A 109,987-nucleotide genomic window follows, 5' to 3' on the forward strand; every position below is an offset into this window, starting at 1 on the left:
GATAAGCTCGCCAGCGTTACGGTGAGTACTGGAGTGCGCGAGCCTCTGGGAAACTCGTTTCGCCGCCTCCACTCATATCGACCAATACGGTCGAGCGACCGATCGTGGTCTGACGGCGGTTCGATTCCGCCGATCGGCATTACAGCGGCCACAGCGGCGAGGTACCTCCCGTACCCATCCCGAACACGGAAGATAAGCTCGCCTACGTTTCGGTGAGTACTGGAGTGCGCGAGCCTCTGGGAAATTCGATTCGCCGCTCCCATTCATACTAACACCCACACAGCAGTCGCTGTGTGGGTTTTTTGCTTTATTTAATACGGTGCTGCCGTTACGCGCTATTCGAAATCTGTAAAGAAAGAAAATAGCCGCAGCAGCGGTCTTTTAGACCAGCTGAATGACGTTCCCGTTCGAGGTAACGTGGAGATCGCGGCCGAGTTTGTATCCGCGATTGGAGGCGAGGTCGACGTATCCCGAGAAGCCGCTCATGTTCTGGTGGGCCGGGATGACGTGCTCGGGCTGCAACGCATCGAGCATCTCGTAGTGACCCTCCTGACAGAGGTGGCCCGAAACGTGAATATCGTCGTAGATACGCGCACCTTGCATGCGGAGTAGCTTTTCGGCCTGGTAGCGCTGGCCTTCGTTCGTCGGCTCCGGAATCACTCGAGCGGAGAAGACGACCTTGTCGCCGTCCTCCAGTTCGTACGGCGTTTCGCCACGGCCCATTCGCGTGAGGGTCGCTCGAGGCTCACCTTGATGGCCGGTGACGACGGGCAGGAAGTTCTCCTTCCCTTCGTTCATGATGCGTTCGAACGTCTGCTCGATGGACTGGCGGTAGCCGACCATCTCGACGTCGGAGGGGAAGTCGATTCCGATCTGTTTTGCGGTCCCGGAGTAGGTCTCCATCGAGCGGCCGAGGAGGATCGGCGTGCGATCGATATCTCGAGCGAATTCGATGAGGGATTTCACGCGGGCGATGTGGCTCGAGAAGGTGGTGGCGACGATGCCGCCGTCATAGTCCTCCATGCTGTAGAGGACGTCCCGGAGGTGTTCGCGCGCGACGTTCTCGGAGGGTGTTCGTCCCTTCTTGTTCGCGTTAGTACAGTCTTCGATGTAGGCGAGGACGCCCTCGCCTTCGCGGCCGATCTCGCGGAAGCGCTCCATGTCGATCGGGTCGCCGATGACGGGCGTGTGGTCCATCCGTTTGTCGAGCCCGTAGACGACTGCGCCTTCGGGCGTGTGGAGGACGGGGTTGATCGCCTGGACGATCGAGTGCGTGACGTTGACGAACTCGAGTTCGACCTCGCCGGAGTCGCCGATCGACATCGTTTCGCCGGCGTCCATTTTGACGAGTTCGTTCTCGGTGTTGAACTTCCCTTCCTCCTCGAGTTCGCCTTTGACGAGCTCGAGCGTGAACGGCGTCGCGACGATGGGTGCGTCGTAGCGGTGTGCGAGTTTGCTGATCGCACCGATGTGGTCGAGGTGGCCGTGGGTTGGGACGATCGCTTTGACGTCTCCCTCGAGGTCGCTCATAACCCGGTCGTCCGGGATGGCTCCCATGTCGATCAGGTCGAGGCTGTGCATGCCTTCGGTTCGGATGTTGTCGTGAATGAGAACCTTCGACAGGTTCAGTCCCATGTCGAAGATCACGATGTCGTCACCGGCGCGGACAGCCGTCATCTGTCGCCCGACTTCCTCGTAACCGCCAATTGTCGCAATTTCAATTTCCATTGTTGGTAGGGCCGATCATAGCAGTCCCGTGGACAGTCGTGCAGCCGGAATGGCTGCCGGGAACGGCGTCCTGCGACGTGAGCCGGCTTCGATAACGTCCGCGGTGGCTCGAATCGAAGGCTCAGTCCCGACCGTGCCAGGGACAGCGCCTATTTCGGTTAGTGAATTAACGACTCTCCCGACGTAAGTAGTTCTGGGTTTTGGGGCAGACATGGGGTGAGTAGGCGAACTCGAGGGACCGTCTCGAGTCGCATACAGATCGCGTTCGTCGACCGATGAAGCTCCGTCACTTCGAGGAGGGCCCAGAACGGTCGATCGGGGCGAGTTGTGACGAGCGTTTGGCGTTCGTGATTCAACTCGAGGCGATTCGGTTCGCGGTCATCGAGGGCGGTAGACAGTCGGCTGGAACTGGTTTCGGAGCAATCCATGCCGTATCGGGGCTGCTTCGGGGCGGATTTGCAGCCGACCGTATCAGCCCCGCTCTGTCGGTGGCGGTGGAACGAGGGGCGGAGACAGCTGCCGGCTCGAAAATCGCGGGTGATCCCTCTATCGAGTGGTGTGACGAGACCGTTTCTGCAGACAGGCGCCCGCTGATGACGGTGTACGAGTGGGTTCTCCCGTCACGTGCTCGGTCACACCGGATAGGTTTCCGTGAATATAGCCTACAGAACCTGCTATCCGCCGATTTCGGCCGTTTCCGTCGGCGCGTGTCGCTCGGCGATCGGGGCGGAGAGTGCAGGACTGGTGGGCGTCGAACTAGTCGTCGATATACTGTTGTTCCCACTCTCGGCGCTGCTCGATCGTCTGTCGGCCGCGATCACTGATCTCGTAGTAGTTGGTTCGTCGATCGAGCTCTCCTTTCTCGACGAGGTCTTTGTTGACCAGTGTGTCGAGGTTCGGATACAACCGACCGTGATTGATCTCGCTGTTATAGTATGTCTCGACTTCGCTTTTCACGTCTTGGCCGGAGGGCTGATCGGCCCCTGCGATCACGTACAGAAGGTCTCGTTGAAACCCTGTCAGATCGTCCATTTTGTACTCGAGTGAACGAACGGGTACCCGGCTATTTGTTATCGATTTCGTATCAACCGTTCCGCATACGTTCACCGAAGCTAACTAAGTCAATCAGACTAATATCCCGAGTTTCGTTTCGTAAGGACATGCTAAATCCGGTTCCGAAGCCGTACAGACAGGCCGTCTCGAGACTCGTTACGGATTTCATGAAAGTTACGCAAAACGAAACAGACCGCTCACGGTAGCTAAACCGGAATACATATCATCTTAGTTTACTGTCGCGGTTCGACACTGTCAGTACGGATGATTCGATCGGTTATAGTAGCGATGTCACGAAGCCGTCGCTAGCTATCGTGACGTGCGCTGAAGAATGATAATCGAATGTGAAACCCGTTACCGAACGTGAAAAGCCGTTTTACAGGCGGGTGACGTTGGTGGCGCGGGGGCCCTTGGGGGCCTGTTCGATATCGAATTCGATGTCTGTGCCTTCTTCGAGGTCCGGACCGCCAACGTCTTCCATGTGGAAGAAAACGTCATCGTCTGCGTCGTCCGTCTCAATGAAACCGTAGCCGCCTGTGTCGTTGAAGAAATCAACGTTTCCTTTCGCCATTGCAATTCAATCGAGGCCCGGGATACGTATAACAGTTGTGTTACGGGTCGACTGTCGAAACAAAAATATTTTCGGCGTGAACCCGACGGTTATCGGACTGTAGCGGTGAAAACCGCGGAGTCTGTTTTTCTATATCTCCGATATATTGGCGCCATCGATAGCGAACCGCTGACTCCCAGGAGTGGGAATACGGGCCGGCTCCGAGAGAGGAGTGGACAGTTCCTCCCGGCGGTAAGCGGACGAGAAACCACTATTTCGCCGTTCACGCTCGAATTCGACTGACCGTCCGTCCAGAACCGGCCGCGGCTCGACGGGCAGCTGTGTTCGTCTCGAGGACGATTCTGGGGGACGATTCCGGGACCCATTCGCGGTCGACGACCGCCTGGTGGGAATATCACCCGCGGACCGTGGTCTCCCTCGAGGTGTACTGGAATAGTATCGTTTAGGTGGTTCCGATGGGTATGCCGCGGCATGAACCGGACGGAGTCCCGAGGGGCGCCGACGATAGCGCAGGTCGCGCTGATCGGTCTCTTCGTGACTGCACTCGTCACCGCGCAGTTGACCGCGTCGAAGGTACTCGCGTTCGAACTCCCGGTGGCGCTCCCGGTGACGGGAGCGCAGCTCGCGCTGCCTGGGGCGGCCCTCGCGTACGCGTTGACGTTCCTCGCGAGCGACTGTTACACCGAACTGTACGGCCGCCGCGCGGCCCAGATCGTCGTCAACGTGGGCTTCGTCCTGAACTTCGTCGTCCTCGCGCTCGTATGGTCGACGATCGCCGCGCCGGCCGCCCCCACGAGCGTCGATCCCGCTGCGTTCGAGACGGCACTCGGTGCGTCGACGAACGTGGTCATCGGCAGCCTGTTGGCCTACCTCGTCAGCCAGAACTGGGACGTGATCGTCTTTCATCGGATTCGAGAGTACACGGGCGCAGAGAAGCTCTGGCTCCGCAACATCGCGTCGACGGCGAGCAGCCAGGCGATCGACACCGTCATCTTCGTCTCGGTCGCGTTCGCCGTCGCACCTGCCGTCCTCGGCGTCGGTGTCGTTCTCCAGACTGACATCATCCTCTCGCTGATGGTCGGCCAGTACCTGTTGAAACTCGCGATCGCCCTCCTCGATACGCCGATCGTCTACGCCGTCGTCTCGCTCGTGCGCTCGCGCGAGGGGCTCGCCGCCGAGGAGACGCACGCCGCCTGATTTCGCCTCGTCGAAATCGTCCGGTTCGATCGCGCGACGGGTAGCGATCGGTGTCGCACTCGTTTCGGACGGAGTGTTGGAACTCGGTTTCGGAGCAAGCCCGAGAGGGTTCGCGGTTGCTCCGATAGATCGGGACAGCAGGCCGCATCAGTGGCTACTATAGGACCCCGCTCGAGAGGAACGACCATGGACGAACGCGTACGCGAACACGCCGAGGTGCTGGTCGACTGGAGCGCTCGCGTCGAAGCGGGCGACGACGTCGTTCTATCGGTGGGGCCCGACGCGCACGAACTGGCGGTCGCCGTCGCCGAGAAACTGGGCGAACGGGGTGCGAATCTGCTCGCGACCTACGGCTCAGGTGAAGTCACGCGGGCTTATCTCCGGGCCCACGACGGCGATTTCGACGCGAATCCGGCTCACGAACTCGCGCTGGTCGAGAACGCCGACGTCTATCTCTCGCTGGGGGGCGGGCGGAACACGAGTGCGACGGCCGACGTTGCCGGTGATCAGCGGCGAGCGTACAACGAGGCCAGAAGCGAGATCCGCGAGACCCGGCTAGGGACTCGCTGGGTGTCGACGGTCCATCCGACGCGCTCGCTCGCCCAGCAGGCCAACATGGCGTACGAGGAGTACCAGGAGTTCGCGTACGACGCGATCCTCCGGGACTGGGAGTCGCTGGCCGAGGAGATGGCCCAACTGAAGGCGTTGCTCGACGCCGGCGACGAGGTAAGACTCGTCTCGAGGGGTACCGACCTGACGATGCGGATCGAGGGTCGGACGGCGGTCAACAGCGCCGCGTCGGTCGCCTACGACTCGCACAACCTGCCCAGCGGCGAGGTCTTCACCGCACCCTACGCCACCGAAGGCGAGGTGACCTTCGACGTCCCGATGACGATACGGGGGGAGTCCGTCCGGGGCGTCCGCCTCGAGTTCGAGGCGGGCGAGGTCGTCGATTACGACGCCGAGCAGGGCGGGGACGTGATCGGCGAGATCATCGAGACGGACGACGGAGCGCGGCGACTCGGCGAGCTCGGAATCGGAATGAATCGGGGTATCGACCGCTACACGGACAACATCCTCTTCGACGAGAAGATGGGCGATACCGTCCATCTGGCGCTCGGCCGGGCTTACGACGCCTGTCTCCCCGACGGTGAGTCCGGCAACGACTCGGCGGTCCACGTCGATCTGATCACGGACGTCAGCCAGGACTCTCGCCTCGAGGTCGACGGCGACGTGATTCAACGAAACGGGACGTTCACGTTCGAGGAGGGCGAGGGCTGAACGCTCGAGACGTTCGACTCGAAGTAGCTTCGGGGACGTCTCTCCCCTCGAGCGACGGTACGAACGCCTTACGGATCGGTGGCAGCGCTCTATACCGTGCGAAGCCATCCCATACTAATATGTATGCTCCTCCTCACGTCGAGTACCGCCGGACCGGTGGCGGATAGTAACCGGTTAGGGCGTCGACGCGCCCTGGATTTCCCCAATCAACCCTTGTCTGTCCCGCCCTGCCGGAGGCGGTAGTGTGCTGTCGGCACCCGGCGACGCGGCCTCCCCCTCCCGGTGTGGTCCGGTCGCCGTTGCCGGCAGGATATCCGGCGGTCACCGTTTCCGTCACGCTCTCGAGTCTCGAGCCCCAAGGACGGCTATGCGCGATCGGCTTCGGGCGGGCGTCGCCATCTTCAACAGTGGCCACTACCACGCCGCCCACGACGCCTGGGAGGACCGCTGGCTCGAACTCGAGGCCGGAAGCGACGACGAGCGCCTGCTTCACGGGCTCATTCAGTACAGCGGCGCGGTCTATCACGCCAGCGAGCGCAACTGGGAGGGGGCCGTCGGGCTCGCCGAGAGCGCCGACGAGTACCTCGCGGGGCTGCCCGCCGACTTCCGCGACCTCCGACTCGAGCCGATCCGGGCGGCCCTGGCTCGTCTCGCGGCCGACCCCGAAATCATCGAGCGGCGGCCGCCGGGACGGATCGAACACGAGGGCGACAGTCCCGGTCTGGCGGATCTCGGCTTCGAACCGACGGCGATCGCGGCGGTCGTCCTCGCCGAGGAGTTCGGCTACGACGAGGAGCGGGTCGGACGGGCTCGAGCGTACGCGCGGCGGGATCTCGAGGCGGGTGATGACGGTAGCGTCTTCATCACGCTACTGTTCGATTTCGTCCGCGAGGAGGAGAATCGCGGGATCATCTCCCGGCGGCTCACGGACCACGTCGGCAGGCGACGGGCCCGCGAGGAGGACGTAAACGGATTGTTCTGATCGGTCATCGGTGCTCGAGAACGGTCGTGGGAGGTCACCCACGGAACTTCCGAACGGTAGCGATGAATCGAACGGTTTGCTCGCGCTGGCGGCAGGGAATCGCCACGCACTCCCCAGCCGATTGCGGTCCTCGCTCCCGCTGGTCGCTGCGGTCCTCATCCCTCGCGCAGTGGTATCGACCGACCTCACTCCCGTTCGGCCGGTCGACAGCGCGCGCCACAGCACGTGGACGGCAAATCCTCGCCAATAGCCGCCGTCGTTCAGTGTCGACGGGAGCTTCAAGTCCGGGCCGGCCGAACGCGAGGGTATGGAAATCGGTACCGTGCTCCCGCAACTCGAGATCGGCCACGACCCGCGGACGCTCGCAGACTACGCACAGCGAGTCGAGGAGTCGGGGTACGAACACGTGCTGGCGTACGATCACGTCCTCGGCGTCGATCCCGACCGCGAGGGGTGGGACGGTCCCTACGATTACGAGAGCACGTTCCACGAGCCGCTGACCACGTACTCCTATCTGGCGGGGCAAACCGACGAACTGGTCTTTATGACCGGAATTCTCGTCTTGCCCCAGCGCCAGACCGCGCTCGTCGCGAAGCAGGCCGCCCAACTGGATCGCTTCACCGACGGGCGGTTTCGAATGGGGGTCGGCGTCGGCTGGAACGAACCCGAGTACGTCGCGCTGGGCGAGGATTTCTCCCGGCGAGGGCAGCGAATCGAGGAGCAAGTCGAGGTGCTCCGCCGGCTCTGGACCGACGAACTCGTCGACTTCGAGGGCGAGTTTCACGAGATTCCGGACGCAGGCATCCGGCCGCGTCCGGTCCAGCAGCCGATTCCGCTCTGGATGGGCGGCATGGCCGATCCGGTCAAGCGCCGCGTCGCTCGGATCGCGGACGGCTGGTTACCCCAGTTTCAGCCGGGCGACGAGGCCGAGGCCCACCTCGCTGACCTCTACGGGTACGCCGAGGAGGCGGGCCGGGACCCCGACGACATCGGCCTCGGCGGCCGGATGTACGCGATCCCCGGCGAGGACGACGAGTGGATCGAGCGCGCGCAGGCCTGGCGGGAGCTCGGCGCCGACCACCTCTCGATCACGACGATGTACCAGGGGCTCGAGGGCGAGGAACACGCGGCCCACCTCAAGCGGGTCGCCGACGTGCTGAACGGCGTCGATCTGTTGTAGCGGGCGCTTTGCGGGCGGCGCGTCCGGCTATTCGTGACCCGCCACCGGCAGCGGCTCGTAGGGTTCCTCGAGGGACTGCAGCTCCGACTCGGAAAGATCGATCTCGAGGGCCTCGACGGCGTCCTCCAAGTGTTCGACGCTGGTCGTCCCGACGATGGGGGCGTCGACCCACTCTTTGTGGAGCAGCCACGCGAGCGATATCTGGGCCATCGAGACGCCCTTCTCGTCGGCGAGCTCCTGAATCCGCTCGTTGATCTCCTCGCCGCCGCCCTGGAGGTAGGACATCTGCTCGAGGTACTTGTCGGTCCGGCCGCGGGTCGTCGATTCGATCTCCTCGTGGGGACGGGTCGCGACGCCGCGGGCCAGCGGCGACCACGGAATGACGCCGATGTCCTCGTTCTCGCACAGCGGCAACATCTCGCGTTCCTCCTCGCGGTAGAGCGCGTTGTAGTGGTTCTGCATCGTGGCGAAGCGCTCGAGGCCCAGCGCGTCGCTCGCGTGGAGGGCGTCGGCGAACTGGTGGGCCCACATCGAGGAGGTGCCGATGTAGCGCACCTTCCCGCGCCGAACCGCATCGTCGAGCGCGCGGAGGGTCTCCTCGACCGGCGTGTCGTAATCCCACCGGTGGGTCTGGTAGAGGTCGATGGTGTCCATCCCGAGCCGGTCGAGGCTCGCCTCGAGTTCCTGTTCGATCGATTTGCGGGAGAGGCCGCTCGCGTTCGGATTATCGGCATTCATCTCGCCGAATACCTTCGTCGCGACCACCTGCGAATCGCGGTCGTACCCCTCGAGCGCGTCGCCCAGGATCTCCTCGGACTCGCCCGTCGAGTAGACGTTCGCGGTGTCGAAGAAGTTGATCCCCAGATCGATCGCGCGGTCGATGAGTTCCTCGCTTTCCTCGGGCTCGAGCATCCACTCCCGATCCGTCCCGAAGCTCATACAGCCCAGACAGATGCGGCTGACCGTTAGTCCCGTGTTTCCGAGCGTGGTGTACTCCATGCCGTCAGTTCCCACGCCGAACGTCAAAAGCTCGCGGCTCGTCCGAGTCGGTTGCCGGCTCTGGACGGCGAGATCGCAGCGTAGTCGGGCGAACGTCGTCAGTGCGCGGTCAGATGTCGGGTTCGACGACCCGGTCCTCGCCGTCGTAGTACGCGGAGTTGTCGCGGGGCTCGTAGCCGAGGGCCTCGCGGGCGCGCTCGAGCGAGTAGTACTTCCGGTCGTTGTCGGAGATGCCGTAGACGATCTCGTACTCGTAGTCGGCGCGGATGCAGCGGTCGAACAGGTGCGCACAGTCGCGGTAGGAGAGCCACATCGCCTGTCCGCGCTCGTAATCGATCGGCGGGTGGCCCCGCGTCAGATTTCCGATGCGGACGCAGACGACCGAGAGGTCGTGTTCGTCGTGGTAGTAGCGGCCGAGCGTCTCGCCGGCGGCCTTCGAGACGCCGTAGAGGTTGCTCGGCCGTGGGAGCTCGCTCCCGTCGAGGCGGTACTCGTTGTGCTCGCGGTACAGGTCGGGCGTCCGCTCGTCGGTCTCGTAGTTGCCGACAGCGTGATTCGACGAGGCGAAGACGACCTGCTCGACGCCGGCGTCGACGGCGGCCTCGAAAATCGTCTGGGTGCCGTCGATGTTGTTGGTCAGGACGCTGTCCCACGGCGCTTCGGGGCGCGGATCGCCCGCGAGATGAACCACGACGTCGATTCCGTCCATCGCCTCGCGGACGGCGTCCTCGTCGGTGATGTCCGCGACGACGAACTCGCCCGGCTGGTCGTCCGTCGGGGGAGCGCGATCCAGCAACCGCCACTCGTGGTCGTCCGCGAGGCCGCCGAGGATGGCGTCTCCGACTCGCCCCGCAGCCCCGGTGAGCAGGACTGACTGTGCCATTCGTTCGGTGTGAGGGACAGCGTCGATAAGTACCATGCGGTTCCGCGGCAGTTCGGGCGGGAGTGTCACGCGCTCCATCACGGACACCTGAAACTATCCCCGTCTCGTTCCCGGTCGATGATCCACATGCGGTGGCGCGCGCTGTGTCGCGGTGAGCGGCGAAGACGCGAACGGCGAAGCCGTGAGCGCGCAGCGAACCGCGACGAAACATCGTGCGAGGGATGAGCGAGCGGTCGAGGCGCGAACGCGGTGAGCGCCTCGTAAAGCGAGCGAATCGGTTGGGGAGGGCGTGGCGATTCCCTGGTGCCACGATAGCAGGACGCGCTCGGCTTCGTCAGTTGACGCTCAACTCGAGGAAGTCGATAGAACGACGCTATCCGCGACGGTCGATCACATCGCAATCCCCTTGCCGACCGCACGCGAGCACTGGCACATGTCGACAGACACGTCACCCACGGACGCCGAGGCCGCCTGCTTCGAGGCCGGCATCAAGTTCGGCTCGCTCTACCACCAGTTCGCCGGCACGCCCGTCTCGCCGGACAGCGCCGCGAGCCTCGAGACGGCGATCGAAGAATCGATCGAGAACCAGCCCCACTGCGTCGACGTCGCCGTGGACGTCCTCACCGACGAACTCGAGGCCGAACTCGCAGACTCGAGCGCCGACTACACCGAACTGACGGGCCGGTTCCTCGCGGTCGAGATCGTCGTCGACCACGAGGGCTGCGAGGTCGTCACGCGCATGGAGATGGAGGACGGCTATCCGCTGATGCGCCTCGAGTCGGTTCGGGGTCGGGACTAACGTCGCGAGTCGATCGGTCGGTGGCCGCGCTCGGTTCCCGATCATCTCGCAGCGGCGGGCGTGCCCCGCAGTCGCTGATACGGTCTGCTGTGGCCGTACCGGCGCGCCCGCGACCCCACCGCGGGTGCGCCGGAAATGACGCACGGTACTCCGTCTCAGTCGTCCGCCGGCCGGTCGATCACTTTGGCGACCGTGACGAGGGCGTCGAACTCCGGTGGCGACCCCTGTACCTGGATCGTCCCCCGTTCGGGGTGATACTGAACGAAGTCGACGTCCGCCGTTTTCGGGAGGTGATGGTGCTCGAGGTCGATCCGTAGCTTCTCGGAATCGTTCCACGGCCCCTCCCGTTCGGATTGCCCGTCTTCCCACTCGGAAATGACGTCGACGAGTTCGTCGACGGCGACCGGTTCGCGTTGCTCGTGCAGATAGTAGAGTGCGTACCTGCGCCGTTCGTCGCCGAACAGTTCGAATAATGCGTCTAGCGAGACCATTGTGAGTGATTCGCACGCAGTGGATTTAGCCGCATCGCTACCCGAGCAGACGGTAGCCGGTAAGCACCGGCACTGCCCGGGCCGGCCATACCTGAGCGGTCTCGATGACCTTCCTTTCGAAATCGAGCCGTTGTTCGACCGATATCGATTCGCTCCCGTCCGATTTCACTTTCACTTTCGGGCGATCTTTTAACCCCGGTGGTCGCAAAGACGATGACATGAGCCAAGCCACGCTCGGCGACGACGAGGAACTGTTCGGGGAAGCGGCCAACGAGATGCGCGAGGACGTCGAAGCATCGCTCGAGGAGGCCTGGGCGGCGCTGCCCGCCGCCGACGACATCTGGGAGACCGACGCCGACAACGTGTTGGGCGTCCTCAACGGTCTTAATTCGGCGCTCGACGCCGGCGATGCCGAGGACAGCCTTCGCGATGCGAAAAAGTGGTTCACGATGGGCCAGCGGGCCGACGCGTTCGACGACGCCGACGACCTCGAGGAGGAGATCGAAGCCCTCGAGGAGGCCATCACGGATATCTCCGAGGCCGGCGAGCAGGTCGGCGAGCTCACGTCGACGATTCCGGCACTGCGCGGAACGCTACAGGACGCCGGTCCCGCGGATGTCGACGACGAATCGGAGGCCGCGGACGCGGATGAAGACGAAGAGTAATCGATCCACCACCGATCGAGCAGCCTGAACCCCCTATCGTCGCTCGGGCCGCGACACGTCACGCTCGGCGATCGTTTCGAGCAGCCGAGCCAGCGCGTCGGCGGCTAACTCGAGCAGTTCTTCGCCTCGCTGGGCGTCGCCCGCGACCGGATCGCCGACGACTCCGTTTTCCGTAAACTCCGCCGCGTCGTAGGCCAGGTTGACGCCACTCGTCCAGTCCCCCCAGCCGTCGGCGGCGCCGGCTCGGGCTTCGTCGATCCGCTCCTCTCGAATGCGGTCCGGTTCGAGGTGGCGCAGGAGTCCCGTCTCGAGGGGGCCGCCGTGGCCCATGTCGGCGGTGTGCTCGCCGACGGCCTCGAACCAGGTGAACGGGACGACGTAGGCGTCGCCGTTCCTGGTGAGTCGCCCGCCGACCTCCCGGAGGGCGTCGACGTTGCCGCCGTGGCCGTTGACGATGACGACGCGATCGAAGCCGTGGTGGGCCAGACTTTCGACGGCCTCGCCGACGTAGTCCCGGAAGGTGTCCTCGGCAACCCACATCGTCCCGGGGAACTGGCGGTGCTCCTCGGCGATCCCGACCGGAATCGCCGGCGCGCGGACGACCTCGCGATCGACCCGCTCGAGACCGGCGTCGGCGACCGCCTCGGCGGCCAGCACGTCCGTCCCGAGGGGGGCGTGCGGGCCGTGCTGTTCGGTGCTACCGACGGGGACGACCGCGAGGTCCGTCTCGAGGTCTCGGACATCCGTCCACGTCGCGTCGGAGAGGTTCATAGGAGAGAACTCCGACTGCGCAGTCATGAAACTCCCGGTGAAGAACCCTTCCGATAGTCCGCGGGAGATCGACCGGAGCGGATACCCCGTCCCACCCGTGGCGCACGCAGGGAAAATCCGTTTCCCCACGGTGACTAATTGCCGACTATGCCCGAAGACAGCCGCGAGCTCGGCGTCGAGCTCGGCGATCTCCAGGACGAACTCGAGAACCAGGAGTACCCGATCAGTCACGACGAACTCCTCGAGGAACACGGCGACGAGACCGTCGAGATGAGCGGGAATACGACGACGCTCGAGGAACTCATCGGCCCGCTGAACGAGGACGAATACAGGGATTATGGCGAGGTCGAACAGGCGATCATGAACATGGTCGGCGACGAGGCGATCGGGCGGAAGAACTACAGCGACCGAACCCCGCCTGCGGCTGGCGAGGACAGGCAGGATGAGGGAGCTCCGGATCAGGACGATCAGGAGGGACAGGAGTCGTTCTGAAATTCGCGTTACACTGGGTGCGTCGGGGGCTCTCCCGTGTGACGACCGGCTCAGAGTCCGTTTAATAGGGTGAGAGTAACCGATCCGATACCGATCAGGGCGGCGGCGCCGGCGGCCGACCCGAGCGAAACGTCGTGGGTTTCGGCAGTGCCACCCGCGAGAACGTAGACGCTCCAGCCGACCGCGACCACCTGAACGAGCAACGGAACCAAGGCGAGACCGAGTTCCGCCTGCGCCGCCTCGGCCTCGGCCGCGAACTGAGACGGATCGGTCGCGTCGATCGACAACGACTCGATTTTCGATCGGGCGAACAGATACTTGAGGGGGAGACCGAGGAGATCGGGGACGTACGCCCAGCCGGCGACGGCCAGCGCGTCGCCGAACGTCCCGGTCGACGAGCCGCTGCCGCCCAGCCAGTGCATGACGGCCGCGACGACGAGCCAGGCGATCACGAGACTGAACGCAGTCATCGGAATCACGATCGAGAAGGCCTGACTCCGAACGCCCTGTGGGAGCCCCGTAACCTGATCGAATACCAGCCGGACGACGGCGTGGATGAACACGAGGTTGGCAGCGCCGAAAAGGGCGAACGCGAGTAGCCCATCCCGACGTGCGTTTTCGCGGGCCGAGAAGTACCCGCCAGGATCGAAAAGCGGTGTGCGTGGAGGCATAATTCAGCATCATAGCCATTCATTAAAAATATGTCTACCGTATCGACACTACTCGAATTTCATCGACGGTTCTGAATAGGCACCGTTGAGTGCGTGTAGCGCTCGCTCAGTCGTCGTCGCCGACTTCCGTCCGCGCCTGCCGGCGCTGGGCGCGCTCGATGAACTCCTCGGGAAGCTCGTCGATCTCGCCGGCCTGCACGCCCCAGAGGTGCGAGTAGAGGCCCCCGTTTTCTAGCAGTTCGCCGTGCGCCCCGCGTTCGACGATCTCGCCGCCCTCGAGGACGAGGATCTGGTCCGCGTCCTTGATCGTCGAGAGCCGGTGGGCGATGGCGAAGGTAGTTCGATCCGCCGCGAGTTCGTCGATCGAGCGCTGGATGAGCATCTCCGTCTCGGTGTCGACGTCGCTGGTGGCCTCGTCTAACACGAGGATGTCGGGGTCTTTGAGGATCGCGCGGGCGATCGAGAGCCGCTGGCGCTGGCCGCCAGAGAGTTTGACCCCGCGTTCGCCGACTTCGGTGTCGTACCCCTCGGGCAGGTTCTCGATGAACTCGTGGGCCTCGGCCATCTTCGCGGCCTCGATCACGTCCTCGCGGTCGGCGTCGAAGGTACCGTACGTGATGTTCTCCTCGACGCTGCCGTAGAAGAGGAAGGTGTCCTGACTGACGTATCCCAGCGCCTCGCGGAGGCTGCGGAGCGTGACGGCTTCGACGTTCTGTCCGTCGATACGGATCGCCCCTTCGTCGACGTCGTACATCCGCAAGAGGAGTTTGAGCACCGTCGATTTGCCGGCTCCCGTGGGACCGACCAGTGCGAGCGTCTCGCCGCCCTCGACGGTGAAGTCGATCCCCTCGAGGATCGTCTCCGCGTCTCCCGGGTCTGAGTCCTCCTCGGTCGACTCGCCCAGTGCCCGTTCCGCCTCGCGATCGCCGTAGCTGAAGGAGACGTCGTCGTACTCGACGCGGCCCTCGGTCACCTCGAGGTCGGGTGCGTCCGGTTCCTCGCCGACCCGGTTCGGTTCGTCCATCAGCCCGAAGATGCGTTCGCTCGAAGCGCGAGCGCGCTGGTACATGTTGATGATCTGCCCGAACTGCGCCATCGGCCAGATGAAGCGCTGGGTGTAGAGGATGAAGACGACGAACATCCCGGTGCTGAGCTCGCCGGAGAACGGCCCGGGCGGGCCCGAGATGACCCAGAGGCCGCCGACGAGGAAGGTGATGACGAAGCCGATTCCCGCGAGCACGCGCAGGCCGGGGAAGAACTTGATCCGGGTGCGAATCGCTCCCCAGTTGGCGTCGAAGTAGTCTCGAGAGACGTCTTCGACCCGCTCGGATTCGTACTCCTCGGTCGTACTGGACTTGATCACCTGAATGCCCCCAAGGTTGTTCTCGAGTCGGGAGTTGACCTTGCCGACTGTCGAACGAACCTGGGCGTACTTGGGCTGGATGGTCTGGATGAACAGGTAGGTGAAGACGGCGATCAGCGGCACCGGAAGCAAGGCGACCAGCGCGAGCTGCCAGTTGATCGCGAGCAACAGCCCGCCGATTCCAAGCACCATCACGAGGAGCCGAAAGAGGGAGTTCATTCCGTCGTTGAGAAACTTCTCGAGGCGGTTGACGTCGTTCGAGAGGATCGACATCATCTCGCCGGTCTGTTTGTCGGCGAAGAAACCCATGTCCAGGCGCTGCATCTCGTCGTAGGTGTCGGTCCGGACGTCGTGCTGGACGTTCTGGGCGAAGGTGTTGAACCCCCAGTTTCGGGTCCAGTGGAACACGGCCGAACAGAGAAAGGCACCCGCGATGATCCCGATCGTCAGCCAGAACTGCGCCAGCCGCCCGTCGGGGACGTAGGGGGCGACGAGCCCCCCGCCGACCGGGAAGGCCTCGGCGTACGGAATCTCCCGGCGGATCACGGCGTCGATCGCGACACCCAGCATGAGCGCCGGGAGCAGGTCCAGGATCCGAGCGAAGAAGCTCGCGATGACGCCGATGACGGCGGCGCCCGTGTAGTTCGACCCGTACTCGAGGAACAGCCGCTTCATCGGATTCTCGATCTCCGCTCGCTGTTCCTCGAAGGGATCGTCCTCGTCCCAGTCGGCGTTACTCATTGAACGGGGTTCGGGGACCGCCGGCTATAAGAATTACCGACGAGCCGAAATACGGCCGGCGTCGACCGCTGCTGGCGCGGTTGACTCTCGATCTGCAGTCGTAGCGAATCGATCCAGCGAATCGGACCCGGCACTGGTAATGGTGGTCTGATTCGACTCGAGGTCGATCTCGACTTCGTCGCCGACTTCGATACCCGTCTCGTTCGCGTAGCCGCGGGGCACCTCGAGAACCCACTTTCCGCGCCCGGAGTACTCGAGATCGTTGCCGTCCTCGTCGGGGCCGGGCGCGCGGGCGTGGTGAATCGTCGTAATCTCTCGATCGGCGTCGATGAAGATGATGTCGATGTCGAAGTCCATCTCGCGCATCACGTAGGTCAGCTCTCGCTCCTGATTGTGGATGAACAACATCCCGTTACCCGGCTCGAGGGACTCGTGGTCGCTCAATCCGGTCCGTCGTTCCTGCCTATCGTCTGCGATTTCGACGTCGACGACGGCCTTGGGTTCTGGGTCACCGTCGCCATCATTCCCATCGCTTTCGTTCGTCTCTTCACCGTCGGCGGCAGCTCCGTTGCCCGATTCGGGATCCGCGGCAGCGCTCGAGTCATCGTCGGATCCGTCGTCGAGGATCCGAACCTCGCCATCGTCAGGGCCCCAGGGGACGGAGACGAGGCCGGCTTGGACGAGAACGATGCCAACAGCTGCGACGACGGCGACGACGAGGAGTCCTTTCCATACACGCTCGAGGGCCATGTATGATACCTGTAACGCGAGAGAGTAAAGGTTATTCGGACGGGGCTACTCGTCCCGGATGCGGGCTCGTAGTCTAGCTGGTTATGACGCGGCCTTTACAAGGCCGAGATCGGTGGTTCGAACCCGCCCGAGCCCATTTCTGAGACGAACGACAGTGAGTCACAGAACTGTATGCGAGGGCGGTTCGAACCCTGCAAGTCGCAGCGCGAACAAAGCGAGCGACCGTCTTGCTTCGGTTCGAACCCGCCCGAGCCCCCAGTTTTCTCGCGAACAACGTGCGAGGGGCGAACCTCGTTTCGGATAGCGACTCGAACACCGAGACGGGATCGAGAACTGGCAGAGACGAACAGAAAACCGGTACGCGGGTCCGAAGTCCCCAAACACGGACGAGAGGCCCCGAGTCGGTCAGCCGGAGGACGGGCCAGGAACCACCAGACGCGTCGCGGTCGTTACTGTTTGAGTCGTGCGACGTTCTCCCGGATCTGTCCGAGCAGGCCATCGCCCGACTCGGTCTGGAGAGCTGCGTGGAGCGTCGAGTTTTCCGGTTCGTCCTTGACGACGACTCGGAGGTAGGGCTCGAGCTGGTCGAAGTTATCCGCGAGGATGACGGTGTGGTTGTCCTCGTCGTGGTTGACGACGCCCGCATCGTCGAGTTTCGGAACGTGGCACTGGACCGACGAGACGTAGACGCTCTTGTACTCGTTTTTCGCGACCTCGTCCGGCGAGACGTCGTGTTCCCACCCCGCGACCGTCTCGGCCAGCGTCGAGAGCTCGATCGGATTCTCTCGTCCCCGCAGGGCGTACAGTAGGTATCGCCGGCGACGGTTTGCCAGCAACTCGAGGATGGTGTCCGCGGAGAGCTCCCGTTCCGCTTGACTCGAGGTAAGGGCTTCCATAACAAGATATTACCCACCGATGGGCAAAAGGGTGTCTTGAATATCCGATATTCCAACAGACGGCGAGTAATCACGCATAGATGTGCCCGTATTGTCCCCGTTACTCGTTTTTCGGTGACTTACACGAGTCGTCGGATCGCGCTTCCGTCTCCTGTAAGCGAAGCGGAACGCCGATCCCGATTCGAAATCCTTTTTTATACCATGACCGGAGAGTGAGGTAGGCCGCCTTAGCTCAGACTGGGAGAGCACTCGACTGAAGATCGAGCTGTCCCCGGTTCAAATCCGGGAGGCGGCATCTAGCTTCTACACGATTTCCATTCGAAGAGCTACCGCCCTCGACTGAAGATCGAGCTGTCCCCGTTCCCGCGAGCGCAGCGAGCGGGAAGTCGAAAGACGAGCGTAGCGAGTCTTTCGGAAGTTCAAATCCGGGAGGCGGCATCTAGCTTCTACACGATTTCCATTCGAAGAGCTATCGCACTCGACTGAAGATCGAGCTGTCCCCGTTCCCGCGAGCGCAGCGAGCGGGAAGTCGAAAGACGAGCGTGGCGAGTCTTTCGGAAGTTCAAATCCGAGAGGTGGTATCCTCTCACCACTCGATTCGTGACCGACAGCGTTCGCGCTGTCCTGCGACTCCGACGGTCCTCGTGAGAGTTCAACCGGTGACTGACCTCGATCGCTAACGGGCAGGTAGCAATTTTCGAATCGGTTACACTTCTACCATAGAATAACCAATTTCGATTTCGAAATACGATCTTTGCCGCCGAGATGCAAAGTATTATGGTTGTGTGCGTTGCCTTCCCACGCTAACGACTGGCATGAACCAGTCGGTGTCAATATGGAATTCAGTGGGACGTTCGAACTCGAGGAGACGACCGTCGACGAGGTGTGGCTCGCGTTATCGGATCCGGTGTTGGTCGAGCAGTCGCTACCGGGGTGTGAGTTTCTGGTGCGCGTCGACGATACGGACGTCGACTTCGACGAGTTACGCGACGAAGCGAGCGATCGAGAGGTCGAACCGACCGCCGATCCGGAGGTGATCGCCGAACGCGCGTTCGAGGAGGGCGGCCACTACGCGGCGTTGATGCAGATCAGCGTCGGGCCGGTGAATCCGACGTTCGAGACGGTCGTGACGATCGACCGCCGCGAGCACCCGGAGATGTCCGCCGTCGGCGAGGGATCGTCGAGTAACAGCTCCTTCGAGATGTCGTCGGGGATGGTCCTCTCCGAGACCGACGACGGTGTCGCCGTCGAGTGGGAGACCGAAGCCGACGTGTTCGGGAAGGTCGCTCAAATGGGCCAGCGCGTCGTCAATCCGGTCGCGAACCGCGTGGTCAAGCGGTTCTTCTCGTCGGTACAGGACCAGCTCCGCGAGCGACAGCTCGCCACCGAAGGGGAGCCAGCGGCAGGCGAATCGGACCCGACCGAAAGCGATCGAGGACTGGTCGACAGGGTGCTCGGTCGATCGGGAAGCGATACGAACGACTCGTAAGCTATGACTGAACACGACATCACGCTGACGGTCAACGGAACGGAACACGAACTCACGGTCGAGCCGCGGACGCTCCTGGTTCACGCGCTCCGAGACGAACTCGGCTATACCGGAACGAACGTCGGCTGCGAGAGCAGTCTCTGTGGCGCGTGTACGGTCCACCTCGACGACGACGCGGTCAAGTCCTGTACGGTTCTGGCGGTACAGGCCGACGGCGCGACGATCGAGACGGTCGAGGGATTGGCCGAAGACGGCGAGTTCCACCCGATCCAGTCCGGATTTCAGGAGGAACACGGGCTCCAGTGTGGGTACTGCACCCCCGGGATGATGATGGCGGCCACCGATCTCCTTGCGGAGAACGCCGACCCCAGCCGCGAGGAGATCCGCGAGGGGCTCGAGGGGAACCTCTGTCGGTGTACGGGCTACCAGAACATCGTCAACGCGGTCGAGAACGCGGCCGACGAGCTGCACGCGGGGGCCGTCGCCGACGGGGGCTGTCCGGCCGACGCCGCGGACGGGTCGGGATCGTGCTGTGGCTCCGCTGCCGACGACGTACGCTGGCCCGACGACGGAGGTGCGTCGGAATGAGCATCGACTCGATCGATCCGGACGAGGTCGACGCCGCCGACATCCTCGGCTCGGCGATCGAGCGCCGAGAGGATCCCGCGCTGCTCACCGGCGACGCGGAGTACACCGACGACATCCAACTCCGGGGGACGGTCCACATGGCGATCTGCCGGAGCCAGCACGGCCACGCGAAGCTCGAGGGCGTCGACACGAGCGAGGCCGAAGCGATGGACGGGGTCGTCGGCGTCTACACCCACGACGACCTCCACCGCGAGGACACGCCGGGAGGGGGATCTCACTCGCTCCCGGTCGGCTGGCTGCTCGACAGCCTTCGGCAGGTCGACCATCCGATACTGGCGAACGAGCGGGTCCGGTATCAGGGCGACGCGATCGCGGTCGTCGTCGCCGAGGACCGGTACCTCGCCCACGACGCGGTCGACGCCATCGATGTCGACTACGAGCGACTCGACGCCGTGACCGATCCGGTCGACGCCCTCGAGGAGGACGCGGCCGAACTCCACGCCGACGCCGAGAACAACGTCGCGTTCGACTGGGAGATCGGTGACGCCGAGCGGACCGAGGAGGCGTTCGAGTCGGCCGCACACACGGCGAGTATCGACCTCGAGAACCAGTTGCTCATCCCGAACGCGATGGAACCGCGGGCCGCCGTCGCTGACTACAGTCCCGGAACGGACGAACTCGACGTGTTCATGACCTCCCAGAACCCGCACCTACACCGCCTGCTCATGTCGGGGGTGATCGGCCATCCGGAGCACAAACTGCGGATCAAGGCCCCGGAGGTCGGTGGCGGGTTCGGGAGCAAGATCCACCACTACGCCGACGAGGCGCTGGTGGCGTGGGTCGCCAAACACCTCGAGCGGCCGGTCAAGTGGACCGCCACTCGCACGGAGACGTACAAGACCGACGCGCAGGGACGCGGGCACGTGACGACGGCCGACCTCGCGATGGACGAGAGCGGTAAGATCGTCGGTCTCCGCGTCGACACGAAGGCGAACCTCGGCGCGTATCTTTCGACGTTCGCGCCCGCCGTCCCGACGTACCTCTACGGAACGTTGCTCTCGGGGCAGTACGACATTCCGGCGATCCACTGCTCCGTGGCCGGCGCGTTCACGAACGTGCCGCCGGTCGACGCCTATCGGGGTGCCGGCCGTCCGGAGGCGTCGTTCGTGATCGAGCGACTGGCGAAGCTCGGCGCCGAGGAGATGGGAATGGACCCCGCCGAGTTCAGGCGGCGAAACTTCGTCCCCGAGGACGCGTTCCCCTACGAGACGCAGGTCGCCGTCGTCTACGACAGCGGCGATTACGAGAAAGCGCTCGACGAGGCCCTCGAGATGGTCGACTACGAGTCGTTCCGCGAGCGCCGGGAGGACGCCCGTGCGGACGGCCGCTACCTCGGCATCGGTTTCTCCTGTTACATCGAGGCCTGCGGGTTAGCGCCGTCGGAACTCGCCGGCCAACTCGGCGCACAGGCCGGACTCTGGGAGTCGAGCCTCGTTCGGTTCCACCCCTCCGGAACCGTCACGGCGTACTGCGGCACGTCGGGACACGGACAGGGGCACGCGACGACGTACGCGCAGATCGTCGCGAACGAACTCGGCATCCCCTACGAGGACGTCGAGGTCGTCGAGGGGGACACGGACGAGATCCCCCACGGAATGGGGACGTACGGCTCCCGGTCGGCGGCGGTCGGCGGGAGTTCGCTGGTCAAGAGTTCCGAGAAGCTCGTGGAGAAGGGGCGCGAGATCGCGGCCCACCAGCTCGAGGCCGATCCGGCCGACATCGAGTTCGAAGGCGGCGAATTCCGGGTCACGGGCGCGTCCGGCCGATCGATCGGGATCAAAGCGGTCGCCCAGCAGTCCTATCTCGCACACGACATTCCCGAGGAGATGGAGCCCGGCCTCGAGGCCACGTCGTTCTACGATCCGGACAACTTCGTCTTCCCGTTCGGAACCCACGTCGCGGTCGTGGAGGTCGACCCGAAGTCGGGAGAGATCGAGTTCGACCAGTACGTTGCCGTCGACGACGTCGGCAACCAGATCAACCCGAAGATCGTCGAGGGACAGGTCCACGGCGGCGTCGCCCAGGGCGTCGGCCAGGCGCTCTACGAGGGCGCGGAGTACGACTCGAACGCACAGCTCCTGACGGGATCGATGCAGGACTACGCCGTCCCCAAGGCGATGCACATCCCCGAGATGGAAACGGGGTCGACCGTCACCGAGAGCCCGCACAATCCGCTCGGCGTCAAGGGAGTCGGCGAAGCCGGGACGATCGCGGCCCCGCAGGCCGTCGTGAACGCGGTCACGGACGCCCTCGAGCCGTTCGGCGTCGACCACGTTGAGATGCCGATGACGGCCGAACGGATCTGGAACGCCGTCGACGGACGAACCGAACCTGAGACCGGGACCGAGACGCCGGCCGCTGCCGCGGACGGTGGAACGGACGATTCGGACACCGCCGCAGATGGCGGAACTGCCGACTCGGAGGTCGGCGGTGCCAACGAGACTGACGACCCCGACGCTGCCGCCGACGGAACCGGAGGTGATTCGTGATGTACCCCGACGAGTTCGACTACTACGAGGCGACGACGGTCGAGGAAGCGATCGACCTGCTCGAGGACAACGCGATGGAAGAGACGGAGCTGCTGGCTGGCGGTCACAGTCTGCTCCCGGCGATGAAGACCGGGCTCTCGAGCCCCGACGTTCTGATCGACATCGGCGAGGTCGACGCGCTCCACGGGGTCGCCGTCGACGACGAGACGCTCACGATCGGCGCGATGAACCGCTACAGCGACGTACTCGGATCCGAAGACGCCCACGAACACGCGCCGGCGCTGACCGCGGCGGTCGAACGGGTGGGCGACCGACAGGTCCGCAACCGAGGCACGATCGGCGGCAACCTCGCGCACGCGGATCCGGCCTCCGATCTCCCCGGCGCCGCGTTGGTCTCCGACGCGACGCTGGTCGTGCAGGGCCCCGACGGCGAGCGCACGATTCCCGCGGACGAGTTCTATTACGGGATGTACGCGACGGACCTCGGTCCCGCGGAGCTCCTCACGCGGATCGAGGTCCCCTCGGCGGCCGACGCCGTCGGAACCTACGCGAAGAAGCCGAGTCCGTCCTCGGGATACGCGATGGTCGGCGTCGCGGCCCTGCTGACGGTCGACGACGGAACCGTCGCGTCGGCCAGAATCGGTGCGAACGGCGCGATGGATCACGGGGTTCGACTCGAGCCGGTCGAAGAGTCCCTGACCGGTGAGTCGCTCGACGAGGAGACGATCGCGACGGCCGCCGGCCGCGCGACCGACGACCTCGATACGGCGCTCATGATGGACGACCTGCAGGCGTCGGGCGAGTTCCGCGCCCAACTGCTCGAGGTGTACACCGAGCGCGCACTCGAAGCGGCGGTCGACCGGCTCTCCGCACCCGCGGCTGCGGACTGACCGAGCGTGAACGAGAACGCGCTTCGCGACGGACCGAACGTCGAACGAACCGGCGAACCCTCCCTACCTACATGACGGACGAACCGCCCGCGACGTTCGCAGACCTGACGGAGTCCGACGTCCGTTCAGCGTTCGCGACGGAGGACTACGTCGCCGAAGACGAGATCGTCACCACCGTACTCCTGGCGCTGCGATTGGGAAAGCCGCTGCTGGTCGAGGGAGAGCCGGGTGCCGGGAAGACGGAACTCGCCAAAGTGTTGGCGTCGACCCTCGGAAGCGAACTGATACGGCTGCAGTGTTACGAGGGTTTGACAGCCGAACACGCGCTCTACGAGTGGAACTACACGAAACAGTTGCTCGCGGTTCAGCGAGGAGACGACCCCGAATCGTCGGTGTTCGCCGAGGAATACCTGCTGGAACGGCCACTGCTACGAGCGCTTCGAAGCGATGCCGATCGGCCGCCGGTCCTGCTGGTCGACGAGGTCGACCGCGCCGACGACGAGTTCGAGGCGCTGTTGCTCGAGGTGCTCTCGGACTTTCAGGTATCGGTCCCGGAACTGGGGACGATCTCGGCCGACCGGTCGCCGATCGTGATCGTCACGTCAAACCGAACGCGAGCGTTGAGCGACGCGCTCAAGCGCCGCTGTCTGTACCTGTACGTCGAACCACCGTCCCTCGAGAAGGAGACTGCCATTCTCCGCCGGAAGGTACCGCAATTGGACGACACCGTCGCCGCGGACCTCTGTGCGATCGCCGCTCGTCTCCGCGAGGAACCGCTGCGAAAACCGCCCGGCGCGGCCGAAACCATCGACTGGGCTCGAGCGATCGCCTCGCTGCGCGACGACGGCGACGGGACGCTCGAGCGGGAAACGATCCGAAACACGCTCGGCTGTCTGCTCAAAGCGGGCGAGGACGTCAACCGAGTCGACGACGACCTTATAACGGAACTGCTCGAGGCCGCCGAGCGAGCGGGAGGTGACGCGTGAGCGAGCGCGCGGACGAGACCGACGCGGACGTCCACGACCACGTCCGGACGGAACTCGTCCGATTCGTCCGTGAACTCCGCCGTAGCGGCGCTGCCGTCCCGGCCAACGCCGGAACGACCGCAGCCAGGGCGATCGTCGAAGTCGGACTCGAGGATCGCGGCCGCGTTCGAACGGCGTTGCGGGCCAGTCTCCTCACCGACAACGAGGATTTCGACGCGTTCGACCGGTCGTTCGAGACGTTCTGGCGTCGGCTCACGAGGGACATCGAGGACGGACGACCGTCCGCTCCGATCGACGACGGACTCGAGGCTGCCCTCGAGTCGCCCGGTGATCCCGGCGCGGACGGGGACGATTCGAACGGATCCGGCGGTCTCGAGGACGCCGATCGCGTCACCGGGCGTTCGCTCGCCGAATCGTTTGCAGCGGCGGTTCCTGACGCCGCCGAAGACGACGTGAACGGGGCAACGACGGCGCTGTACAGTCCGTCGGGATCGGCCGAGGCGGTCGACGGACGACTCCCGACTGATTCGAGGGGGCTCGCAACGCCGTTTCGCGACCTCACTCGAGTACTTGGCGGGTTGCAGGGGCGGCGGTTCCAGTCGGGGACCGACCGCGCCGACATTCGGCGGGCGCTCCGCGCGAGCGTGAGTACCGGCGGGACCGTCCTCTCGGTCCCGAAGCGAGACCGCCGACGAACGGCAGTCCAAGCGGTACTGTTGGTCGACGTAAGCCGATCCGTTCTCGACACCATCGATCGCGGGTTCCTGATCGAATTCCTTCGGCGGGCCCGTCGCGAGTGGCGGGACGCTCGCGTGTTCTTCTTCGACGAGGATCTCAGGGAGGTGACCCGCGCCCTCGACGCGGAGTCGGCGGCGACGGCGTTCGAGGCGCTCGAGGCCGCGGAGACAGCCTGGGGCGGCGGAACGCGAATCGGACGCTCGTTCGGCCGACTCCGCGAGACGGCACCCGAAGCCGTGGATCGAAACACGGCCGTGCTCGTCGTCAGCGACGGCCTCGAGCGGGGTGACGTCGACGCCCTCGAGCGCGAACTCTCGTGGATCGATCGCAGAGGCGAGCGGGTGCTGTGGTTGAATCCGCTGGCGACGGCGCCGTCCTACGAGCCGACCGCTCGCGGAATGGCCGCCGCGGTTCCGTATATCGACGGTCTGTTCGCGTTCGCCGGACCGGACGACGTCGCCGAACTGGCGCGGCAACTCCGACGGCGAGACGGAAGCGGCCGAATTGGCTACGAGTTCGATGCGCGGTCGAATCGGCGGACGACTACCCGAACGACGAATCAACCATGAGCACGAGCGACTGGAGTCTCCCGGAAACGGCGGTGTTCGATCGAATACGAACGACACTCGACGACGAGACGGCGGCCGTCCTGGCGACGGTGATCGCGGTCGACGGGAGCGCGTACCGCCGCCCGGGTGCCAAGATGCTCATCCATCCCGACGGCGGGGGAGCGGGAAGCATTACGGCGGGATGTCTGGAGGACGAGGTCCGCGCGCTGGCGGCCGACGTACTGGCCGACGGGTCCCCGCGCGTCGAGACGTGGGATCTGACCGGCGACGATGACGTCTGGGGTCTCGGGATCGGCTGTAACGGCGTGATAACGGTCCTGCTGGAGTCCCTCGACGAGTCGTATCGACCGGTCGTCGACGCTCGAGGCGCCGGCGACGCGATCGGCGTCGCTACCGTCGTCGGCGACGAGCCCGATATCGACCTCGCCGTCGGTGATCGGGCGCACTACGCACCGGACGACGGGTTCGCCGACGACACCGATCTCCCGGCGGCGGTACTCGACGAACTCGAGGAGCCGACGCGAACGCTCGTTGCGACCGGGAAGAGCGAGACGCTGACCGTCGAGACGGACGCCGGACGCGTCGAGGTATTCGTGGACGGGGTGCGGCCGCCGCCGGAGCTCGTCGTGTTCGGGTCCGGTCACGACGTCGAACCGGTCGTCGAGCTGGCGAACCGCGTCGACTTCCGCGTCACGGTCGTCTCGTTTCGCGGCGGCCGCGCGGACGACGATCGGTTCCTCCGGGCCGACGGCGTCGTTTCGGCGTCGCCGCGAGAGATACCGGACCTCCGAGAGTGGAACGCGGACACGTACGCGGTGGTGATGAGCCACAACTTCCTCGACGATCGTCTCGCCCTAGAACAGTTGCTGGAGACGCCGACCGAGTACATCGGGATAATGGGGCCTCGGAAACGGTTCGAAGAGATGCGCGAGGAGTTCGCCGCGGAGAACCGCCCGATCACCGACGCGGACCTCGAGCGGATCTACACGCCGATCGGATTGAGCCTCGGCGGGGACGCGCCGTCTCAGATCGCGCTCAGTATCGTCGCGGAGGTCGTCGCGGTCGCGAACGATCGAACGCCCCAACACCTCAGCCGGCGAGGCGGTCCGATCCACGACCGCGCGGAAACGGACTGATATGGATCGAGACGACGCCGAAGACGCCGCCGATGATCGGTCAGGTACTATGCTCGCCCGAACGTGGGTTATCGCCGCGAATTTTCGGACCCCCGCCGACTACGGCGTTCCGACTGCGCCGTCGTTCCCCGCGGAACGTCGGGCTGACGGGTCGCTGGTGCTGATCGACCCCGACGACTCGACGCCGGTGATGACCGTCGGAGAAACGGTACCCGTTCGACGGTAGGTTCACGCGTCGGAGCGGGCTGCGTGATCGGTTCGAATCGCTCGTCTTCGCGGTCGGGCAGGCGGCGTCCGTCTCTGTTCTTCGCCGATCAAATCCCGATCGTCCGGTCGCCGACAGCGTCCGCTACCGATAGTCAGGTAACTACATTCGACCACGATAGTCTACTTCCAGTGCGATTTTGAAACCAGTTCTAGTTACTAGCGACGAGCGAGTATGGATAGCGTTATCGGCGTTTTGTTCGTCGGTCTACGTACGGCGGTGACGTTCGGATACGGTCCGAATCAGTCCGCTGTACGTATACTCATGACTATCGAAACGAAAGACCGGTATCAGCTGTTTATCGACGGCGAGTTCGTAGCGGCGTCGACCGGCGAATCGATCACGACTACGGATCCGTCGACCGGTGACGCCATCGCGCAGTTCGCGGCGGCGACCAGTACGGACGTCGACCGGGCGGTCGAGGCCGCTCGCGACTCGCGTAGCGAGTGGCAAGCAAAATCACCCGTCGAACGCGGTCGGATCGTCCATCGGTTCGCGGCTATCCTCCGAGACCACGCCGACGACCTCGCCCGAATCGAAAGTCTCGATCAGGGGAAACCCATCTCTCAGGCGCGTAGCGACGTCGACGACGCGGTCCGTTACTTTGAGTATTACGGGGGCGCCGCCGACAAACTCGAGGGAAAGAGCGTCCCGAGAGGGGCGGAGACGCTCGACGTGACCACCCGCGAGCCCTACGGGGTCAGCGGCCAGATCGTTCCGTGGAACTTTCCGTTGAGCATCACCGCTCGCGGCGTGGCTCCCGCACTCGTGGCCGGGAATACGGCCGTAGTGAAACCGGCACCGACGACGCCGCTCTCGGCACTCCACTTCGCCGAACTCTGTCGGGAAGCGGGCGTTCCGGACGGCGTCGTTAACGTCGTGACCGGCGGCGCGGAACCGGGCGCAGCGCTGTCGTCACACGACGACGTCGACCAGCTCACGTTCACGGGAAGCGTCCCCACGGGCGAGGCCGTGATGAAATCCGCTGCCGAAACGATCACGCCCGTAACGCTCGAGTTAGGCGGCAAGAACCCCGCGATCGTGATGCCCGATGCGGATCTCGACGAGGCCGCGTTCTGGGTCGCGACCGGAATCTTCACGAACGCCGGTCAGATCTGTTCGGCGGCCGATCGAGCCCTCGTTCACGAGTCGGTTTACGACGAGTTCGTCGAGCGACTCGTCGACCGAGCGGAATCGTACACACTCGGGCCCGGTTCAGACGATCCGGATATGGGACCGCTCAACCACGCCGACCACTTCGAGACCGTACTGGACTACATCGATACCGGCGTCAGCGAAGGGGCCGCCCTCGAGACCGGCGGCGAACCGCTCCATCGAGGCGGCTATTTCCTTCCGCCGACGGTCTTCACCGATGTCGATCCCGAAATGCAGATCGCTCAGGAGGAAATCTTCGGTCCCGTTCTTTCGGTGATTCCGTTCTCCGACCGCGAGGAGGCGATCGACATCGCGAACGACGTCGAGTACGGACTCACCGGTGGCGTATTCTCTCGAGACATCAAGCAGGCACTGGGACTCGCCCGCGATATCGACGCGGGAAGCGTCTACGTAAACGAGTGGTTCGGCGGGTCGGTCGAAACCCCGTTCGGCGGGATGAAAAAGAGCGGAATCGGTCGTGAGAAGGGGCTCGAAGCGCTCGAATCGTATCTTCAGACGAAAAACATCTCCGTGAATCTCGATGAGAATCCCCAGTGAACGATATCTCCGCGACTGCTCGTTGTTGGTTGGCTGACGCCTAGACCAACCAGAACGGATACCAAATTCATACGACATACCAGTTCCTTTGTTTCAGCAATTCTCACATATCGTGATAGGGTGTCCTGGATTCTCAGTTTTGTCCCTACAAAACATGCACAATTGGTATATGAGTGCGTCTTACCTCCCTAACAAGTCGTAAAATGTCCTCGAAGACCAGCTTCGCGGACACTAGTCTGATTCGTATACTGTACGGCTCTTCGGCACTGTCTAGTTCAGCACCTCCTCGACCGGCGTCTTTCCGTCGAGAGCATGATGCGGTCTCTGACGGTTGTAGGAATGCATGAACTGTTCAAGCCGCTCGCGGACGCTCGACCGACTGCCCACCCACGAATTATGGAAGCGGCCAACCCGAAATTTGAGGGTGTGAAACCATTTTTCGATCAGGTCTCGGTCGGTATAGTTGACCCGACCGCTCAATCCTAGCCGAGAGAGGGCAGTCCGAGAGACGAATTGATCGACGAGAAACTCAGCCTCGGAAAGATCGTGTTCCTCGTCGAGTCGATGCAGAAACGCAGCCGCCGGATCAGTGCCGTGCCGACCAAATAACGCGACGTCGAGAATCAGTTTTGTATCGGTGTCTATTGCAGCGTACAACCACGACCATTCGCCGTTGATCTTGACAGCGGTCTCGTCAACAGCGATCCGCGACGGCGATGTCGTCAGTGGGCTCCCAGAGCGCCTCGAATCCAGCCGGTGGCGAGTTGTCGTCCTCCCCTTCGCTCGTCGGACTATCAGTGTCGTCGTCCGGATCAGTTGTGTCACCGTCACCTGAACAGCCAGCAAGGGACGCGAACCCCGTCATCGCCACGAGTTGCAGTGCCCGTCGCCGATCTACCGATCGATTAGTCATGGAGGGGCATTCGAAGAAGCCACTGGTAAAGTACGAGACTACGTGATTAGCGTCTCCGGTGCAGTGGTAACTTTCGCACGGCCAACGTTACGGATGGACGGAAAGGATTTCAGCAGTGGACTTCCAACCCGGACACGCCACGCTAGTCCTGCGATGGGTGGAGAAAACGGGTGTCGATAGCCAGTAGACGGACGAGCAGGGACGTCCGAACTCGCGCTCCCGGTTCGACTTGTACTCGAGGAGTCGGCGCTCGAACCCGTCGGCGGCCGTACTCGAGACGGTCCGGAATCGCCTCGCGAGTACCGGTCATATCGGCGCGACGGACGGGGGAACGGAAACACGGTGTCGGCGGTACGGGAGCGTTCCCCATCGTTCGGATCCCGGCCATCACCCGACAGCGGACGGATTCGAATCCGCCGAGGCGAAGCAGCGAGGAACCGTCCTCTCTCGAGCGGAGCGGTTCCGCAGAGAATCGGCGACTATCCGTGCCGAGCGACGCAGCGTCGCGGTTTCTGACACCGGCATATCACATAGTATATCAGAACGGATTGCGTGGCGCTACGCATGAAAGCAGGTGTGCTCGGCGTCGTCGACGGGACGTTCAAGGTCGTCGACTCGTTCGCGGAGACGGTCACCGAGGACGGGCACGAACTCGAGCGGTGTCTCACGATCGACCGCGTGTTCTCGCTGCCGTCGGGGGAGATGGCCTTCGAGGGACGGGCGGCCGCCGACGCGATCGCGAACGAAACCGCGACGGCGATCGAAAACGGCGAGATCCGCGTCGACGAGCGAGAGCGGACCGTCACGCGGTACGCCGAGTTCGTCGGCATCCCGGGCGAGTTCGTCGTCGTCGACAGCGGCGACGGCGGCTTCGCGTTCGATTTCATCGGGAGGGAGACGAACTCGAGCATCGAGCGGGCGACGGTCGATCTCGACGAGTTCGTCGCGGCCCGCGAGGGAGCGACGCCGTGGAAAGCCGGGTTCTACGGGCCCGACGACACCGACGTCAACGGGGTCTTTCACGGCGAGGACCTTCGCGACGAGATGGGCGACGTGCTCGAGACGTCGTCTCTCAACCAGCTCGGGCTCTCCTACGAGCACGACGGCGACGACGTGAAGATGACGGCCACCCGAAGCGGTTACGTGGAACTCTATCGTCCCGCTTCGTTCGACTCCGCGGACTTTCTCGAGTATCTTCGCGAAGAAATACTCCCGTCCCTCGAGTGACTGGGCGCGATTCTCAGCCGTTTCTGTTCGGCTCGGTCGAAGACGACTGTCTGGCCAGACGACTTTTCCGTCTTTGAGAGGGAACGTACTAGAAACCGATGTCCGAAACCGATGTCAATTCGAACCCCCTGTGGTCCCGCTTCACGCCGAGACCGCCAGTATCGTTTCCGCTCGGAGCGCTCGTATGAGCACCCCTCCCTCCGGCGAAGGGCGAACGAGAAACGCGGCGCTCTCGAGCGGGCTCCGGCGGTGGTCCGTGGTCGCTGTCGGCGTATTCCTCGCCGTCGTCTCGATCGCCGGTGGGCTCGTCGACGGCCCCGTCAGTAGCAACGGGCACGTCGAAATTCCGCTGCTCGCCTCCGTCGCAATCATCGGAGCGGGGGTAGTGATTCAACGCACCGATTTCGGCGCCGGCGATATTTCGGCCGTCGCCGTCTGGATCGTCACGACCGCGGTGATGTTCGGCGGTGTCGTGATGAGTGCGGCGGTGGTCATGTCGAACGATCCGATTCCGGTCGGGAGTACCATTCTCACGTTCATGGCGCCGATCGGCGCCCTCGGCGGAAGCGTTGCGGGCTATTACGACGCTCGTCGCCGAAAGCAACACCGAGTAACGAAACGAACGGAACGCGCACTCGAGACGGCGACTGACGGGATCGCCATCCTGAACGGCGCCGACGAGTACGTCACGGTAAACCAGTCGCACGCGGACATCTACGGCTACGACGATCCGGCCGCAATGGTCGGGGAAACGTGGGACATCTGTTACTCGGACGAGGAAACGACCCGACTCGAGAACGATGTCTTCCCGGTACTGGACGAGCGCAACGAGTGGCGAGGCGAGGCGACCGGTCGGCGCGCTGACGGAAGTACGTTCCCCCAAGAACTGACGCTGACCCGAATGGAAGACGGCGGGATCGTTTGCATCGCCCGTGACATCACCGACCAGCGAGAGCGGGAACGGCAGTATCGGCAGCAAAAACGGCGACTACAGACGATCGTCGAGAACGTCCCGATCGTCTTGTTCGCCTTCGAGCCCGACGGTACGCTCACGCTCTCTGAAGGAAAGAGTCTGGAAACGCTCGGTCTCGAGCCGGGCCAAGCGGTCGGCGAGTCGATGTTCGACATGTACGCCGATGTCCCCGAAGTGCTCGAGGCCTGCGAGCTGGCCCTCGCCGGCGAGACCGTTCATCGGACCGCAAGGCTCGGCCCGCTCGTCCTTGAAGCCTGGATGACGCCCGTAACCGACGACGACGGAACCGTCACGCAGGTCATCGGAACGGGGATGGACGTCACCGAACAACACGAGTGGACCGAGCAACTGACCGCACTCCACGATGCCAGCCGGCAACTGACGTATACGAACAGCATCGAGAGCGTCGCCGAAACGACCGTCACTATCGCTGAAACGGTCCTCGATAGTCCGGTCTCGACGCTGTGGCGGTACGACGACGAAACGGACAGTCTGCACCCGGTCGCGATGACCGATTCGACGAGTACGTTACTCGAGGTGGAGACGGTCGAGGACCTCTCGCCGGTCCGTTCGGATCGGCTCGGAATGGAGGTGTTCCGAAGCGGCGAATCCCGGCTGATAGCGGACTATCGGACGGTCGGGAACAGGGCCTTCGATTGGGCGCTCGGCTCCGTACTTATCGTCCCGCTCGGCGAGTACGGGATCCTCCAGGTCGGAAAGCGTGATGTCGACGCGATCGATTCGCAGAGCAGACAGCTAATCGAGATACTCGGATTGAACGCACAGGCCGCGTTGGATCGGGCCGAACGCGAACAACTCTTGCGAGAGCGAACCGAGGAACTCGAGATGCGGACCTCCCAGATGGAGTTCATCAACAGCATTCTCAGACACGACATCCTCAACGGGATGACGGTCATCCGCGCCCGCGCGGAATTCCTCGAGGCGGATCTGGACGACCAGGCGGGCGAGTACGCTGAGACCATCGTCCGATGGTGTGACGATATTAGCGGGTTCATCGAGCGGGTTCAAACCGTGCTGAACGCGTTGAGTGACGAGGACGCGATCGCACTGAAACCGGTCGAGGCGACCGCCCTGTTCGAATCGGAGTTCGAGCAACTTCGGCAGACGTATCCCGACGTGACCTTCGACTCCTCGATGCCCGACGAGGCGTGGGTGCAGGCGGACGAATTGCTCGACGATCTGCTGAGTAACATCGCACGAAATGCCATCGAGCACAACAATCGGGAGGACCTCTGCGTGAGCGTGAGCATCGACCCGGGGCCGGAGTCGACGACGATCCGCGTCGCCGACAACGGGCGCGGTATTCCCGCGGACAGGCGCGAGGTCGCGTTCAGACGCGGGGAGTCCCACGCGAAATCCACCGGTTCCGGATTCGGACTGTTCTTCGTCGACGTCATGGTCGACGCGTACGGCGGCGATATCCGTATCGAGGACAACGACCCGGGCGCGGCCTTCGTGATAGAACTCCCCACTTCGAGCGATGGGCCGGTCGAGAGCCCAAAGAGGGAAACCCGATGACTGTGAACGAAGAGCCGATGAATCCGGCTGACGAACCGGTCGTCCTCGTCGTCGAGGACGAACCGGACGTCGCTGAAACGTACGAGCTCTGGCTCGCCGCGGACTACGACGTCCGCCTCGCCGAATCGGGAGCCGACGCCCTCGAGACGATAGACGAGAGCATCGATATCGTGTTGCTCGATCGGATGATGCCCGGCATGTCCGGGACCGAGGTGCTGGCGAAGATCCGCGATCGGGGCTACGATTGCCGCGTCGCGATGGTGAGTGCCGTCGACCCTGACTTCGACATCATCGAGATGGGGTTCGACGATTACATCACGAAACCGCCGACCAGAGACGGCCTCAGGGAGACGGTCCGAGAGCTCGGTGAGCGCGGCCAGCGAGCCGAACGGGTCCAGAAGTACCGGTCGTTGCTCGCCAAACAGGCCGCACTCGAGACTCAGAAGACCGAGGACGAACTCGAGTCGAGCGAGGAGTACGCCAAACTGCAGGAGCGAATCGAGTCGGTTCAGACCGACCTCGAGGCGGACCAGGATCGATTGCTCGACGACGCCGAATTCGTCGGCTCGCTTCGCGCGTTCGACGACGAGGAACTATGAGTGATGACGGCTATCAAACAGCGGAAACGCAGTCCGAGTCGTATCAGATCGGCGATGCAGTGCCGGTCCCGGGATTCGACACCGTTCCCCCGGGGACGAACGTCCTCGTGTCGGGGCCGCCGATGCTCGGGAAACAGCGACTCGCGCTGGACCTGCTGGCGGTCGGGTCGCAAACGGAACACGCGATCACTGTTACGCCCGATACGAACGGGACTCGCCTTCGGCGGGCCTACGGAAGCGTTCAGAACGCGAACGCCGGCCGGTTTCACGTCATCGACTGTACCGGCGCGACTGGCAAGGGATCGATGAACGACACGAGGGCGATGAAGTACGTCTCGTCGCCCGGCGACCTGACCGGTATCGGGATGGGGATCGTCAAGTGTACCCGCGATATCGGCTCCGAAGCCGAACGCGGGCTTCGGCTCTCGGTGCTGTCGGTATCGACGCTCGTGCAGTACGCGGACTCCCAGCGCGTGTTTAACTTTTTACACACCATAACCGGACGCGTCTCGGCGGCGGAGTATCTCGGCGTGACGACGCTCGATCCGACCGCACACGACACGCAGGACGTCAACACGTTCACCTCGCTCTTCGACGCAGTCGTCGAACTCAGGGAAGCGGACGACGGATCGCGAGAGATCCGCGTCGTCGGCTGGCCCGAAGCGCCGCGAACGTGGCACGAGTTTTGAGCGGCCGGGTTTGCCCGGCGACACGCCGAGCAGTGACCACGGCTGCGGATGACCACGTAACCGGCATTCCGTTCGGGGAAGCCCACTCCTCAAGGGGGCTGAGACTCTCAGTACGGCCGTGAGCAGCAACTCGATTACAAACGAGAGCGATACGTTCGAAATCGGCGATTCGACCGTTCATCGGCTGGGTTTCGGTGCGATGCGCCTCACCGGCGAGAACATCATCGGCGCGCCCGAGGACGAAGAGACCGCACGCGAAGTCGTCGAGCACGCGGTCGACTGCGGCGTCGACCTCATCGACACGGCCGACTCCTACGGCCCCGCCGCGAGCGAACGCCTCATCGGCGAGGCGATCGGCGACCCCGACGACGTACTGGTCGCGACCAAGGCCGGCCTGCTGCGCAACCGCGAGGGCGACTGGATCGCACACGGCGATCCGGACTACATCCGCAATCAGGTGCTCACCTCGCTCGATCGGCTTCAGACGGACACCATCGATCTCTTCCAGTTCCACCGTCCCGACGGCGACACGCCGTACGCGGACTCCGTCGCGACCTTCGCGGAACTCAAAGACGAGGGAATCGTCGACTCGGTCGGCGTCAGCAACGTCTCCGCCGAACTCCTCGATCAGGCCCGCGAACAGGTCGAAATCGAGACCGTCCAGAACCGGTACAACCTGAACGACCGGGGGAGTCGGGAGGTCCTCGAGATCTGTGACGACGAGGGTATCGGCTTCATCCCGTGGGCCCCGATCAACGGCGACGATCTGGACGAACACGGCGACCTCCTCGACGAAATTGCGGCCGAGCACGACGCGACCCGACGACAGGTCGGGCTGGCGTGGCTGCTCGAGCGATCGGACGTGATGCTTCCCATCCCGGGCACCTCGGATCCGGACCACCTCGAGTCGAACGTCGCCGCGTCACGGCTCTCGCTCGGCGCCGACGAGGTACAGCGGTTGACCGAAGCGGCCGACTGAGACGGTCTGCTGTACCGACGTACCGGTGCGCCCACAGGACGCTTTCCGGTTGCGCCGGAACTGACTGACAGCAGTCCGTATGAGTGCCCGCACCCGTTTTTCCGGCTGGAACCGACTCGAGCGAACTGGAGAAAGCGACTCGAACTGATTCGGCCCGGCTCGCATCCCTCGAGCAGACACGGGTCGGCTACGCCCTCTCGAGCTGATACGAGCCACCTACGCGCCATCGAGTCTGCCCGCGATCCGCTGGGAAAGGTCGGTAAGGTAGAACGAGCCCCAGATCGCGGCGACGACGGCTCCGACGGCGTCGTAGACGAGGTCGACGATCGTATCGTTCAGACCGTGTTGTGCGAGGACCGCCTCGAGGCCGAGCCGTTGTGCGCTCCAGTCGATGCCGAACTCCATGAGTTCCCAGACGACGCCGAAGGCCAGGACGAACACGAGGATGAACGCGAACAGCATCGCGGGCGGAACGTAAATCTCGTCGGTGTGGAGGTCGATCGCTCGGACGACCGCGTAGCCCGCCGCGGCGACGATCGACGCCGAGATCGTGTGCGTCAGGCTATCCCACGGCCCGATCAGCGCGTAGAGGCCGGCCGAGCCGAGCACGTGGAGAAAGACGGCCGCGGTGAGCCAGAAGACGAGTCCCGGCTCGAGCGGGAGTTTGGCGTCCCGCTCGAGGAGAGCCGGAAGGACGGTGATTCCGAGTGCGATCGCGGCGTTCGAGACCGTCGTCAGGTCACGGGCGACGATCCCGTAACACAGGATACCGGCGAGTGCCGCCTGCATGGCGCGAGAGAGCAGCGTGACGAGTTCGTCGGGGGCGTCGAGTTGATCCCGGATCAGCGTCGGAACGGGATCCGATTCCGAGTCGGGTGGGGAGTCCTGCGACGCAGACGGGTGCCGGGTATCGACCTCGTCCACACCGTACGACCGGAAGTAACGGCTGAAAACGACCCCCGCGAGCAGGCCGGCGATCGCGGCGTACACGAAGTTGACCATTAGCGCGTGATTGGCCGCGTCCTGCGAGCGGCCGTCTATAATGTAGTTCGTTCCGAACGCCGCGTCGGCGAGCCACTGCGCGACGTTCCACGCGCCGGCGACGGCCAGCGTCGTGAACACGACGAGCACGACTGCGAACGCGTGGTTCATCCGGACTGCCGTGAATCGGTCGATCTCGACGGTAGCGACGAGTGCAACTGCGGCGACGGCGAGGTAGGTCGCGATCGACGTCAGGAACGACTCGCCGAGCACCGTCGCGTCGGCGACGGGCAGCAAGACGAGGACCAGCAGTTCCCAAGGCGGCATCGCGAGGGGATCCCGAAACGCAGCGACCGGGAGCAACACGATCGCGACCGCGAACGCGGTAAACGCGAGCCATCGGTACGAATCGGCGAGTCCGTGATTGAGAGCGAGCGCGACGAGCGCGATCGTGATGGCCCAGGCCAGCGCCGCGTTTCGCTGTGACCCGTCGAACGCCCCACCGAGTCGAGCATCCGCCATACACCTCCGTACGTGACGATGCTCCTAAACACGAGCGCATGACAAAGCCGCCGAACGGTCCCCTCGCGTCTCGAGTAGCCGCTAAATCGGACCTCGACCGCGAGGACCCGGTCAGCACGGAGCCGACCGAGCGTTGAAGCCGAGATCGAGCGAACCGATAGCGATCGACGACACCGATCGAACCGCCCCGCATGCTGACGGAGAGCGCTGATCGCTGGGCGATCGATCGGTGGTCCGCTCAGATGTCCTCGAGGGCGTCGTCGGAGTACGTCGCCGAGGCGGAGACGAAGCCGCCGTCGATGTCGATGGAAACGTCGGAGGCCAGACTGCCGAGCACCGACTCGAGTTCGTCGCGTTTTGCATCGTCGAGTTCCTCGAAGTCGAGCCCCAACTCGGCCGTACTTTCCGAGTCGGAGATCGTGAGCGAACCGACGACGCCGTTTGCGTTCTCGAGTTCCTCGAATTGGATATCCTGTTCCGACCCGTCCGACGACTGCTCGTTCTCGATGTCGAACCCGTCCGGGCTGTAGCCGCCGAACACGACGTGTCCGTTACCGCCGGTCGACAACAGTCGCTCGAACGTCTCGAATTCGTCGACGGCACGGGTTCCGTCGCCCTGTTTCGTCTCGATGACTCGCTCGACGTCCGCTTTACTCGCAGCCTGAATGATCGCGTTGCCGGAGACTCCCAGCGCCGTTTCCTGTTGTCCGTCCCCCGCCGGCTCGTAAATCGCGTACCCGCTCACGTCGCTCGTCTGTTCGAACTGCACCTCGAAGCTGCCGTCGGCAGTAGCGGCCGTCACGGTGCTGTCGATCTCGTCGGTGACCACGTCGCCGGTCATGACGACCGTCTCGTTCGTGATGAGGAGGTCGTCGATCGAGGAGTCGAATTCCCCCTCGTTCGTCCGTTCCTCGTCGAAGTTGATGAGATTACTCAGCCGCGGTCCCGCCAGACCGAATCCGGCCGTGAACATGGCGGCAAACATCCCGCTTAGTGGGACTCCGATCATCGGGTCTTCGATATCCTCGAGGTCCCCCGATTCGTCGCTCGAGTCGTCATCTTCGCTTTCGCTCTCGCTCTCCTTGAGCGCCACCATATCGACGTAGCTGACGGAAACTTCGCCGTCGACGGTCGACACCCACTCGGCATACGCCGGCGTGCCAGCCGTGTTTTCGCCGTTCCCGTTACCGTTCCCCGAATCGCCACCGAGACAGCCGGCCGCGGTCGCGGCCAGCGTTGCGCCACTCAGTTGCAATACCCGTCGCCGTTGAATTCGTTGAGACATGTACGCTCACGCAGGAAGTCACTCGATATGAAAGTTGGGTATATGATATTTGCCCTGAGGTTTCATTATTGGTGTCGTGACACCGTTGCTCCTTATTCACGGTTCATTCCCGCCATTCTCGGTATTGTTCGCCGGAGCAGCGATGCGACTCGGAGCCATCATATCGACTCCGATGCCGATTATGGCGAGTCACCGCCCCGACATCTATACGACCAAAGACTGATACGTCAGTATAGTAACGTAGCTGTATGGTTGTGCATGATACTCTCGAGCACGGACGGGCCCGTGTCAACGGCGTCAAACTGCACTACGTGACCGCTGGCGAGGGTCCGCCGCTGGTACTGCTCCACGGGTGGCCACAGACGTGGTACGAGTGGCGAGACGTGATTCCGGAATTGGCAGACGAGTACACCGTCATCGCACCGGACCTCCGCGGATTGGGCGACTCCGAGACGCCCGTCTCAGGCTACGACAAAGACACCGTCGCGACCGACGTTCGCGAACTGGTTCACGAGCTCGGGTTCGGCGACGACCCGATCGCGCTCGTCGGCCACGACTGGGGGATGCCGACGGCCTACGCCTACGCCGCCCAGTATCGCGACGAAATCCGCGCGCTCTGTGTCCTCGAGGCCGGCCTGCCGGGAATCAACGAGGACGAGAAACGCCACTTCTGGCACACCCGCTTTCACGGCGTCCGCGACCTTCCGGAGCGGCTGGTCGCCGGTCGAGAGCGGCTCTATCTCGACTGGTTCTACAGCGAGGGCGCCTACGACCCCTCGGCGATCGATGACGACGCCCGCGACGAGTACGTCCGCTGTTACTCGCAGGCCGGCGGCCTGCGGGGCGGGTTCGAGTACTATCGCGCCTACGAGACCGACGCCGAACACAACCGTACCCACGCCGAGGACCCGCTCGAGGTGCCGGTCCTCGCGCTCGGCGGCGCGGCCTCGTTTCGGGACCTTCCGATCCGGGACTTGGAGGCTGTCGCGACCGACGTCGAGGGCGAGGTCGTCGACCGGGCCGGTCACTGGATTCCCGAGGAACGGCCGGCGTACTTCGTCGATCGGCTGACGGCGTTCCTCGACGACGCCGCGTGACCGATCCTCGAGCCGGTGGCGACCCCGCGGTCAGTACTGTTCTCTGACCCTGTCGATCTGGCAGTCGATGCAGAGATCGTCGGCGAAACAGGCGACGTTGTCGTGGGGGCAATCGTACTCCTCGATGTCGACGGAGAGACGGCGTTTCGCGCGCTCCCACTCGGTTTCCCAGTCGTCGATCGCCATCTCCGCGGAGGTGAAGACGACGTCGCCGTCCCGGTCGACGATCTTCGCGACCGTGACCGAGCGGTGATTGGCCTTGACGACGTCGATCGCCTCCCGGTACGACGTACAGCGGATCTCCTCCCGTCCCGACCGGTCGTCCAACAGGTGGACGGCGATGGAGCCGTCGTACTCCTCCGTCGGCTCCAGTCCGTAGCTCATGTCGTTCACTGTCGGAGTCGTCCGACAAAAAGTCCCGCTTCGGGGCCGGGGCCGCCGTCTTCTGGGCGGCGCGTTGCCAGGTGGGTGATCGAACTACGGCCGGTCACGATGCGACCGCAGTCGGTCCGGGTGCGAGAATCGAACCGAAGGGAGAGGTTCCTGCTCACTCCGTTGCGCGGGCTGCCTCTCCCAGGGTTCGATCTCGCCTTTCGGCTTTTCCACTCCTCACTTCGTTCGTCGCGGAAAAGTCCGGGTGCGAGAATCGAACCCGCGTCTCAGCCTCCACAAGGCTGAAGGATAACCACTACCCCAACCCGGACACGCTTGCATATCAACCTACAGCCGGTTGGACTAAAATACGTTACGACTCTGCGATTGGGGTGTGGAACTCCGTACCGTGCGATTTCGGCCGGCGCGAGTGTCCCCTGATACCCCCTCACACTCGAGTCGGCTCGCGACCGAGACGTTTTTCGACCCGGAGTCCCAAGAATCGGCAACGCGTGGCCATCACCGACAAGATCTACGTCAAGAACCACCGACAGCTCAGCTCCCAGCTCGAGACGAACATCCCCAAGGGAGCGTTCAAGGGGGCGACGCTCGACATGCTCTTTCAGGGCGAGGGCCTCGAGAAACTCGACGACGCGACCCGCGATCGCGTCCTCGATTTCACGCAGGACTTCCTCGACTGTGGCTGTGACAACAACCCCTACTGCGGCTGTCCCGAGCGGAAGTTCCTCCAGTACCTCCTCGAGTTACGCGCTCAGGGGCTGGGTCCGGACGCGATCGTCGACGTGATGACCGACGACTACATGGTTTACGCCTACTCCGGCGACGTGCTCTCCTTTCTCGACAACGCCGTCCGGACCCTCGAGGCCGCCGAGGGACTCGCCCGCGTCGACGGCGCGGACGAGGCCCACGACGAGATCCGGCGGGCGAAGCGGGATCTCGCACGGTAACCGCCGCCGCGTGACTTAGGCCTCGTTCCAGGGTTTCGTCTCGACGTCGACGAACTCGAACATGTCCGCGAAGTCGGCGGGGAACTGCTCCTCGACGTGGGCCAGTTCGCCGCCGGGAACCCGCTCGCTCAGCAGTTCGACGACCACTTTGATCCGGTAGACCGCGTCGGCCCGATCGACGGTCGACGGCCGCCCGTAGGACGCGTCGAGAGCCAGATCGTCGTAGTTCAACCGCTCGAGCACTCGATCGACGAACTCGTCGTAGTCGTAGGTTTGGCCGTGGTCGACGTCGAGGAGGTACCGGTCGATCTCCATCGGCAGCGGGCTCGCGATGTCCGTCGCACCGCCCTCGTCGACGCGCTCGCCGAGCGTCTCGAGGACTGCACGGACGGTTCGCACGGCTTCGGCCTGCCGGCCGGCCTCGATCCTGTGTTGTATCTCCCCGACGAAATCGGTGTAGCTCGTGCTCATTGTGGTTGCCCCGTCTGCTCGAGAGTGTGGACTGTTCGACGCAAAAGCGCTATCCGCGGATTCGCAAGCGTCGGCCGCAGTTCGGGCGCGCGGCGTCGGCCGTGCGGGAGGGGGGACCAGCGATGACCCCGCTGAGTAGCGGACCCTACTGAGTAAGAACTACAGTCGTTCGGGCACGAGCGCGTCGATCGTCGTCTCGGCCACCTCGCTCGAGGCCGGTTCGGGAACGACGACGATCGGATGGTCGATTCCCGTCTCGGCGACGAGCGTCCGGAGCCGTTCGCGGGCCTCGTCGGGCGTCCCGGCGATCCCGAGGTCGGCGATCATCTCGTCCGTCACCGCGTTCGCGGCGGCCCGCTTGTCGCCGCCGCGCCAGGCGTCGGCGATTCGGTCCGCCTCTTCGGAGAACTTCGTCGCGACCGCCCGGCGGTAGCCCTCGCCGCTCCCGACGTAGTAGGCGATGTGCCGGCAGAGGGTGTCCCGGGCCTCGCTCCGGTCGTCGCTGACCGCCGACGGGACGTACGGCGCGATCGTGATCTCGCCGGGATCCCGGTCGCGCTCCCGGGCGGCGTCCGCGACCTCCTCGAACGCCTCGTCGAGGGTCGAAAAGGGGATGTTGTGCGGAATCCAGCCGTCGGCGAGTCGACCCACGACGCGGCGATTCGCCGAACCGAGGCCGGCGTGATAGATCGGTACCGACGCGTCGATCGACGGGAAACCCGCCGCCTCGAGCAGTTCGCCCTCGTAGTCGACCGGCTCGCCGGTCCCCGCGGTAAACTCGCGTACCAGTTCGATCGTCTCGTGGGCGCGCCGGACCGGTCGATCGAACGCCGTTCCGTGGAGTCCCTCGATCGCCGTGGCCGTGCTCGTCCCGAGGCCGAGCGTGAAGCGGCCGTCCGCGGCTTCCTCGAGCGAGGCCGCGGTCATCGCGAGGGCGGCGGGCGATCGGGAGTAGACGTTCACGATCGCGGTGCCGATCCGTATCTCGTCGGTTCGACAGGCTATCTCGGTCGCCTGTACGACGGCGCTTGCACCCCAGAGCTCGCCGACCCAGACCGCGTCGTAGCCGCTGTTCTCGGCGCGAACGGCGACGTCCGCGAGGTCGTCGTCGCCGACTGCCGTCACCATGAGTCCAACGTTCATGCCCGTCAGATGAACAGCCAGCGACAAAAATCGACGCCCCATCGCGACGCGGGAACGATCGGAACTCGAGGGGAGGAGCGAATCGAGCGGGACGGACGCCGAAACTGCAATCGAGCGCAAGGTTGACCTATCCGGCCGGTGTTCGATTCCTATGATCGATCGGGACGGGCGCGTCGTCTTCGGCTCACTTCTGGTGTTCGTCGTCGCCGTTGCGGGCTCGATCGTGGTCGAGCGACAGACCGGCGTCGCGCTCCGCGATCGGCCGCTGCTCGCATTTCTAGTGTTCGCCGGCATCGGCGTCGCGCTCCCGCAATTGTATCTCGCGGTCGCGGAAACCGGACCCCGTTCGCGGAGCAGACTCCGCTTCGCCGCCGTCGCCACGGCCGTGTTCGCGGTCGCGTTCGCCGACGATGCGTCGGGGGCGCGCTACCTGCTGATCGCGGCGATCGGCACCGGATCGATTCTCGGACTGCTCTGTTACGAGGCCCTCGAGGGGTATCGCGCCGTCAGCGACGAGGTCTCGTTCGACCTGCGCGATCGGTGAGCCGCGGCCGCTGGAATCAGCAACTGTTAGGGCGTCCGACCGTCTCGACCCACCCATGACCGATCCCGAGGACCTCGCCGAGCGGGTGCGCGACGGCGACCTTCGCATTCACGAACTCGAGGACCGCGCCGACTACGACACCGCGGCCGAAGCCCGGCGGCTGCTGATCGAGCGCGAGACCGGAACCGAACTCGAGGCGATCGGGGACTACGCGTTCCCCGCCGAGCGGGCGGATCCGAACATCGAGAACATGATCGGCGCGGCGCAGGTGCCGATGGGCGTCGTCGGTCCCGTCCTCGTCAACGGCGAGGCGACCGGCTCGGACGGCGGCGCGGCCGACGGCGAGTACTACCTGCCGCTCGCGACGACCGAGGGCGCGCTGCTGGCGTCTGTCAACCGCGGGCTGGGCGTGATCCGTTCCGCCGGCGGTGCCGACGCGCGCGTCACGAAAAACGGCATGACTCGAGCGCCGGTCTTTCGCGTGACCGGCGTCGCGGAGGCAGCCGAGACCGTCGAGTGGGTCGAGGCCAACTTCGAGGCGCTCCGGGAGGCCGCCGAGTCCACGACGAGCCACGGCGAACTGCTCGACGTCGAGCCCTACGTCGTCGGCGACTCGGTCTTCCTGCGCTTCGCCTACGACACCAAGGACGCGATGGGGATGAACATGGCCACGATCGCCACCGGAGAGGCCTGCGAAGTCGTCGAGAGCGAGACGCCCGCATCGCTCGTGGCGCTCTCGGGCAATCTCTGTTCGGACAAGAAACCGGCCGCCATCAACGCCGTCGAGGGCCGCGGTCGCTCCGTGACCGCCGACGTCGTCGTCCCCGGCGAACTCGTCGAGGAGCGCCTCCACACCACCGCCGACGCCATCGCCGAGGCCAACACCCGCAAAAACCTCATCGGCAGCGCCAAAGCGGGAAGTTTAGGATTCAACGCTCACGCCGCAAACGTCGTCGGCGCGGCCTTTCTCGCGACCGGCCAGGACGAGGCCCAGGTCGTCGAAGCCGCGAACACGATCACCACGATGGACGCCCGCGAGCGCGAGGACGGCACCACGGACCTCTACGCCAGCGTCTCGCTGGCCTCGCTCGAGGTCGGAACCGTCGGCGGGGGGACGAAACTGCCCACGCAGTCCGAAGCGCTCGACGTCCTCGGACTGCGGGGCGGCGGCGATCCGGCGGGGTCGAACGCCGACGCGCTCGCCGAGATCATCGCCGCCGGCGCGCTGGCCGGGGAACTCTCGCTGCTGGCCGCGCTCGCCTCCCGGCACCTCGCGAGCGCACACGAGGATCTGGGTCGATAGCGCTCGAGCGAAGACGAGGTCAGCCGGGCCTCGAGTACTGAAATCGGTGAACAGTCGTCGACTATCCCGACTCCCGCGTCGCTCCCGGCTCGGTGTCGTCCTCGTTCGTGCCACGTCGAACCGTTCTGAGCGCGATGTAGCACCCGGACAGGCCGAGTAACACCAACCCAAGGACGACCTGCAGCCCCGTCGTCCCGAGCAAAATGCACAGCCAGCCGACGGCGGCACCGCCGTGTCCGAGCGCGAGATCGTATCCTCCGACGCTCGCGTGGGCGACGGCGAGAACGGCGAACGTCGCCGCGAAGACCCACGTCGTCGCGACCGTCGCGTCGACCCCGACGATCGCTTCGTCGACGACCGTTCCGTAGACGAGTATCCCGATCGCGGCCAGGAGTCCCGTGCCGATGATGCGCCCCTGGAAACCGGTCGTCGCTGCCATACCGACTGGCGTCGCCGGACGGGGAAAGCCGTGGCGATACGGTCGCGGCACGACGGAAAAACGGCCGCTGCGAGCCTACAGCGGACGGTACCGGCCGCGACTCTCGCTGACGACCCCGCGTCGCGCGAGTTTCTCGAGCGCCTCTCGAACGTACTCGGCCGAAACGCCGCGCTCGCCCGCGTACGCGACGACCTCGTCCTCGGTCGGCCGGTCGAGTTCCTCGACTGCCCCTTTCACGATCTCCCGCTTGCTGCCGCTGCGGGTCGACCCGCGCGGGTCGCGGTCGCCGGCGGCCTCGACCGCCTCGACGTCCAGTCCGGATCCCTCGAGGTACTCCTCGTCGTCGACGACGCCGTCCGCCACGTCGTCCTCGAGGTCGGCGAAGGAGTCGAGTTTCGCGAAGGCTTCGCCCTCCCCCTGCCGGTTCGCGAGCATCGATGCGCGGACGTCGCGGGCGTGGGCGGCGTCGTCGGTCTCGACGAACTTCTTGCGCTTCTCGTAGCCCTTCCGCGAGCCACAGCGGGGACACTGGGTCGTCTCGGAGCGCCCCTCGATGATCCAGAGGTTCGAACACTCGCTACAGCCGACGACGGCGTACATGTCCGGCAGTGGGCCGTCCCGGCAGTTCAACCTTCGGCAACCGGAGCGGAAGTGAACGAACGACCCGCCGGCGGAACTATTAGGCGGTCCGTCCCCTCTCGTGGCGTATGGAACGCGTTTCCCTGACCGACCTCGAGCCGTCGGAAGCCGCCGACGGCGTCCACCTGGCGCTGATGGCCGGCACCGACTCGATGAACGTCCAGCACTTCGAGATCGAACCCGGTGCGGTGGTCGAAGAGCACAGTCACCCCCACGAGCAGACCGGCTTCCTGTACGAGGGCGAGTTGACGTTCGTCACCAATGGCGAGGAGGTCGTCTGCGGTCCCGGCGACTCCTACGCGATTCCAGGCGAACACCCCCACGCGGCCGAGAATCGCGGCGACGAGACGGTCCGCGGCGTCGACATCTTCAGTCCGCCGCGAGAGAACCCGAGCTGGCAGTCGGAGTGATCTCACGGGGGTGAGAGTGAGAGAATTCGGCCACCAATCACCGAAGAATACCACGGAGTTATATGGGCCAGTTCGCAAGTGTGCCCGATGACAACCGAGCAGCAGTCAAGCGGACTGGGTCGAAGTATGGCGTTTCTCGATCGACTGGGGCCGACGTGGCTCGCCGGCGCGATCGCGGCGGGACCGGCGACGATGGCCAGTCTGCTCGTCGCGGGTGCGAGCTTCGGCTACGCGTTGCTGTGGGTCGTCGTGTTATCGGCCGTCCTGGGTACGGTCGGCCAGTATCTCGCGATGCGGCTGGGGCTGCTCACCGAGGCGGGGATCGTCACGGTAGTTGAGCGCCACCTCGGCTCGTCGTGGGCCTGGGTGCTCGTGGTCGACGTCGTGCTGGCCGCGGGGCTCGCCCAACTCGTTATCATGAAGACGCTGGCGGGCGTGAGCGCGACGATCGTCGAAAGCGCGGGAATCGGTACCGCCGCGCTGACCGATCCGCGATTCTGGGGCGTGTTCTGGGCGGTGATCCTCGCGCTGGGACTCGCGGGCGGCGGCTATCGACTCGCGGAGGTCGGTGCCAAGCTCCTCGTCTCGATCGTCGTCGTCGCGTTCGTCGCGAGCGCGTTCGTCGTCCCGATCGATCCGGCCGCGGCGGCGAACGGACTGAGACCCGCGATTCCGGCCGGCGTCGACGGGGCGCTCGTCGCCGCGGGGATCCTCGGCGGTGCGGTCCACATCACGCTGCTGACGATGCAGAGCTACACGATGCGCGCCCGCGGCTGGACCGCCCGCGACGCGGACATCGCGACGTTCGACGTCGTCAGTTCGATGCTCGTCGCCTTCGGGATCTTCAGCCTCGGCGTCTTTCTCGTCGCGGCGAGCGTCCTGCCCTCGGCCGGCGTCGATCCGGCGACGATCGACGGTATCGAAGCCGCACAGACGCTCGGCCCGATCGCCGGCGAGTACGCCACGTGGCTGTTCCTCGCCGGCCTCCTGGGAGCCGCGGTCTCGACCCTCGGCGGCAACACGATCGTCCCGCCCTACCTCCTCGCCGATAAACTCGGCTGGGAGCAGTCCGTCACCGACGGCCGGTACCGGGCCGCCATCGTCGCCGTCGCGCTCGCTTCTGCCGTCGGCGCGTTCCTCGAGGGGGCATTCTTCCAGTTACTCGTCCTCACGCTGGCGTTCGGACTCGTCGGCACGCCGTTCGCCATCGCGGTGATCCTCTACTTGCTGAACGACCCCGCGGTCGTTCCCGAAACGAACTCGTTGCCGGCGAACCTCGGCGGCCTCGCGCTGTTCGTCGTCGCGGTCGTCCTCGCCGGCGAGTTCGTCCTCGCGGAACTCGAGACGGTCACCGAACCGGCCTCGGCGTTCGTCGTCGCGTTCGCCGCGGCGATGGCGCTGGCACTCGTCGGACTGGCCGGACGATTCGTCCGGGATCGAACCGCCGCGAACTAAATCTGGCACCGTCGATCGGTGAATCCGGTCGGTTCGAGCCGTTACAGCAAGAGGGCAGAAACCAGCGCGAAGAAGACGAGCAGTCCGCTGCCGGTGATGGCGAGCGCGATTGCAAGCGGGAGCAGGAGACGGCCGGCTTTCTGCACTGTCGTTACCGTCGACGTGACCGCGTTCAGGGGACGATGAATGACCTGTTCCATAGCACCGATGGCCACACGCTGGCCCTTGAAGCTCAGTCAGACGCTCGAAAGACACCGGTTTCGACGATGATCAGTTCAGCCGAGCACGGACGGCAGTCACGCGCTGTACTCCTCGAGCGCATCCCACTCCCGTCGCATCAGTTCGCGGACGCCGTGATCGAGAATAGCCTCGCCGAGCGAGGTCGCCCGATAGTAGGAATAGAGCCCGTCGCTGTCGGGTTCCTTGCGCTTTCTATTCTCGACGAGACCGACGTCGACGAGCTCGTCGAGGTGGTAGTGAAGCACGTTCGACTCGATCTCGAGGCGGTCGCGCAACTCGCTGGCGCTCTGGGACCCGACCTCGACGAGCGCGTTCAGGACGCGAAACCGCGTCTCGTTGCCGATCGAACGCTGCATCGCGAGGTACTCCTCGAGCGAGAGAATACTCCGCTCGGGCAGCAGTTCGTCCCCGCGCCGTCGCGTCGCGCGCTCGGATTCGGCCATACCGTCTACTCGAGTCCCCAGTTGTATAAGCGTTCTCTGAGTCAGTGATCGCTGAAATAGCTCACATTTATATACCCGCCGCGAGCACGCGAGGTATGCGCGACCGCATCGTCGACGAGTTGGGGGAGCTTCCTCGCTCCCGATTTCTGGTGTATCTGATGGGGCCGTACGAGGCGTTCGACGTCGAACGAGCGCTCGCGGACGCCGATCCCGGATCGGTCCCCGAGTCGATGGATTTCGGGGCGCTCGTCGGGTCCGATCACGACCTCGAGCGTGACGAGGCCGCGCTGGATCTACTGTTAGACGTCCGCGATCGGCTTCGGACGACCGCCGGCGTCAACGCGTTCCTCGCGATCGATGTCGATATCCCGCTCTCGGAGCTGGATGCCGCCTCCCAGAGTATCGCGTTCGCTCGAGCGAGCAACGCCGTGGTCTACGTCGTCCCTGCCGCCGGCGACAACCTCGGTGTCGGTATCGAAGTGGGTGCCGTCCTCGAGGCATTGTTCGACGAGGAAACGGCGTCTCACCGCCGCGAACGAGTGGTCTTCGCCCACGAGTCAGCTGTCCGAAGCGCGATGATCGCCGCGGTCCGCGATCGCTGGGACGCCCGAATCTACTCGTACGACGACCGCGAGGAGTTGTGTCGGCAGCTCCGACTGTTCGTTCGCGATCTCGTCCGCAAGGAGCGAACCGGCGAACTGCCCCGACTCGAGTGACGGTTCTGAACTATTCGACGGCCACTTACAGCGACTTCCGCATCTCGACGTGGGGAATGCCGGCTTCCTCGAACTCGTCCCCGCGTCGTTCGTACCCCAGACTCCGATAGAAGTCAGCGGCCCGCGTTTGCGAGTGCAATTTCAGCGTCGTAAACCCCAGTGTAGCGGCTCGTTCCTCGAGGACCTGCATCAGCGCACGGCCGACGCCGGTCTTCCGTCGTGACTCGAGGACGGCGACGCGCTCGACCTTGCCGATATCCGCCCCGTACTCGCGCAGTCGCGCCGCGCCGATCGGCTCGTCGCCGTCGTAGGCGACGAAATGCGTGGCCGTCTCGTCGTGCTCGTCGTACTCCACGTCCTCGTCGACGCCCTGCTCCGCGACGAACACCTCGCGACGGACCGCGAAGGCGTCCTCGCGCTCGTGATCGGTGTCGACGACGCGCACGTCGATATCCTCCATGAGGCGGGCGTAGCCGCTCCGACCGTGAAACTATTACGCTCCGCCGAGCCGGATCGGTTCGCGGTCGGATTCCTCGTCGGAGCCCACTCGCCGACGGCTGTCGCCGTTTCGCCTCTCCGGGATAGCGATTGCGCCCTCGACCGACCGGCCGGTGATACTCCGACTCACCCGAAAAACATCCCTCCCGTTCTGTCGGGTCTCCTGTCGTCGTCTCCGCCGTTCGGTTCGTCCTCGTCGGCCGCTCGTTCGCTCGCCTCGAGGGAGTCCGCGAGTTCGTCCGCGTAGATGGCGACGACCGTACGGGTTTCGTCGTCCTGAATCGCAAACGCCCGGACGATGTAGTCGGGAACGTCCGCCGATTGCTCGAGCGTTTCGGCGTAACTGGCGATCTCCCGTAATTCCGCGGCCGAGTGGTCGGCAAATCGTTCGACGATGAACTCTGGAACCGACTCGTGAGGGGATGGTGACCGTGGCATGCACACCTGATCGAACCCAGTATAGAAAAGAGTCTCTGATTATTTTTACTATCGTATACTTATATAAGATTGAATGTTCGGGTAAAAACGCAAATCATTCCGCAGCGGGCCCTCGCTTCGGGATTGAGTGTCATTCGCATCCGAGGCGCCCGGAAACCGGGACGGTTGCGGACTCCGAATCGCCCGTCCAGCCGTCGCCGTCCGACGGCTGGTATCGGGCGAGTAAAACGGTGCTCGTCCGTCGCTGCGACTAGCTATTCTACGGGAGATCCGCGAGCGTACGAGGACCGTCCTCGAGCGGGTTTTCGAGAGCGTCAGAACGCTGCCGTTCTGTGCGCCCGGAAAACCGCTCTACGAGAGCTGCTCGATGGTGTCGACGATCTCGTCGGTGTACTCGCTGGTGGAGAGCTTCTCGGCGTCCTCGAGCTGGCGCTCGAGGTCGTAGGTGACCTTGCCCGAGGAGATGGTCTCCTCGACGGCGTCGCGGATCAGGTCGGAGGCGTCGTCCCAGCCGAGGTAGTCGAACATGAGACGGCCCGAGAGGATCATCGCGCTCGGGTTCGCCATGTCCTGACCGGCGCGCTTGGGCGCGGAGCCGTGGACCGGTTCCGCGAGCATGCGACCCGTACCGAAGTTACCGCCGGGCGCGATACCGAGACCGCCGATCTGGGCGCCGGCGGAGTCGGAGAGGTAGTCGCCGTTGAGGTTCGGCATCGCGAGGATGTCGAACTCGTCGGTGCGTAGCTGCATCCACTGGAGCATCGCGTCGGCGAGGCGTTCCTCGACCATGACGGCGTCCTCGGGGATGTCGACCTCGTCCTGGGTCTCCCACAGGGAGTCGGGCGCGGCGAAGACCTCCTCGTCGGGGTACTCCTCGTCGGCGACCTCCATCCCCCAGTCACCGAACTGTCCCTCGGTGAACTTCATGATGTTGCCCTTGTGGACGAGCGTGACCTTGTCGCGGTCGTTCTCGATGGCGTAGTCGATGGCCTCGCGGACGAGGCGCTTGCTCCCCTTCTCGGAGATCGGCTTCAGGCCGAGCCCGATGTCGCCCTCGTGCATGATGCCGTCGAAGTCCATCTCGTCTTCGACGAAATCCCGAACCTGTTCGGACTCGTCGGTGCCGGCCTTCCACTCGATGCCGGCGTAGACGTCCTCGGTGTTCTCCCGGAAGGTGACCATGTCCATCTTCTCGGGCGCCTTCATCGGTGACGGGACGCCGTCGAGGTAGTAGGTCGGGCGGACGTTCGCGTAGAGGTCGAGCGTCTGTCGAAGGGCGACGTTCAGCGAGCGGAAGCCGGCGCCGACGGGAGTCGTCAGCGGGCCCTTGATGGCGACGCGGTGTTCCCTGATCGCGTCGACGGTTTCGTCGGGCAGGTTCTCGTCGTACTTCTCCCGGGCGGTCTCGCCGGCGTAGACGCGCATCCAGCTGATCTCGCGACCGGTCGCCTCGGCCGCGGCCTCGAGGACCTTCTGTGCGGCGGGTCCGACGTCTTTCCCGATGCCGTCGCCGTGGATAATCGGGATAATCGGGTTGTCGGGCACCTCGATTTCGCCCTCGGTACCCTCCTTCAGCGTAATCTGCTCCCCCTCGTCGGGGACCTCGATTTTGTCGTAGCTCATTTCGTCTACACGGTTCTTCGACGGGGGTAAAAGGTCTACCATTTCCATCGCGGGCCGGCAAAAATTGAACGATACCCGTTCGTCCTTCCCGCTCCGATACCGCCAACAGAGCGGCTGGAAACGGCTACAGCAGTTACGATCGGCGATCGAGTACTATCCAAAGAGAACTCAAATAACGTGTGGGTTCGGCGTAAAATCAACACTTTCGGGTGCGTGCGTCCGTCGCGGGACGTTCCTCGGGTGCTGCCGGTGACTGCCGCCGCGAGACCGGTGGATCCACCCGCCGGGGAACTCGTTCGTGCCGTCGGTCTCGCGGCGGCGGTCACGGGCTCCGAGCCGGTCGCGGCGTGCCAGTAGCGACCCGCTCGGTTCGTGGCGTCTCTCACGCCGGCTATGCACGAGACCCGCGCGGACATAACCCGTGGCGACCGTTTCACGGTCCCCGCCGGCGATACGGGCGATTTCTTCCGAAAACGGTTGGCACGGGGAGACGTTCGCAGTCCGATTCCGGCAGACCCACCTCGTGCTGTATTTCGACGATCGTCGTGAGGTGGATTTATTATTGACGTACTCGTGGGTCGACGTATGCTCCGACCGCCACAGTACGCCGCGCGCCGGTGTCCCAGCTGTACCGCGACGCTGTCGAACGTTCAGGGCGTCGTCACCTGTTCCGACTGCCAGTGGGTCGCTATCGACCGGGGGCGGCATCGCGACCGCGAGCGGACGACTCAGTGAACTCCGGCGGGCGACGGAGAGACGGAACCTCTTTTTGTCGACCGGTACAACCCCGGTGCATGGCCGAATCCGAGGTGGACCTCGAGTCAGAGCAGTACGAGAAACACCGCGAGGCTGGCGAGATACTCGCGCAGGTGCGCGAGGAGGCTGCCGACCGCGTCGAGGTCGGCGCGACCCACCTCGCGGTCGCCGAGTGGGCCGAAGATCGAATTCGTGAACTCGGCGGGAAACCCGCCTTCCCCGTCAACATCTCCGTCGACGAGGAGGCGGCTCACGCGACGCCGTCGATCGGCGACGAGACGACCTTCGGCGAGGAGATGATTAACCTCGATATCGGCGTGCATATCGACGGCTGGTTGGCCGACACCGCGATCACCGTCGACCTCTCGGGCAATCCCGAACTGGCCGAGGCCTCCGAGCAGGCCCTCGAGGCCGCCCTCGACATCGTCGAGCCCGGCGTCGAAACCGGCGATATCGGGGCGGAAATCGAAGACGTAATCGACGGCTACGGCTACAACCCCGTGGTCAACCTGACCGGTCACGGACTCGGTCACTGGGAGCAACACACCAGCCCGAACATCCCCAACCGCGCCGTCTCGCAGGGGACGACGCTCGAGGTCGGCGACGTCGTCGCGATCGAGCCGTTCGCGACAGACGGCGGCGGCAAGGTCCGCGAGGGCGGGAGCGAGGAAATCTTCTCGCTCGAGCGCGAGGGGACCGTCCGCAACCGGCAGGCGCGCGATGCGCTCGAACAGATCACCGAGGAGTTCCGGACGCTCCCCTTTGCGACCCGGTGGCTCGAGACGGATCGCGCGGAGATGGCGCTGCGCCGACTCAAGCGCAACGACATCGTCCACGGCTATCCCGTTCTCAAGGAAGACGACGGGTTCCTCGTCAGTCAGAAAGAACACACGATCATCGTCACCGAAGACGGCTGCGAAGTGACGACCGCGGAGTAACTCCGTTCTGGCAGTCTATCGGAAATCCAGATCGGTAATTTGAAAATCGAGCGAAACCGCCGCGTCGAACGAAGAGAGAACGCAGGAGGCCGAGTACCGAAGACGGACCGTCCGTTCGGCGAGACGACGGTTGTCTTTGGGTACAAGACGCCGTCTCAGGCGTTGTTCATCCGTTGACTCGAGCGGTTCCCACACCGCTGGCACTCGCGAACGCGGTACGGCTCGCGGGAGAACTGGGCGTTCTCTTTCTTGAGGCTCTCGGTCCTGATCTGGACGGACACTTCGTGGAGGGTTTCTAGCTCGCAGGCGTCGCAGTGCTCGGTCATCCCGTTAAAGGAGTCGTTAGTCGTTGCCATTATCAGAATCTTTGTCGTAGCCTCCTCTTAAACCCATCCTTCATTTTGAAATCTGAGTCGTACAAACCGCAAGACGGCATTAACGTTCCAGAAAGAACGGCTCTGAAGCCCCGATATCGTTTAGAACCGCTCCTAATCTCGTTATAGCGATATTATGCGATATTGTACCATACAGCAACGGGGGTCTCTCCCGACGGTAATCGACGCGAGCGCGCGGACTGAAACGCTTTAGGCTCGCCTCGAGTGCCATCGAATATGGAACAGGTGTTCGCACCGTGGCGGATCGAGTGGATCAGACGCGACGACAAAAACCCCGATATCGAGGACTGCGTGTTCTGTGAACTGCCCGAGCGGACCCCCGATCGAGAGAACCTGCTCGTCGCCCGAAGCGAGCACGCGTTCGTGATGCTGAACAACTATCCGTACAATCCGGGACACCTGATGGTTATCCCGCACGTCCACACCGGCGACTACACCGCGCTCGACGACGACGTATTGCTCGATCACGCTCGCCTGAAACAGCGAACGTTCGACGCGCTCGAGGCCGCACTCGAGCCGGACGGGTTCAACGCCGGCTTGAACCTCGGCGACGGAGCCGGCGGCTCGATCGACGATCACCTGCACACTCACGTCGTGCCGCGGTGGCAAGGCGACACCAACTTCATGCCGGTCCTGAGCGATACCACGGTGATCGTCGAGGCGCTCGAGGCCACCTACGAGCACGTCCACGACGCGTTCGCCGCCCAGGACGGGGCGACCGTCGCCGACGCGGACAGCGCCGTCGTCTTCGAGTAGCGGTTGCGGCCCGCCGTATCGTCCCGTCGCCCGATCCCGACCGCCGGCGCGACTGCCGGCCCAATCCTTGTGCGGGTCCCCGTCGAACGCCGGACGCGTGTCCGAACTGACTCGACTCGAGGAACTGATCGCCGCGTATCTCTCCGTGCTCGATAACGTCGCGACCTTTCTGGTGACGGTCGCGCTGGTGTACGCGATCGGTCGGTTCGCCGTTCAGCCGCTCGTGAGTGCCGCGCTGCGGTATCGAGGCACGGAACGGACGCTTCAGCAGGGTCTCGAGCGCATGACCGGAATCGGCGTGATCGCGGCCGCCGTCGTGATCGGACTCTCGATCGCCGGCCTCAGTTTCGTTCTCGACCGGGCGGCGATCCTGGTCGCCGCGCTGACGGTCGCGCTCGGGTTCGCCGCCCAGAACGTGGTGGGCAACTTCGTTAGCGGCGCGTTCATCGTGACCGATCCGTCGTTCAACATCGGCGACTGGATCCGCTGGGACGATCAGGAGGGGATCATCGAGGACATCAGTTTCCGATCGACGCGCGTCCGCACGTTCGACAACGAGACCGTCACGGTCCCGAACTCGGAGCTGACCGCGAGCGCGGTCACCAACGCCGTCCTGAACGATCGAATCCGATTGCAGTTCCCGGTCGCGGTCAGCTACGCCGCCGATCTCGACACCGTCTCCCGCGTTTTGACCGACGTCGCTGTCGACCACCCGGAGATCCTCGCGACCCCCGAACCGACCGCCCGGATCGCGACCCTCGATGACGCGGTGCAGGTCGTCGCGCGGTTCTGGATCGCAGACCCGAACCGCACCACGTACGGCCGCATCCGCTCGGAGTACGCCCGCGAAATCGTCGCGCGCCTCGAGCGGGAGGGGATCGATCTCGGAGCGGCGACGCCGCGGGCGCTCGAGGAGTCGATCGGCGTCGGTCAGGGAGTTGGAACTCGAGCGGGGACCGACGACATCGGCGACGGGAGCGGGAAGTGAGATTTCGAGGGGACGCGGTCGAACGGCTGCGACGTCGCCTCGCTCGGCGATATGTGCGTCCGCGGTCGAGGACCCCGGGCTCGATCCGCACGGACTCGGAGTGACGGACGGTGCGGGCTCGGAACCGGACTCGGGCGGTCTGTCGCCGCCGTGTTTGGGCGCATCCACACGGCTGTTGCCGGGTGCGCCGGAGCTGACTGCGAGGAGTCCGTCTCAGGCGTGGGTCGTCTCGAGGTAATCCAGAATTCGCTCCGATTCGGCCATCGTCACGCCGTACTCCTCGTCGACGACGACGGGGACCTGCCGCTGGCCCGAGACGCGCTTGACCTCGTCGCGCTTCGAGTGCAGTCCCTCGACCCAGATGCTGTCGTAGTCGATCTCGAGTTCCTCGAGGCGGTCGGCGACCAGTTCGCAGTACGGGCACCCTTCCAGCTGGTAGAGCGTGAGCATGGGTATAGATTGTGCGCGATCACTGAAAAGGGTACGCCGAACTGCGCCAACTCAGTTCCGCCCGGATCGATCTCGGAGCGGGGCTTTTTCTCCCCGCGCGAGAGTATTCGGGTATGCCACCGACCGAGGGCGAGACCGTTCCGGACTTCGAGGCGCTCCTGTGCGACGGCGAAACGTTTCGCTCGACGACGCTTGCCGACGCGCTCGGCGCTCGAGGCGGCGTTCTAGTCTCGACCGGCTTCGCCTTCAGCGCCATCGCACAGAACTGGTGGAAACAGTTCGTTCGCGCCGGCTGGGGCGAATTCGACGACGTGTCGGTCCTCGGCGTGAGCCGCGACGGCCCCTACGCGCAAAACGAGTTCCTCCGCTGGCTGGACGAGCCAGCGTTCCGCTTTTTCGCCGACGTGAACGGCGAGGTCGGCGAGTCGCTCGACCTGCTCGCCGAGCGCGATCACATGGCGAACGTCTCGACCCCGTGGCGCTCCGCGTTCGTCCTCGGTCCCGACCGCGAGGTGCGGTACGCCTTCGTCGCGGACGACTGGATCTCGCCGCTCCCCCGCGAGGAGATCGAGACCGCGATCACGGATCTCTGAGGGTCCGACTGCCCCACATCGCAGCGGTCAGGGTTCGCAGTAGAGCGTCTTTCCGCGCTGGGCGCACTCGATCCGTAGCGGCTCGTCGTACGTTACCGACACGCGGTCGATCGCCCGGACGTAATGGGCGGGCAGCCCGCCCTTCGATCGCTCGTTGAGCTGCCGGATCAGTCCCGCCTCGCGGAGGTTCTCGACCTTCCGGTAGGCCGTGGACTGGGGGAGGTCGAGCGCGTCGGCGATCTCGGACACCGTCGTCGGCTCCTCGACGGCCAGGTAGATCGCTCGAGCGTCGTCCTCGGAGAGTAACTGGATGATCCGGGTCGGATCGCATCCGAGTTCTCCGTCTCGGTCGGCGCGCGGACACAGCGTCGGCTCCTCGACTGTGTTGCTCATACCGCACGATTCACTCCGAACGGGGGTAGCGTCGCGTGCAGATTCCCGAGAACTGGTTCCCGTCGCGCCTTTCAAGGGCCTCGAACGGGAGAGCGCTTCTCGACACCGTTGGCGTCCCGGTCGCGCTATACCGGCGTTCCGAACGCGTACATCGTCTCGTGGGCCGTTATCTCGAGGTCGACGAAATCGCCGGGCTCGAGGCCGTGGTCGCTCGCGTGCTGGACGATGATCTGGCGGTAGGCCGCGTCGCGACACTTGACGGAGTCGGCGGTTCCCTGCTCGACGACGAGAACGTCTTCGCGCGTCTCGCCGACCATGTCGGCGTAGGCGTCGGCGACGACATCGCGCTTGACCGCGCTCATCTCCTTCGAGCGCTCCTTTTTGACCGTGCCGCCCAGTCCCTTCAGCTCGGCGGCGTCGGTGCCGGGGCGCTTCGAGAAGCGGGTGACGTTGATCTTCTCCGGACGCGTCTCGCGAAGCAGCGCCATCGATTGGGCGTGGTCGTGGTCGGTTTCGGTGGGGTAGCCGACGATGAAGTCCGTCGACAGCGTCCAGTAGTCGAGGGCCTCGTCGAAGGTCTCGACGACCGCGAGGTACTCCTCGACCTGGTGCTGACGTCGCATGTCCCCTAGCACGTCGTCGCTTCCCGACTGGACGGGGGCGTGCAGGAAGTCGTACAGCTCCTCGTTTTCGGCGAAGACCTCGGCGAGTTCCTCGCGGATGCCGTGGACGCCCTTCGGGTTGGCCATCCCCACGCGGACGCGGAAATCGCCCTCGATCTCGCAGATTTCCTCGAGCAGGCGGTGGAGCTTGCGCTCGCCCTCGTCCCAGCCGTAGACGCCGGTGTCTTGGCCCGTAATTCTGATCTCCTTCGCGCCGGCGTGGATCAGCGCGCGGGCCTTTTCGACGTTTTCTTCGATCGGCGGCGAGTCGATCTTGCCGGTGGCCTGCTTGGTGATGCAGTACGAGCAGTCGGACATACACCCCCGCGCGATGGGGAGGATTCCGACGACGCCGTCGAGGATGGGCTCCGCGTCGGGGGTCGTCGTCGGACACTCGCCGTTGGTGACGGCCTCGGGGACCTCGTCCCAGTGGAGGACCTGCCCGTCGACGTTCGCCCGCGCGAACTCCTCGCCCTGCGCGAGCGCCATACAGCCCGTGATGAAGAGGTCGGCCGTCTCGTCGGCCAACTCCTCGGCCCGCCGGAGCATGTTGCGCTCGGTCTTCTCGACGACGGTGCAGGTGTTGAGGATGGCGACGTCGGCCTCGTCCGGCCCGTCGACCTGGTAATGGCCCGCGTCGCGGAGCCGTCGCTCGATCTCGCGACTCTCCCCGCGGTTCGACGTACACCCGTACGTTTCGATGTGATACCGGGCCATCCGTCTCGTCACACCGTCGGGTGCGGGACGCCAAAAGCCCGACGGATCCCGGCCGCTCGCGGCGACGGCGAACCGGCGTCACTCGTCGGGCGCTCGAGAGTCGGTTTCGGTCGTCGGGCCGCTTCGATAGACCGCGTAGAGGACCAGCACGGCTATCAGGAAGTCGAAGCCGTGTTCGACGAGGTGGTGGACCGTCATGGGGACGAGTCCGAGAACGGTTCCCAGCCCCGTCACCGATCGAACGACCAGCACGCCCAGAACGACGGTGATCAGGCAATACCGAGCCGTCCGCCGTCGTGAGTAGGCGACGACTCCGACGACGAACAGCGCCGTGGTACCGATCACCGCGAGGACGATGACCGCGACGAGGACGGGCGCGAGCTGCGGATCGAGCCACTCGTCGGCGAACGACATTGCGAGCACCATGCGATCGATACCCGTAATGGGGCGGACACCCACCTATTCGCTTCGGTACCCGATCCAGTCGCTGCGACTCGCTCGAATCGTCGGGCCCGTTCTCGGCTATCCCCGGACCCGTTTCGACCGTCGTCGCGCTTTCGCGGCCGCGAGGGATCCGTTCTCGGGGACTGGGAACGCGGGAGACTCGTTATATAGACCGTCGCGCTAGGCGACGATACGACCCGCCAGGACGGGGAGTCACAGCCACAGATGACAGAGACACGCCAGGAGATTCACGCCCACGTCCGCGCCAACGCCGGCGTTCACTTCAACGAACTCGTCAGGGAGTCGGCGTTCGCGCCGGGACAGGTCCAGTACCACGTCCGTCGACTGCTCGAGGACGACCGCCTCGTCCGCGAGGAGTGGTACGGCCGGACTCACTACTACCCGCCGGCGTACGACGCGTGGGAACGGACCGCGCTCGCGCTGTTCCGCCGGGAAACTACCCGCGAGATCGTCACTCACCTGATCGAACGCGAACCCGCCGCGCCCGCCGACGTCGCCGATGCGCTCGGCGTCGCCCGCAGCACGCTCGAGTACCACCTCGATCGGCTGGTCGATCACGAGATCGTCGACAAGCGATACGACGAGCGAAACCGCGTCGTCCTCACGCTCGCAGATCCCGACGCGACCGGTCGGCTGTTGACGACGGTGACGCCGACGGTACCGGACAGGTTCGTCGATCGCTTCACGCGGCTCGTCGACGAGTTACTCGCAGGCGCCGACGGGACGCAGTAGCCGCCGTTTCGGCAGCGACTCCAGTGCGGTGCTGTTTCGACAGTCACTGCATTCCGTGAGCGCCCTCGAGCGAGTTGTAGTGGTCTTTCATCACGTCCAGCGTCGCCATCAGCGCGCCGAGGACGACGGGGCCGTAGAACAGCCCCATGATACCGAAGGCGTAGACGCCGCCGAGGACGCCGAGGATGATGACGGCGGGGTTGAGATCGGCGTAGCGGTCGACGAGGATCGGACGGAGGTAGTCGTCGGAAAGGCCGACGACGACCGTACTGTAGGCGAAAAGCGCCACGGCGAGCAGCGGCTCACCGGTCAGGAAGAGGAAGAGCACGGCCGGCCCCCAAACCAGGAACGACCCGACCAGCGGGATCAACGAGAGGATGATCATGACGACCGTCCAGAACACGGCGTTTGGCACGCCGGTCGCGAACAGCCCAAGCCCGGCGATGGACCCCTGAATGATCGCGATCAGGACGTGGCCCGCGAGGACGGCCCACATCACCGCATCCAGCTCCCGGTAGAAGTCGTCCTGGGCCTCGTCCGGGAGCGGCGTCAGCTCCCGGATCCAGGCGAGCAGGTCGCCCCCGTCTTTGAGCAGGTAGTAGAGCAGGAATATCGCGAGTCCGAGCCCGACGAGGGTGTGCGTCAGCGCGCTGAACCACGCGGTCGACTGCTCGAGGGCCATCCCGCCGATGCCCTGCGCGGAGTCGGCCAGCGTGGACGTGATATCGACGCTCACGCCCGTTTGCTCCTCGATGAGCCGCTCGAGCTCGGCCGTCTGGAACGAGTCCGTATCGGTGTTTTCGATGAGCCGCCGGGCGTCGCTGGCGACTACCGCGACGATGACGATGAGCGGGACGACGACGACTGCGACTGCCAGCAAGACGAGCGCGAAGGCGGCGATCGGCGGCGAGACCCGCTTCTCGAGGCGTCCCTGAACCGGATAGAGGATGTAGGCGACGAGAATGGCTCCGAGGATGTACTGGAGGAACGGGAGCGCGAGCAACAGCGAGAGGTAGGCGAAGAGCCCGACGAGGACCAGGAGAAATCCCTTGCTGAGATTCACAGCCATTATTTCGTCGATCATCGAAATAAAACCACGGCTTGAACGTATCTCCAGTCAGGACTGTCGTACAGAGCCGCCACACGGCTTCAAGGGCCTGGTTGGTGAACTCCCGCACGAATGTCGACTCAGCTCGATCCCCTCTCGCTCTCGGCCGATCTCCTCTATGCGGTCAAAACGGAGGGCGACGCCGATCCGTTTCGAGAGCGCCTCGCGACGCTCGAGCGGTCGCAGCTGGACCGAGCGCTGTCCAATCGCGAGGGAAAACTGGCCTTCTGGCTCAACTGTTACAACGCGTACGCCCAGCTCCTGCTTGAAGAAGAGGCGGACGACGACCTGTTCGAGGGCGGATTGCTCGATCAGTGGAAGTTCTTCGCGCGCGATCAGGTCCCCGTCAGCGGGGTCTGGCTGAGTCTCAACGACATCGAACACGGGCTGCTCCGGAGTTCGAAACTGCCGTGGGGCCTCGGCTACCTCCCGCGACCGTTTCCCACGGCGTTCGAGCGCCAGTTCCGCCTCGCGGAGTGCGATCCACGGATCCACTTCGCGCTGAGCCACGGCGACGACCACTGCCCCCCGATCGCGATCTACTCGCCGCGAGACGTCGACGAGGAACTGGACATCGCCATCGAGTGGTTCCTCGAGGAAAACGTCACCTACGATTCCGAGGGTGCTACTGCGACGGTCCCGCGGCTCTTCCGGCGATACCGCGGCGACTTCGGGGGGACGAGCGGTATCGTCGCGTTCCTCCGCGAATACAACGCCGTCCCGCCCGACGCGACCCCGTCGCTCGAGTACGAGCGCATCGACTGGTCGGCGGACCTCGACGTCGACATGGACGGCGACAGCGAACACGTCCGGCGGTAGTCCCTCGTCTCAGACGGACTGCTGTCCGTCAGTTCCGGCCCAACCGCGAACCGTCCCGGGGTTGGTCCGGCAAATCGGAACAACGGACCGCCTCAGTCGCGCCGCTGGATCGTCGCGGACGGAGCGCTGCGCATGACGCTTCGGGCCGCCCGCTCGGCGTTGGACCGGGAGGAGTAGCCTTCGCCGCTGTCGGCGACGATGTTGCCGTTCCAGTGGACGAGCCGCCAGCGCCACTGGCCCGCCCTGTCCTCGTAGACCTCGAAACGGCTGGTCCGCTCGGAGCCCCCCGTCTGATCGGTATCCGCTGTCCCCTCGGTAACTCTCGCCCCTTCGGTCGTCGCGTCCGTCTCCGCCGTCGCTCCCTCGGCGTCACCGTCGGCCGATCCGGCTCCGTCCCGGCCGGCGACTGCGTCGAGGGGTATCACCGCCGTTCCCGAATCCGCGTCCGCAGCCCCGGATCGATCGCGATCCTCGGCGGTATCGCGGGCGTCGCGGTCGGTAACCCGAAGGCTCGAGCCCTCGGGGTCGTCCCACTCGATCTCGAGTTCCAGTTCGGCGACCGGGGGCTCCGCGTCGGACTCGCGTTCGGTCTCGAACTCGGCGACGACGCGCTCTGGGACCGCGATCTCGACGGTCCGTTCGTCGCCGTCCAGTCGGACCGATCGCCCCGACTCGAAGGCGGTCGCGAACTCGCGGAAGACGGCGGCGAGGTCCGCGCGGTCGTACGCTTGCTCGAGTTCGAACGCCGCTTCCTCGTCCGGTTCCGTTTCGTTCGATCGGTCCGCGTCGTCCGGTTCGTCGGCCATACCGGTGCTACGAGAGCCCGCGGGTTAGTGTTTCGCGCTGCCACCGCATCGAACCGGCCGTCGGTCGCGTCTCCCGTCGGAGCGCTTTTGTCGCCGCGCTGTCTTCGCTCGCCCGTGACTGCACGCGACTGGCACGCCGATCGGGATGCCGTGTTCGAGCGCGACGCGTACGCGTGTCGCCACTGCGACGCGGTCGGCGGCGACGACGAACCGACGACGCTCCGACCCTCCCCCGTCGGTGACGTGCCCCTCGAGGGAGCGGTCCACGAAAGCGCGCTCGTTACCGTCTGTGATGACTGCTTCGGGACGCTCGAGTCCGACCCCTCGACGGACGCCGTCGAGCGCGACGAACTGTTCGAACTCGTCCGCGATATCACCGGCCTCCAGGGCGCGACCATTTCGGACGTCGCCGCCTTCGCGTCGCTGGCGACGTCGCTGCCCGCGTCCCTCGAGTCCGCGCTGGACGGGGAGACCGAGACCGCCGTCGACGACTCCGTTTCGGAGTACCGCCGCGCGCGACGCGACGTGCTGCTCGCGCTCGCGCTCGTCGACGCCCGCCTCGAGCGCCTCGCCGCCCTCGAATCGACCGTCGACCCCGAGGTTCGGGCGGCCCTCGAGGCGTTCGCCGAGACGGCGACGGAGCTGCAATCGACGCTCCGCGAGGTCGTCGCACTGGGGGAGACGGTCGCGGCGGGCCTCGATCGGTGTCAGGGCTGTTTCGATGGGGTTCGAGCGGATGGGGATCGAGCGAGCGCGGGCGCGACGTGTGCGACCTGCGGACTCACCGTCCGCGAGACGGCCGACTGGCGGGACGGAGACGGGACGCTCGCGTTCGACCGACTCTTCGCCACGATCAACGAGACGCTACAGGGGGCCTCCGAGACGACCGAAACGCTCACCGATCGGACGACGGCGCTGGCGGAGCGACTGACGGCGTAACGATCGGCGCTCGAGTAGCGTTCGGTCGCGTTTAGAGCTCCGTCGCGGCCTCGAGCGCGATGTCGATCGCGCGACCGACGTTGTTCTTGGCCTTGTCCGGCAGTTCGTCGTCCTCGGTGTCGGTTCCTTTCTGCGTTCCCTCGACGAGGTTGCCGTCGACGGTACAGATCGCGCCGGCGGCGAGTCCCTTGCGGCGGGTCAGCGAGAAGACGGCGGCGGCCTCCATCTCGACGGAGAGCAGGCCGGCGGCCTCCCAGTCGTCGACGGCGTCGTCGGTCTCGGCGTAGTAGGCGTCGTCGGAGGCGATGGGACCGACGTGGACTCGGCTCGCGGCTCCGCCGCTCGCCCCATCCGCGGCCTGGGCGGCCGCGCGCTCCTCGTTGGCTTCCGCGGAATCAACTAACGCCGAGAGCGCGTCGTAGTCCGGCACCGCCGGGTACTCGACGGCCTCGTAGCGCTTCGAGGTCCCCTCGTTTTTCGCCGCGCCGGTCGCGACGATCATGTCGCCGATCTCGATCCCCGACTGGAGCGCGCCGGTCGTCCCGACGCGGATGAACGTCTCGACGCCGACGTTTGCCAGTTCTTCGATGGCGATCGCGGCGGAGGGACAACCGATCCCCGTCGAGCAGATCGTGAGCTCGCGCCCCTCGTAGGTGGCGTTGACGACCTTGTACTCGCGGTTCTGGGCGATCGTCTCCGACTCGTCGCAGTGGTCGGCGATGCGATCGACCCGTCCGGGATCGCCCGGGATGAGCGCGATGTCCGTCAGGTCTCCCTCGTCGACCAGCAGGTGTGGCTGCGTCGTCATACCGTCGGATACCGGCGGCGGTGAGAAAAAAGGTTCGAGGAAGGGCCGAGGAGCGGCCGACCCGTCACGGCGATCCTCGACGCCACCCAGTTTCCCCGTCCGTCCGTCGGTACTCGATCGTCGCTTAGTCGGTCCGACGAACGTCGACGCGGTTGGGTCCGACCGTGACCACCGCGTCGTCGATCTGGAACTCGACAGTCCCTCTTGAACGCGCAGCACCGCGGTTCGTGTCCGCGAAGAGGCTGTCGAGCGCGTCCGGATCGATGTAGTCGTACAGCTGCGTACTGGTCGCAGTGACGTCGTCGCCGTAATACTGAGCCAGTGCCGTCGCAGCGGCAATACTTGCCGATTCGTTCGCGTCTCGCTCGTACTGGATGCGCCGGTCGAGGCTGCATCCGTTAGACTCGTTAACCCTTCCTTCCGTCATGTCTCTCAGTCACGGTATCGTGACTGTCTACTCGAGGGGGCAACGCCTCCGCCCATATAACTACCGTCAGACAACACCCGGTGAGAACCCATCGACTGCGGTGATTTTCGGCGATCGGACTGACGGGCGGAGAGCGGGTTCACGAGCGTCGCGCCAGCACGTCCTCGATCTCCTCGGCCGTCGGCGCGCTCCGCGCGCCGTCGCGACTCGCGGTCAGCGCCCCGCAGGCGTTCCCGTAGGCGAGCGCGCGGTCGACGTCAGCACTCTCGAGCCACGTCGCGAGAAACCCCGCGGCGAAGGCGTCGCCGGCACCGGCCGTGTCGACGGGATCGACGTCGAACCCCGGGTGAACGACGGACCCGTTCGGCGTGTACGCTTCCGCCCCGTCGTCCCCGCAGGTGATGACGATGATCCGGTCTTCGACCGTCGCGTCCGCCGACTCGGTCTCGAGCAGCGCCGTGGCCTCCCGGTCAGTAACGAAGACGATGTCGGCCAGCGCCAGCGTCTCGCCGTACTCCCGGTCGGCGAACCGGCGGCCGGGAGCGAAACTGACGGTGGCTCCGGCGTCGCTCGCGACCTGCGCGATCGCGGCGGCCGTGTCGGGCCGTTGCCCCGTGAGGTGGACGTGATCGGCCGCTCGAACCCGCTCCGTCTCGATGTCGTCCGGCGTGACCGCTTCGTTGACGCCGTCGTTGCCGAGGATCGCGACCTCGCCCGCGTCGTCGACGAGGAGATATTTGACGGCCGTTTCGGCCCCCTCGACCACCCGGACGCCCGCGAGCGAGACGCCCGCGGCCTCGAGTTCGCGGCGGGCGAGCAGGCCGTTGTCGTCGTCCCCCACGCTCCCGATCAACCCGGTGTCGATGCCGAGACCCGCGAGCGCGGCGGCGACGTTGGCGGCGCTGCCGCCGCCGGACTGGCGTTGCGAGCGGATCGAGGCCTCGCCGTCGGGTTCGGGGAGTCTGTCGACGCGCAGGGTCACGTCCCAGTTAACGTGGCCGGCCGTGAGCACCGGTATCGGATCCATTCGATGATACGGAAAGACGGTGTCCGCTGTCAAAAACCTAGGCGAACGCGATGGCGGGATTGCGGGATGGCGGGATGTGAGCCGCCGCGAACTATCGATCCGAGGGGGTCGTGATTTCCGCCTCGAGCGCTCAGCTCACCATGAACAGCAGCGTGTTGTGAGTGGCCGGGCCGAGACCGACCGCGGCGACCAGCGCGAGGAGCGTTCGGGCCTGTCGCGGTGCCTCTTCGACGTACTCCCGGAACAGCCCGAGAATAACCATCGCAAGTGCGACTTTCACGAGGACGAACAGCCAGCCCGCACCGATGTACTCGTCCGTCGGCAGCGCCTCTCCCGCCTCGAGGAGCACCAACGAGAGCGGGACGCTCTCGGCGGCCCCGAGGACGTCGTAACCGATCGCGGTCGTGACGCCGTCGAGCGTGTGTCCGAAGACGACGAGCGCGCCCGTCGTGCCCGTGGTCGCCGCGACGTCGGTAAACCAGAGGCTCAACGCGATCCAGGCGATGGCGGTAACGATACCGGCGACGACGACGGCGATGACGGGCCAGAACGGTTCGAAGACCCCCGCTTCGATGCTGCGAAAGATCGCGAACATCGCGAAGACGGTGAAAAACGCCGTTCCGGCGATCCCGACGAACCGCGCGATCGTCGGCTGGAGGCCGCCGACGTGGAGAAAGATCGCGATGATCCAGACGATCCCCGCGACGATCGCCGTTACCGCGTAAACCATCGGGGCGCTGAACAGGGACTCGATACTCGCCGGGAACGCGCCCATCTGGAACGCGTCCATCTTGTAGAGGACGTGGAGACTCGCGCCGAACATCATCCACGGCGCGAACGCCAGCACCGTGCGATCGGTCACCGGCGGCTCGAGCGCCCACAGCAGCGCGAGGACGCTGCCGAGAAGGACGATGACCGGCACCAGCAGGTACCACGGCGGGACGACGAACCCCTCGGGTAATACCATAGCGGGAATAGCTCACACCAGTGACTAACACTTTCCGATTGTCGAATACTATCGGAACGATGGAAGCGAGAACCGTCGTCGAACGGCGTCATACGGACTGCTGTCGGTCAGTTCCGGCGCAACCGCGAACCGTCTGTGATTGCGCTGGGAAATGACTTACAGCAGACCGTCTCAGGCGTCCCACGGGTCGTCGGTCAGTTCGCCGAACAGCTCCCGCATGAGCGTCACGATGCTCTCCGGCGGAAACTGGCCGCGTTCGGTGACGATGGCGTCGACGTACCGCGGCGGCGTGACGTCGAACGCGGGGTTCTCGACGGTCAACTCGTCCTGGTGCGGACGGGCGTCGCCGTCCATCGCCGCCGTCTCGCCGGCGGCCTCGTCGCTCGCGTCCGTGCCGACGATCGCGGCTCGTTCCTCGTCCGACAGGAGTTCCGTTTCGTCTCGCATCTCGATCTCGACGGTGTGACCCGTCATCGTGTCCGGATGGAGCTTGATCGTCTGGGCCGCGACCATCACCGGCACGCCCCGCTCGCGGGCGTTGACCGCCAGTCCGCTCGTTCCGATCTTGTTGATCACGCTGCCGTCCGCCGCGATGCTGTCGGCCCCGACGAGGACGTGATCCGCCTCGTCGAGGTATCGGCGGGCCGCGTTGTCCGCGATCAGCGTCACCGGCACGCCCCACTCGCGCAGCTGTCGCGCCGTGATGTGCCCTTGCTTTCGCGGTCGCGTCTCTTTGACGATCGCCTCGAGGTCCTTCCCGTCCTCGAGCGCGGCCTCGAGACACGAGAGGGCGTCCGTCGAGTGGCAGTGGGTCATGACCACGTCGCCGTCTCGCAGTCGGTTCGCGCCGATCTCGCCGAGTTGCTCCTGTGCCTGCGCGAGGTCGCGCTGGAAGGTCTCGGCGCGGGTGATCGTCGATTCTCGCAGATCGGCGACGCTCTCGCCGGTCATTCCCCGAAGCACGTACCGGAGGGCGTTCGGGAGGCTGACCGCCGTCGGCCGCGTCTCGTAGAGCGTCCGTGCGGCGGTCCGGAGTTCCCGCCGGAACGCCGCGGGGCTCTCGGCCGCGGAGCGTTCGGCCTGGGTCGCCAGCGCCTCCGCGGCCGCGTCGGCGATGGTCGCCGCGCCGCGGATCCGCATCGCGGCGATGTCGTCGGCGGTGGATTCGACGGCCGGAACGGCGCCGGGGTCTGTGTCGGCCATGCGAGTCAGTTGCATGTGGCCGCTGAAAAGGATACTGTCGGACCGAGGCAGTGACGCGATGCTTCGGACGGCGGTCGGCCGCGTAATCGGACGCCTTTTTGTCGGTCCGACGAGTCGACCCACCTATGGATCGCAGCGAGCTCGCCCCCCTGATCGACCACACCGTCCTCGGCCCCGAGACGACGCCCGCCGACGTTCGAGCCGTCCTCGACGACGCTCGAGAGCACGGCATGAACGCCTGTATCCCGCCCTACGCGGTCGAGTTGGCCGCCGAGTACGCCCCGGACGTCACCCTCGCCACGGTGGTCGGCTTTCCCCACGGCCAGCACGCGCCCGACGTGAAACGCCGCGAGGGCGTGACGGCCTGGAAGGACGGCGCCGACGAACTCGACGTCGTCATCAACGTCGGTCGCCTGCGGGCCGGCGACGACGAGGCCGTCGAGGCCGAACTCGCGGAACTGGTCGCCGCAGTGCCGATCCCGGTCAAGGTGATCATCGAGACCGCGCTCCTCTCCGACGCGGAGAAACACCGGGCCTGCGAGGCCGCTCGAGCGGCCGACGCGGCGATGGTGAAAACCTCGACCGGCTTTGCTGAAGGGGGAGCGACAGTTCCCGACGTCGAACTCATGAGCGAGTACCTCCCCGTCAAGGCCAGCGGCGGCGTCGGCAGCTACGAGGATGCGCTGGCGATGCTCGAGGCCGGCGCCGAACGCATCGGGGCCTCGAGCGGAGTCGAAATTCTCGAGGGCGCGCCGGAGTAGCCGGGGAACGGGCCCTCAGCGGACACGGGGAATAGGCCCTCAGCGGACGGATTACCCTCGGTTCGGTTCGATCACGGGCTGCCGGCCAGTGCGGCCAAAGTGGTTCCGGAGCGTCTGCCGACCCGTTCGTTCCCCATCGAACCCACCGTACCGGAGACGGCGGCGCACGCCAATACGATGGTCCGAACAGTCACTGGTCGAGTTCGACCAGTTCCATCACCGTCACGTAGTCGAGGGGGCTGGTGTGTTCGGTCCGAATGAGGTTCTCGTCGTTGATCTCGAGATTCAGTTCGTCGAGTTGTTCGGCAACGTGGGTGATATCCTCGTCCTCGGCACCGACCGCCTTGATGTGGAGGTTCTCTTGCCCAGTCATCAGCTCGGTCACCTCGATGACCTGCGGAAGGGCCAGCGCCTCCTCGGCCACGCCGGCGCGGTCGCTGATACGGGCCGTACAACTGAAGTGAAAGTGGAGACGAAGCCCGGCCTGGTCGTGATCGACGGTCGTCGTGTGTCCGGTGATGATTCCGGCCTCCTCCAGCCGTTCGATCCGATTATGGACGGTGTTATCGGAGACACCGATCTCCTCGGCCAGTTCGATCGCCTTGGACCGAGCGTTCCTCTGGAGCAGATCCAGCAACTGCTTGTCTACCTCGTCGAGTTGGTACTCCGTCATGGTCGTGTTTGTCGGGCCGTCGCCATGAGACTATCGATGCTCCACAGCTTTCGGGATTATATTTCGATACTTCCGATAAAATGGCATAGTTTCGGTATTATCGAAATGTCTATTTTCCCCCTTAAAAATGAGTCCCCAAATGCATTGATATTCGTGTATTTGGAAGATATTAATTCGACATTTCCCAGTATATGGGTATCTGTAGTAACTATCGAACTATTCTCCCCAGAGTTTTTATACGTGGATGACCTCGTTCACCTGTGACCCCCGCACTACACGCGACGACCTCGACGGAAAACTTCCACGGACCTGATGCGGCCATAGAAGCCATCGTCAACGCCGTTGCCGCTGCTGAAGGAATATCACCGCTCGAGTTGCAACCGCTGGCGACGGTGATTGACCCGGACGCAGTCGGCGCACTCGTTCGAACTGGCGAGGACGTGACCGTCGAGTTCGCCTATTGCGGATATCGAGTCTGCGTTTCCGGCGACGGAGTAGTCACTGTGAGCGATTAAAATGACCGCCGACGGACCGGATTTTTGGAACGGTTGCTCCCACTGTGGGACGGAATACGGCACCGCTGACCCGCCACCGATCGTCGAAGTGGTTACCGACGGTGACGACGCCTCTCCGGTCTCGTTTTGTAGCGATGAGTGCAAAGCGATGTGGCTGAGCGATTGATCGGTTGAGTCCGCGTGCGAACTGAAACGCTCGCTGATACCCGGAGAACGGACACCTATCGAGAGACGACCGGCGCGGCGTCCCTCTCGAGCGAAGCCGAACAGTTTTGGTCGATCCGCGAGCAACGAATTCTCATGCTCGAGGGGGTTCGAGCGCGACTCCACGCGCTCGCGAGTCGACTGCGACGGCTGGAGCGACGCGAAGTCGATTCCTTCGTCCGATGGCTCGAGCACACCGGGAACCTCCTCCATCTCTCGGTACTGGTGTTCGTCCCGCTGTTGATCGCGGCGGTGACGTGGCTGACGAACATGTCTGCGGAGATCTCCTTCCTGCTATTTCCGCCGCTGGCGTCGGGCACGTACACGCTCTTCGCCGATCCCGAGGGGAAGTACGCCACGCCGTGGAAGTTCGTCGGTGGGATGACCGTCGGCGCGCTCTGTGGCTGGCTCGCGCTCGAACTCACGGCCGCGGCCGGACTGCCCGGCGGCGGCGTCAGCGCGGCCGGAGCCGCCCTCGCCATCCTCTTCACCGGGCTCTGCACGTGGGGGCTCGATCTCGAGGAACCGACGGCGTTTTCGACCGCGCTGCTCGTGCTCGTGACCGGGAACGCGCAGTTCGCCTACGTGCTGGGCATCGTCGTCTCGAGTTCGTTCGTCGCGAGCGCGTTCGTCCTCTGGCGGAGTCGCTTCTACGAACAGCGCGCGCAGTACCTCTACGGGACGACCGGCGGCGACGATCACGTCCTCGTTCCGATGGCCGACGGCGGGGAGACGGTCGCTCGCTTCGCCGCGTCGATCGCCGGCGCGCACGACGCCGGGAAGGTGGTCCTCTTCGACGTGGTCGACGAGGACGCCGAGCGGCGCGTCGATCCCGTCGGTACCGAGGCCGCCGGGGACGACGGGAGCGAGGAACCGGCCCCGGCCGAACGCGCGGCCAGCGACGCCGGGCAGCGCCTCGAGTCGTTCGCCGACGAACTCGCGGACGCGTACGACGTCCCCTGCGAGGTCGTCGTCGCGGCCGACGGTGGACAGTCCGCCGCGCTCACCCTGCAGACCGCCCGTCAGCAAAACTGCGATCTCATCGTCGCACCCTACGCCGAACGCGAGAGCGGGGGTCTCTCGGCGTTTCTCACGGGACTGTTCGACAGCGAGATCGACGTGATCGCGTTCCGCTCGAACGGCACTCCGCGACGGCGGTGGGAGAACAGTATGGTCGCGGTCCGCGGTGCGGGCGACACCGCTCGAGCGATGGTGGACTTCGCGATCCGGGTGACCGGGCCCGGCCGACCGATCAGCGTCTGCACCTGCATCGACCGCGAGTCGCGCCGCCGCGCGGCCGAGGGAACGCTCGCGGATCTCGTCGACGCGTTCTCGGGGCGCTTCGAGACCCACGTCGCCAACGCGTCGGTCGAGTCCTACCTGAACCGCATCGCGCCCCGGTACGACGTCTGTTTCGTCGGCTCGAGCACCGACCGGTCGACCGCCTCGCGGTTCGTCTCGCCGCCGACGTTTCGAAAACTCAGCGATCTCGAGACGGACGTGGCGATCGTCCACCGCGGCCGCCACCGCTAGCAGTGTTTAGTGGAGATGAGACAGCCCCGATTACGACTATCCTAACCGCTGAAATGATTCACACACCGATCGCACAGTCGTCGTGCGATCGAGTGTGCAGTGTTTTCAATGGTTACTATCGCTTCCGAGGGTGTCATAGAACTATTTCCAAGGGATGATTTCGCCATTATCTCAGTGAGCCAGCCGTTACGTAGGCGTGCGAACCTATCGGTAGGCACGGGACAATCCCCACACCATTGCACCACCAACAACAAGTATCGCAACTACTCCACCGTAAAAGAGCAAGTTTGGTAGAATCGGCCACAGAAGTAGTGCAATGATACCTAAGAGGAGCACTATAATGAGATTGAGTCTCTGGATAATATCTTCTTCATTCATTTTCTTCACGTTATAAATCAACCAGTATATGTTTTGGGGATGATGGGTGAGACACCTATACTTATCATTCGGTGCTACCCGCGCAGAGAGTATGAAAACCCTTCTATGACTCCCTCATAACCTCCTTCTATCGTGGCAACACGGAATCGCCACGCCCTCCCCAACCGATTCGTTCGCTGCGCTCACTCATCCCTCGCGCAATGTCGTCAGCCGCCCTCACTCTCGTTCGGCCGGCTTCAAGCGCGCGCCACTGCATGCCGGTTGGCCAGTTCGGTGTGAAACGCTGCTTCCCCGTCAGAACGCGCTCTCACGATTCGCTTGGAACGGCTCCCTTCAACCCTCTGTCGTGTAATTTCACTCGCTCTCGAGGATCCGATCGATCAACCCGCTCTCGTCGCTGCCAAGCGCCGATCGGACGAGCAGGTGGCCGCCGAGCATCGAGGGACTGATCACCGCGTCCGCGCCGGCGCGCTCGAGTTTCTTGACGTTCTCCCGGTCGGTCGCGGCGGCGACGATGCGGGTGTTCGGCGCGAGCTCGCGGGCGGTGAGGACGGTCAGCGCGTCCTCGGCGTCGTGGTTCGTCGCGACGAGGATCGCGGCCGCGCGGTTGATCTTCGCGCGCTGGAGCGGCTCCTCGTCGCTCGGGTCGCCCTTGACGACCGAGAGACCGCGGTCGGTGAGCGCCGTCGCGGCCTCGCGGTCGCTGGTGACGACGACGAACTCCCGGCCGCTGTCCGCGAGTTCGTCGACGATCGGTTCCGTCAGTTCGCCGTAGCCGAGCACGAGGATGTGCTCGTCGAGCAGTTGGAGTTGTGAGTCGGTCATCTTTCCGAGTGTTTTCGAGATGCGGTCCTGGATGACGGGACCGACGAGGGCTCCGATCGCGATACCGAAGCTGGCAACGCCCAGAATGAGCACGGACATCGTAAACAACATCCCCTGTACCGAGTCGGGGTTCGGCGTCACGTCGCCGTAGCCGACCGTACTCGAGGTGATCAGCGTGAAGTAGAACGCGTCGAGGATCGTCGTGATGCCGTCGAAGTGATCGCGGAGGGCGTAGCCGCCGATGGTGCCGTAGAGCTGGACGCCGACGAGCGCCGACCCGGCCGCGACCTGCGTCGTGGTGAGCGAGAGCGGTTTGTCGAATCGCTTGCGGGTGAGCAACAGGAAGGGGATCGCGACCAACGAGAGAACGACCAGCGGGACCGAGTACTGACTCGTCTGGAGCAGCCCTTGCGCTGCGGTCAGCGGCAGGAGGAAGAACGTCGCCCACCAGCCGACTCTGAGCCCGCGTCGGAGTGCGAGTGCGCTGCCGACCATCAGGAACCCGGTAAGTGCGCCGGTGAACCCGGCAACGTCCTGAACGACATCGGGAACGTACCCCGAGAGCGGCCCGTAGACGGTCTCGGTCCCGATGTTGATAACCGCAGTGACGACCGAGAGCAGGGCGACCAGCAACACGAGGACGACGGCGATCCGCGTCGTGAACACTCGCCGCCAGTTGTCCGGTAACCGCGCTCGAAGCGACCGGTCGTCGACCATACACACCGGTCGGCGGTGGTGCTAGTTAAACGTCCCCGTCTCGCTTCCGGCCGGGGCCGCGTACCGAACCCGAAACGGAGACGGACGCTCCTGCCGGTGCAAATTTAACGGTCCCGTCCCACTCCCCCACAATGCAATCGATTCCGAGCAATCTGCTGGTCGAAGTGCTGCTCGGCCTCTACCTCGGTCTCCTGACCGGTATCGTCCCCGCGTTCGTCGCCGGCTCGCTCGGCTTTCTCGTGCGGTATTTCACCGGTGTGACCCTCCCCGGATTCGGTGTCGTCGTCCTCGCGCTCTCGATCGCCAGCGTGCAGGGCGGCCTGCTGGGACTCGTCGAACCGACCATCGCTCAGTCACCGCGGCTGCTAATAGCCGTGCTGGTCGTCCTCATGCTCGCCCTCTACGCCCACAACCAGGGTGACAAACTCGGCGCGGAGCTTCCGCGCCGGCTCTCCTTCACCCGCCTTCGGCAGCAAACCCTCTCGGCCGACGTCGTCGAACTCGTCGGCTCCGTCGGTCAGGTGACGGTCCGGCCCACCGGCGAGATCCGCGATATGGAAGGCTACCCACCGCTGTCGCCGTCCCTCCGACGGGACCTCAAAGCCGGCTCGTGGAAACTCCCGGCGGATCTTCCCCTCTCGGAGCTCGAGGCCCGGATCGAGGAACGGCTGCGAACGGACCACGACCTCGCGGACGTCGACGTCGCGATGGACGAACGGGGTCGGGCGACGATCGTCGCGGCACCGCCGTCCGGAACCCTCTCGCGACGGGTGCCGGCGGGCCAACGCGCCGTCTCGATCGCGACGCTCGTCCCGACGGGGATCGCTCGAGGCGACGAGGTGACCGTTCGCGCCGGCGAGCGCTCGATCACCGGAACGGTGCTGAGCGCTCGGTCCGAGATCGACGACGAACGCGCCGCGGACGCCGCGCTCGATACCCCCGTCGACGAGGTGGCGACCGACGGCGGGGAGGACGCTGAGCCCGCGATAGCCGATCCGAAACCGAACCCGGGGACCGCCGGCGGCCCGGGCCGGGTGACCATCGCCGTCGCTCGACGGGACGTGAAACCGATCCTCGAGGTCGAGTCGCCGCGACTCGTCGTGCGCTCGCGGGGAACGAGCCGCGAGTTCGAGGCGCTCGCGCTGGTCAAACGCGAGGGGTACGCCATCCGACGGTTCACCGTCGGTGCGACCGGTTCCGACGACGAAGCGACCGATTTCGACGCGACTCCGTCGACGGCTGACGTGACGATTCTGGCGGTGCGACGGCAGGGCAGCGAGACCGGCGGTCGTCGCCACGGCTGGGTCTTCGGTCCCGGCATCGAACGGCGACTCGAGGCCGGCGACGAGGCGTTCGTCGCGGGACCGGCCGACGCGACCGAGGCGTTCGTGGAGGCGATCGCCCGATGATCCGGCGTCCCGTCGTCCCGACCGAGCGTCCTCCCGCGACCGACGGCGACGGCCACGACGGCGGTGATCGGTCGTGATAGATCCCGGCGTCGCCCAGCTGGTCCCCACCGAGACGCTCGTGGAAGCGCTCGTTGGCATCCTCGGCTTCATCCTGCTCGCGGCCGGCGCGGGAGCCGGTGTGGCGTTCACCTACCGCTGGTACAGCGCCGACGAGATCCCGGAGGGCGTCGCCGTCCTCTTCGGCGTCGCGCTCGTCGCGATCTGGCTGAACACCCAGACCGCGCTGTCTCAGGCGATCCTCGGCAACACGGGCCTGCTCGAGCCAAGAACCGCGATCTACACCGTCGCCGCGTTCGTCGCCAGTGCGATCGCCGCCGACGCCGGGCGTCGGCTGGGCGACTACCTCGCACGGGACGTGTTCGTGGTCGCCACCCCGCGGACGATCACCGAAGTCACGCAGCTCGTCCGCTCGGCCGGCCGCGTCGTCACGGTCGAACTGCCCGAGGAGATCGGGGATATCGACGGCTACGACCCCGTCGACGACTCGGTGAAAGCGGAGGTGTCGGGCCAGACGTTCCTCTTCCCGAGGCGGCTGACCGTCGAGGAACGGCGCGAGCGGTTGATCGCCCGCCTCGAGCGCGACTTCGGGATCGGCCACGTCGACGTCGACCTCGAGCCCGACGGGTCGGTCGGCTACCTCGCCGTCGGAAGCCGGCCGGCGGGGATCGGTCCGACGCTCGCGCCGGGGACCGTCGCCGTCGCGCTCGCGGGCGATCCCGCGGCCGACGCCAGTCCGGGCGATGCGGTCCGAATCTGGGCTCGCGACGAGGAGAGCGCCACCGCGCGGCGCGTCGCCGGCGGCGAACTCCGGGCGACCGCCGCCGACGTCGTGACCGTCGCCCTCGACGCCGAGGACGCGCGCGACCTCGAGCCCGACCGAGAGTACCGGCTCGCGACGCTGCCGGGCAGTCCCGACGCCGAACGGGACCTCGTCTCCCTGCTCCGGGCGGCCGACGAGACGGTGACGACGGTCTCCGTCGAACCGGACGACCCCCTCGCCGGCCTCTCGATCGACGCGCTCCCGGTGCTCGTGGTTGCCCTCGACCGCGAGAGCGAGGACGGCGAGGAGCACCTGCCACTGCCGGCGGGTGACGTTCGACTCGCGGTCGGCGATATCGCCTACGTGCTCGGTCGACCGGACGCGCTGCGGCGGGTCAGCGACCGGACGCTGGTCGAAACACGAGACGAGGGCGGCTCGCCCGACCCCGGTGCGGATTCCGATACCAGCGGCGAGTCGGATATTGACCACGAGCCCGAACGGTCACGGGATCGGGAACGGCCACAGGAGCGGTAGCTACTTGCCGTCGGCACCGATAGCGCCAGGTATGCCTACCGAGTGGAAACTGTTCGCCGACCTCGCCGAACGGGCCGGTTCCAAGCACGTGACCGTCGACGCCGCCGCCGGCGACACCGTGGGCGACGCCCTCGAGAAACTCCTCGCGGACGCGCCCGAACTCGAGGGCCGCGTGCTCGAGGACGGCGAACTCCGATCGCAGATCAACGTGCTTCGCAACGGGACGAACGTCCTGGTCGAGGAGGAGGGGCTCGAGACGGAACTCGAGGACGGCGACGAGTTGGCGCTGTTTCCGCCGGTCAGCGGCGGATAAGTCGCTGGTCGCGCCACGGCGACGGAACGGTTGCTGGCCGCCACTGCGCAGCGACCGCCGGCAACCGCGCCGCTCAGTCGCTTGTCAGGTCGATCCCCAACACGAAGTCCGGTTCCTCGGAGATATCGACCCCCGTCGCGGCGGCGTCCGTGACGAACCGGGCGGTCTCCGGGATGAGGACGCGCGTCTCGTCGGCACCGCAGTCGGCGGCGTCGCGGGCGATCGCGGCGAACAGCGAGCGGGCGGCATCGACGTCCTCCCACGCGCCGAGGCCGTATTCGGCCCACGTCTCGGTCGTCGTGGCTCCGGTCGTGGTCTCCGCGTCGTCATCGTTGATCTCCCAATCGTACGTTCGCGATCGATAGGCCGCTCCCGCGAGGCCGTCACCGGTTTCGACCGCAAAAACGGCGGTCTCGTCGGCGAGTCGTTCGAAATCGTCGCGCGTGAGTTCCCGGACGGCCCACGACTCACCCGGTGCGAGGCCGAGTCCCGTCAGGTGCTCGCGCGCATCGCTGTGGGTCCAGTAGCGCCAGGCCGCCGTCGGATCGTGCGAGACGCGGGCCGGTCCCTCGGCCGCCGGGTCGGGTTCGGGGTGGGCGAATCGGAACTCGGTGATCGGCTCGTACCCGCTGGCCCGCGCCGCACCCAGCGAAACCGCGTTCCACGAGAAGATCATGACTCGGCCGACGGTCGCGCCCCGCTCGCGGGCCCACTCGAAGGTCGCCTCGTTCAGCCGGTGGCTCACGCCCCGCCGGCGATGGTCGGCCGCCACGCGCATCCCCTGAAACCAGGCCTCGTCGGGCGAGAGCAGAACGCCCTGAACGATCCCCGCGGCCTCGCCGTCGACTTCCGCGAGGAAGGTCTTCCTGTCGGTCTCGTCGTCGTCCTCGAGCCAGTCGTGGTAGATCCGCGGGATGTAGTCGCCGCCGCGGTCGGGCCAGATGTCGCTCGTGAAGTCGGCGACGGCCTCGTAATCGTCGTGGGTCGCGCGGCGGATTTCGACGGACGGATCGTCGTCTGTGTCGGGTGGCATCGTCGGTCGAACAGGCGTACTTTATCGGCGGTGCGGCAAAGAACTTCGCAGAAACGGGTGCGGTCGCACGCGTTGGAACGCGGTGAGTCACGCGAGGCTCGGCTCTGAGGCCCGAACGAGACCTGACGTCAGGGAAATACCGGTTCCGGCCCGTCAGAACACCATGCGCTCGACGAGTCGACGAATCGGGCCGGATCCGCCCCGCTTCGACTTCACCTGAACCGCCGTACAGTCGACGCTGTCGATGATTCTGTCCGCCGGCCGGCCGAACAGGGACCCCCGTATCCGTCCCCCGTCCGTCCCGATGACGAGGATGTCGCCCGCGTTCGTCACCGAAACGAAGTCCCGTTCCGCGTCCTCGGTCTCGACGATCGACCGATTCACCGGAACCGAACACAGCGACTCGAGCTCCGCGAGGTACTCGTCTATCGTCTCGCGTTGCGTCTCGGTCGCCGCGTCGTCGAGCGGGTACAGCAGGGTGATGGTGCCCCCGGCCTCGCTCGCTAGCGCGTTCGCGACGGTGATCTTCTGCGGATCGAAGGGGCCGCGGTCGGTGACGACCGTCACGGAGTCGATCCGGTCCAGGTCGCGGTCCTCGACGAGCAAGACGTCACACGGCGCCTTGCGGGTGATCCACTCGACGGTCGTCCCGAATATGGGCGCGTACAGCGGGTCGTCGCTTCGCTCGAGGAGGAGGAAGTCCGCGTCCTCGTGGGCGGCGAAGTTAGCGATCGCCCGCTTCGCGTCGTGGCTGACGATCTCGCCGTAGGTGACCGGCACGTCGAACGCCTCGGTCAGCGGCTCCGTCCGCTCCTCGAACTCGACGTCAGCCGGCGACTGCGTTTCCGACGCCTGCTGGAGGGGGACCTGATCGGCCACCTCGTCGAACTGAACGACGGTGACGCTGCCGTCGTTCTCGCGGGCGATGTCAGCAGCGATTCGAACCAACGCTCGCTCGCGTTGCTCGCTCGTCTTCTCGGTAATTGCGACGAGTACCTCGTAGCCGTCGACCGTTTCGATGGTCGCTTTCGTCTGTTCGACGGCCTTGTGACCGACGCTCCGCCTGACGACGTCCGCGGCAGCGCCCTCGCGCTGGACGCGGCCGCGCGCGTAGTAGACGTACCACAGCACCGACGCCGTCGTGATGACGACGGCACCGACGAGCGGGATCGTTCCCATGTAGCCGATGAGCAGGAATCCGCCGGCGATCCCGACGAGCTGGGTCCACGGATAGAGCGGCGACTCGAAGCTCGGGTCGTACTCCCCGACGTCCCCCTCGCGAAAGGCGATAACCGCGCCGTTGACCAGCGCGAACACGATGATCTGGAACGCGCTCGCCAGCTTCGCGATCTGGAGGATCGGGACGAACGCGATGAGCACCAGCATGACGGCGCCGGTGAGCGTGATCGCTCGCACGGGCGTTCCCCACTCGTCGTGGATCTCCGTCAGCGACGGCGGCGCGAGCTTGTCTCGAGCCATCGCGAACGGATACCGGGACGACGACAGGATCCCGGCGTTGGCCGTGCTGATCAGCGCGAGGACGGCCGCGATAATGATGGCGATCACACCCAGCCGGCCGAGCGTCGCCTCGGCCGCGTGGATCATCGGCACCGCGGAGTCACTCAACAGGTCGGGCGGCGTCACGCCGACCATGACGACGACGATGAGGACGTAGAGGAGGGTCGTGAAGCAGAGCGAGCCGAGAATTCCGAGCGGGATGTTCCGATCCGGATTTTCGACTTCCTCGGCCACGCTCGCGATCTTGGTCACGCCGGCGTACGAGACGAAGACGAGGCCGGTCGCGGCGAGGAGACCGCCGGATCCCTCGTCGAAGAAGCCGCCGTAGTAGGTGCTATCCGTCGACGGGAGTCCCCCGACGACGAACCACACCATCGCCGCGAGCATCACCGCGACGATGGCGACCTGCAGGCGCCCGGTCTGTTTCGCGCCGAAGAGATTGACGAGGACGAGCACGGCCGCCAGCGCGAGCGCGACCGGCTTCACCGGCAGATCGAACAGGTACAGCACGTACGGGACGCCGCCGACCAGCGCCAGCGCCCCCTTGAACGACAGGGAGAACCAGGTGCCGACGCCGGCGATCGTTCCGAGCAGCGGCCCCATCCCGCGCTCGATGTAGATGTACGTGCCGCCGGCCTCCGGCATCGCCGTCGCCATTTCGGCCTTGCTCAGGGCGGCCGGTAAGACGAGTACGCCCGCGAGTAAGTAGGCTAGAATGACCGCCGGACCCGCCGTCTTCAGGGCGAGGCCGGGGAGGATGAAGATTCCGCTGCCGATCATCGCGCCGATACTGATCGCGACGACCGCGAATAAGCCGAGGTCTCGTTCGAGTTCTTTTGGCATTGGAGAATGGGTTCGTCAGTCGTTCGGCGACCGCGTCGGTACGGGGCTCGAGGCCCGTGTGCTGCCGACCGGGAGGAGACGGAGTGACGGGAGTGTGCGCTGACGCATGAGTGGTTCTGTACGGGGATTCGTCGCCGGATCCGCATAAAAGCGCCGATAGATTCGGGATCCGACAATCAATACCACGTTGTGTTGCGGACCCGTCCGGAGTACGAGTGGCCGAGAGAGCGTGAGAGCAGGACCACGCGAACCCGTTGCTCGTCGGGTGGACGAACGCGCTCAAACCGACGACCGACAGGAGAGACCGCTACTGGAGCTCATCCACGTCGAACCCGTGGAACGCCCGCTCGTACTCGTTCCGGATGAGGTCCTCGTCGACGACTTCGAGGCCGAGTTCGTCGAGGTCTCGGCCGATCCGACTGAGGTCGTCGCTGTCCGACCCGATCGCTTCGACGTGGACGTTCTCGGTGCCGGTCATGACCTCCCTGACGGCGACGACGCCGGGCACTTCCAGGGCCCGCTGTGCGAGCGCCTCTCGATCGGGAATCGGCGCGGTACAGACGATGAGCGTCTGCAGCTGATAGCTGGCCGCCTCGTAGTTCACCTCCGGTCGGTAGCCGGTGAGGATGCCACCCTCCTCGAGGTTCCGGATTCGGTTGCGAACCGTGCTGGCCGAGACCCCCGCTTTGTCCGCGATCTCGCTCGCCGACGTCTTGCGCGCGTCCTCCTGCAGACAGTAGATGATCGTCCTGTCGAGATCGTCGAGTGGCTCCTCGCTCATACCCACGGGTAATCGCGCGGTTAAAAGTAATTTTTCCTGCGAATCCGGCGATCCATCACCGGAGCGGGAGAATGCGTGAGGTAACGTTTTTCCCCTCGCGCTCGTCGGAGTCGAACATGACGAACCGACCGCGACCGGAGGACGACAGATGACGGCGGACGATTCGGAGCCGTCGGCCCGTTCGACGCCCACCAACGGATCGAATCGGGTGGATCCCCTGTGGAACGACCTGCTCGAGGACGCGCGAGCCATCGCCGAGGAGTATCGGGAGGACGACTGGGACGCCGTCGTCCTCGAGCCGGTCGGGACGTCGCCGGTCGAGGAGAGCGAGCGAACCGGGCTCGACGTCGACGTCACCGCCGAGGAGTACGAACTCGTCGCGGAGCTCATCGAGGACGGGGACGTCACGATTTCCGCGGCCGACGTCTACTACCGACCGCTCGCCGAGGAGGAAAGCGACCGGCGGGTCGCTCTCGTCGTCGAGCGCGACGAGGAGAGCGAGACGGCCGTCTTCGTCCCCCTCTCCTACGACATCGGCGACTGCCGATCGGTCTTCGAGACGGCGCTCGTCGAGGAGCAGTTACTGATTCACGTGACGGCGGACCCCGATGTCGGATGGGTGAGTTTCTCCCACGACGACCCGTCCCTGTTCCTCGAGGAGGCGGACGTTCGGCAGTGGAACGCGGAGTGATCGGCGGTCAAGGCTATAGTAGCCACTGAAAATCACTGCACACTTGATTGCACGACGGCTGTGCGATCAGTATCAGTAGTTGGTCACACAGTTTCTGTATCCGAATTTGGACGTGAAAACCGCGGCAAGTACAGGTGAAGGACTTACCACTTAGCAGAGTTGAACTCTATTGAGGGTGGATTGGGTCTGGAAGTGGTCGAAGTTCTGGCACCGTTCCTGACCGCTCAATCGTTTGGATTTCGGTGTTGTTCACTGCGACGGTAAGTGTTTCCCAGTCACTCGGCACATTTGCTCCACCGACAAGGTGAGTGACGGAACTGCATTGCGATTCCTCGATCTGCCTACTAGACGACGTTCCGCTACTGAATCCAGACGTGATGTTGAATCTCAAGACGAACTCATTCGCAATAGAATGGGCCAGCTCTGGTTCGACTTCTCCTAATTCGCTACAGAGCCTCACGTCAAACGTTAAATCCGCTGACTCACCGTCACTAACGATGTGAACCCACCCGCTATGAGCTTCCCCCTCGCTTGGGAACGATGTACGGTTCTCTGAGTATGCGAGTCCGAGTGATTCGTTACTTCCGTCGGTTTCGCTCTCATCCGATGTACTCGGGCTCACAGAATTTGTCATACCTTGACAGCCGGCGAGACAGCTAATACCAGCAATGGAACTACCGGCCAGCATCTTGCGACGGGATAATGGAGGGCTCATAAACTCAGTAAACGTGTACTCTTGACAAGTGCTTTTCTAATACCAGAATCATATACGTGGAGAATTGATAGTCGTCGTTTTGCCCTGATAGATATGCACACGTCGTTACCGAACCGCCCGATTCGGTTTCAAGAACGCTTCCAAATAAAGAAATCGCGTTACTATCTATCGGTATGTGAATTGTTTCAGTGGCTACTATCGTTGCCGGTCCGGAACGACAGGTCCAGCGACGGTGCCGAGTGGGTGAGCGATCCCATCGAAATCACGTCGACGCCCGTCGCGGCGTAATCGGGAACGTCGGCGAGGGTGATCCCGCCGCTGGCCTCGGCGAGCACGCCCTCGTGATCGTCGAGTTCTTCGACGGCCGTCCGCGTCTCCGCCGGCGTCATGTTGTCGAGGAGGACGATGTCCGCCCCCGCCTCGGCCGCCCGCGGTGCGTCCGCGGCGGTCTCGACTTCGACGTCGAGCTTCGTCGCGAACGATGTCCGTTCCCGAAAGTGAGCCACCGCCTCCTCGAGCCCCATCTCGGCGACGTGGTTGTCCTTGACCATCACCATGTGCGAGAGGTCGAGCCGGTGCGTGTCGCCGCCGCCCGCGACGACGGCGCGTTTCTCGAGGCCGCGCAGGCCGGGCGTCGTCTTGCGGGTCGCGGCGATCGCCACGTCCGCGGATTCGGTCCGAGCGCGCTCGAGCGCCTCGCGCGTCCGCGTGGCGATCCCCGACGCGTGCCCCGCGAGGTTGACCGCGACGCGCTCGCCGCGGAGGACCTCCCGCGTGGCTCCCTCGACCCGGAGCAATTCCGTGCCGGGTTCGACCTCGGTTCCGTCCTCGAGGCGATCGGGTACGGCCACGTCCAGGTAGTCGAAGACGGCCGCTGCGGCCTCGATTCCGGCGGCGACGCCGGGTTCCTTCGCGACCAGCCGGCCGGTCGTCTCGCCGGGCACCTGATTCGTCACGTCGTGGTGGCCGACGTCCTCGCGCAGCCAGCGTTCGATTTGTGCGTCGGTGATCATGCGGCCTTGACCGCGGGTGCGGCCCCGGCGAAAATAAAGGATCCGTTTGCGTGGACTTCGAACGATCGACTGGCCGACCGGCCGATCGAACGAACGACCGGCGTCGACCGAGCGACGGCTCCGACGACAGCACCGATGACGGTCGCGAAAACCTGACAGTGACATTTCAGAAACTGTTACCTTGCCGATCGGCCTGTCTCTCCTATGAACGCGGCTCTCTTCGACGCTCTCACGCGGCTCTTCGACGGCGTCCCCGGCTGGCAAGCGACCCTCCTGCTGGTCGGCCTCTCGCTCGGTATCGCGCTCGCGCTCGAGGTTGTCGTCCTCCGGACCCTGCTTCGATACACTAGCCGAACGAAGACCCAGTACGACCACATCCTCGTCGAGGAACTCCGGCTCCCGGTCGTCGTGACGGCCGCGCTGGCGGGCGTCTATCTACTCACGCAGCTCCCCTCGGTCACCGAAAACGTCCTCGTGACGGCCGATCAGCTCGACACCTTCTTCGGCAAGCCCTCGCTGTCGGTCATCGTCGTCGCCTGGGCGTTCGCCTCGAACCGGATCGTCAACCGGTTCGTCGAGGAGCTGAACGAGGAGGGTTCGCGCTTCGACTTCGCGCCCGTCTTCTCGAACGTCTGGACGCTGCTCGTCTTCGTCGGCACGATCGGAATCCTGCTGACGCTGTGGGAGTACAGCATCTCGCCGCTGCTCGGGGCCGCCGGCGTCGCGGGCATCGCGGTCGGTTTCGCCGCCCGGGACACCGTCGCGAACTTCTTCGGCGGCATCGCGCTCTACTTCGACGACACCTACAAAATCGGCGACTACATCGAACTGGACTCCGGCGAGGCGGGCACCGTCGTGAAGGTCGGCATCCGATCGACGACGCTGATGATGCGCGACGAAGTGCTCATCACGGTGCCGAACGCGGTCCTGAACGCCGCGAAGGTGATCAACCAGTCGGCTCCCCAACGCCGCAGGCGGCTCACGGTCCCCATCGGCGTCGGCTACGGAACGGAGATCGACGCCTTCGAGGAACTCGTCCTGGCGCTCGCCGACGCGGAATCGCTCGTCCTCGACTCGCCGAAACCGCGGATGCGATTCCGGGCCTTCGGCGACTCGGCGCTCGAGTACGAACTCCTCTGCTGGGTGGCCGCGCCGACCCGCGTCAACAGAGCCACGCACGAACTCAACCGGGCGATCTACAAGGCGCTGACCGCGGCCGAGATCGACATCCCGTTCCCCCAGCGCGAGATCCACGTCTCGAGGCCGGACGCGACCGGCGACGAGCCGGAGTCGCCCCCGAAGATCCTCGGCGGTGCGGACGACGCGTCGGCGGAACGGCGCGCGTAAACGAAGTAGTAGTGCGAAACCGAGAACGTGCTGCTGACGGACGCTACGGAAGCGGCGCTTCGTCGTCGACGACGTAGTGGCAGCCGATCGATTCCGGGTTCTCGCCGGCCGCCCGCGCGATCAGTAGCGCGGTGACGCTGGCGTTGCGAAGTTCGTAGAGGTCCCGCGCCGTCCGCGTCCGAACGTAGGCGTCGACCTCGCCCTTGAGCCGCCGGAGGACGGCGCTCGCGCGGGCGATCTCCTCGGGATCGCGCTCGAGGCCCAGATAGTCGTCCATCGTCCGCGTGAGCCGCGCGAACTTCTCGGCGGCGAAGCGCTCTGGGAGGTCGGGATCCCGGTTCAGGAGTTCGGGGGCTTCGACGACTGCCGGCTCGAATCCGACCGCGTCAGTCCCTGCGCGGAGGCCCCAGACGAGCCCCTCGAGCAGGCTGGTACTCGCCAGCCGATTCGCGCCGTGAACGCCGGTGCGGGCGCACTCGCCGACGGCGTAGAGTCGATCGAGCGAGGTGCGCCCGCGCTCGTCGACGTCGATGCCGCCACACAGGAAGTGTTCGCACGGGGCGACCGGGATCTGGTCGCCCTCGATGCCCCGATTTTGGCATTTCTCGGCGATGCCGGGATAGTCGGCCGCGAATTCGAGCGGCCCGATGTCGAGGACGACCTCGCCGGTCGCCTCGCGTTCGGTCTCGACCGCGCGGGCGACGACGTCCCGCGGCGCGAGGTCGCCCTGCGGGTGGTAGTCATCCATGAACTGCTCACCCTCGCCGTTTCGCAACATTGCACCTTCCCCGCGCAAGGCTTCGGAGAGCAGGAAGGGGTCGTCACCGTCGTAAGCCGTCGGATGGAACTGCACGTACTCCATATCCTCGACGTCCGCGCCCGCGAGCGCGGCCATGGCGATCCCGTCACCGGTCGCGTCGTCGGGGTTGGTCGACCGATCGTAGAGCGCGCCGATGCCACCGGTCGCGAGGATCGTCGCGCCGGCGTAGATCGGATTCCCCGTCGGCTCTTCGTCACTCAGAACGCCGTAGACTCGCCCCTCGTGCGTGATCAACTCGAGCGCGGCGGTGTCCTGGCGCACCTCGATCCGCTCGTGGTCGTCGAGATAGTGCAGGAACGGCCGCAGGATGTGCGTCCCCGTCGCGGCGTCGACGTGGAGGATGCGGGAGTCGGAGTGGGCGGCCTCGCGCGTGTAGTCGAACGATCCGTCGTCGCCCTCGTCGAACTCGACCTCGAGGGTGTCGACGAGCACGTCCTCGACGGCGTCGTCGGCGTGATCGACGAGTACATCGACGGCGTCGGGATCGGCGGTGCCGTCGCTGGCGTCGACGATGTCCCGCTTGAGGCTCTCGGGGTCCCCTCGAGTCGTCGAGATACCGCCCTGCGCCCAGTCGGTGCTGGCGTCGTCGGGTTTCGTCGCTTTCGTCAGGAGGAGCACGGCAGCGCCCTCGCGTGCGGCCGCGAGCGCGGCCGAACAACCAGCGATGCCGCTGCCGACGACGAGCACGTCCGCGGTCTCGCCGTCGGTCGTCGTCTCCGTTCCGGTGTTCGTCTCGGTCATGGTCAGATCTCGAGCATCCGATCGAGCGCGACGCCCGCGAGTTCCTTCTCCTCGGGCGCGACCTCGATCACGTTGTGTTCGCGCCCCTCGACGAGTTCCTCGAGCACCCACGCGAGGTAGTTGGGGTCGATCTGGCGCATGGCGTTGCAGTCCATGCAGGCGTCGCCACAGAGCGGGAGAACGTTCACCTCGGGGTGCCAGCGCTGGAGGTGATTCGTGAGGTGGATTTCGGTGCCGATCGCCCACGTGTCGCCGGGATCGGCGTTCGCGACGGTCTCGCAGATCGTCGCCGTCGAGCCGGCTACGTCCGCGGCTTCGACGACCTCGCGGCGACACTCGGGGTGGACGATGACCTTCGCGCCGGGGTTTTCCTCGCGGATTTGCTCGATATGGTCCTCGCGGAACCGCTCGTGGACCTGGCAGTAGCCGTCCCAGAGGACGATGTCGCTTTCCGCGACTTCCGCGGCGTCTTTCCCCTCGGGATCCCACGGGTCCCACTCGGCGATTTCGTCTTCCATGCCGAGCCGGTGGGCGGTGTTCTCTCCGAGGTGTTTATCGGGCAGGAAGAGGACCTTGTCACCCCTCTCGAACGCGTACTCGAACGCCTCGTGGGCGTTTGAGGAGGTACAGACGAGCCCGCCCTGGCTCGCACAGAAGGCCTTCAGGTCCGCGTAGGAGTTCATGTAGGTGATCGGGATGATGTTCGCGTCGGGCGCGGCGGCCGTGATCTCGGCCCACGCGCTGTCGACTTGCAGGGCCTCGGCCATCCCCGCCATCGGACACGACGCCTCCATGCTCGGGAGGATCACGGACTGGTCGTCGTCCGTGATGATGTCCGCGCTCTCGGCCATGAACGTCACGCCGCCGAAGATCACGTACTCGGCGTCCGCGTCGGCGGCCTCCTTCGAGAGCTGGTAGGAGTCCCCGATGAAATCGGCGTGTTCGACGATCTCGCGGCGCTGGTAGTTGTGCCCCAGGATCACCACGTCGTCGCCGAGTTTCTCGAGCGCCGCCTCGATACGGTCTGTCCGCTCCTCGGCCTCGAGGTCCCGGTATCGGGACGGGAGCTGCTCGAGGGTGTCGTATTTGAACAGACTCAGATCGGTTTCCAACTCCGCCGTTTCCATTTTGACCATCTTACGTCACCTGTGGTTGATCACATATCACAGGCGGCTATTGAATAACTTTTTCCTTCGAACGAGGGGTCCGGCGGAATACCATCGGGGTATACAACGATCGAAAATGGAACGTCAGTTGTTCGCCGGCACCGATCGGTCCGCAGCCGTGACTGTCGCTCGGCCGTTCACTGGCGTCTTTTCCGTGGCGCTCCTACTGATGGTATGGCACTCGAGGACGCCTTCTCACAGTTCACGCGACGGGATTGGGAGCACGAATCGGTCGAGGGAACGGTCCGACTCGCCGTCGTCGGGATCGGGGGCTTCGCACGGCGGCGCGCGCTCCCCGCGATCGCGGCGGGCGACTACTGCGAGACGACGGTGCTCGTCACGAGTTCGCCGGATCGAACGGTGGGCGTCGCCGAGGAGTACGACGTCGACCACGTCGTCGACTACGACGAGTTCCTCGCCGGCGATCGGACCGACGCCTACGACGGAGTCTACGTCGCGGCACCGAACGCGTTTCACGGTCAGTACGCGACCGCAGCGGCCGAGTTCGGGAAGCACGTTATCTGCGAAAAGCCCCTCGAGACCACCGCCGAGCGCGCTCGAGAGATCGTCGACGCCTGCGCCGACGCCGGCGTGACCCTGATGACGGCCTACCGGCTCCAGACCGAGCCGACGGTTCGGCGCGCGCGAGAACTCGTCCGCGAGGGCGTGATCGGCGACGTCGTGCAGGTCCACGCCGGCTTTTCGCACCCGCTGCTCGAGCACGCCGGCCCCGACACGTGGCGGCTCGATCCCGGCCTCGCCGGCGGCGGCGCGCTGGTCGATCTCGGGATCTACCCGCTCAACACGATCCGGTTCCTCCTCGATTGCGAGCCCACGGGCGTGTACGCCACCACCCACTCGAGCGGCGGCCCGTTCGCGAACGTCGACGAACACGTCGCCGTCCAACTCGAGTACGAGACCGGCGCGACGGCCTCCTGTACCGCCAGTTTCGACGCCCACGCCAGAAGCGCCCTCGAACTGGTCGGGACCGAGGGGTTGATCGACATCGAGTCGCCGTTCGGCGGCGTCGTCCCTCAGGAGATGGTCGTCGAGAGCGGCGACATCCGGATGGAGTACACCGGACCGCGGATCGACGAAGTTTGTGAGGAGTTCGATTACTTCGGTTACTGCGTGCTGACCGGATCCGACCCGGAACCCGACGGGGAGGACGGACTCGCGGATCTGCGCGCGATCGAGGCCGCCTACGAGTCGGCCGAGACGGGCCGTCGAGTGAGCCTCGAGTAAGTCATTTCGACCGAAACGCGAGGACCGGCGGCTATTCATGTCCGGATCGTCTACGGAGGGATATGGAGGACGTTACGGACGCTGGAATCTACGCGCGGGAATCGCCGTACCTCGATCGGTACGTCCAGATCGGAGCCGCCAGCGGACGAGTCCTGAGCGTCTCGTTCCCGGAGATTCCCGACGACGGTGCCGAGGACGACCACGCCGTTCTCGATCGGATCTTCGAGTACCTCGACGGCCTCGAGCCGATCACCTTCGACGACGTGCAGATCGCGATGACCATGCCGACGGACCAGCGGGCGGTCCTCGAGGGGGTTCAGGAGATCCCCTACGGCGATCAGGTCACCGTCGAGACGCTCGCGCGGATGACTTCCGGGCTCGATCACGAGGACGAAGACGACATCATTCTCGTCCGAACCGCGCTCGACGAGAACCCCGCCCCGCTCCTCATTCCGGATCACCGCGTGCGCGACGGTCCCAGCGCCGCCCCGCCGGACATCGAACAGAAGCTTCGGTCGCTCGAAGGGCTCTAACAATCGGTGGCAGCGCGGCCGCTTCCTGTCTCTACGGACGGAATGATGCTCTGTCTAAGTCACTATAGCGAGTGCTGGCTACTAGGAGGACCACACCCTCCCCAGCCGATTCGCTCGCTTTTCGAGGAGTTCACTCCGTTCACTCCTCGCACCGCTCGCTCATCCCTCGCACGGCTTTGGGCCGCGGTTCGTTGGCCTCACGGGTCGCTGCTCACGGCTCACATCGTTCGCCGTTCGCTTGGCGAGGTTCTCGCTGTGCTCGGACCTCGCATGCGCTCCCCGCTCGCCATTCCGAGACCTCACTCAGTTCGGTCTCGCTCTGCTCACCGCGTCACAGCGCGCGCCACAGTATAGAGACCGTCAGTCTGGAGTGGGTCCAAAATCAGCTGCACTGAACGAGCGGGTTCTCCGGTGTCCCTCAGAAGTCCGATCGATCGACCTTCTCGGGCGCTTCGAACGCCGTCGCCAGCTCGAGCAACTGCACCAAAATTCGACCCGTCGCACCCCAGACGGTGTAGCCGTTCACGCGGAAGTAGTGAATCACGATCTCGCCGTAGTAGGGGTGGCTCCGGCGCTCGTACTCGTAGTTGTCCGGATCGAGCAGCCCCGAGAGGGGGAGGACGACGATTTCGGCGACCTCGCTCTCCTCACGGACGTACTCCCGATCGGGCACGTGCGCGACGAAGGGCGTCACGGCGTACTCGGTGACCGTCCGGATGTCGTCGAGCTGGCCGACCACCTCGGCTTCGCCGCGCTCGAGGCCGATCTCCTCGTTGGCCTCTCTGAGCGCCGTCTCGAGGATCGTCTCGTCGACCGACTCGGCCCCGCCGCCGGGAAAACTCATCTGCCCGGGGTGTTCGCCGAGGTGGTCGGCTCTGCGGGTGAACAGCAGGTGGTCCTCGCCGTCGCGGTCGACGATCGGCGCGAGGACGGCCGCGTCGTACTCCTGATCGGTGATCTCGGTGGGCTCGTAGGCCGCGATCGGCTCGAGGGTCAGTCTCGTCGTCATTCCTCGAGGGCGTCCTCCAGCCGCGTCCGTTCGTCCGCGAGATCGACGGGGGCCCACGCTTCGATGTCGTAGCTGACGTCGAGGAGGGTTCGGAGTCGCGCCGCGTCCTCCTCGGTGACGGCGTCGTCCGCGGCGGCGACGAAGCGCTCGCGGGCCGCCTCGCCCAGCGGCTCGCGATCGGGCCGCCGCCGCTCGACGTCGAGAATGTGTGGGAGGTCTTCCGCGTGCTCCGGCACCGTCGGAAACGCCGTCGGGCCGGGAACCAGCAGCGCCCCGTCCACAGCCGTCGACGTCTCGTCCCGCCCGGCGGGATCGTACCGAACGAGCGCGAACGACTCGAGCGCCTCGTCGATCGCCGCCTCGAGGGCGCCGTCGTCGACGGCTTGCCCGTCAGCGCGGTAGGCCGCTTCGGCCAGCGCCCGCTCGAGTTCCTCGCGGGTCAGCCCGCCGAAGAGGTCGACGACGCCGGCCAGTTCGTCGGCGGTCGCATCCATACGCGATCTAACGGACGGTGAGTGGATTAGTCTTGCGAGCGCGAGCCGACCCGTCGCTCCCGCCAGGGCCGGGCGGCCGCGAGCACGTCCGCCGGCGCGAACGGGGCGTCGATCCACCGCGGCAGGCGCGCGTCCGTCCCCGGCGGCGCGATCGACTCGGCGTAGCGCGTCAGCTGGTTCCGTTCGTCCGCGGGATCGTACTCGAGGCCGTTGAACGCCGCGTCGGCGCGATAGCCGTCGATCAGCCCGTCGCCGACGGCCCGATAGCGCTCCGGCAGCGTCTCGTAGTCGGGGTCGACCCCGTGTTCCTCGAGCACGCCGAAGAGCGCGGCGGCGACCTCGCGGCTCATTCCCTCGAGTCCGGCGTCACCGGCGACCGCGCGGTGGTCGTGCTCGTGGCGGCCGAGATCGACCTGTGCGGTCCCGTCGAAGCCGGCGATCTCGTAGGCGTCGCCGAGCGTGCCGACCTCGAGGCCCCACGCGCGCGGTGCGCGGAGCCGTCGGGCGACCTCGTCGGTCGCGGCGAACTCGCCGGCCAGCGCGTACCGGAACGCGCCGAGGTAGTCGACGATCGGCGCGTCGTGGGCGTCCGCGAGCGTTCGAACGAGCGGCTCGTAGAACAGTCTGAAGAGTCGGCCGTAGAGCCGGCCGCGCTCGACGCGAGCGTAGTACCCCTTCGAAAAATCGTACTCCATCGTCAGGGGCGCGAGCAGCCGGCGGACGTGCTCGGCCTCGTAGCTTCGGGCGTCGGCGTCGTGGACGACGACGGCGTCGCCGACATCGGCGGCGGGTCCGAGCGCGAGCCAGACGTCACGGCCCTTTCCGAAGCCGCCCGCCAGTCCCGCCTCGGCGAGCAGCGCGTCGACGCCGGGCGAGTTACACCAGAGGACGCGCGTCGGCAGCGCGACGCCGTCGAGCCACTCGCGGAACGCCCCGATCTCGTCGTCGTCGGCGCGGACGGGAACGAAGACCGCCGCGGGTGCCGGCTCGAGGCGCTCGAGTTCGCCGAGGACGCGTTCGGCGGCGGGGCTCTCGTACTCGCGGGCGGTCATCGGGACGACGACCGCCGTCTCGCCGACCGCGGCCGCGGCGTCGCGGGCGAGGGCATCGCTCATCCCGTCGCCCTCGCCGAACTCGTGGAGCGTCGCGATCCGCTCCTGGACGTACTCCATCGGTGAGTTGTTCGAGCGAACCGGTAAAACGGCCACGACTCCGGCCAGATATACTGTCGCTCAGCAATCAGTGGGTCGGTTCAGCGAGTCGTCGGGGTGAGGTGGGAATAGTGACTGCCCGACCCAGGATCCCCTTACTCGGACGATTCGTCCACGCTGGTCGCTTCGTCGACGCCGGCTTTCCGGCGCAGCCACTCGAGGCCGAGCGCCCCGCCGAGAAGTCCGGCACCGGCCGTGAAGCCGGGCACGTTGTCGGCAGCGATGTCGTTCTCGGTGTCCGTCTCGTTTCCAGCGTCCCCATCTCCGGCGGTTCCGTTCCCGCTATCGCCGTCGTCGACGGACTCTCCGTCGTCAGCCGGGTCGTCGTCTGGACAGGGGCACTCGTCTTCCCCCGCGTCGCTGTCGTCTTCCCCCGTGCCGCTGTCGTCCTTGCCGTCCTGCTGATCGTCTTCCTCGCCGGATCCATCTTGCTCGTCGGGCTGGTCGTCCGTGTCGTCGTTCTCGTTGTTCCCGTCGTTTCCGTCGTCCGCGTCGTCGTTCTCGTCGCTTTCGTCGGGCTGGTCGTCCGTGTCGTCGTTCTCGTTGTTCCCGTCGTTTCCGTCGTCCGCGTCGTCGTTCTCGTCGCTTTCGTCGGGCTGGTCGTCCGTGTCGTCGTTCTCGTTGTTCCCGTCGTTTCCGTCGTCCGCGTCGTCGTTCTCGTCGCTTTCGTCGGGCTGGTCGTCCGTGCCGGTTTCTTCGCGAAGCGCGACGAGCTCGCCATCGTTGTCAACGTAGATGGTTTCTCCGCTGATCGCACGGATGGGGCCGACCGGTGCGTCGTCTTTCGAGAGCGTCCACTTCTCGGACCCGTCGTACTTGTTCAGGGCGACGAGTGTCTGATCGTACTCCCGGTCTCCGTAGTTGTAGCCGTCCACCTCAAAGTAGACGTAAACGGTCTCGCCGCTGATGACGGCCTGTCCGTAGGTGTACGTAACGTCAAGGTCCCAACTGTATTCGTCACCGTGGATCGAACCGCCGGAGTACCCTTGGTCGGTGCCGCCGACGTGGATCTCCTCGCCGAACGCTATTTGCCCGTAACCCATGGCTACAGACTCGCCTGTTTGGGCATCGTGCAACCCTACCTCCGGGGAGCCACTGATGTCGTAAGCGACTGCTGCCGATGTCGCGTAGATGGTATCGGTGTAGGAGCTGGCGCGACTTCTGGCCCGCCAGACTTCGGCACCGGTCTCGGGCTCGAGAGCGATCAGAACGGCACCCGTGACGCTGTAGATTACGCCGTTTGCCGCGGCGGTCGCCGCAACGAACTCGTGTTCGTCGCCGTCGCTATTGACCGATTCCTTCTTCCACCGAACCGAGCCGTCGTCGACCTCGAGCGCGTACAGCGTCCCGTCGACGACGACGTACACGCCGCCGTAGGCGACCGTCTGCCAGACGATCGCCTCCTCGTGATCGAACTCGCTCTCCCAGCGGACGGTTCCATCGGACCGGTCGAGCGCGACGACCTCGTTCCCGCTGAGATAGACGGTTTCGCCGGCGACCGACGGCGCTTCCGCGTCGATATCCGTGTTCTCCCAGACGACGGTGCCGTCCGTCGCATCGAGGGCGACGACGCCGTCGTCGGTCGGCGTGTAGACCGTCCCGTCGGCGACGGCGACGGAACCCGCGCCCGCTCCCGCGACGGACCACGCGGCCTCGAGGTCTCCTCCCTCGAACTCGTGGCCGTCCGGGACGTATCTAGCGTGACCGGGGTCGCCTCGATGTGACGGCCAGTCCTCGTCCGGTCCCGGATCGACATCCGGATCCGGCAGTTCGTCGACGTCAGCCTCGGCGGCTCCGGCCCCTACCGAAGCGAGTCCGGTCCCCATCGACAGCGCTGCCCCAGTCGCCAGCACGGATCGTCGGTTCCACATAACGACACGACGTACGAATACCGCTCATATCCCTATCTGTCAATTAACGATACTTCGTAGCTATGCAATTGTTTCAAACTCTCCAGGACGCACACTGTTTCGAACTGTTCAAGACGCGCACGTAGCGAGCGTATGTTTCACGCCAAACCACGTCCGTATTATAGATCTGAATAGAGGATGACGGTTGGAAACGGTAGATAGCGTCTCCCAGTTCCCGGCCCGTCTGGAACCGATCCCGATGAGGCGCGACGTGGCCTCGAGGAGACCCCGACACGCACTCGCTGACAGCCGTCGATCATCGGGTTCGGGGGTCGACTCGGGGTCCGAAAGAGCACCGGTCTTTTTCTCCCCCTCCTGCTTACAGGGAGAACATGAAATCAGTCCGGAAGGCGCTTCGCGAAGACGAACTCGAGAAGGACACCTACGATCGACTCGTCTGCGCCGAGTGCGAGAAGCCGCTGAAGACCGAAAACGACCCGGACGAGATCAAGACGGTCCGGATCTGCCCCGACTGCGGGGCGGAGTGGAAGGAGATCCGATAAGGGAGCTGGCCGACTCGTCCGATCGGATCGAGGCGTGCACCCCGGCGACTGGCCGCCGACGGTTGCAGTGACATCGTCGACTCGAGATCCGTTCGAACGGGCGACCGACCGACTGGCCGTCCGATCCGTGTGCCAGCCCCAGCGTTTTGTCGCCTGATACTGCAATGCCGGCCGTGAGCTACGACGAGCTTCGCGACCGGCTCGACCGCCTCGAAATCGGCGGCACCCGCCGCATCGTCGCGCTCCCCGACGGCAGCGTCGACCGCTGGTACGCGCTCGCAGGGGCGGGCGGCGATCGCCTCGAGGAGATCGACGCGTTCGCCGACCAGCTCGCCGCGGGGACCCGCTCGTTCGCGCTCGAGCCGATCGACGTCCGGCCCGGCGGGCAGGCGGTCAACGCGGCGACGCAGGTCGACGCACTCGGCGAGACGGCGACGCTCGTCGGTCACCTCGACGACCCGGTACTCGCAGATCTCCCCTTCGAAACGCGCTCGATGGGGGCACCGGCTACGGTTCGCGTGGTCGACGTCGGCCCGGACGAACTCCAGCTTTCGGAGCCGGGGCCGGCCGCGGACTGGGGACTCGAGGATCTCCTCGCGGTCATCGACTGGGACCGAATCGTCGGCGCGGACGCGCTCTGCTGTACGAACTGGGTCTCCGTGCGGGGACTGACAACCGTCTTCGATCGGCTGGCGGCGGCTTCCCCCGAGACGCGGCTCCCGATAGTGGTCGATCCCGGCCCGATCGACACCGTCGATCCGGCGGCGCTCGAGGGGCTGTTCGACGCCCTCTCGCGAGCCGATTCGGCCGTCGCATCGCTCGAGATCGTTCTGAGCGTGAATCCGGCGGAACTCGCGGCCGCCGTGACGACCGCCGACGCGTCGGCTCGCACTCGCGACGCTGACGAGACGAGCGACGCGCGGATCCGAAATCGGACCGCGGCGCTGCGCTCGGCGCTCGACGTCACCGCGGTCGTCTCTCACGGGTCGGATGCGGCCGTCGGGACGACGCGCGACGATGCTGCCGCCGTCGAGATGGTCGACCTCGGCGACCCGCGGCGAACGACCGGCGCTGGCGACAGATTTTCGGCCGGACTGGCCTGCGCACTGGCCCGCGAGTGGCCCCTCGAGGCGGCCCTGGCACTGGGAAACGCGTGTGCGGCACACTTCGTCGCGACCGGTGAGACCGCCGATCCGGGAGCGCTGCGTTCGGTGTGCGAACGCGCCGACTAACGCTATCGTTCGCCCGCCATCGCGGAAAAGAGCCGTTCCTCGAACTCGTCGCGACTGATCCCGTCGGAGGGGCCGATTCCGTTCATGTGGTCGACCGAGAGCTGCCCGCCGCCCATCCGCGCGTGGCCGCCCGCGCTGGCCATCGGAATGTCGCTGATGGCGTGGCGCAGCGTCTCGCCCATGTGGACCCGGTCGTCGCGCGATCGGCCGGAGAGGTGGAGCGTCCCGTCGTGTTCGCCGTAGACGACGACGGCTGTGACTCCCTCGAGGTGCATGAGTTCGTCCGCGGCCTGGGGAATCGCGTCGACGTTGCCGACCTCGCCGACGTCGCAGACGGCGAAGGGGCCCTCGACGCGCTTCTGGGTGATCGCCGTCGCCTTGACCTGCAACACGTCGTCGCTGACCTGCGGGTTGGCGATCCGGTCGAGCAGGTCCTCGTCGATCCCGGAAAAGAGGGCGGCGCAGGCGTCGAACTCCGCCCGCGAACAGCCGTTCGTCAGGTGGTTCGTATCCGACTGGATACCGTACAGCAGCCCCGTCGCCAGTTCCGGCGAGATCTCGAACCCGTTCGAGTCCTCCTCGTCGGCCATCGTCGCGCCGATGTCGTGCAGGTACTCGACGACGATCGTCGACGCCGCGCCGTAGTCGGTCCGCACGTCGGTGAACTTCGTACCGGCCCCGTTGCCGGGATGGTGGTCGACGACCGCGACCGGTTCGACGGTCTGGGCCCCGGTGAACCCCCGCGGCGTGTTGTGATCGACCAGCACCACCGCGTCCGACTCGAGTTGCGAACTCGCGTCGACGGACTCGATGTCCAGATCGAGCACGGTCCGGAACGCGCGGTTTTCCTGGTGGCGGATCTCGCCGGAGAACTGCAGGGTCGCGTCGGTGTCGACCGACTCGGCGATCTTGGCGACGCCCATCGCACAGGACATGGCGTCGGGATCGGGGTTCGGATGCATCAGGACCGTCACGTCGTCGTGCGTCGCCAACACGCGCTGAAGTCGAACGCCCGGCGGTCGCCGAAACCACCGAATCACCCACCAGCCACCCAGAACGAGCGCGACGACGGCCAGAACCAGCAGCGAGAGAACGAGCGGGTCGAGGGACCGGATCGAGTCGCCGACCGACTCGGACACCAGCGGGTTCGCCCCGACGAACGTCGCGGTTGTCGGGGCGCTCCGTAAGCTCATATCAGCAACTCAGATCGAACCACCATGAAATTTCCCCCGATTTCCCACGATCCGGGGTGGACTGTTACCGGGGGACCCGTCTCAGTCGGTCTCGAGCGAGGTCGGCGGCCTCGGTCTCAGTGCGCCGGCCTCGAGGTATACGGACTATCGGTCGGCGTCGTCGGCCCGATAGCGTTCGATCGCGTCGCGATACCCCTCTCGAAAGGTCGGAAAGGAGAACTCGTAGCCGAGATCGCGCAGCTTCTCGTTCGAGCAGCGCTTGCTCGTCAGGATTCGCCGGCGGCCCGCCGCGGAGACGTCGCCGTCCGCGAGCCGCTCGGCCTTCGTCCGCTTCGGCGGGTTTTCGACGCCGCATTCGCCGGCCAGCCAGTCGGCGAACGCCCACTTCGACGCCGGCTCGTCGTCGACTACCTGCACCACCTCGCCGCGCGCGAGGTCCTCCTCGAGCAGGTAGCGGACCGCCCCCGCGGCGTCGTCCCGGTGGACCATGTTCAGGTAGCCTTCCGTGACGGGGCCCTCGAGGTAGCGCTCGAGCCGGTACCGGTCGGGCCCGTAGAGGCCGGCGTAGCGCGCGACCGTGCCCTCGTAGCCGTACTCCGGCGGGTGCTCGAGCGCGATCCGCTCGGCCTCGGCGAGCACCTCGGTCTTGTCGGTGGTGGGCTCGAGGGGCGTCTCCTCGTCGACCCAGTCGCCGTCGTGGTCGCCGTGGACCCCCGTCGACGAGGTGTAGACCAGTCGATCGGGTGCGTGCTCGCGCTCGCCGAATTCCTCGATCGCCGTCCGCAATCCGTCGACGTACACTTCGCGGGCCGCCTCGGCACCGCGACCCCCGCTGCTGGCCGCGAAGACGATCGCGTCGACGTCCGGCACCGCCGCGAGCGACCCGCGGTCGGTAATATCCGCCCGTCTCCCCTCGAAGCCGGCTTCTTCGATCCGCTCAAGCCCATCCGCCGACCGACGAACCCCGATCGGCTCGTGGCCTCGAGCCGCGAGCTGTCGACCCAGCTCGATGCCGACGTGTCCGCAACCCAGAATTGCGACCTTCATAGCCCGACTCGTGGCCGACTGCACATAATTTCACCGCTCGAGAGCGGGGGTCCGGTCGATTTCACCGCTATTTCTGCACCTTTTCAACCCCACACTCGAGGCGGGCGGCGGGTTATCAGTCACTCGACGGTGACTTCGACCGCGTGGGGAAGCGACGCGTTCTCGGCGTAGCCGCCCTCGTTCCACGGATACTCGCCGTCGGCAACTTCGTCCGGCCCGGCGATCCGCGCGGGCTGGCGGCGGCCGCGGTCGTCGGTCGCTCGAGAGACGAGCGCGTACGTGCCGGGCGAGGGTTCCCACGCGTGGCGAAACAGCCGCCACGCGCAGTCGTAGTTCGGGCCGAAGAACTCCCCCTCCCGCCAGCTGTCGCCGCCGTCGGTCGATATTTCGATCGCCGTCACCTCGTCGTCGCCGGCCCAGGCGACGCCGACGATTTCGACGACCCCGTCCTCGCGCGGGCTGACGGTCGCGCCGTCGTCGGGACGGCCGATCGTGGACTTGACGTTCTCGTCGAAGGTGTAGGGGTGGTCGATCTCGTCGGACTCGAGTTGGTCCCAGGTGTCGAACGTCGAGATCGTCGCGTTGGATTCGGGGTCGACGCCCTCGGGATGGATGCGATAGGACGACTGCTGCCACCGGGTGAAATCCTCGCCGTCGCGGTCGGTCCACTCCTCGCCGTGGACCATCGTCTCCGTGACGTGGAGCTCGGTCAGCCACTTGACGCTGTTGACGCCGTACCAGCCGGGAACGAGCAATCTGACGGGGTGGCCGTGTTCGGGCGGCAGCGCCCCGCCGTTTACCTCGTAGGCGAGGATGCAGTCCTCGAGCGCCTTTGCCATCGGGATCGAGCGGGCGAACCGGTCGTTCTCGCCGTCGACTTCGGGGTGGTCGCCGCCGACCGCGGTGAGCCACAGCCCGTCGTCCGTCGTCGCGCCGCGGTCCGTCAGAATCGCACTCAGCGGCGCGCCCGTCCAGATCGCGGTGCTGACGGCACCGTACTCCCACTGGACGCTCCCCGTCTCGGGGTCGAAGTAGCCCCGGCCGTTGCCCGCACACTCCATCGTGTGCGCGACCGCGACCGCGGGGTACTCCTCGCGAAGCTCTGCCATCCCCAGTTCGGCCTCCCGCTCGACCGCGCCCTCGAGCGCGACCGTCCACTCGTCGGCCGCCGGGTCCAGCGTCTCGTTGCGGTGGCAGACGTAGTGGTCCTCGATCGGCGTCAGCCAGTTCGCGTACGTCTCCCGATCGGCCGCGCCGACGACCCGATACCGGTCGTCGAGATCGGTGACGGCCTCGGTGCCGGGTTTGCGATTCAAGATTTCGTCGACCTCTCGTCGTCGGTTCTCGCTGCGCTCCGTGTTCGACATGGCGGGTTCACACCGCCGACTGCGATAAATCTGTGTGGTGGTACCGATCCGCACAGGACTCGGCGGCGATCCCGATCCCGAGGGAGATCGCGCCAAACTCGCCTACGGCGAACCGTCCGCGATCACGTACTGGACGTGGACGAACTCGCCGAACGACATCGGCGCTCGTCCTTCGATCTTCTGGTGGACCTCCTTCGCGTCCATCTCGATCTCGAGGTGACTTTCGACCGCGTCCACGTCGAGCACCGCCGTCGACATTCCCAAGAGAAGGTGCTCGAGCGCCATCGTGACGATCGTCTCCGGATCCGGCGTCCCCTCGGCGAGCGACTGGATTTCGGCCGCCTCCTCGAGGCTCAGTTCGGGCGAGTCGCCGGCCGAAAGCGCCTCGAGCGTCTCTTCCTCGAGGTCGGTTTCGCTCGCGACGGCCGCGGGGCCGCGGTCGTCGACGATCGCTGCGAGGTCGCCCTCGTACTCGGCCCGGAGTTCGGCGGGCGAATCGGGGACGGTCATCCGCTGTTCGTAGAACATACCGGACACGACGGGAATACGGCAAAAAGGTGTTGTGACCTCCGCTGATCGGTGCGGTGGCTCTTTTCGGCTCCGCTCGGAGATCGGTGGTCCGTGGTCGGCGGATAGCGGTTGGCGGTCGGCGGTTCGCGGTCGGCGGTCGACTGCCCGCTCGGGCGAGTCGATACGACCCACATATAGGCGTACCGGAACGTTCAACAGGTCTCACTCACATGAGAGCGATATGAAAGTTGCCCTGATCGGAGTCGGTCAGGCCGGTGGGAAGATCACCGAACGGCTCGCCCGGTTCGACGCGGACATGGGCTTCGGAGCCGTTCAGGGTGCGCTGGCCATCAACTCCGCGGACGCAGACCTCCAGTCCCTCGACATCGTCGACACGCAGCTGATCGGCGCCGACCGCGTCAACGGCCACGGCGTCGGCGGCGACAACGAACTCGGTACGGAAGTCATGCAGTCGGACATCCAGCAGGTGCTGGGCTCGCTCGACGGCCGCGTCACCTCGACGGCGGAAGCCATCTTCGTGGTCGCCGGCCTCGGCGGCGGCACCGGCAGCGGCGGCGCGCCCGTGCTCGTCCACCACCTCCAGCAGGTCTACGACGTCCCGATCTACGCGCTCGGCGTCCTACCCGGACGCAACGAAGGGGCGCTCTACCAGGCCAACGCCGGCCGCTCGCTGAAGACCCTCCTCCGGGAGGCCGATTCGACGCTGCTGATCGACAACGACTCGTGGCACGAACAGGGCGAGAGCGTCGAGGGCGCCTTCGAGACGATCAACGAGAAGATCGCCCAGCGGGTCGGCCTGCTCTTCGCCTCCGGCGAGGCCGTCGAGGGCGTCGGCGAGAGCGTCGTCGACTCGAGCGAGGTCATCAACACCCTCCGCGCGGGCGGCGTCGCGGTGCTCGGCTACGCGACCGAGATCGCGAGCGAGGACAGCGGCGAGAACATCACCACCGCGATGAGCGTCTCGAGACAGGCGCTGTTGACGGGGACGAGCATGCCGGACGCGACGACGGCCGACTCGGCGCTACTCGTCATCGCGGGCCGCCCCGACGCGATTCCCCGCAAGGGCGTCGAGAAATCCCGCCGCTGGCTCGAGGACGAGACCGGCAGCATGCAGGTCCGCGGCGGGGACTTCCCGCTGGACAGCGACCGCCTCGGCGCGCTGGTCCTGCTCGGCGGCGCGGAGCGGTCCGACCGAATCGAGGCGTTCATGGAACGCGCTCGCGAGGCGAAGGAAGCCCAGGAGACGGAATCGACGGACCACGCCGACCAGTTCGCCGACGATCGGCTCGAGAACCTCTTCTAGACGGTTCTGAACCGTCGGAAGGGCTTTTTACTTCGGGTTCGCTGACAGTGACAATGACCGAGGAGTGGACCGGTGGGATCGTCACGGACCGCGGCGGTGACGGCCCGCCGACCGTCGCGGAGTGGAAGCCGGTTTCGGTTCCCGGACGACCCCCGTCGTTCGCCGGAGCGGGACCGATCGCCTACCGAACGCGGTTTCCGGACCCCCGAGACGACGAGACCGAACGCGCGATGCTCGAACTCCGCGGGGCCTACGACCGCGCGGAAATCTGGCTGAACGGCGCGCGTCTGGCCGCGCACGACCCCCACTTCGTGCTGACCACCCTCGAGTTCGATCCCCGTCCCGCGAACGACCTGATCGTCGTCTGCGAGCGCCCCGAGTCGTTCGCGGGCATCTACGGGACCGACGCGGTTCCCGACCGACTCGGAACGCCCGGTATCTGGTGGGGTCTCGAGGTCGAATCGCGTCCCCGGACGATCCTTCGGCAGTTCGAGGCGCGGCCGCGATTGGGTGCGGCTCCGGAAGCGTCGACGAGCGCGGAGACCGCGGCGACCGGGGCCGCGAACGCGACCACGGACGGCGGTGGCGCGGCGATCGACGTCTCGTTCGCGGTCGATACCGACGCGACGATCGACGACGCGGTGACGCTGTCGCTGCGACCGGAGGGGTTTCGCGGGGGTGCCTCGATGGAGCGGATTCCGATCGAGGCCGAGGCGGGCGAGCGAACGACGGTCTCCAGAACGGTATCGATCAGGGAGCCGTCGCTGTGGTGGCCCCGCGGGTACGGCCCGCAACACCGATATACGGTACGGGCGAAACTGGGCGGCGACGCCGTCGAACGGACCGTCGGCCTCCGCCACGTCGAACGCGACGACGACGGGCTGCTGGTCAACGGCAGGCACGTTCGCGCCCGCGGGTTCACGCGACTGCCCGGCGGTGACCCGCGCGAGGACGTCCGCCGGGCCGTCGACGCGAACGCGACGTTGCTTCGTGCCCGCGCGCACGTCCCGCGGAGATCGTTCTACGAAGCCTGCGACGAGGCCGGGGTTCTCGTCTGGCAGGATCTGCCCGCCAGCGGAGCCGAGCTTCCCGTCGATCGGGGAACGGAGCTGGCGTCCGCGCTCGTCGAGACGTACGGGCACCATCCGAGCCTCGCGATGGTCGGCGTGCAGGACCAGCCGACGGACCCGTACGAATCGCCGCTGGGAAGCGGCATCCGCGCGAAACTCGCCGTTCGGTATCGAGCGTGGCGGACGGCGGTCGATCGCGGTCCCGCGACCGAGATCGCCGCGGCCCTCCCCGACGGGCTGCCGGTCGTTCCCGTGACGGGGCCGCCGGGAACCGATCCCGACGCGGCCCATCTCTTCCCCGGCTGGCAGTACCTCGAGGCCGCGGATATCGACTGGCTCCTCGAGACCTATCCCGCACTCGGCGAGGTCGTCGGCGGGTTCGGAGCCGGCTCGCTGGCGGACGACGACGTCGATCCGACGGCGGTTCCGGACCTCGAGCCGGCGCTGCTCGAGCGCGGCGCGACCGGCGTCGAGGGGTCACAGCGCGAGCAGGCGCGAACGCTGAAGACGGTCGCGGAGGCGCTCCGGCGGCGGGGCTGTGGCGTCTTCGCGGCGTCGACGCTCCGGGACAGCGCGCCGGGCGGCGGGATGGGAGTCCATACCGTCGACGGCGACCCGAAGCGGGCCGCCGAGGCGATCGCGCAGTCCTACGAGCCCGTCCAGGCAGTCCTCGACGGGCCGCCGAAACCCGGTGCGATCGGCATCACCCTCTGTAACGACACGCACGAGGCCCTCGAGCCGATCGTCGGCTGGCGGGCCGGCGATCGCACGGACACCGAACGGGTCAGCGTCGGGCCGCTCGAGACGGCCGCCGCCGGATCGGCGCGGATTCCGCCCGACGCCGAGCGGGTCGACCTCGAGGTCGCCGTCGGTAATCGGACGGTTCGAAACCGGTATCGGATATAAATACGAGCGCCACTCAATGGGACAGTCTAACACGGCGGAACGAGGGCCCTGCTAACGGTTTTCAGGGGTGTTGTGACCGGTACATTTAAATTACATGCGGCAGTAGTACGGGTTACCAGAACGCCACCGGGGCGCGTATCGCTCGACGATCGATGACAGGAAATCTTATTCACCGAGGTTTCGCAGATCGTGAGCAGTCGCTTCGAACAGGGAGACGGCCACTGCTGAGTCACTCGCCGAACCGTCGGCGAACGGCTCGGACGGCCGTCAGACCGGTTCTCCGGTGCGGGTATGGCACAGAGGTTTGAGTAACATGGTAGACGAATCGAAAAACATCGAACTGACAGAGGACGACCTAGCAAACAAATCGAAAGGGCAGCTCATCAAGATGGCCGGTCAACTGCGAGACCGGCGAAACGAGCTGAACCAGATGGCTTCCGAGCGCGCTTCCAAACGCGACGATCTCAACGCGAAGACTCGCGAGAAGGTCGACGAAGCCCAGGAGCACCGCGAACAGCGCGACGAGCTCAACGAACAGGTCCAGGAACACAAGGAAAAACGCAACGAGCTCAACGCCGAAGCCAACGAGCTGTTCGACAAGGTCGAGCAGCTCAAATCGGATATGGAGCTCAACGAGGGGAAGGATCTCGACGAACTCGAAGAAGAGATCGAGGAACTCGAGTTCAAACAGCAGACCGAGGTCCTCTCGAGCGAGGAGGAAAAGGAGCTCATCGAGAAGATCGAGGGAAAGCGCGAGGAGTACGAAGAGCGCAAGCAGAAGCTCGATCAGAACGAGGACCTCGAGGAACTCGTCGATGAGGCCGAAGAAGTGCGATCGGACGCCTCCCAGCACCACCAGAAGGTGACGGAGCTGGCGGACAAGGCCCAGGAACACCACAACGAGATGATCGAGGCCTACCGCGAGGCCGACGACATCCGCGACGAGGCCGACGAGATGCACGAGAAGTTCGTCGAGGCTCAGGAGGCGGCCGACCAGCACCACGAGGACTTCGTCCGCGTCCAGAAGCGCCTGCGCGAACTGGACAAGGAGGAAGAAGAAGAGCGCAAGACCGAGCGCGACAAGAAGAAAGAGGAGGCCAAGGAGGAGGCCGAGGAAATCTATCAGAAGTTCAAAGAAGGCGAGACCCTCGACACCGAGGACCTGATGAAACTCCAGAAGACGGGACTGCTCTAAGTCGATTCCGTCTACCGCGATCTCTCTCCCGATTTTCGGCTCTCTCGAGCGGTTTCGACCCCGTTTTTCGCACCGATAGAGCGGCGTCCGTAGACGCGTGACAGCGATCGTGACGTTCTCAGAACGTGTGACGGTGGTGTTGTTCTTTTGTCCGCGTCCGTTTTCACCAGAAGCTAGCAGAGTCATGACATCGAACGAGCACCGGTCGGTCGCGAGTCCGACCGCTCGAGAACGGGTGACCGAGTTCTACGCCGGGTTCAATCACGCCGCGACGAACAGCGAGGACACGAACGAAGTAGCCACAACGCTCGCGGACGACGTTTGCTGGACCGACGCGACGACCGGCAGTCACGCCGATCGGACCTATAGCGGAATCGAGGCCGTCCTCGAGAACGTAATCGAGGGACCGGGCCGGCGGGCCGATCACCTCCAAGCGCTGCCGGAACGGATCATCGAGGCGGACGAAACGACGGTCGTAACGGGTGCCTACGTCGGCACGATCGACGGGCGGAATTTCGACGTGGCGTTCGCCCACGTGTTCGACCTGAACGACGGCCGGATACGGACGTGTACCGCCTACAGGGATACCGCCCTCGAGCAACGGGTATTCGATGCCTAACGCTGCCCCGCGAGGGTTAACGCGGTGCGTTCCACTGCGGAACGGAGTATACGATCTATAACAATGGAACGGGACCCCCAGTCACTGCTTATGCAACGATACAGGGCCGATGCGGACGACGCGGGCGTGGTCGTGCCGGGGATCGACGCCCCGAGTACCGTCGCCTGTCTCCGCTCGCTCCGACCGCGCGGCGTCCGCACGATCGTCGGTTCCGAGTCGCGGTCGACCCCGGCGGCCGCCTCGGCGTACCGCGACGAGTTCGTCGGCTTACCGGACCCGAACTCGGATCTCACCGCGTACGGAGACGCCCTCCTCTCGCTGGCCGAGCGCCCGGACGTCGAGACGATCGTTCCGGTTCGCGAGGAGGACGTGTACGTGCTCGCCGAGCGCAAGGACGCGTTCGCCGACGAGGTCGCGACCCCGTGGCCGGACTTCGAAACCCTTCGGCAGGTACAGGATCGCGTCGAACTGTTCGCGGCCGCCGACGCAGCCGGCGTCGCGGCTCCCGACACCGCGCTCCTCGATCAGTGGGACGACTGGGACCGGGAGACGATCGTGAAACCGCGCTTCACCGTCGCTTCGTCCGACTATCTCGGCGCGCGGTTCGACGACGCGGATATCGGCTCGACGGAGTACCAGCAGCCGGGCGTTCGACCGGACCCGCAGGCCGAACTCGAGACGCGCGGCCACGTCCCGATCGTCCAGGAGCGAATCCCCGACTCCCGGGAGTTCGGTTTCTTCGCGCTCTACGATCGCGGCGACGCGGTCGCGACGTTCCAGCACTGCCAGCGCCGGGGCTGGAAGTACTGCGGCGGCCCCAGCGCGTACCGGGAGTCTGTCCACATTCCCGACCTCGAGACCGCGGGGCGGGCCCTGCTCGACGAACTCGACTGGCACGGGCTCGCGATGGTCGAATTCCTGCGCGACCCCGCGGACGGCGAGTTCAAGCTGATGGAGATCAACCCGCGGTTCTGGTCGTCGCTGCCCTTTTCGGTCCGCGCGGGCGCGGACTTTCCCTACTACTACTGGCAGCTGGCGCGCGGCGAGCCGATCGCGTCGGAGCCGACCTACGAGGTCGGGATGGGCGGGCACCTCCTGCGGGGCGAACTCAGCTACCTCCACAGCGTCGCGACCGAGGAGTACCCGCTCGTCGAGCGCCCGTCGCTCCGGACGGCCGCGCGCGAGGTTGTCGGCTCGCTCGTCCACCACCCTCGATTCGATTACGCGGTCGCCGACGACCCGGTGCCGTTCTTCCAGGACGGCGTGAACCTCGTGCGGGCGTGGCTCGACAGTCGATCCGACGCGGAGCCGCCGGCCGAGACCGAGGCGAACATCGAGGCCGAACTCGCGGGCGAAGACGGGAGGGAGTCAGCCGAGACGAGTCCGACCGCGGACGGGGACTCGACGCGGTCGGCCCAGACCGACGGCGGGTCACCGTCCGACTCGAGGCGACCGTAGCGCCCATCGGCGTCGAACCGGCCCCTCCGATAACCGCCAACGCTTAACGGGAACCGCACCCAGGTACCGGTATGACTCGAGGTGCTGTCCGTGGTCGGTAGTGGCGGGATCGATCGACTCGCGACGGTCGCTCTCGGCGGACTCGCGTCCGCCGCCGTCGCGGTCGCCCTGTTCGTCGTTTATCCGGAGACGCTGACGGATCTGTTCGGCGTGCTGGTCGCTCTCGGGGCCGTTCTCGTCGGGTTACGGTTTGCGAGCAACCTCGCGGGGTCGCTGTTTCCCGCCTACGACGTCGCCGAGGTCGCCGTCGAAGGCGCGATCAGCCGGGACGGCGGTGGCGGCCCGCTCCCCACGAGTCCGGGCGCGACGCCGGCCGACGACGTCGTCGAACAGATCGATCGCGCGAACGACGACGACAACGTGCGGGCGCTCCTCCTGAAGCTGAACACGCCCGGCGGCGAGGTGGTGCCGAGCGACGACATCCGCCTCGCGGCCGAGCGGTTCGACGGACCCACGGTGGCCTACGCGACGGACGTCTGTGCCAGCGGCGGCTACTGGATCGCCAGCGGCTGCGACGAGCTCTGGGCGCGAGAGGGCTCCATCGTCGGCTCGATCGGCGTCATCGGCTCGCGGGTCAACGCCAGCGACCTCGCCGAGAAGGTCGGCCTCTCCTACGAGCGATTCGCCGCCGGCGACTACAAGGACGCCGGCACCCCGTTGAAGGACCTCGAGGACGAGGAACGCGAGTATCTGCAGGGGATCATCGACGACTACTACGACACCTTCGTCGAGCGGGTCAGCGACGGTCGCGGCCTCGAGCCGGAGTTCGTTCGGGACACCGAAGCGCGGATCTACCTCGGCGAGGCGGCCCACGAGATGGAACTGGTCGACCACCTCGGCACGCGCCGGGAGATCGAAACCGAACTGGCAGACCGTCTCGAGACGGACGCGGTGACCGTCGAGGAGTTCGAACCAGAGCGGCCGCTGATGGCCCGCGTCGGCGCGGGTGCCCAGCGGGTCGCGTACGCCTTCGGTGCCGGGATCGCCGGCTTCGGCGACGGGCGCGGGTTCCGGCTGCGGAGCTGACGCGGCAGTCGGCCCCCGTTGCGGCGCTACGGCGCCCGACGGTCACCGCCGTGGAGTCGCGGCGGCGATTTGCCACGGAACCGGTACTGCAACTCTCGAACCCGGGGTCGCCCCGCGCGTCGGCGGCGCGGCCGCGCTCGAACGAGTAAGTGGTTTTATCGTTGCACGGAATGCATCGCCTACCGTGACAACGCTGGTCGTCTGCCTCGACCGGACCGACGACGTCGGCCGGAAGACCGGCCTCCGCTCGCCCGTCGTCGGCTGGGAGGCAGTCCGCGCGCTCGTGACCGACGTCGGCCTCGCGGATCCGGAGGACTCGGGAGTGAATACCTTACTCGAGTCGTTGCGGGTCGCCCAGGACCTGCGCGACGAGAACGAAGAGGTCGTCGTCGCGGTCGTCTCGGGCGATCGCGAGTCGATGGTGTCGGCCGATCGGGCGGTCGCCGAGCAACTCGACGATCTCATCGCCGAATACGATCCGGACTCGGCGGTCGTGGTGACCGATAGCGCGGACGACGAACGGTTGATTCCGATCGTCGAGAGCCGCGTTCGGGTCGACTCCGTCGATCGCGTCGTCGTCCGGCAGGCCCGCGACATCGAGTCGACCTACTACCTGCTCAAGCAGTTCCTCGCGGACGAGGAACTGCGCCAGACCGTCCTCGTCCCGATCGGGTTGACCCTGCTCGTCTTTCCGCTGCTCGCGACCACCGTCGGCCCCGCTGAGGGAGCGGCCGCCATCACCACCGTTATCGGACTCTTCTTGCTCTACAAGGGATTCAACGTCGACGAGGTCCTGGCGAGATTCGCCCGCCAGACGCGGGAGTCGCTGTACTCCGGGCAGGTGTCGGTCGTCACCTACGTGGTCGCGGCCGGACTGACGTTCGTCGGTCTGTTCGTCGGTGCGCTCGGCGTCTCGAATCTCGGAGACACGCCGGGGGTAGTCATCCCGGCGACGCGCTTCGCCTTCGACAGCATCCCCTGGCTGGCGATGGCCGCGCTGACCGCCAGCGCCGGCCGGCTGCTCGACGAGGCGATCGGCGAGGACCCGATCCGCCGGTCCTTTCTCAACCTGCCGTTTATCGTGGTCGCCGTCGGGCTGGTCGTTCGGGGCTTCTCCGCGTACTTCCTCGAGGAACAGGACGTGATCGATCCCTTCGTCGTCCCCGAAAACGAGTTCGGGATCTTCTCGAACGAGCAGTTCGTGATGGTCGCCGGGGAACGGCTCGCGCTGTTCGTCGTCACCGCGATCGTGATCAGCCTCGTCGGAGCGCGGATCGCCTCGTCCGTCAGCGGCTCGCGCGAGGACGTCGAACGCGGCGACGGCGGTCCGGAGACGGAACCGGCGACCGGTGATCCGCCGTCGCAGACCGGTCCGGAGTACGACGCGCCGGCCGGTGCCGAAACGGTCGCCGATCGCGAGGCCGATGCGACGCTGGAGCGGTTCGATCCCGAGCGCACCGACGGCGGGGCCGACTCGAACGCGAGTCCCGGTGCCGGAGCCGACCCGAGTACGGAATCCGACGCCGGCGGTCGAGACCCCTGATCGTCCGGACTCGGTATTCATTTACCCGCTCCTGTCCATCACCGACCATGAGCGACGCAGACGGCGCGTGGGTGAGCCTCTTCTCCGGCGGCAAGGACTCCTCGTGGGCGCTGTATCGAGCCCTCGAGCGAGGCCTCCCCGTCGAACGCCTCGTTACCGTCCACCCTGCTGGCGACTCGTACATGTATCACGTTCCCGCGACGGAGCTGGCCGCGCAAGCGGCGGAAAGCATCGGAATCGAACTGGTCGACGTCGAACCCGACGACTTCGCCGCCGACGCGGCGACCGACTCGAGCGCGCAGGGCGACGACGAACTCGAGCCCCTCGAGGCCGCCCTCGAGGAACTCGACCGCGAACTCGCGGGCGGCATCGCCGGCGTCACGGCGGGTGCCGTCGAGAGCGAGTACCAGACGAGTCGCATTCGGGGGATGTGCGACCGCCTCGATTGTGACCTCTTCGCGCCGCTGTGGCAGGAGGATCCCCGCGAACTGGCCGACGCGATGCTCGAGGCGGGCTTCGAGATCACGATCATCCAGGTCGCGGCTCACGGACTCGACGAGTCGTGGCTGGGTCGAACGCTCGACCGCGGCGCGATCGACGAACTCGAAGCCCTCAACGAGGAGTACGGCGTCCACATCCTCGGCGAGGGCGGCGAGTTCGAAACGTTCGTCGTGGACGGGCCGCACATGGATCGGCGGATCGATCTCGAGTACGAGACGGAGTGGGATGGGACGCGCGGTCGATTGCGGATTACGGACGCACGGCTCGAGTAGATATTGTACCGCGAGCGAACGCAGTGAGCGAGCGGCTTTTTGATCCAGATTTTTGCGCGAATGGTGAGGGAGCAGTGCGACCGAAGCCGAGCGGAAAAAGGTGGTTCTGAGACGTTCGTCGTGGGCGGGCCGCACATGGATCGGCGGATCGATCTCGAGTACGAGACGGAGTGGGATGGGACGCGCGGTCGATTGCGGATTACGGACGCGCGGCTCGAGTAGATATTGTACCGTGAGCGAACGCAGTGAGCGAGCGGCTTTTCGTCCAGTTTCTCGAGTGATCCGATCGCGATGGGGGGGACCGAGAACGTGCGGTCGTCGGAGGGGGATCGGGTGTTCCGTAAGCACCGAGGCGGAGATCGTCGAGAGAGATACCGCACGAATGCGACGGCCGATACTCGATTTGTCACCCTCCGCCGTCGAGCGGTTCGAACACGTACATGTGTCGGAGATCGACATCGTACAGAAGCGTTCCCTCCGGCATCCGTCGGAGACGCCAGACGACGTATAGATCCCCGACCGCGCCGGTCGTGTTTATGAGTAATACGAGATACGCGGTGGCGGCGATAATGGGCACGGGAACGGCCAAGAGCGGCGTCGCGACGACGGTAATACTCACGAGCGGGGCGAGCCCGATCGGAAATAGTTGCTCGCGTCGTTGGAACTGTCCGAACGCCGCCGCGTAGAACGAACCCATGGCCGGATTCACTCCGTACGTTACGTCCTGTCCGTAATAGCGCATGACCGTCCCGTGAATCAGTTCGTGGACGACGACAGTGACGAACAGCGCCGCGACGAACGGGAGGATCACGTCGACCAGATCCAATGCGATCACCGTACTATCCTCCGTTTCGGTCACGCTGAACAGCGCTGCGAACACCGCCGGGCCCTGAATCTGCCAGAGCAGCCAGCCGAAGCCGTACGCCGCGAGCAAAAACAGTGGAATCGACACGAGTAGTAGCACGCCTATCGAATATTCGAACGGTTTTGGATCGCCGTAGCCCTCCGGTGGTTCAGGCGGGTTCGGCGCTCCATCCCCGATACGGTTCGTCTGATCCGTCTCGACCATAAAATCGGTTCTCCGTATCGACACTTGACAGTTCCGCCGGAGTCACCGTTTCACTCAGCGTCTCTTCCACGACGCCGTGAACGGATGAAGTCGCCCGAAAACGAGGGCCGTCCACCACCCGTCGAGTTCAACTGCTGATTCGGTAGCGCGTCTCGAGCGGCGCGCTCTCGTACCGAGCGAGCACCAGGTGAAGGCCGATTGCCACGGCGAACAGCCCGAAGTTCCAGACCGGCGAGTCGTAGTAGATGACGTCGACGATCACCGGTTCCGAGTACAGGGGCCAGAGGGGCTCGAGCGGGGCGGCGATGTCGGGTGCGGAGAGGATATCCGCGAACAGGTGGCTGATGCCGCCGAGGGCCAGCCCTCCGGTCGCGAAAACCAAGACGGTCTCGGTCGTGATCTCGGTGCTTCGGATCCAGCGGGTGGCCGCGAACCGGGGGGTGAGCCAC

112 protein-coding genes, 3 tRNA genes, 1 rRNA gene and 2 pseudogenes (1 of these 118 cut by a window edge) are annotated in these 109,987 nt (G+C 65.5%); 61 read left to right on the forward strand and 57 right to left on the reverse strand.

What is annotated here, in order from left to right:
* The first annotated feature begins 140 nt into the window (after positions 1 to 140).
* A 5S ribosomal RNA gene (gene rrf, locus AC0QDI_RS20705) occupies positions 141 to 262 on the forward strand.
* Positions 263 to 381: 119 nt separating this feature from the next.
* Here rrf and AC0QDI_RS20710 read toward each other — a convergent pair.
* The 3 genes from AC0QDI_RS20710 to AC0QDI_RS20720 form a co-directional block, all read right to left on the reverse strand.
* The gene (locus tag AC0QDI_RS20710) at positions 382 to 1,728 is read right to left on the reverse strand and encodes an RNase J family beta-CASP ribonuclease (protein WP_474671418.1); all 1,347 of its coding nucleotides are present in this window, start codon (positions 1,726 to 1,728) and stop codon (positions 382 to 384) included.
* A gap of 756 nt (positions 1,729 to 2,484) precedes the next feature.
* Positions 2,485 to 2,760, reverse strand: coding sequence for a helix-turn-helix transcriptional regulator (locus AC0QDI_RS20715; RefSeq protein WP_098724585.1), 276 nt, complete (start codon positions 2,758 to 2,760; stop codon positions 2,485 to 2,487).
* Between the two features lie 397 nt (positions 2,761 to 3,157).
* Positions 3,158 to 3,352, reverse strand: a complete 195-nt coding sequence (locus tag AC0QDI_RS20720; RefSeq protein ID WP_006187181.1) for a cold-shock protein — start codon at positions 3,350 to 3,352, stop codon at positions 3,158 to 3,160.
* 471 nt (positions 3,353 to 3,823) lie between these two features.
* Between AC0QDI_RS20720 and AC0QDI_RS20725 the strand changes: the two genes are divergently transcribed.
* From AC0QDI_RS20725 to AC0QDI_RS20740, 4 genes are all read left to right on the forward strand, one after another.
* Positions 3,824 to 4,549 carry a queuosine precursor transporter gene (locus AC0QDI_RS20725; protein WP_474671420.1) on the forward strand — a complete coding sequence of 242 codons (726 nt, stop codon included), beginning with the start codon at positions 3,824 to 3,826 and terminating at the stop codon, positions 4,547 to 4,549.
* A 186-nt stretch (positions 4,550 to 4,735) separates the two neighbouring features.
* Positions 4,736 to 5,830: an aminopeptidase gene (locus tag AC0QDI_RS20730; protein WP_474671422.1), complete on the forward strand. Its 1,095-nt coding sequence runs from the start codon at positions 4,736 to 4,738 to the stop codon at positions 5,828 to 5,830.
* A gap of 367 nt (positions 5,831 to 6,197) precedes the next feature.
* Positions 6,198 to 6,812: a DUF309 domain-containing protein gene (locus AC0QDI_RS20735; RefSeq protein WP_474671424.1), complete on the forward strand. Its 615-nt coding sequence runs from the start codon at positions 6,198 to 6,200 to the stop codon at positions 6,810 to 6,812.
* Between the two features lie 307 nt (positions 6,813 to 7,119).
* Positions 7,120 to 7,992 carry an LLM class F420-dependent oxidoreductase gene (locus AC0QDI_RS20740; protein WP_474671426.1) on the forward strand — a complete coding sequence of 291 codons (873 nt, stop codon included), beginning with the start codon at positions 7,120 to 7,122 and terminating at the stop codon, positions 7,990 to 7,992.
* Between the two features lie 27 nt (positions 7,993 to 8,019).
* On the opposite strand, the gene AC0QDI_RS20745 is transcribed toward AC0QDI_RS20740, so the two are convergent.
* Positions 8,020 to 8,991 carry an aldo/keto reductase gene (locus AC0QDI_RS20745; protein ID WP_474671428.1) on the reverse strand — a complete coding sequence of 324 codons (972 nt, stop codon included), beginning with the start codon at positions 8,989 to 8,991 and terminating at the stop codon, positions 8,020 to 8,022.
* A gap of 109 nt (positions 8,992 to 9,100) precedes the next feature.
* Complete coding sequence (azf, locus tag AC0QDI_RS20750) at positions 9,101 to 9,874, reverse strand: NAD-dependent glucose-6-phosphate dehydrogenase Azf (protein WP_474671430.1); 774 nt, start codon at positions 9,872 to 9,874, stop codon at positions 9,101 to 9,103.
* Positions 9,875 to 10,307: 433 nt separating this feature from the next.
* Between azf and AC0QDI_RS20755 the strand changes: the two genes are divergently transcribed.
* On the forward strand, positions 10,308 to 10,673 hold the full coding sequence (locus tag AC0QDI_RS20755) for a dihydroneopterin aldolase family protein (protein ID WP_474671432.1): 366 nt from the start codon (positions 10,308 to 10,310) through the stop codon (positions 10,671 to 10,673).
* A gap of 155 nt (positions 10,674 to 10,828) precedes the next feature.
* Here the strand turns inward: AC0QDI_RS20755 and AC0QDI_RS20760 are convergent, their stop codons facing one another.
* Positions 10,829 to 11,164, reverse strand: a complete 336-nt coding sequence (locus tag AC0QDI_RS20760) for a DUF7344 domain-containing protein (RefSeq protein ID WP_474671434.1) — start codon at positions 11,162 to 11,164, stop codon at positions 10,829 to 10,831.
* A 218-nt stretch (positions 11,165 to 11,382) separates the two neighbouring features.
* Between AC0QDI_RS20760 and AC0QDI_RS20765 the strand changes: the two genes are divergently transcribed.
* Positions 11,383 to 11,829, forward strand: a complete 447-nt coding sequence (locus AC0QDI_RS20765) for a DUF5790 family protein (protein WP_474671436.1) — start codon at positions 11,383 to 11,385, stop codon at positions 11,827 to 11,829.
* 33 nt (positions 11,830 to 11,862) lie between these two features.
* Here AC0QDI_RS20765 and AC0QDI_RS20770 read toward each other — a convergent pair whose 3' ends face one another.
* Positions 11,863 to 12,600, reverse strand: coding sequence for a creatininase family protein (locus AC0QDI_RS20770; protein ID WP_474671438.1), 738 nt, complete (start codon positions 12,598 to 12,600; stop codon positions 11,863 to 11,865).
* Positions 12,601 to 12,747: 147 nt separating this feature from the next.
* Between AC0QDI_RS20770 and AC0QDI_RS20775 the strand changes: the two genes are divergently transcribed.
* Complete coding sequence (locus AC0QDI_RS20775) at positions 12,748 to 13,092, forward strand: DUF5789 family protein (protein ID WP_474671440.1); 345 nt, start codon at positions 12,748 to 12,750, stop codon at positions 13,090 to 13,092.
* 50 nt (positions 13,093 to 13,142) lie between these two features.
* Here AC0QDI_RS20775 and AC0QDI_RS20780 read toward each other — a convergent pair whose 3' ends face one another.
* The 3 genes from AC0QDI_RS20780 to AC0QDI_RS20790 form a co-directional block, all read right to left on the reverse strand.
* Positions 13,143 to 13,763 carry a Yip1 family protein gene (locus AC0QDI_RS20780; RefSeq protein WP_474671442.1) on the reverse strand — a complete coding sequence of 207 codons (621 nt, stop codon included), beginning with the start codon at positions 13,761 to 13,763 and terminating at the stop codon, positions 13,143 to 13,145.
* A gap of 106 nt (positions 13,764 to 13,869) precedes the next feature.
* Positions 13,870 to 15,867: an ABC transporter ATP-binding protein gene (locus AC0QDI_RS20785; protein ID WP_474671444.1), complete on the reverse strand. Its 1,998-nt coding sequence runs from the start codon at positions 15,865 to 15,867 to the stop codon at positions 13,870 to 13,872.
* A 33-nt stretch (positions 15,868 to 15,900) separates the two neighbouring features.
* Positions 15,901 to 16,617: a DUF192 domain-containing protein gene (locus tag AC0QDI_RS20790; protein ID WP_474671446.1), complete on the reverse strand. Its 717-nt coding sequence runs from the start codon at positions 16,615 to 16,617 to the stop codon at positions 15,901 to 15,903.
* Positions 16,618 to 16,679: 62 nt separating this feature from the next.
* Between AC0QDI_RS20790 and AC0QDI_RS20795 the strand changes: the two genes are divergently transcribed.
* Positions 16,680 to 16,753: transfer RNA gene (locus AC0QDI_RS20795), tRNA-Val, on the forward strand.
* 313 nt (positions 16,754 to 17,066) lie between these two features.
* Here AC0QDI_RS20795 and AC0QDI_RS20800 read toward each other — a convergent pair.
* Positions 17,067 to 17,513, reverse strand: coding sequence for a DUF7344 domain-containing protein (locus AC0QDI_RS20800; protein WP_474671448.1), 447 nt, complete (start codon positions 17,511 to 17,513; stop codon positions 17,067 to 17,069).
* A 221-nt stretch (positions 17,514 to 17,734) separates the two neighbouring features.
* Between AC0QDI_RS20800 and AC0QDI_RS20805 the strand changes: the two genes are divergently transcribed.
* The 10 genes from AC0QDI_RS20805 to AC0QDI_RS20850 all read left to right on the forward strand — a co-directional run bounded on the left by AC0QDI_RS20805 (position 17,735) and on the right by AC0QDI_RS20850 (position 28,436).
* Positions 17,735 to 17,808 (forward strand) — tRNA-Phe (locus AC0QDI_RS20805).
* 540 nt (positions 17,809 to 18,348) lie between these two features.
* On the forward strand, positions 18,349 to 19,002 hold the full coding sequence (locus AC0QDI_RS20810) for a CoxG family protein (protein ID WP_474671450.1): 654 nt from the start codon (positions 18,349 to 18,351) through the stop codon (positions 19,000 to 19,002).
* Positions 19,003 to 19,005: 3 nt separating this feature from the next.
* The gene (locus AC0QDI_RS20815; RefSeq protein WP_474671452.1) at positions 19,006 to 19,590 is read left to right on the forward strand and encodes a (2Fe-2S)-binding protein; all 585 of its coding nucleotides are present in this window, start codon (positions 19,006 to 19,008) and stop codon (positions 19,588 to 19,590) included.
* Positions 19,587 to 22,139: a xanthine dehydrogenase family protein molybdopterin-binding subunit gene (locus tag AC0QDI_RS20820; RefSeq protein ID WP_474671454.1), complete on the forward strand. Its 2,553-nt coding sequence runs from the start codon at positions 19,587 to 19,589 to the stop codon at positions 22,137 to 22,139. Before AC0QDI_RS20815 ends, AC0QDI_RS20820 begins: the two co-directional genes overlap by 4 nt.
* Entirely contained in the window at positions 22,139 to 23,029 is an 891-nt protein-coding gene (locus AC0QDI_RS20825; RefSeq protein WP_474671456.1) for an FAD binding domain-containing protein, read from the forward strand. Before AC0QDI_RS20820 ends, AC0QDI_RS20825 begins: the two co-directional genes overlap by 1 nt.
* Before the next feature lie 71 nt (positions 23,030 to 23,100).
* A complete protein-coding gene (locus AC0QDI_RS20830) occupies positions 23,101 to 24,015 on the forward strand; it encodes an AAA family ATPase (RefSeq protein WP_474671458.1) in 915 nt (304 codons plus the stop codon).
* Entirely contained in the window at positions 24,012 to 25,322 is a 1,311-nt protein-coding gene (locus AC0QDI_RS20835) for a VWA domain-containing protein (RefSeq protein ID WP_474671460.1), read from the forward strand. Before AC0QDI_RS20830 ends, AC0QDI_RS20835 begins: the two co-directional genes overlap by 4 nt.
* Entirely contained in the window at positions 25,319 to 26,458 is a 1,140-nt protein-coding gene (locus AC0QDI_RS20840; RefSeq protein ID WP_474671462.1) for an XdhC family protein, read from the forward strand. Before AC0QDI_RS20835 ends, AC0QDI_RS20840 begins: the two co-directional genes overlap by 4 nt.
* A 1-nt stretch (position 26,459) precedes the next feature.
* Positions 26,460 to 26,684 (forward strand): hypothetical protein, encoded by a 225-nt coding sequence (locus tag AC0QDI_RS20845; protein ID WP_474671464.1) that lies wholly within the window; start codon positions 26,460 to 26,462, stop codon positions 26,682 to 26,684.
* A 303-nt stretch (positions 26,685 to 26,987) separates the two neighbouring features.
* Positions 26,988 to 28,436 carry an aldehyde dehydrogenase family protein gene (locus AC0QDI_RS20850; RefSeq protein WP_474671466.1) on the forward strand — a complete coding sequence of 483 codons (1,449 nt, stop codon included), beginning with the start codon at positions 26,988 to 26,990 and terminating at the stop codon, positions 28,434 to 28,436.
* Between the two features lie 270 nt (positions 28,437 to 28,706).
* On the opposite strand, the pseudogene AC0QDI_RS20855 reads toward AC0QDI_RS20850, so the two are convergent.
* Together AC0QDI_RS20855 and AC0QDI_RS20860 are read right to left on the reverse strand one after the other, a co-directional pair.
* Positions 28,707 to 29,150, reverse strand: a pseudogene (locus AC0QDI_RS20855) (DDE-type integrase/transposase/recombinase); the annotation flags it as partial.
* Entirely contained in the window at positions 29,131 to 29,349 is a 219-nt protein-coding gene (locus AC0QDI_RS20860) for a hypothetical protein (protein WP_474671741.1), read from the reverse strand. The pseudogene AC0QDI_RS20855 and the gene AC0QDI_RS20860, both read right to left, overlap by 20 nt.
* Before the next feature lie 564 nt (positions 29,350 to 29,913).
* Between AC0QDI_RS20860 and AC0QDI_RS20865 the strand changes: the two genes are divergently transcribed.
* From AC0QDI_RS20865 to AC0QDI_RS20885, 5 genes are all read left to right on the forward strand, one after another.
* A complete protein-coding gene (locus AC0QDI_RS20865; protein WP_474671468.1) occupies positions 29,914 to 30,576 on the forward strand; it encodes a hypothetical protein in 663 nt (220 codons plus the stop codon).
* Positions 30,577 to 30,760: 184 nt separating this feature from the next.
* A complete protein-coding gene (locus tag AC0QDI_RS20870; RefSeq protein ID WP_474671470.1) occupies positions 30,761 to 33,088 on the forward strand; it encodes a PAS domain-containing protein in 2,328 nt (775 codons plus the stop codon).
* Positions 33,085 to 33,687, forward strand: a complete 603-nt coding sequence (locus tag AC0QDI_RS20875) for a response regulator (protein ID WP_474671472.1) — start codon at positions 33,085 to 33,087, stop codon at positions 33,685 to 33,687. The genes AC0QDI_RS20870 and AC0QDI_RS20875 overlap by 4 nt, the downstream gene beginning before the upstream one ends.
* Entirely contained in the window at positions 33,684 to 34,376 is a 693-nt protein-coding gene (locus AC0QDI_RS20880; RefSeq protein WP_474671474.1) for an RAD55 family ATPase, read from the forward strand. The genes AC0QDI_RS20875 and AC0QDI_RS20880 overlap by 4 nt, the downstream gene beginning before the upstream one ends.
* Positions 34,377 to 34,494: 118 nt before the next feature.
* Positions 34,495 to 35,355 (forward strand): aldo/keto reductase, encoded by an 861-nt coding sequence (locus AC0QDI_RS20885; protein ID WP_474671476.1) that lies wholly within the window; start codon positions 34,495 to 34,497, stop codon positions 35,353 to 35,355.
* A gap of 216 nt (positions 35,356 to 35,571) precedes the next feature.
* Here AC0QDI_RS20885 and AC0QDI_RS20890 read toward each other — a convergent pair whose 3' ends face one another.
* Together AC0QDI_RS20890 and AC0QDI_RS20895 are read right to left on the reverse strand one after the other, a co-directional pair.
* Positions 35,572 to 36,858: a DUF2238 domain-containing protein gene (locus AC0QDI_RS20890; RefSeq protein ID WP_474671478.1), complete on the reverse strand. Its 1,287-nt coding sequence runs from the start codon at positions 36,856 to 36,858 to the stop codon at positions 35,572 to 35,574.
* A 238-nt stretch (positions 36,859 to 37,096) separates the two neighbouring features.
* A complete protein-coding gene (locus AC0QDI_RS20895; RefSeq protein ID WP_474671480.1) occupies positions 37,097 to 38,143 on the reverse strand; it encodes a hypothetical protein in 1,047 nt (348 codons plus the stop codon).
* A gap of 248 nt (positions 38,144 to 38,391) precedes the next feature.
* Here AC0QDI_RS20895 and AC0QDI_RS20900 point away from each other — a divergent pair, with 248 nt between their 5' ends.
* A complete protein-coding gene (locus AC0QDI_RS20900) occupies positions 38,392 to 39,240 on the forward strand; it encodes an alpha/beta fold hydrolase (RefSeq protein ID WP_474671482.1) in 849 nt (282 codons plus the stop codon).
* A gap of 30 nt (positions 39,241 to 39,270) precedes the next feature.
* Here AC0QDI_RS20900 and AC0QDI_RS20905 read toward each other — a convergent pair whose 3' ends face one another.
* Both AC0QDI_RS20905 and AC0QDI_RS20910 read right to left on the reverse strand, forming a co-directional pair.
* Positions 39,271 to 39,624 (reverse strand): hypothetical protein, encoded by a 354-nt coding sequence (locus AC0QDI_RS20905; RefSeq protein ID WP_474671484.1) that lies wholly within the window; start codon positions 39,622 to 39,624, stop codon positions 39,271 to 39,273.
* 247 nt (positions 39,625 to 39,871) lie between these two features.
* Positions 39,872 to 39,943 (reverse strand) — tRNA-His (locus AC0QDI_RS20910).
* 181 nt (positions 39,944 to 40,124) lie between these two features.
* Between AC0QDI_RS20910 and AC0QDI_RS20915 the strand changes: the two genes are divergently transcribed.
* Positions 40,125 to 40,580 carry a DUF5814 domain-containing protein gene (locus AC0QDI_RS20915; RefSeq protein ID WP_273739843.1) on the forward strand — a complete coding sequence of 152 codons (456 nt, stop codon included), beginning with the start codon at positions 40,125 to 40,127 and terminating at the stop codon, positions 40,578 to 40,580.
* A 15-nt stretch (positions 40,581 to 40,595) separates the two neighbouring features.
* Here the strand turns inward: AC0QDI_RS20915 and AC0QDI_RS20920 are convergent, their stop codons facing one another.
* Together AC0QDI_RS20920 and AC0QDI_RS20925 are read right to left on the reverse strand one after the other, a co-directional pair.
* Positions 40,596 to 41,051, reverse strand: a complete 456-nt coding sequence (locus AC0QDI_RS20920; protein ID WP_474671486.1) for a DUF2267 domain-containing protein — start codon at positions 41,049 to 41,051, stop codon at positions 40,596 to 40,598.
* Between the two features lie 159 nt (positions 41,052 to 41,210).
* Complete coding sequence (locus AC0QDI_RS20925; RefSeq protein ID WP_474671488.1) at positions 41,211 to 42,194, reverse strand: LLM class flavin-dependent oxidoreductase; 984 nt, start codon at positions 42,192 to 42,194, stop codon at positions 41,211 to 41,213.
* Positions 42,195 to 42,345: 151 nt separating this feature from the next.
* On the opposite strand from AC0QDI_RS20925, the gene AC0QDI_RS20930 reads away from it, so the two are divergent.
* Complete coding sequence (locus AC0QDI_RS20930; protein ID WP_474671490.1) at positions 42,346 to 42,738, forward strand: hypothetical protein; 393 nt, start codon at positions 42,346 to 42,348, stop codon at positions 42,736 to 42,738.
* A gap of 55 nt (positions 42,739 to 42,793) precedes the next feature.
* Positions 42,794 to 44,041 carry a hydroxymethylglutaryl-CoA reductase (NADPH) gene (gene hmgA, locus AC0QDI_RS20935; RefSeq protein ID WP_474671491.1) on the forward strand — a complete coding sequence of 416 codons (1,248 nt, stop codon included), beginning with the start codon at positions 42,794 to 42,796 and terminating at the stop codon, positions 44,039 to 44,041.
* A 61-nt stretch (positions 44,042 to 44,102) separates the two neighbouring features.
* On the opposite strand, the gene AC0QDI_RS20940 is transcribed toward hmgA, so the two are convergent.
* Both AC0QDI_RS20940 and AC0QDI_RS20945 read right to left on the reverse strand, forming a co-directional pair.
* Positions 44,103 to 44,480 carry a hypothetical protein gene (locus tag AC0QDI_RS20940; RefSeq protein ID WP_474671493.1) on the reverse strand — a complete coding sequence of 126 codons (378 nt, stop codon included), beginning with the start codon at positions 44,478 to 44,480 and terminating at the stop codon, positions 44,103 to 44,105.
* A 75-nt stretch (positions 44,481 to 44,555) separates the two neighbouring features.
* Positions 44,556 to 45,080, reverse strand: coding sequence for a DUF5817 domain-containing protein (locus AC0QDI_RS20945; protein WP_474671495.1), 525 nt, complete (start codon positions 45,078 to 45,080; stop codon positions 44,556 to 44,558).
* A gap of 107 nt (positions 45,081 to 45,187) precedes the next feature.
* Here AC0QDI_RS20945 and AC0QDI_RS20950 point away from each other — a divergent pair, with 107 nt between their 5' ends.
* Positions 45,188 to 45,529, forward strand: coding sequence for a cupin domain-containing protein (locus AC0QDI_RS20950; protein WP_474671497.1), 342 nt, complete (start codon positions 45,188 to 45,190; stop codon positions 45,527 to 45,529).
* Positions 45,530 to 45,616: 87 nt separating this feature from the next.
* Positions 45,617 to 46,984, forward strand: a complete 1,368-nt coding sequence (locus AC0QDI_RS20955; protein WP_474671499.1) for an NRAMP family divalent metal transporter — start codon at positions 45,617 to 45,619, stop codon at positions 46,982 to 46,984.
* Positions 46,985 to 47,025: 41 nt separating this feature from the next.
* Here AC0QDI_RS20955 and AC0QDI_RS20960 read toward each other — a convergent pair whose 3' ends face one another.
* Positions 47,026 to 47,184: a hypothetical protein gene (locus tag AC0QDI_RS20960; RefSeq protein ID WP_474671501.1), complete on the reverse strand. Its 159-nt coding sequence runs from the start codon at positions 47,182 to 47,184 to the stop codon at positions 47,026 to 47,028.
* Positions 47,185 to 47,280: 96 nt separating this feature from the next.
* Complete coding sequence (locus tag AC0QDI_RS20965; protein WP_474671503.1) at positions 47,281 to 47,667, reverse strand: helix-turn-helix domain-containing protein; 387 nt, start codon at positions 47,665 to 47,667, stop codon at positions 47,281 to 47,283.
* A 95-nt stretch (positions 47,668 to 47,762) separates the two neighbouring features.
* On the opposite strand from AC0QDI_RS20965, the gene AC0QDI_RS20970 reads away from it, so the two are divergent.
* The gene (locus AC0QDI_RS20970; RefSeq protein WP_474671505.1) at positions 47,763 to 48,383 is read left to right on the forward strand and encodes a DUF7509 family protein; all 621 of its coding nucleotides are present in this window, start codon (positions 47,763 to 47,765) and stop codon (positions 48,381 to 48,383) included.
* A 25-nt stretch (positions 48,384 to 48,408) separates the two neighbouring features.
* Here the strand turns inward: AC0QDI_RS20970 and AC0QDI_RS20975 are convergent, their stop codons facing one another.
* From AC0QDI_RS20975 to icd, 3 genes are all read right to left on the reverse strand, one after another.
* Entirely contained in the window at positions 48,409 to 48,843 is a 435-nt protein-coding gene (locus AC0QDI_RS20975; RefSeq protein ID WP_474671507.1) for a GNAT family N-acetyltransferase, read from the reverse strand.
* A gap of 164 nt (positions 48,844 to 49,007) precedes the next feature.
* The gene (locus AC0QDI_RS20980) at positions 49,008 to 49,319 is read right to left on the reverse strand and encodes a hypothetical protein (protein ID WP_474671509.1); all 312 of its coding nucleotides are present in this window, start codon (positions 49,317 to 49,319) and stop codon (positions 49,008 to 49,010) included.
* Between the two features lie 351 nt (positions 49,320 to 49,670).
* On the reverse strand, positions 49,671 to 50,942 hold the full coding sequence (gene icd, locus AC0QDI_RS20985; RefSeq protein ID WP_474671511.1) for an isocitrate dehydrogenase (NADP(+)): 1,272 nt from the start codon (positions 50,940 to 50,942) through the stop codon (positions 49,671 to 49,673).
* A gap of 585 nt (positions 50,943 to 51,527) precedes the next feature.
* Here icd and AC0QDI_RS20990 point away from each other — a divergent pair.
* Positions 51,528 to 51,677, forward strand: coding sequence for a hypothetical protein (locus AC0QDI_RS20990; RefSeq protein WP_474671513.1), 150 nt, complete (start codon positions 51,528 to 51,530; stop codon positions 51,675 to 51,677).
* Between the two features lie 59 nt (positions 51,678 to 51,736).
* A complete protein-coding gene (gene map / locus AC0QDI_RS20995) occupies positions 51,737 to 52,636 on the forward strand; it encodes a type II methionyl aminopeptidase (RefSeq protein ID WP_474671515.1) in 900 nt (299 codons plus the stop codon).
* Positions 52,637 to 52,791: 155 nt separating this feature from the next.
* Here map and AC0QDI_RS21000 read toward each other — a convergent pair whose 3' ends face one another.
* Positions 52,792 to 52,992, reverse strand: coding sequence for a DUF7835 family putative zinc beta-ribbon protein (locus tag AC0QDI_RS21000; protein ID WP_098724550.1), 201 nt, complete (start codon positions 52,990 to 52,992; stop codon positions 52,792 to 52,794).
* Between the two features lie 255 nt (positions 52,993 to 53,247).
* Here AC0QDI_RS21000 and AC0QDI_RS21005 point away from each other — a divergent pair, with 255 nt between their 5' ends.
* Together AC0QDI_RS21005 and AC0QDI_RS21010 are read left to right on the forward strand one after the other, a co-directional pair.
* Positions 53,248 to 53,787 carry an HIT family protein gene (locus AC0QDI_RS21005; protein ID WP_474671517.1) on the forward strand — a complete coding sequence of 180 codons (540 nt, stop codon included), beginning with the start codon at positions 53,248 to 53,250 and terminating at the stop codon, positions 53,785 to 53,787.
* 97 nt (positions 53,788 to 53,884) lie between these two features.
* Positions 53,885 to 54,775, forward strand: a complete 891-nt coding sequence (locus AC0QDI_RS21010; RefSeq protein WP_474671519.1) for a mechanosensitive ion channel family protein — start codon at positions 53,885 to 53,887, stop codon at positions 54,773 to 54,775.
* Positions 54,776 to 54,988: 213 nt separating this feature from the next.
* Here the strand turns inward: AC0QDI_RS21010 and AC0QDI_RS21015 are convergent, their stop codons facing one another.
* Positions 54,989 to 55,225 (reverse strand): glutathione S-transferase N-terminal domain-containing protein, encoded by a 237-nt coding sequence (locus AC0QDI_RS21015; protein ID WP_474671521.1) that lies wholly within the window; start codon positions 55,223 to 55,225, stop codon positions 54,989 to 54,991.
* Between the two features lie 113 nt (positions 55,226 to 55,338).
* Here AC0QDI_RS21015 and AC0QDI_RS21020 point away from each other — a divergent pair, with 113 nt between their 5' ends.
* On the forward strand, positions 55,339 to 55,818 hold the full coding sequence (locus AC0QDI_RS21020; RefSeq protein WP_474671523.1) for a redoxin domain-containing protein: 480 nt from the start codon (positions 55,339 to 55,341) through the stop codon (positions 55,816 to 55,818).
* Positions 55,819 to 55,845: 27 nt separating this feature from the next.
* Here the strand turns inward: AC0QDI_RS21020 and AC0QDI_RS21025 are convergent, their stop codons facing one another.
* From AC0QDI_RS21025 to AC0QDI_RS21035, 3 genes are all read right to left on the reverse strand, one after another.
* Positions 55,846 to 56,211 carry a helix-turn-helix domain-containing protein gene (locus tag AC0QDI_RS21025; RefSeq protein ID WP_474671525.1) on the reverse strand — a complete coding sequence of 122 codons (366 nt, stop codon included), beginning with the start codon at positions 56,209 to 56,211 and terminating at the stop codon, positions 55,846 to 55,848.
* Between the two features lie 125 nt (positions 56,212 to 56,336).
* A complete protein-coding gene (locus AC0QDI_RS21030; protein ID WP_474671527.1) occupies positions 56,337 to 57,590 on the reverse strand; it encodes a tRNA (N(6)-L-threonylcarbamoyladenosine(37)-C(2))-methylthiotransferase in 1,254 nt (417 codons plus the stop codon).
* 78 nt (positions 57,591 to 57,668) lie between these two features.
* Positions 57,669 to 58,016 (reverse strand): DUF7471 family protein, encoded by a 348-nt coding sequence (locus AC0QDI_RS21035; RefSeq protein WP_474671529.1) that lies wholly within the window; start codon positions 58,014 to 58,016, stop codon positions 57,669 to 57,671.
* 243 nt (positions 58,017 to 58,259) lie between these two features.
* Between AC0QDI_RS21035 and AC0QDI_RS21040 the strand changes: the two genes are divergently transcribed.
* A complete protein-coding gene (locus tag AC0QDI_RS21040; protein ID WP_474671531.1) occupies positions 58,260 to 58,787 on the forward strand; it encodes a winged helix-turn-helix transcriptional regulator in 528 nt (175 codons plus the stop codon).
* 43 nt (positions 58,788 to 58,830) lie between these two features.
* Here AC0QDI_RS21040 and AC0QDI_RS21045 read toward each other — a convergent pair whose 3' ends face one another.
* Positions 58,831 to 59,856 (reverse strand): AI-2E family transporter, encoded by a 1,026-nt coding sequence (locus AC0QDI_RS21045; protein ID WP_474671735.1) that lies wholly within the window; start codon positions 59,854 to 59,856, stop codon positions 58,831 to 58,833.
* Positions 59,857 to 59,967: 111 nt separating this feature from the next.
* Here AC0QDI_RS21045 and AC0QDI_RS21050 point away from each other — a divergent pair, with 111 nt between their 5' ends.
* On the forward strand, positions 59,968 to 60,714 hold the full coding sequence (locus AC0QDI_RS21050; protein ID WP_474671533.1) for a DUF547 domain-containing protein: 747 nt from the start codon (positions 59,968 to 59,970) through the stop codon (positions 60,712 to 60,714).
* Positions 60,715 to 60,806: 92 nt separating this feature from the next.
* On the opposite strand, the gene AC0QDI_RS21055 is transcribed toward AC0QDI_RS21050, so the two are convergent.
* A complete protein-coding gene (locus AC0QDI_RS21055; RefSeq protein ID WP_474671535.1) occupies positions 60,807 to 61,520 on the reverse strand; it encodes an amphi-Trp domain-containing protein in 714 nt (237 codons plus the stop codon).
* A gap of 114 nt (positions 61,521 to 61,634) precedes the next feature.
* Here AC0QDI_RS21055 and AC0QDI_RS21060 point away from each other — a divergent pair, with 114 nt between their 5' ends.
* The gene (locus AC0QDI_RS21060; RefSeq protein ID WP_474671537.1) at positions 61,635 to 62,459 is read left to right on the forward strand and encodes an HNH endonuclease; all 825 of its coding nucleotides are present in this window, start codon (positions 61,635 to 61,637) and stop codon (positions 62,457 to 62,459) included.
* Between the two features lie 31 nt (positions 62,460 to 62,490).
* On the opposite strand, the gene AC0QDI_RS21065 is transcribed toward AC0QDI_RS21060, so the two are convergent.
* The 5 genes from AC0QDI_RS21065 to AC0QDI_RS21085 all read right to left on the reverse strand — a co-directional run bounded on the left by AC0QDI_RS21065 (position 62,491) and on the right by AC0QDI_RS21085 (position 66,891).
* Entirely contained in the window at positions 62,491 to 63,267 is a 777-nt protein-coding gene (locus tag AC0QDI_RS21065; protein ID WP_474671539.1) for a nucleoside phosphorylase, read from the reverse strand.
* A 124-nt stretch (positions 63,268 to 63,391) separates the two neighbouring features.
* Positions 63,392 to 63,694: a HalOD1 output domain-containing protein gene (locus AC0QDI_RS21070; RefSeq protein WP_474671541.1), complete on the reverse strand. Its 303-nt coding sequence runs from the start codon at positions 63,692 to 63,694 to the stop codon at positions 63,392 to 63,394.
* A 139-nt stretch (positions 63,695 to 63,833) separates the two neighbouring features.
* The gene (locus tag AC0QDI_RS21075) at positions 63,834 to 64,721 is read right to left on the reverse strand and encodes an ATP-dependent ribose-1-phosphate kinase (RefSeq protein ID WP_474671542.1); all 888 of its coding nucleotides are present in this window, start codon (positions 64,719 to 64,721) and stop codon (positions 63,834 to 63,836) included.
* Positions 64,722 to 64,851: 130 nt separating this feature from the next.
* Positions 64,852 to 65,688: a DUF63 family protein gene (locus AC0QDI_RS21080; protein ID WP_474671544.1), complete on the reverse strand. Its 837-nt coding sequence runs from the start codon at positions 65,686 to 65,688 to the stop codon at positions 64,852 to 64,854.
* Between the two features lie 171 nt (positions 65,689 to 65,859).
* On the reverse strand, positions 65,860 to 66,891 hold the full coding sequence (locus AC0QDI_RS21085) for a ribose 1,5-bisphosphate isomerase (RefSeq protein WP_474671546.1): 1,032 nt from the start codon (positions 66,889 to 66,891) through the stop codon (positions 65,860 to 65,862).
* A gap of 125 nt (positions 66,892 to 67,016) precedes the next feature.
* On the opposite strand from AC0QDI_RS21085, the gene deoC reads away from it, so the two are divergent.
* Positions 67,017 to 67,652 (forward strand): deoxyribose-phosphate aldolase, encoded by a 636-nt coding sequence (gene deoC, locus AC0QDI_RS21090; RefSeq protein ID WP_474671548.1) that lies wholly within the window; start codon positions 67,017 to 67,019, stop codon positions 67,650 to 67,652.
* 190 nt (positions 67,653 to 67,842) lie between these two features.
* Here deoC and AC0QDI_RS21095 read toward each other — a convergent pair whose 3' ends face one another.
* Entirely contained in the window at positions 67,843 to 68,325 is a 483-nt protein-coding gene (locus tag AC0QDI_RS21095; RefSeq protein ID WP_474671550.1) for an Lrp/AsnC family transcriptional regulator, read from the reverse strand.
* A gap of 260 nt (positions 68,326 to 68,585) precedes the next feature.
* On the opposite strand from AC0QDI_RS21095, the gene AC0QDI_RS21100 reads away from it, so the two are divergent.
* The 3 genes from AC0QDI_RS21100 (at position 68,586) to AC0QDI_RS21110 (ending at position 70,577) form a co-directional block, all read left to right on the forward strand.
* Positions 68,586 to 68,840: a HalOD1 output domain-containing protein gene (locus AC0QDI_RS21100; RefSeq protein WP_474671552.1), complete on the forward strand. Its 255-nt coding sequence runs from the start codon at positions 68,586 to 68,588 to the stop codon at positions 68,838 to 68,840.
* 1 nt (position 68,841) lies between these two features.
* Complete coding sequence (locus tag AC0QDI_RS21105; protein ID WP_474671554.1) at positions 68,842 to 69,006, forward strand: DUF7576 family protein; 165 nt, start codon at positions 68,842 to 68,844, stop codon at positions 69,004 to 69,006.
* Positions 69,007 to 69,140: 134 nt separating this feature from the next.
* On the forward strand, positions 69,141 to 70,577 hold the full coding sequence (locus AC0QDI_RS21110) for an HPP family protein (RefSeq protein ID WP_474671737.1): 1,437 nt from the start codon (positions 69,141 to 69,143) through the stop codon (positions 70,575 to 70,577).
* Between the two features lie 204 nt (positions 70,578 to 70,781).
* On the opposite strand, the gene AC0QDI_RS21115 is transcribed toward AC0QDI_RS21110, so the two are convergent.
* The gene (locus AC0QDI_RS21115; RefSeq protein ID WP_474671556.1) at positions 70,782 to 70,955 is read right to left on the reverse strand and encodes a hypothetical protein; all 174 of its coding nucleotides are present in this window, start codon (positions 70,953 to 70,955) and stop codon (positions 70,782 to 70,784) included.
* 354 nt (positions 70,956 to 71,309) lie between these two features.
* The gene (locus tag AC0QDI_RS21120) at positions 71,310 to 72,497 is read right to left on the reverse strand and encodes an NAD-binding protein (protein WP_474671558.1); all 1,188 of its coding nucleotides are present in this window, start codon (positions 72,495 to 72,497) and stop codon (positions 71,310 to 71,312) included.
* A 131-nt stretch (positions 72,498 to 72,628) separates the two neighbouring features.
* Between AC0QDI_RS21120 and AC0QDI_RS21125 the strand changes: the two genes are divergently transcribed.
* From AC0QDI_RS21125 to AC0QDI_RS21135, 3 genes are all read left to right on the forward strand, one after another.
* Positions 72,629 to 73,906: a DUF8167 domain-containing protein gene (locus AC0QDI_RS21125; protein WP_474671560.1), complete on the forward strand. Its 1,278-nt coding sequence runs from the start codon at positions 72,629 to 72,631 to the stop codon at positions 73,904 to 73,906.
* Positions 73,907 to 73,979: 73 nt separating this feature from the next.
* A complete protein-coding gene (locus tag AC0QDI_RS21130; RefSeq protein WP_474671562.1) occupies positions 73,980 to 75,260 on the forward strand; it encodes a TrkA C-terminal domain-containing protein in 1,281 nt (426 codons plus the stop codon).
* A gap of 31 nt (positions 75,261 to 75,291) precedes the next feature.
* Positions 75,292 to 75,573 carry a ubiquitin-like small modifier protein 1 gene (locus tag AC0QDI_RS21135; protein WP_474671564.1) on the forward strand — a complete coding sequence of 94 codons (282 nt, stop codon included), beginning with the start codon at positions 75,292 to 75,294 and terminating at the stop codon, positions 75,571 to 75,573.
* 73 nt (positions 75,574 to 75,646) lie between these two features.
* Here the strand turns inward: AC0QDI_RS21135 and AC0QDI_RS21140 are convergent, their stop codons facing one another.
* From AC0QDI_RS21140 to AC0QDI_RS21150, 3 genes are all read right to left on the reverse strand, one after another.
* The gene (locus tag AC0QDI_RS21140; RefSeq protein ID WP_474671566.1) at positions 75,647 to 76,606 is read right to left on the reverse strand and encodes an N-acetyltransferase family protein; all 960 of its coding nucleotides are present in this window, start codon (positions 76,604 to 76,606) and stop codon (positions 75,647 to 75,649) included.
* A gap of 153 nt (positions 76,607 to 76,759) precedes the next feature.
* The gene (locus tag AC0QDI_RS21145; RefSeq protein WP_474671567.1) at positions 76,760 to 78,967 is read right to left on the reverse strand and encodes an amino acid permease; all 2,208 of its coding nucleotides are present in this window, start codon (positions 78,965 to 78,967) and stop codon (positions 76,760 to 76,762) included.
* 307 nt (positions 78,968 to 79,274) lie between these two features.
* Positions 79,275 to 79,748: an Lrp/AsnC family transcriptional regulator gene (locus AC0QDI_RS21150; RefSeq protein WP_474671569.1), complete on the reverse strand. Its 474-nt coding sequence runs from the start codon at positions 79,746 to 79,748 to the stop codon at positions 79,275 to 79,277.
* Positions 79,749 to 79,896: 148 nt separating this feature from the next.
* Between AC0QDI_RS21150 and AC0QDI_RS21155 the strand changes: the two genes are divergently transcribed.
* Positions 79,897 to 80,439, forward strand: a complete 543-nt coding sequence (locus AC0QDI_RS21155; RefSeq protein ID WP_474671571.1) for a DUF7529 family protein — start codon at positions 79,897 to 79,899, stop codon at positions 80,437 to 80,439.
* A 900-nt stretch (positions 80,440 to 81,339) separates the two neighbouring features.
* Here AC0QDI_RS21155 and nadC read toward each other — a convergent pair.
* Complete coding sequence (gene nadC, locus AC0QDI_RS21160) at positions 81,340 to 82,167, reverse strand: carboxylating nicotinate-nucleotide diphosphorylase (protein WP_474671573.1); 828 nt, start codon at positions 82,165 to 82,167, stop codon at positions 81,340 to 81,342.
* A 204-nt stretch (positions 82,168 to 82,371) separates the two neighbouring features.
* Between nadC and AC0QDI_RS21165 the strand changes: the two genes are divergently transcribed.
* The gene (locus AC0QDI_RS21165) at positions 82,372 to 83,514 is read left to right on the forward strand and encodes a mechanosensitive ion channel family protein (RefSeq protein ID WP_474671575.1); all 1,143 of its coding nucleotides are present in this window, start codon (positions 82,372 to 82,374) and stop codon (positions 83,512 to 83,514) included.
* A 43-nt stretch (positions 83,515 to 83,557) separates the two neighbouring features.
* Here AC0QDI_RS21165 and AC0QDI_RS21170 read toward each other — a convergent pair whose 3' ends face one another.
* Positions 83,558 to 85,075, reverse strand: a complete 1,518-nt coding sequence (locus AC0QDI_RS21170; protein WP_474671576.1) for an L-aspartate oxidase — start codon at positions 85,073 to 85,075, stop codon at positions 83,558 to 83,560.
* Positions 85,076 to 85,077: 2 nt separating this feature from the next.
* A complete protein-coding gene (gene nadA, locus AC0QDI_RS21175; RefSeq protein ID WP_474671578.1) occupies positions 85,078 to 86,211 on the reverse strand; it encodes a quinolinate synthase NadA in 1,134 nt (377 codons plus the stop codon).
* Positions 86,212 to 86,415: 204 nt separating this feature from the next.
* On the opposite strand from nadA, the gene gfo6 reads away from it, so the two are divergent.
* On the forward strand, positions 86,416 to 87,486 hold the full coding sequence (gfo6, locus tag AC0QDI_RS21180) for a D-xylose 1-dehydrogenase Gfo6 (protein WP_474671580.1): 1,071 nt from the start codon (positions 86,416 to 86,418) through the stop codon (positions 87,484 to 87,486).
* Positions 87,487 to 87,548: 62 nt separating this feature from the next.
* Positions 87,549 to 88,019: an MGMT family protein gene (locus AC0QDI_RS21185; protein ID WP_474671582.1), complete on the forward strand. Its 471-nt coding sequence runs from the start codon at positions 87,549 to 87,551 to the stop codon at positions 88,017 to 88,019.
* A gap of 418 nt (positions 88,020 to 88,437) precedes the next feature.
* Here AC0QDI_RS21185 and AC0QDI_RS21190 read toward each other — a convergent pair whose 3' ends face one another.
* From AC0QDI_RS21190 to AC0QDI_RS21205, 4 genes are all read right to left on the reverse strand, one after another.
* Positions 88,438 to 89,028, reverse strand: coding sequence for an NUDIX hydrolase (locus tag AC0QDI_RS21190; protein WP_474671584.1), 591 nt, complete (start codon positions 89,026 to 89,028; stop codon positions 88,438 to 88,440).
* On the reverse strand, positions 89,025 to 89,522 hold the full coding sequence (locus tag AC0QDI_RS21195) for a DUF7109 family protein (RefSeq protein ID WP_474671586.1): 498 nt from the start codon (positions 89,520 to 89,522) through the stop codon (positions 89,025 to 89,027). Before AC0QDI_RS21195 ends, AC0QDI_RS21190 begins: the two co-directional genes overlap by 4 nt.
* 26 nt (positions 89,523 to 89,548) lie before the next feature.
* A complete protein-coding gene (locus AC0QDI_RS21200; RefSeq protein WP_474671588.1) occupies positions 89,549 to 90,694 on the reverse strand; it encodes a glycosyltransferase family protein in 1,146 nt (381 codons plus the stop codon).
* Positions 90,695 to 90,828: 134 nt separating this feature from the next.
* Complete coding sequence (locus tag AC0QDI_RS21205; RefSeq protein ID WP_474671590.1) at positions 90,829 to 92,604, reverse strand: outer membrane protein assembly factor BamB family protein; 1,776 nt, start codon at positions 92,602 to 92,604, stop codon at positions 90,829 to 90,831.
* Between the two features lie 371 nt (positions 92,605 to 92,975).
* Between AC0QDI_RS21205 and AC0QDI_RS21210 the strand changes: the two genes are divergently transcribed.
* Both AC0QDI_RS21210 and AC0QDI_RS21215 read left to right on the forward strand, forming a co-directional pair.
* Entirely contained in the window at positions 92,976 to 93,146 is a 171-nt protein-coding gene (locus AC0QDI_RS21210) for an HVO_0758 family zinc finger protein (RefSeq protein ID WP_180840261.1), read from the forward strand.
* Between the two features lie 173 nt (positions 93,147 to 93,319).
* Positions 93,320 to 94,378, forward strand: a complete 1,059-nt coding sequence (locus tag AC0QDI_RS21215; RefSeq protein WP_474671592.1) for a carbohydrate kinase family protein — start codon at positions 93,320 to 93,322, stop codon at positions 94,376 to 94,378.
* Positions 94,379 to 94,380: 2 nt separating this feature from the next.
* Here AC0QDI_RS21215 and AC0QDI_RS21220 read toward each other — a convergent pair whose 3' ends face one another.
* The 4 genes from AC0QDI_RS21220 to AC0QDI_RS21235 form a co-directional block, all read right to left on the reverse strand.
* A complete protein-coding gene (locus AC0QDI_RS21220) occupies positions 94,381 to 95,571 on the reverse strand; it encodes a DHH family phosphoesterase (RefSeq protein ID WP_474671594.1) in 1,191 nt (396 codons plus the stop codon).
* Between the two features lie 144 nt (positions 95,572 to 95,715).
* Complete coding sequence (locus AC0QDI_RS21225; protein ID WP_474671596.1) at positions 95,716 to 96,618, reverse strand: NAD-dependent epimerase/dehydratase family protein; 903 nt, start codon at positions 96,616 to 96,618, stop codon at positions 95,716 to 95,718.
* 119 nt (positions 96,619 to 96,737) lie between these two features.
* On the reverse strand, positions 96,738 to 97,985 hold the full coding sequence (locus AC0QDI_RS21230) for a sulfite oxidase (RefSeq protein ID WP_474671597.1): 1,248 nt from the start codon (positions 97,983 to 97,985) through the stop codon (positions 96,738 to 96,740).
* A 102-nt stretch (positions 97,986 to 98,087) separates the two neighbouring features.
* Positions 98,088 to 98,513: a DUF5791 family protein gene (locus AC0QDI_RS21235; protein ID WP_474671598.1), complete on the reverse strand. Its 426-nt coding sequence runs from the start codon at positions 98,511 to 98,513 to the stop codon at positions 98,088 to 98,090.
* A 223-nt stretch (positions 98,514 to 98,736) separates the two neighbouring features.
* Between AC0QDI_RS21235 and AC0QDI_RS21240 the strand changes: the two genes are divergently transcribed.
* The 9 genes and pseudogenes from AC0QDI_RS21240 to AC0QDI_RS21280 all read left to right on the forward strand — a co-directional run.
* Positions 98,737 to 99,819: a tubulin/FtsZ family protein gene (locus AC0QDI_RS21240; protein WP_474671600.1), complete on the forward strand. Its 1,083-nt coding sequence runs from the start codon at positions 98,737 to 98,739 to the stop codon at positions 99,817 to 99,819.
* A gap of 53 nt (positions 99,820 to 99,872) precedes the next feature.
* Positions 99,873 to 101,795, forward strand: coding sequence for a glycoside hydrolase family 2 protein (locus tag AC0QDI_RS21245; RefSeq protein ID WP_474671602.1), 1,923 nt, complete (start codon positions 99,873 to 99,875; stop codon positions 101,793 to 101,795).
* A 313-nt stretch (positions 101,796 to 102,108) separates the two neighbouring features.
* A complete protein-coding gene (locus AC0QDI_RS21250; protein WP_474671603.1) occupies positions 102,109 to 102,990 on the forward strand; it encodes a coiled-coil protein in 882 nt (293 codons plus the stop codon).
* Positions 102,991 to 103,174: 184 nt separating this feature from the next.
* Positions 103,175 to 103,609 (forward strand): nuclear transport factor 2 family protein, encoded by a 435-nt coding sequence (locus AC0QDI_RS21255; protein WP_474671605.1) that lies wholly within the window; start codon positions 103,175 to 103,177, stop codon positions 103,607 to 103,609.
* Between the two features lie 90 nt (positions 103,610 to 103,699).
* Positions 103,700 to 105,067 (forward strand): carboxylate--amine ligase, encoded by a 1,368-nt coding sequence (locus tag AC0QDI_RS21260; RefSeq protein WP_474671607.1) that lies wholly within the window; start codon positions 103,700 to 103,702, stop codon positions 105,065 to 105,067.
* Between the two features lie 90 nt (positions 105,068 to 105,157).
* Entirely contained in the window at positions 105,158 to 106,153 is a 996-nt protein-coding gene (gene sppA, locus AC0QDI_RS21265; RefSeq protein WP_474671609.1) for a signal peptide peptidase SppA, read from the forward strand.
* A gap of 184 nt (positions 106,154 to 106,337) precedes the next feature.
* Positions 106,338 to 107,696: a DUF373 family protein gene (locus AC0QDI_RS21270; RefSeq protein ID WP_474671611.1), complete on the forward strand. Its 1,359-nt coding sequence runs from the start codon at positions 106,338 to 106,340 to the stop codon at positions 107,694 to 107,696.
* A gap of 47 nt (positions 107,697 to 107,743) precedes the next feature.
* Complete coding sequence (locus AC0QDI_RS21275) at positions 107,744 to 108,469, forward strand: diphthine--ammonia ligase (RefSeq protein WP_474671613.1); 726 nt, start codon at positions 107,744 to 107,746, stop codon at positions 108,467 to 108,469.
* A gap of 93 nt (positions 108,470 to 108,562) precedes the next feature.
* Positions 108,563 to 108,691: pseudogene (locus AC0QDI_RS21280) on the forward strand (diphthine--ammonia ligase); the annotation flags it as partial.
* 184 nt (positions 108,692 to 108,875) lie between these two features.
* Here the strand turns inward: AC0QDI_RS21280 and AC0QDI_RS21285 are convergent.
* Together AC0QDI_RS21285 and AC0QDI_RS21290 are read right to left on the reverse strand one after the other, a co-directional pair.
* Positions 108,876 to 109,538, reverse strand: coding sequence for a DUF3267 domain-containing protein (locus AC0QDI_RS21285; protein WP_474671615.1), 663 nt, complete (start codon positions 109,536 to 109,538; stop codon positions 108,876 to 108,878).
* Between the two features lie 127 nt (positions 109,539 to 109,665).
* A protein-coding gene (locus tag AC0QDI_RS21290; RefSeq protein WP_474671617.1) for a metal-dependent hydrolase crosses the window boundary here: on the reverse strand, positions 109,666 to 109,987 show its 3' portion. The gene runs 233 nt beyond the window's last position; only the last 322 of its 555 coding nucleotides appear in the window; the start codon falls outside the window, past its right edge; the stop codon is at positions 109,666 to 109,668.

The organism is Natrinema sp. LJW11 (assembly GCF_056135975.1).

Bases quoted from the DNA above. Each gene is read 5' to 3' on its own strand.
- AC0QDI_RS20710 (WP_474671418.1), bottom strand. From the start codon at position 1,728: ATGGAAATTGAAATTGCGACAATTGGCGGTTACGAGGAAGTCGGGCGA.
- AC0QDI_RS20715 (WP_098724585.1), bottom strand. From the start codon at position 2,760: ATGGACGATCTGACAGGGTTTCAACGAGACCTTCTGTACGTGATCGCA.
- AC0QDI_RS20720 (WP_006187181.1), bottom strand. From the start codon at position 3,352: ATGGCGAAAGGAAACGTTGATTTCTTCAACGACACAGGCGGCTACGGT.
- AC0QDI_RS20725 (WP_474671420.1), top strand. From the start codon at position 3,824: ATGAACCGGACGGAGTCCCGAGGGGCGCCGACGATAGCGCAGGTCGCG.
- AC0QDI_RS20730 (WP_474671422.1), top strand. From the start codon at position 4,736: ATGGACGAACGCGTACGCGAACACGCCGAGGTGCTGGTCGACTGGAGC.
- AC0QDI_RS20735 (WP_474671424.1), top strand. From the start codon at position 6,198: ATGCGCGATCGGCTTCGGGCGGGCGTCGCCATCTTCAACAGTGGCCAC.
- AC0QDI_RS20740 (WP_474671426.1), top strand. From the start codon at position 7,120: ATGGAAATCGGTACCGTGCTCCCGCAACTCGAGATCGGCCACGACCCG.
- AC0QDI_RS20745 (WP_474671428.1), bottom strand. From the start codon at position 8,991: ATGGAGTACACCACGCTCGGAAACACGGGACTAACGGTCAGCCGCATC.
- azf (WP_474671430.1), bottom strand. From the start codon at position 9,874: ATGGCACAGTCAGTCCTGCTCACCGGGGCTGCGGGGCGAGTCGGAGAC.
- AC0QDI_RS20755 (WP_474671432.1), top strand. From the start codon at position 10,308: ATGTCGACAGACACGTCACCCACGGACGCCGAGGCCGCCTGCTTCGAG.
- AC0QDI_RS20760 (WP_474671434.1), bottom strand. From the start codon at position 11,164: ATGGTCTCGCTAGACGCATTATTCGAACTGTTCGGCGACGAACGGCGC.
- AC0QDI_RS20765 (WP_474671436.1), top strand. From the start codon at position 11,383: ATGAGCCAAGCCACGCTCGGCGACGACGAGGAACTGTTCGGGGAAGCG.
- AC0QDI_RS20770 (WP_474671438.1), bottom strand. From the start codon at position 12,600: ATGAACCTCTCCGACGCGACGTGGACGGATGTCCGAGACCTCGAGACG.
- AC0QDI_RS20775 (WP_474671440.1), top strand. From the start codon at position 12,748: ATGCCCGAAGACAGCCGCGAGCTCGGCGTCGAGCTCGGCGATCTCCAG.
- AC0QDI_RS20780 (WP_474671442.1), bottom strand. From the start codon at position 13,763: ATGCCTCCACGCACACCGCTTTTCGATCCTGGCGGGTACTTCTCGGCC.
- AC0QDI_RS20785 (WP_474671444.1), bottom strand. From the start codon at position 15,867: ATGAGTAACGCCGACTGGGACGAGGACGATCCCTTCGAGGAACAGCGA.
- AC0QDI_RS20790 (WP_474671446.1), bottom strand. From the start codon at position 16,617: ATGGCCCTCGAGCGTGTATGGAAAGGACTCCTCGTCGTCGCCGTCGTC.
- AC0QDI_RS20800 (WP_474671448.1), bottom strand. From the start codon at position 17,513: ATGGAAGCCCTTACCTCGAGTCAAGCGGAACGGGAGCTCTCCGCGGAC.
- AC0QDI_RS20810 (WP_474671450.1), top strand. From the start codon at position 18,349: ATGGAATTCAGTGGGACGTTCGAACTCGAGGAGACGACCGTCGACGAG.
- AC0QDI_RS20815 (WP_474671452.1), top strand. From the start codon at position 19,006: ATGACTGAACACGACATCACGCTGACGGTCAACGGAACGGAACACGAA.
- AC0QDI_RS20820 (WP_474671454.1), top strand. From the start codon at position 19,587: ATGAGCATCGACTCGATCGATCCGGACGAGGTCGACGCCGCCGACATC.
- AC0QDI_RS20825 (WP_474671456.1), top strand. From the start codon at position 22,139: ATGTACCCCGACGAGTTCGACTACTACGAGGCGACGACGGTCGAGGAA.
- AC0QDI_RS20830 (WP_474671458.1), top strand. From the start codon at position 23,101: ATGACGGACGAACCGCCCGCGACGTTCGCAGACCTGACGGAGTCCGAC.
- AC0QDI_RS20840 (WP_474671462.1), top strand. From the start codon at position 25,319: ATGAGCACGAGCGACTGGAGTCTCCCGGAAACGGCGGTGTTCGATCGA.
- AC0QDI_RS20845 (WP_474671464.1), top strand. From the start codon at position 26,460: ATGGATCGAGACGACGCCGAAGACGCCGCCGATGATCGGTCAGGTACT.
- AC0QDI_RS20850 (WP_474671466.1), top strand. From the start codon at position 26,988: ATGACTATCGAAACGAAAGACCGGTATCAGCTGTTTATCGACGGCGAG.
- AC0QDI_RS20860 (WP_474671741.1), bottom strand. From the start codon at position 29,349: ATGACTAATCGATCGGTAGATCGGCGACGGGCACTGCAACTCGTGGCG.
- AC0QDI_RS20865 (WP_474671468.1), top strand. From the start codon at position 29,914: ATGAAAGCAGGTGTGCTCGGCGTCGTCGACGGGACGTTCAAGGTCGTC.
- AC0QDI_RS20870 (WP_474671470.1), top strand. From the start codon at position 30,761: ATGAGCACCCCTCCCTCCGGCGAAGGGCGAACGAGAAACGCGGCGCTC.
- AC0QDI_RS20875 (WP_474671472.1), top strand. From the start codon at position 33,085: ATGACTGTGAACGAAGAGCCGATGAATCCGGCTGACGAACCGGTCGTC.
- AC0QDI_RS20880 (WP_474671474.1), top strand. From the start codon at position 33,684: ATGAGTGATGACGGCTATCAAACAGCGGAAACGCAGTCCGAGTCGTAT.
- AC0QDI_RS20890 (WP_474671478.1), bottom strand. From the start codon at position 36,858: ATGGCGGATGCTCGACTCGGTGGGGCGTTCGACGGGTCACAGCGAAAC.
- AC0QDI_RS20895 (WP_474671480.1), bottom strand. From the start codon at position 38,143: ATGTCTCAACGAATTCAACGGCGACGGGTATTGCAACTGAGTGGCGCA.
- AC0QDI_RS20900 (WP_474671482.1), top strand. From the start codon at position 38,392: ATGGTTGTGCATGATACTCTCGAGCACGGACGGGCCCGTGTCAACGGC.
- AC0QDI_RS20905 (WP_474671484.1), bottom strand. From the start codon at position 39,624: ATGAGCTACGGACTGGAGCCGACGGAGGAGTACGACGGCTCCATCGCC.
- AC0QDI_RS20920 (WP_474671486.1), bottom strand. From the start codon at position 41,051: ATGAGCACGAGCTACACCGATTTCGTCGGGGAGATACAACACAGGATC.
- AC0QDI_RS20925 (WP_474671488.1), bottom strand. From the start codon at position 42,194: ATGAACGTTGGACTCATGGTGACGGCAGTCGGCGACGACGACCTCGCG.
- AC0QDI_RS20930 (WP_474671490.1), top strand. From the start codon at position 42,346: ATGATCGATCGGGACGGGCGCGTCGTCTTCGGCTCACTTCTGGTGTTC.
- hmgA (WP_474671491.1), top strand. From the start codon at position 42,794: ATGACCGATCCCGAGGACCTCGCCGAGCGGGTGCGCGACGGCGACCTT.
- AC0QDI_RS20940 (WP_474671493.1), bottom strand. From the start codon at position 44,480: ATGGCAGCGACGACCGGTTTCCAGGGGCGCATCATCGGCACGGGACTC.
- AC0QDI_RS20945 (WP_474671495.1), bottom strand. From the start codon at position 45,080: ATGTACGCCGTCGTCGGCTGTAGCGAGTGTTCGAACCTCTGGATCATC.
- AC0QDI_RS20950 (WP_474671497.1), top strand. From the start codon at position 45,188: ATGGAACGCGTTTCCCTGACCGACCTCGAGCCGTCGGAAGCCGCCGAC.
- AC0QDI_RS20955 (WP_474671499.1), top strand. From the start codon at position 45,617: ATGACAACCGAGCAGCAGTCAAGCGGACTGGGTCGAAGTATGGCGTTT.
- AC0QDI_RS20960 (WP_474671501.1), bottom strand. From the start codon at position 47,184: ATGGAACAGGTCATTCATCGTCCCCTGAACGCGGTCACGTCGACGGTA.
- AC0QDI_RS20965 (WP_474671503.1), bottom strand. From the start codon at position 47,667: ATGGCCGAATCCGAGCGCGCGACGCGACGGCGCGGGGACGAACTGCTG.
- AC0QDI_RS20970 (WP_474671505.1), top strand. From the start codon at position 47,763: ATGCGCGACCGCATCGTCGACGAGTTGGGGGAGCTTCCTCGCTCCCGA.
- AC0QDI_RS20975 (WP_474671507.1), bottom strand. From the start codon at position 48,843: ATGGAGGATATCGACGTGCGCGTCGTCGACACCGATCACGAGCGCGAG.
- AC0QDI_RS20980 (WP_474671509.1), bottom strand. From the start codon at position 49,319: ATGCCACGGTCACCATCCCCTCACGAGTCGGTTCCAGAGTTCATCGTC.
- icd (WP_474671511.1), bottom strand. From the start codon at position 50,942: ATGAGCTACGACAAAATCGAGGTCCCCGACGAGGGGGAGCAGATTACG.
- AC0QDI_RS20990 (WP_474671513.1), top strand. From the start codon at position 51,528: ATGCTCCGACCGCCACAGTACGCCGCGCGCCGGTGTCCCAGCTGTACC.
- map (WP_474671515.1), top strand. From the start codon at position 51,737: ATGGCCGAATCCGAGGTGGACCTCGAGTCAGAGCAGTACGAGAAACAC.
- AC0QDI_RS21000 (WP_098724550.1), bottom strand. From the start codon at position 52,992: ATGGCAACGACTAACGACTCCTTTAACGGGATGACCGAGCACTGCGAC.
- AC0QDI_RS21005 (WP_474671517.1), top strand. From the start codon at position 53,248: ATGGAACAGGTGTTCGCACCGTGGCGGATCGAGTGGATCAGACGCGAC.
- AC0QDI_RS21015 (WP_474671521.1), bottom strand. From the start codon at position 55,225: ATGCTCACGCTCTACCAGCTGGAAGGGTGCCCGTACTGCGAACTGGTC.
- AC0QDI_RS21020 (WP_474671523.1), top strand. From the start codon at position 55,339: ATGCCACCGACCGAGGGCGAGACCGTTCCGGACTTCGAGGCGCTCCTG.
- AC0QDI_RS21025 (WP_474671525.1), bottom strand. From the start codon at position 56,211: ATGAGCAACACAGTCGAGGAGCCGACGCTGTGTCCGCGCGCCGACCGA.
- AC0QDI_RS21030 (WP_474671527.1), bottom strand. From the start codon at position 57,590: ATGGCCCGGTATCACATCGAAACGTACGGGTGTACGTCGAACCGCGGG.
- AC0QDI_RS21035 (WP_474671529.1), bottom strand. From the start codon at position 58,016: ATGGTGCTCGCAATGTCGTTCGCCGACGAGTGGCTCGATCCGCAGCTC.
- AC0QDI_RS21040 (WP_474671531.1), top strand. From the start codon at position 58,260: ATGACAGAGACACGCCAGGAGATTCACGCCCACGTCCGCGCCAACGCC.
- AC0QDI_RS21045 (WP_474671735.1), bottom strand. From the start codon at position 59,856: ATGGCTGTGAATCTCAGCAAGGGATTTCTCCTGGTCCTCGTCGGGCTC.
- AC0QDI_RS21050 (WP_474671533.1), top strand. From the start codon at position 59,968: ATGTCGACTCAGCTCGATCCCCTCTCGCTCTCGGCCGATCTCCTCTAT.
- AC0QDI_RS21055 (WP_474671535.1), bottom strand. From the start codon at position 61,520: ATGGCCGACGAACCGGACGACGCGGACCGATCGAACGAAACGGAACCG.
- AC0QDI_RS21065 (WP_474671539.1), bottom strand. From the start codon at position 63,267: ATGACGACGCAGCCACACCTGCTGGTCGACGAGGGAGACCTGACGGAC.
- AC0QDI_RS21070 (WP_474671541.1), bottom strand. From the start codon at position 63,694: ATGACGGAAGGAAGGGTTAACGAGTCTAACGGATGCAGCCTCGACCGG.
- AC0QDI_RS21075 (WP_474671542.1), bottom strand. From the start codon at position 64,721: ATGGATCCGATACCGGTGCTCACGGCCGGCCACGTTAACTGGGACGTG.
- AC0QDI_RS21080 (WP_474671544.1), bottom strand. From the start codon at position 65,688: ATGGTATTACCCGAGGGGTTCGTCGTCCCGCCGTGGTACCTGCTGGTG.
- AC0QDI_RS21085 (WP_474671546.1), bottom strand. From the start codon at position 66,891: ATGGCCGACACAGACCCCGGCGCCGTTCCGGCCGTCGAATCCACCGCC.
- deoC (WP_474671548.1), top strand. From the start codon at position 67,017: ATGGATCGCAGCGAGCTCGCCCCCCTGATCGACCACACCGTCCTCGGC.
- AC0QDI_RS21095 (WP_474671550.1), bottom strand. From the start codon at position 68,325: ATGACGGAGTACCAACTCGACGAGGTAGACAAGCAGTTGCTGGATCTG.
- AC0QDI_RS21105 (WP_474671554.1), top strand. From the start codon at position 68,842: ATGACCGCCGACGGACCGGATTTTTGGAACGGTTGCTCCCACTGTGGG.
- AC0QDI_RS21110 (WP_474671737.1), top strand. From the start codon at position 69,141: ATGCTCGAGGGGGTTCGAGCGCGACTCCACGCGCTCGCGAGTCGACTG.
- AC0QDI_RS21115 (WP_474671556.1), bottom strand. From the start codon at position 70,955: ATGAATGAAGAAGATATTATCCAGAGACTCAATCTCATTATAGTGCTC.
- AC0QDI_RS21120 (WP_474671558.1), bottom strand. From the start codon at position 72,497: ATGGTCGACGACCGGTCGCTTCGAGCGCGGTTACCGGACAACTGGCGG.
- AC0QDI_RS21125 (WP_474671560.1), top strand. From the start codon at position 72,629: ATGCAATCGATTCCGAGCAATCTGCTGGTCGAAGTGCTGCTCGGCCTC.
- AC0QDI_RS21135 (WP_474671564.1), top strand. From the start codon at position 75,292: ATGCCTACCGAGTGGAAACTGTTCGCCGACCTCGCCGAACGGGCCGGT.
- AC0QDI_RS21140 (WP_474671566.1), bottom strand. From the start codon at position 76,606: ATGCCACCCGACACAGACGACGATCCGTCCGTCGAAATCCGCCGCGCG.
- AC0QDI_RS21145 (WP_474671567.1), bottom strand. From the start codon at position 78,967: ATGCCAAAAGAACTCGAACGAGACCTCGGCTTATTCGCGGTCGTCGCG.
- AC0QDI_RS21150 (WP_474671569.1), bottom strand. From the start codon at position 79,748: ATGAGCGAGGAGCCACTCGACGATCTCGACAGGACGATCATCTACTGT.
- AC0QDI_RS21155 (WP_474671571.1), top strand. From the start codon at position 79,897: ATGACGGCGGACGATTCGGAGCCGTCGGCCCGTTCGACGCCCACCAAC.
- nadC (WP_474671573.1), bottom strand. From the start codon at position 82,167: ATGATCACCGACGCACAAATCGAACGCTGGCTGCGCGAGGACGTCGGC.
- AC0QDI_RS21165 (WP_474671575.1), top strand. From the start codon at position 82,372: ATGAACGCGGCTCTCTTCGACGCTCTCACGCGGCTCTTCGACGGCGTC.
- AC0QDI_RS21170 (WP_474671576.1), bottom strand. From the start codon at position 85,075: ATGACCGAGACGAACACCGGAACGGAGACGACGACCGACGGCGAGACC.
- nadA (WP_474671578.1), bottom strand. From the start codon at position 86,211: ATGGTCAAAATGGAAACGGCGGAGTTGGAAACCGATCTGAGTCTGTTC.
- gfo6 (WP_474671580.1), top strand. From the start codon at position 86,416: ATGGCACTCGAGGACGCCTTCTCACAGTTCACGCGACGGGATTGGGAG.
- AC0QDI_RS21185 (WP_474671582.1), top strand. From the start codon at position 87,549: ATGGAGGACGTTACGGACGCTGGAATCTACGCGCGGGAATCGCCGTAC.
- AC0QDI_RS21190 (WP_474671584.1), bottom strand. From the start codon at position 89,028: ATGACGACGAGACTGACCCTCGAGCCGATCGCGGCCTACGAGCCCACC.
- AC0QDI_RS21195 (WP_474671586.1), bottom strand. From the start codon at position 89,522: ATGGATGCGACCGCCGACGAACTGGCCGGCGTCGTCGACCTCTTCGGC.
- AC0QDI_RS21200 (WP_474671588.1), bottom strand. From the start codon at position 90,694: ATGGAGTACGTCCAGGAGCGGATCGCGACGCTCCACGAGTTCGGCGAG.
- AC0QDI_RS21205 (WP_474671590.1), bottom strand. From the start codon at position 92,604: ATGTGGAACCGACGATCCGTGCTGGCGACTGGGGCAGCGCTGTCGATG.
- AC0QDI_RS21210 (WP_180840261.1), top strand. From the start codon at position 92,976: ATGAAATCAGTCCGGAAGGCGCTTCGCGAAGACGAACTCGAGAAGGAC.
- AC0QDI_RS21220 (WP_474671594.1), bottom strand. From the start codon at position 95,571: ATGAGCTTACGGAGCGCCCCGACAACCGCGACGTTCGTCGGGGCGAAC.
- AC0QDI_RS21225 (WP_474671596.1), bottom strand. From the start codon at position 96,618: ATGAAGGTCGCAATTCTGGGTTGCGGACACGTCGGCATCGAGCTGGGT.
- AC0QDI_RS21230 (WP_474671597.1), bottom strand. From the start codon at position 97,985: ATGTCGAACACGGAGCGCAGCGAGAACCGACGACGAGAGGTCGACGAA.
- AC0QDI_RS21235 (WP_474671598.1), bottom strand. From the start codon at position 98,513: ATGTTCTACGAACAGCGGATGACCGTCCCCGATTCGCCCGCCGAACTC.
- AC0QDI_RS21240 (WP_474671600.1), top strand. From the start codon at position 98,737: ATGAAAGTTGCCCTGATCGGAGTCGGTCAGGCCGGTGGGAAGATCACC.
- AC0QDI_RS21245 (WP_474671602.1), top strand. From the start codon at position 99,873: ATGACCGAGGAGTGGACCGGTGGGATCGTCACGGACCGCGGCGGTGAC.
- AC0QDI_RS21250 (WP_474671603.1), top strand. From the start codon at position 102,109: ATGGTAGACGAATCGAAAAACATCGAACTGACAGAGGACGACCTAGCA.
- AC0QDI_RS21255 (WP_474671605.1), top strand. From the start codon at position 103,175: ATGACATCGAACGAGCACCGGTCGGTCGCGAGTCCGACCGCTCGAGAA.
- AC0QDI_RS21260 (WP_474671607.1), top strand. From the start codon at position 103,700: ATGCAACGATACAGGGCCGATGCGGACGACGCGGGCGTGGTCGTGCCG.
- AC0QDI_RS21275 (WP_474671613.1), top strand. From the start codon at position 107,744: ATGAGCGACGCAGACGGCGCGTGGGTGAGCCTCTTCTCCGGCGGCAAG.
- AC0QDI_RS21285 (WP_474671615.1), bottom strand. From the start codon at position 109,538: ATGGTCGAGACGGATCAGACGAACCGTATCGGGGATGGAGCGCCGAAC.